The sequence below is a fragment of the Sphingomonas insulae genome, from assembly GCF_010450875.1.
GTDB lineage: Bacteria > Pseudomonadota > Alphaproteobacteria > Sphingomonadales > Sphingomonadaceae > Sphingomonas > Sphingomonas insulae.
Genome location: NZ_CP048422.1, coordinates 2433023 through 2543738, shown reverse-complemented (window position 1 = coordinate 2543738; position 110716 = coordinate 2433023). Strand labels below are relative to the sequence as shown.

The 110716-nt window shown below is 67.1% G+C and carries 113 protein-coding genes, 3 tRNA genes and 1 pseudogene (2 of these 117 cut by a window edge); 67 read left to right on the top strand and 50 right to left on the bottom strand.

What is annotated here, in order from left to right; translation table 11 throughout:
* A protein-coding gene (locus GTH33_RS13785) for a MarR family transcriptional regulator (RefSeq protein WP_163958881.1) crosses the window boundary here: on the bottom strand, positions 1-99 show its 5' portion. Its footprint begins 222 nt before the window's first position; the window shows 99 of its 321 coding nt (coding positions 1-99); it begins with the start codon at positions 97-99; the stop codon falls past the left edge of the window.
* A gap of 233 nt (positions 100-332) precedes the next feature.
* Between GTH33_RS13785 and secG the strand changes: the two genes are divergently transcribed.
* A complete protein-coding gene (gene secG / locus GTH33_RS13780; protein WP_163958880.1) occupies positions 333-686 on the top strand; it encodes a preprotein translocase subunit SecG in 354 nt (117 codons plus the stop codon).
* Positions 687-775: 89 nt separating this feature from the next.
* Positions 776-2410: a CTP synthase gene (locus GTH33_RS13775; protein WP_163958879.1), complete on the top strand. Its 1635-nt coding sequence runs from the start codon at positions 776-778 to the stop codon at positions 2408-2410.
* A gap of 44 nt (positions 2411-2454) precedes the next feature.
* Here GTH33_RS13775 and GTH33_RS13770 read toward each other — a convergent pair whose 3' ends face one another.
* A complete protein-coding gene (locus GTH33_RS13770) occupies positions 2455-2916 on the bottom strand; it encodes an Hsp20 family protein (RefSeq protein WP_163958878.1) in 462 nt (153 codons plus the stop codon).
* A gap of 253 nt (positions 2917-3169) precedes the next feature.
* Between GTH33_RS13770 and GTH33_RS13765 the strand changes: the two genes are divergently transcribed.
* From GTH33_RS13765 to GTH33_RS13745, 5 genes are all read left to right on the top strand, one after another.
* On the top strand, positions 3170-5587 hold the full coding sequence (locus GTH33_RS13765; protein WP_163958877.1) for a TonB-dependent receptor: 2418 nt from the start codon (positions 3170-3172) through the stop codon (positions 5585-5587).
* Between the two features lie 500 nt (positions 5588-6087).
* Positions 6088-7332, top strand: a complete 1245-nt coding sequence (locus GTH33_RS13760; protein WP_163958876.1) for a lipoprotein-releasing ABC transporter permease subunit — start codon at positions 6088-6090, stop codon at positions 7330-7332.
* Positions 7333-7339: 7 nt separating this feature from the next.
* A complete protein-coding gene (locus GTH33_RS13755) occupies positions 7340-8035 on the top strand; it encodes an ABC transporter ATP-binding protein (protein WP_163960071.1) in 696 nt (231 codons plus the stop codon).
* Positions 8032-8622 (top strand): GNAT family N-acetyltransferase, encoded by a 591-nt coding sequence (locus GTH33_RS13750; protein WP_163958875.1) that lies wholly within the window; start codon positions 8032-8034, stop codon positions 8620-8622. Before GTH33_RS13755 ends, GTH33_RS13750 begins: the two co-directional genes overlap by 4 nt.
* The gene (locus GTH33_RS13745; protein ID WP_276508909.1) at positions 8619-9098 is read left to right on the top strand and encodes a glutathione peroxidase; all 480 of its coding nucleotides are present in this window, start codon (positions 8619-8621) and stop codon (positions 9096-9098) included. Before GTH33_RS13750 ends, GTH33_RS13745 begins: the two co-directional genes overlap by 4 nt.
* Before the next feature lie 21 nt (positions 9099-9119).
* Here GTH33_RS13745 and GTH33_RS13740 read toward each other — a convergent pair whose 3' ends face one another.
* Positions 9120-9701: an HdeD family acid-resistance protein gene (locus tag GTH33_RS13740; RefSeq protein WP_163958873.1), complete on the bottom strand. Its 582-nt coding sequence runs from the start codon at positions 9699-9701 to the stop codon at positions 9120-9122.
* 100 nt (positions 9702-9801) lie between these two features.
* Between GTH33_RS13740 and dnaE the strand changes: the two genes are divergently transcribed.
* A complete protein-coding gene (gene dnaE / locus GTH33_RS13735; protein WP_163958872.1) occupies positions 9802-13302 on the top strand; it encodes a DNA polymerase III subunit alpha in 3501 nt (1166 codons plus the stop codon).
* 4 nt (positions 13303-13306) lie between these two features.
* Positions 13307-13834: a molybdenum cofactor biosynthesis protein B gene (moaB, locus tag GTH33_RS13730; RefSeq protein WP_163958871.1), complete on the top strand. Its 528-nt coding sequence runs from the start codon at positions 13307-13309 to the stop codon at positions 13832-13834.
* A 23-nt stretch (positions 13835-13857) separates the two neighbouring features.
* Here the strand turns inward: moaB and GTH33_RS13725 are convergent, their stop codons facing one another.
* The 7 genes from GTH33_RS13725 to GTH33_RS13695 all read right to left on the bottom strand — a co-directional run bounded on the left by GTH33_RS13725 (position 13858) and on the right by GTH33_RS13695 (position 20830).
* Complete coding sequence (locus GTH33_RS13725; RefSeq protein ID WP_163958870.1) at positions 13858-14610, bottom strand: phosphoadenylyl-sulfate reductase; 753 nt, start codon at positions 14608-14610, stop codon at positions 13858-13860.
* Entirely contained in the window at positions 14603-15031 is a 429-nt protein-coding gene (locus tag GTH33_RS13720; protein ID WP_163958869.1) for a DUF934 domain-containing protein, read from the bottom strand. The genes GTH33_RS13725 and GTH33_RS13720 overlap by 8 nt, the downstream gene beginning before the upstream one ends.
* Entirely contained in the window at positions 15024-16655 is a 1632-nt protein-coding gene (locus GTH33_RS13715; protein WP_163958868.1) for a nitrite/sulfite reductase, read from the bottom strand. The genes GTH33_RS13720 and GTH33_RS13715 overlap by 8 nt, the downstream gene beginning before the upstream one ends.
* 120 nt (positions 16656-16775) lie before the next feature.
* Positions 16776-17072, bottom strand: a complete 297-nt coding sequence (locus GTH33_RS13710) for a DUF2849 domain-containing protein (protein ID WP_163958867.1) — start codon at positions 17070-17072, stop codon at positions 16776-16778.
* A complete protein-coding gene (cobA, locus tag GTH33_RS13705; protein WP_163958866.1) occupies positions 17069-17860 on the bottom strand; it encodes a uroporphyrinogen-III C-methyltransferase in 792 nt (263 codons plus the stop codon). The genes GTH33_RS13710 and cobA overlap by 4 nt, the downstream gene beginning before the upstream one ends.
* Before the next feature lie 120 nt (positions 17861-17980).
* Positions 17981-19393, bottom strand: coding sequence for a succinylglutamate-semialdehyde dehydrogenase (astD, locus tag GTH33_RS13700; RefSeq protein ID WP_163958865.1), 1413 nt, complete (start codon positions 19391-19393; stop codon positions 17981-17983).
* Positions 19394-19471: 78 nt separating this feature from the next.
* Positions 19472-20830, bottom strand: coding sequence for a protein adenylyltransferase SelO family protein (locus GTH33_RS13695; protein WP_163958864.1), 1359 nt, complete (start codon positions 20828-20830; stop codon positions 19472-19474).
* A gap of 37 nt (positions 20831-20867) precedes the next feature.
* On the opposite strand from GTH33_RS13695, the gene GTH33_RS13690 reads away from it, so the two are divergent.
* Genes GTH33_RS13690 through GTH33_RS13680 form a run of 3 tightly spaced genes read left to right on the top strand, consistent with a single transcriptional unit; the run spans position 20868 to position 24136 of the window.
* Positions 20868-21743 (top strand): alpha/beta fold hydrolase, encoded by an 876-nt coding sequence (locus tag GTH33_RS13690; protein ID WP_163958863.1) that lies wholly within the window; start codon positions 20868-20870, stop codon positions 21741-21743.
* On the top strand, positions 21740-22963 hold the full coding sequence (locus GTH33_RS13685; RefSeq protein WP_249054903.1) for a DUF418 domain-containing protein: 1224 nt from the start codon (positions 21740-21742) through the stop codon (positions 22961-22963). Before GTH33_RS13690 ends, GTH33_RS13685 begins: the two co-directional genes overlap by 4 nt.
* 39 nt (positions 22964-23002) lie before the next feature.
* Positions 23003-24136, top strand: a complete 1134-nt coding sequence (locus GTH33_RS13680; protein WP_163958862.1) for a glycosyltransferase family 4 protein — start codon at positions 23003-23005, stop codon at positions 24134-24136.
* 34 nt (positions 24137-24170) lie between these two features.
* Here GTH33_RS13680 and GTH33_RS13675 read toward each other — a convergent pair whose 3' ends face one another.
* On the bottom strand, positions 24171-24503 hold the full coding sequence (locus tag GTH33_RS13675; RefSeq protein WP_163958861.1) for a VOC family protein: 333 nt from the start codon (positions 24501-24503) through the stop codon (positions 24171-24173).
* Between the two features lie 59 nt (positions 24504-24562).
* Here GTH33_RS13675 and GTH33_RS13670 point away from each other — a divergent pair, with 59 nt between their 5' ends.
* From GTH33_RS13670 to GTH33_RS13660, 3 genes are all read left to right on the top strand, one after another.
* On the top strand, positions 24563-25642 hold the full coding sequence (locus tag GTH33_RS13670) for a PA0069 family radical SAM protein (RefSeq protein WP_163958860.1): 1080 nt from the start codon (positions 24563-24565) through the stop codon (positions 25640-25642).
* Between the two features lie 54 nt (positions 25643-25696).
* Positions 25697-27082: a hypothetical protein gene (locus tag GTH33_RS13665; protein WP_163958859.1), complete on the top strand. Its 1386-nt coding sequence runs from the start codon at positions 25697-25699 to the stop codon at positions 27080-27082.
* Between the two features lie 257 nt (positions 27083-27339).
* Positions 27340-27525 (top strand): hypothetical protein, encoded by a 186-nt coding sequence (locus GTH33_RS13660; RefSeq protein ID WP_163958858.1) that lies wholly within the window; start codon positions 27340-27342, stop codon positions 27523-27525.
* A gap of 77 nt (positions 27526-27602) precedes the next feature.
* Here the strand turns inward: GTH33_RS13660 and GTH33_RS13655 are convergent, their stop codons facing one another.
* A complete protein-coding gene (locus GTH33_RS13655) occupies positions 27603-28073 on the bottom strand; it encodes a monooxygenase family protein (protein WP_163958857.1) in 471 nt (156 codons plus the stop codon).
* 58 nt (positions 28074-28131) lie between these two features.
* Between GTH33_RS13655 and GTH33_RS13650 the strand changes: the two genes are divergently transcribed.
* Positions 28132-28689 (top strand): TetR/AcrR family transcriptional regulator, encoded by a 558-nt coding sequence (locus GTH33_RS13650; RefSeq protein WP_163958856.1) that lies wholly within the window; start codon positions 28132-28134, stop codon positions 28687-28689.
* A 54-nt stretch (positions 28690-28743) separates the two neighbouring features.
* Here the strand turns inward: GTH33_RS13650 and GTH33_RS13645 are convergent, their stop codons facing one another.
* Complete coding sequence (locus tag GTH33_RS13645; protein ID WP_163958855.1) at positions 28744-29964, bottom strand: NADP-dependent isocitrate dehydrogenase; 1221 nt, start codon at positions 29962-29964, stop codon at positions 28744-28746.
* 129 nt (positions 29965-30093) lie between these two features.
* On the opposite strand from GTH33_RS13645, the gene GTH33_RS13640 reads away from it, so the two are divergent.
* The 16 genes from GTH33_RS13640 to GTH33_RS13565 all read left to right on the top strand — a co-directional run bounded on the left by GTH33_RS13640 (position 30094) and on the right by GTH33_RS13565 (position 44661).
* Positions 30094-30825, top strand: a complete 732-nt coding sequence (locus tag GTH33_RS13640) for a phosphatidylserine decarboxylase (RefSeq protein ID WP_163958854.1) — start codon at positions 30094-30096, stop codon at positions 30823-30825.
* Positions 30825-31658 carry a CDP-alcohol phosphatidyltransferase family protein gene (locus tag GTH33_RS13635; protein ID WP_163958853.1) on the top strand — a complete coding sequence of 278 codons (834 nt, stop codon included), beginning with the start codon at positions 30825-30827 and terminating at the stop codon, positions 31656-31658. The genes GTH33_RS13640 and GTH33_RS13635 overlap by 1 nt, the downstream gene beginning before the upstream one ends.
* Before the next feature lie 509 nt (positions 31659-32167).
* Complete coding sequence (gene rpsB / locus GTH33_RS13630) at positions 32168-33031, top strand: 30S ribosomal protein S2 (RefSeq protein ID WP_163958852.1); 864 nt, start codon at positions 32168-32170, stop codon at positions 33029-33031.
* A gap of 124 nt (positions 33032-33155) precedes the next feature.
* Complete coding sequence (gene tsf, locus GTH33_RS13625; RefSeq protein ID WP_163958851.1) at positions 33156-34088, top strand: translation elongation factor Ts; 933 nt, start codon at positions 33156-33158, stop codon at positions 34086-34088.
* A gap of 252 nt (positions 34089-34340) precedes the next feature.
* Positions 34341-35069 carry a UMP kinase gene (gene pyrH / locus GTH33_RS13620; protein WP_163958850.1) on the top strand — a complete coding sequence of 243 codons (729 nt, stop codon included), beginning with the start codon at positions 34341-34343 and terminating at the stop codon, positions 35067-35069.
* 4 nt (positions 35070-35073) lie between these two features.
* Positions 35074-35631, top strand: coding sequence for a ribosome recycling factor (frr, locus tag GTH33_RS13615; RefSeq protein WP_163958849.1), 558 nt, complete (start codon positions 35074-35076; stop codon positions 35629-35631).
* Between the two features lie 77 nt (positions 35632-35708).
* Entirely contained in the window at positions 35709-36377 is a 669-nt protein-coding gene (uppS, locus tag GTH33_RS13610; protein ID WP_243848256.1) for a polyprenyl diphosphate synthase, read from the top strand.
* Positions 36374-37165 (top strand): phosphatidate cytidylyltransferase, encoded by a 792-nt coding sequence (locus tag GTH33_RS13605; RefSeq protein ID WP_163958847.1) that lies wholly within the window; start codon positions 36374-36376, stop codon positions 37163-37165. The genes uppS and GTH33_RS13605 overlap by 4 nt, the downstream gene beginning before the upstream one ends.
* A gap of 1 nt (position 37166) precedes the next feature.
* Positions 37167-38342: a 1-deoxy-D-xylulose-5-phosphate reductoisomerase gene (dxr, locus tag GTH33_RS13600; RefSeq protein WP_163958846.1), complete on the top strand. Its 1176-nt coding sequence runs from the start codon at positions 37167-37169 to the stop codon at positions 38340-38342.
* Between the two features lie 13 nt (positions 38343-38355).
* On the top strand, positions 38356-39489 hold the full coding sequence (locus GTH33_RS13595; RefSeq protein ID WP_208403978.1) for a M50 family metallopeptidase: 1134 nt from the start codon (positions 38356-38358) through the stop codon (positions 39487-39489).
* Positions 39490-39571: 82 nt separating this feature from the next.
* On the top strand, positions 39572-42325 hold the full coding sequence (gene bamA / locus GTH33_RS13590; protein WP_163958845.1) for an outer membrane protein assembly factor BamA: 2754 nt from the start codon (positions 39572-39574) through the stop codon (positions 42323-42325).
* Entirely contained in the window at positions 42325-43065 is a 741-nt protein-coding gene (locus GTH33_RS13585) for an OmpH family outer membrane protein (protein WP_163958844.1), read from the top strand. Before bamA ends, GTH33_RS13585 begins: the two co-directional genes overlap by 1 nt.
* 63 nt (positions 43066-43128) lie before the next feature.
* Positions 43129-43551 carry a 3-hydroxyacyl-ACP dehydratase FabZ gene (gene fabZ / locus GTH33_RS13580; RefSeq protein ID WP_208404019.1) on the top strand — a complete coding sequence of 141 codons (423 nt, stop codon included), beginning with the start codon at positions 43129-43131 and terminating at the stop codon, positions 43549-43551.
* A 105-nt stretch (positions 43552-43656) separates the two neighbouring features.
* Positions 43657-43890: a 50S ribosomal protein L31 gene (rpmE, locus tag GTH33_RS13575; protein WP_163958842.1), complete on the top strand. Its 234-nt coding sequence runs from the start codon at positions 43657-43659 to the stop codon at positions 43888-43890.
* Between the two features lie 47 nt (positions 43891-43937).
* Positions 43938-44249 carry a PilZ domain-containing protein gene (locus tag GTH33_RS13570; protein WP_163958841.1) on the top strand — a complete coding sequence of 104 codons (312 nt, stop codon included), beginning with the start codon at positions 43938-43940 and terminating at the stop codon, positions 44247-44249.
* Positions 44250-44319: 70 nt separating this feature from the next.
* Positions 44320-44661 (top strand): WYL domain-containing protein, encoded by a 342-nt coding sequence (locus GTH33_RS13565; RefSeq protein WP_163958840.1) that lies wholly within the window; start codon positions 44320-44322, stop codon positions 44659-44661.
* A gap of 13 nt (positions 44662-44674) precedes the next feature.
* Here the strand turns inward: GTH33_RS13565 and GTH33_RS13560 are convergent, their stop codons facing one another.
* Positions 44675-45217, bottom strand: coding sequence for a glycine zipper 2TM domain-containing protein (locus GTH33_RS13560; protein WP_163958839.1), 543 nt, complete (start codon positions 45215-45217; stop codon positions 44675-44677).
* Positions 45218-45470: 253 nt separating this feature from the next.
* Between GTH33_RS13560 and GTH33_RS13555 the strand changes: the two genes are divergently transcribed.
* Entirely contained in the window at positions 45471-45674 is a 204-nt protein-coding gene (locus GTH33_RS13555) for a hypothetical protein (protein ID WP_163956799.1), read from the top strand.
* A 51-nt stretch (positions 45675-45725) separates the two neighbouring features.
* Here the strand turns inward: GTH33_RS13555 and GTH33_RS13550 are convergent, their stop codons facing one another.
* Positions 45726-48005 (bottom strand): ATP-dependent helicase, encoded by a 2280-nt coding sequence (locus tag GTH33_RS13550; protein ID WP_163958838.1) that lies wholly within the window; start codon positions 48003-48005, stop codon positions 45726-45728.
* Positions 48006-48214: 209 nt separating this feature from the next.
* On the opposite strand from GTH33_RS13550, the gene GTH33_RS13545 reads away from it, so the two are divergent.
* Together GTH33_RS13545 and GTH33_RS13540 are read left to right on the top strand one after the other, a co-directional pair.
* Entirely contained in the window at positions 48215-48535 is a 321-nt protein-coding gene (locus tag GTH33_RS13545; protein ID WP_163958837.1) for a UrcA family protein, read from the top strand.
* A gap of 263 nt (positions 48536-48798) precedes the next feature.
* Positions 48799-50058: an MFS transporter gene (locus GTH33_RS13540; protein ID WP_163958836.1), complete on the top strand. Its 1260-nt coding sequence runs from the start codon at positions 48799-48801 to the stop codon at positions 50056-50058.
* Here GTH33_RS13540 and rsmD read toward each other — a convergent pair.
* Both rsmD and GTH33_RS13530 read right to left on the bottom strand, forming a co-directional pair.
* Positions 50049-50585 (bottom strand): 16S rRNA (guanine(966)-N(2))-methyltransferase RsmD, encoded by a 537-nt coding sequence (gene rsmD, locus GTH33_RS13535; RefSeq protein ID WP_163958835.1) that lies wholly within the window; start codon positions 50583-50585, stop codon positions 50049-50051. The two genes, GTH33_RS13540 and rsmD, sit on opposite strands and share 10 nt — an antisense overlap.
* Positions 50582-52024, bottom strand: coding sequence for a pseudouridine synthase (locus tag GTH33_RS13530; RefSeq protein WP_163958834.1), 1443 nt, complete (start codon positions 52022-52024; stop codon positions 50582-50584). Before GTH33_RS13530 ends, rsmD begins: the two co-directional genes overlap by 4 nt.
* A gap of 115 nt (positions 52025-52139) precedes the next feature.
* On the opposite strand from GTH33_RS13530, the gene GTH33_RS13525 reads away from it, so the two are divergent.
* Complete coding sequence (locus GTH33_RS13525; RefSeq protein ID WP_163958833.1) at positions 52140-52574, top strand: response regulator; 435 nt, start codon at positions 52140-52142, stop codon at positions 52572-52574.
* A gap of 47 nt (positions 52575-52621) precedes the next feature.
* Positions 52622-54031, top strand: a complete 1410-nt coding sequence (locus tag GTH33_RS13520) for an AmpG family muropeptide MFS transporter (protein WP_163958832.1) — start codon at positions 52622-52624, stop codon at positions 54029-54031.
* Positions 54032-54035: 4 nt separating this feature from the next.
* Here GTH33_RS13520 and GTH33_RS13515 read toward each other — a convergent pair whose 3' ends face one another.
* From GTH33_RS13515 to GTH33_RS13465, 11 genes are all read right to left on the bottom strand, one after another.
* On the bottom strand, positions 54036-54464 hold the full coding sequence (locus GTH33_RS13515) for a DUF6628 family protein (RefSeq protein WP_163958831.1): 429 nt from the start codon (positions 54462-54464) through the stop codon (positions 54036-54038).
* A 69-nt stretch (positions 54465-54533) separates the two neighbouring features.
* Positions 54534-55847, bottom strand: a complete 1314-nt coding sequence (locus tag GTH33_RS13510; RefSeq protein ID WP_163958830.1) for a bifunctional folylpolyglutamate synthase/dihydrofolate synthase — start codon at positions 55845-55847, stop codon at positions 54534-54536.
* A gap of 20 nt (positions 55848-55867) precedes the next feature.
* A complete protein-coding gene (accD, locus tag GTH33_RS13505; RefSeq protein ID WP_163958829.1) occupies positions 55868-56722 on the bottom strand; it encodes an acetyl-CoA carboxylase, carboxyltransferase subunit beta in 855 nt (284 codons plus the stop codon).
* On the bottom strand, positions 56719-57516 hold the full coding sequence (gene trpA / locus GTH33_RS13500) for a tryptophan synthase subunit alpha (protein ID WP_163958828.1): 798 nt from the start codon (positions 57514-57516) through the stop codon (positions 56719-56721). The genes accD and trpA overlap by 4 nt, the downstream gene beginning before the upstream one ends.
* Positions 57513-58745 carry a tryptophan synthase subunit beta gene (gene trpB / locus GTH33_RS13495; protein ID WP_163958827.1) on the bottom strand — a complete coding sequence of 411 codons (1233 nt, stop codon included), beginning with the start codon at positions 58743-58745 and terminating at the stop codon, positions 57513-57515. Before trpB ends, trpA begins: the two co-directional genes overlap by 4 nt.
* On the bottom strand, positions 58742-59374 hold the full coding sequence (locus GTH33_RS13490) for a phosphoribosylanthranilate isomerase (protein WP_163958826.1): 633 nt from the start codon (positions 59372-59374) through the stop codon (positions 58742-58744). Before GTH33_RS13490 ends, trpB begins: the two co-directional genes overlap by 4 nt.
* Positions 59375-59405: 31 nt before the next feature.
* A complete protein-coding gene (locus GTH33_RS13485) occupies positions 59406-59762 on the bottom strand; it encodes a VOC family protein (RefSeq protein ID WP_163958825.1) in 357 nt (118 codons plus the stop codon).
* 1 nt (position 59763) lies between these two features.
* Entirely contained in the window at positions 59764-60435 is a 672-nt protein-coding gene (pyrF, locus tag GTH33_RS13480) for an orotidine-5'-phosphate decarboxylase (RefSeq protein WP_163958824.1), read from the bottom strand.
* Positions 60432-60791 carry a hypothetical protein gene (locus GTH33_RS13475; RefSeq protein WP_243848229.1) on the bottom strand — a complete coding sequence of 120 codons (360 nt, stop codon included), beginning with the start codon at positions 60789-60791 and terminating at the stop codon, positions 60432-60434. Before GTH33_RS13475 ends, pyrF begins: the two co-directional genes overlap by 4 nt.
* A gap of 63 nt (positions 60792-60854) precedes the next feature.
* Positions 60855-63137, bottom strand: coding sequence for a patatin-like protein (locus GTH33_RS13470; RefSeq protein WP_163958823.1), 2283 nt, complete (start codon positions 63135-63137; stop codon positions 60855-60857).
* The gene (locus GTH33_RS13465) at positions 63137-63844 is read right to left on the bottom strand and encodes an endonuclease/exonuclease/phosphatase family protein (RefSeq protein ID WP_163958822.1); all 708 of its coding nucleotides are present in this window, start codon (positions 63842-63844) and stop codon (positions 63137-63139) included. The genes GTH33_RS13470 and GTH33_RS13465 overlap by 1 nt, the downstream gene beginning before the upstream one ends.
* Positions 63845-64086: 242 nt before the next feature.
* Between GTH33_RS13465 and GTH33_RS13460 the strand changes: the two genes are divergently transcribed.
* From GTH33_RS13460 to GTH33_RS13450, 3 genes are read left to right on the top strand one after another with little or no spacing between them, the layout of a single operon-like run.
* Complete coding sequence (locus GTH33_RS13460) at positions 64087-64797, top strand: hypothetical protein (protein WP_163958821.1); 711 nt, start codon at positions 64087-64089, stop codon at positions 64795-64797.
* A 1-nt stretch (position 64798) separates the two neighbouring features.
* Positions 64799-65956, top strand: coding sequence for a M48 family metallopeptidase (locus GTH33_RS13455; RefSeq protein ID WP_243848230.1), 1158 nt, complete (start codon positions 64799-64801; stop codon positions 65954-65956).
* Between the two features lie 8 nt (positions 65957-65964).
* Entirely contained in the window at positions 65965-66561 is a 597-nt protein-coding gene (locus GTH33_RS13450; protein ID WP_163958820.1) for a hypothetical protein, read from the top strand.
* Positions 66562-66567: 6 nt separating this feature from the next.
* Here GTH33_RS13450 and GTH33_RS13445 read toward each other — a convergent pair.
* A tRNA-Thr gene (locus tag GTH33_RS13445) sits at positions 66568-66643 on the bottom strand.
* 59 nt (positions 66644-66702) lie between these two features.
* Complete coding sequence (locus GTH33_RS13440) at positions 66703-68022, bottom strand: replication-associated recombination protein A (protein WP_163958819.1); 1320 nt, start codon at positions 68020-68022, stop codon at positions 66703-66705.
* 365 nt (positions 68023-68387) lie between these two features.
* Between GTH33_RS13440 and GTH33_RS13435 the strand changes: the two genes are divergently transcribed.
* The gene (locus tag GTH33_RS13435; protein ID WP_243848231.1) at positions 68388-69011 is read left to right on the top strand and encodes a PadR family transcriptional regulator; all 624 of its coding nucleotides are present in this window, start codon (positions 68388-68390) and stop codon (positions 69009-69011) included.
* Positions 69008-69298 carry a DUF2218 domain-containing protein gene (locus GTH33_RS13430; RefSeq protein ID WP_163958818.1) on the top strand — a complete coding sequence of 97 codons (291 nt, stop codon included), beginning with the start codon at positions 69008-69010 and terminating at the stop codon, positions 69296-69298. Before GTH33_RS13435 ends, GTH33_RS13430 begins: the two co-directional genes overlap by 4 nt.
* 78 nt (positions 69299-69376) lie before the next feature.
* On the opposite strand, the gene GTH33_RS13425 is transcribed toward GTH33_RS13430, so the two are convergent.
* The gene (locus tag GTH33_RS13425) at positions 69377-70519 is read right to left on the bottom strand and encodes a glycosyltransferase family 4 protein (protein ID WP_166753107.1); all 1143 of its coding nucleotides are present in this window, start codon (positions 70517-70519) and stop codon (positions 69377-69379) included.
* A gap of 71 nt (positions 70520-70590) precedes the next feature.
* Here GTH33_RS13425 and GTH33_RS13420 point away from each other — a divergent pair, with 71 nt between their 5' ends.
* The 6 genes from GTH33_RS13420 to GTH33_RS13395 all read left to right on the top strand — a co-directional run bounded on the left by GTH33_RS13420 (position 70591) and on the right by GTH33_RS13395 (position 75977).
* Positions 70591-71289, top strand: a complete 699-nt coding sequence (locus GTH33_RS13420; RefSeq protein ID WP_163958816.1) for a glutathione S-transferase family protein — start codon at positions 70591-70593, stop codon at positions 71287-71289.
* A gap of 65 nt (positions 71290-71354) precedes the next feature.
* A complete protein-coding gene (gene radA / locus GTH33_RS13415) occupies positions 71355-72728 on the top strand; it encodes a DNA repair protein RadA (RefSeq protein ID WP_163958815.1) in 1374 nt (457 codons plus the stop codon).
* 169 nt (positions 72729-72897) lie between these two features.
* A complete protein-coding gene (locus GTH33_RS13410) occupies positions 72898-73461 on the top strand; it encodes a CvpA family protein (RefSeq protein ID WP_163958814.1) in 564 nt (187 codons plus the stop codon).
* Positions 73458-73895: an iron-sulfur cluster assembly scaffold protein gene (locus tag GTH33_RS13405; protein ID WP_163958813.1), complete on the top strand. Its 438-nt coding sequence runs from the start codon at positions 73458-73460 to the stop codon at positions 73893-73895. The genes GTH33_RS13410 and GTH33_RS13405 overlap by 4 nt, the downstream gene beginning before the upstream one ends.
* Positions 73888-75654, top strand: coding sequence for a cation:proton antiporter domain-containing protein (locus GTH33_RS13400; protein WP_163958812.1), 1767 nt, complete (start codon positions 73888-73890; stop codon positions 75652-75654). The genes GTH33_RS13405 and GTH33_RS13400 overlap by 8 nt, the downstream gene beginning before the upstream one ends.
* Positions 75651-75977 (top strand): DUF423 domain-containing protein, encoded by a 327-nt coding sequence (locus GTH33_RS13395; RefSeq protein WP_163958811.1) that lies wholly within the window; start codon positions 75651-75653, stop codon positions 75975-75977. Before GTH33_RS13400 ends, GTH33_RS13395 begins: the two co-directional genes overlap by 4 nt.
* On the opposite strand, the gene GTH33_RS13390 is transcribed toward GTH33_RS13395, so the two are convergent.
* Positions 75910-77112 carry an acyltransferase family protein gene (locus GTH33_RS13390; protein WP_163958810.1) on the bottom strand — a complete coding sequence of 401 codons (1203 nt, stop codon included), beginning with the start codon at positions 77110-77112 and terminating at the stop codon, positions 75910-75912. The two genes, GTH33_RS13395 and GTH33_RS13390, sit on opposite strands and share 68 nt — an antisense overlap.
* A gap of 185 nt (positions 77113-77297) precedes the next feature.
* On the opposite strand from GTH33_RS13390, the gene GTH33_RS13385 reads away from it, so the two are divergent.
* Together GTH33_RS13385 and GTH33_RS13380 are read left to right on the top strand one after the other, a co-directional pair.
* Positions 77298-77495 (top strand): hypothetical protein, encoded by a 198-nt coding sequence (locus GTH33_RS13385; protein ID WP_163958809.1) that lies wholly within the window; start codon positions 77298-77300, stop codon positions 77493-77495.
* 118 nt (positions 77496-77613) lie between these two features.
* Positions 77614-77802, top strand: coding sequence for a hypothetical protein (locus GTH33_RS13380; protein WP_163958808.1), 189 nt, complete (start codon positions 77614-77616; stop codon positions 77800-77802).
* A gap of 21 nt (positions 77803-77823) precedes the next feature.
* Here GTH33_RS13380 and GTH33_RS13375 read toward each other — a convergent pair whose 3' ends face one another.
* Genes GTH33_RS13375 through GTH33_RS13365 form a run of 3 tightly spaced genes read right to left on the bottom strand, consistent with a single transcriptional unit; the run spans position 77824 to position 79639 of the window.
* Positions 77824-77964, bottom strand: coding sequence for a DUF2256 domain-containing protein (locus GTH33_RS13375; protein ID WP_163958807.1), 141 nt, complete (start codon positions 77962-77964; stop codon positions 77824-77826).
* The gene (gene aroB, locus GTH33_RS13370; protein WP_163958806.1) at positions 77964-79067 is read right to left on the bottom strand and encodes a 3-dehydroquinate synthase; all 1104 of its coding nucleotides are present in this window, start codon (positions 79065-79067) and stop codon (positions 77964-77966) included. The genes GTH33_RS13375 and aroB overlap by 1 nt, the downstream gene beginning before the upstream one ends.
* Entirely contained in the window at positions 79064-79639 is a 576-nt protein-coding gene (locus GTH33_RS13365) for a shikimate kinase (RefSeq protein WP_163958805.1), read from the bottom strand. The genes aroB and GTH33_RS13365 overlap by 4 nt, the downstream gene beginning before the upstream one ends.
* A 73-nt stretch (positions 79640-79712) precedes the next feature.
* On the opposite strand from GTH33_RS13365, the gene GTH33_RS18320 reads away from it, so the two are divergent.
* Genes GTH33_RS18320 through GTH33_RS13350 form a run of 4 tightly spaced genes read left to right on the top strand, consistent with a single transcriptional unit; the run spans position 79713 to position 83571 of the window.
* A complete protein-coding gene (locus tag GTH33_RS18320; protein WP_262826702.1) occupies positions 79713-79847 on the top strand; it encodes a hypothetical protein in 135 nt (44 codons plus the stop codon).
* A gap of 46 nt (positions 79848-79893) precedes the next feature.
* Positions 79894-81696, top strand: coding sequence for a hypothetical protein (locus tag GTH33_RS13360; protein WP_420853535.1), 1803 nt, complete (start codon positions 79894-79896; stop codon positions 81694-81696).
* A gap of 2 nt (positions 81697-81698) precedes the next feature.
* Positions 81699-82613 carry a tyrosine recombinase gene (locus GTH33_RS13355; protein ID WP_163960057.1) on the top strand — a complete coding sequence of 305 codons (915 nt, stop codon included), beginning with the start codon at positions 81699-81701 and terminating at the stop codon, positions 82611-82613.
* Between the two features lie 10 nt (positions 82614-82623).
* Entirely contained in the window at positions 82624-83571 is a 948-nt protein-coding gene (locus GTH33_RS13350; RefSeq protein WP_163960055.1) for an acetyl-CoA carboxylase carboxyltransferase subunit alpha, read from the top strand.
* A gap of 68 nt (positions 83572-83639) precedes the next feature.
* Here the strand turns inward: GTH33_RS13350 and GTH33_RS13345 are convergent, their stop codons facing one another.
* Both GTH33_RS13345 and GTH33_RS13340 read right to left on the bottom strand, forming a co-directional pair.
* Positions 83640-83807 carry a Flp family type IVb pilin gene (locus GTH33_RS13345; protein ID WP_163958804.1) on the bottom strand — a complete coding sequence of 56 codons (168 nt, stop codon included), beginning with the start codon at positions 83805-83807 and terminating at the stop codon, positions 83640-83642.
* A gap of 128 nt (positions 83808-83935) precedes the next feature.
* Positions 83936-84136, bottom strand: coding sequence for a Flp family type IVb pilin (locus GTH33_RS13340; protein WP_163958803.1), 201 nt, complete (start codon positions 84134-84136; stop codon positions 83936-83938).
* A 32-nt stretch (positions 84137-84168) separates the two neighbouring features.
* Between GTH33_RS13340 and GTH33_RS13335 the strand changes: the two genes are divergently transcribed.
* Positions 84169-84609 carry a (deoxy)nucleoside triphosphate pyrophosphohydrolase gene (locus GTH33_RS13335; RefSeq protein ID WP_163958802.1) on the top strand — a complete coding sequence of 147 codons (441 nt, stop codon included), beginning with the start codon at positions 84169-84171 and terminating at the stop codon, positions 84607-84609.
* A 77-nt stretch (positions 84610-84686) separates the two neighbouring features.
* Positions 84687-84760, top strand: a tRNA-Cys gene (locus tag GTH33_RS13330).
* A gap of 100 nt (positions 84761-84860) precedes the next feature.
* Here GTH33_RS13330 and GTH33_RS13325 read toward each other — a convergent pair.
* On the bottom strand, positions 84861-85235 hold the full coding sequence (locus GTH33_RS13325; protein WP_163958801.1) for a hypothetical protein: 375 nt from the start codon (positions 85233-85235) through the stop codon (positions 84861-84863).
* Between the two features lie 158 nt (positions 85236-85393).
* Between GTH33_RS13325 and GTH33_RS13320 the strand changes: the two genes are divergently transcribed.
* The 6 genes from GTH33_RS13320 to GTH33_RS13295 all read left to right on the top strand — a co-directional run bounded on the left by GTH33_RS13320 (position 85394) and on the right by GTH33_RS13295 (position 95072).
* Positions 85394-86074, top strand: a complete 681-nt coding sequence (locus tag GTH33_RS13320) for a protein-L-isoaspartate O-methyltransferase family protein (RefSeq protein ID WP_163958800.1) — start codon at positions 85394-85396, stop codon at positions 86072-86074.
* 17 nt (positions 86075-86091) lie between these two features.
* Entirely contained in the window at positions 86092-87609 is a 1518-nt protein-coding gene (locus GTH33_RS13315) for a TolC family outer membrane protein (RefSeq protein ID WP_208404025.1), read from the top strand.
* Between the two features lie 44 nt (positions 87610-87653).
* Entirely contained in the window at positions 87654-88220 is a 567-nt protein-coding gene (locus tag GTH33_RS13310) for a DUF2497 domain-containing protein (protein WP_208403980.1), read from the top strand.
* A 164-nt stretch (positions 88221-88384) separates the two neighbouring features.
* A complete protein-coding gene (locus tag GTH33_RS13305) occupies positions 88385-90445 on the top strand; it encodes a S9 family peptidase (RefSeq protein ID WP_163958798.1) in 2061 nt (686 codons plus the stop codon).
* Between the two features lie 138 nt (positions 90446-90583).
* Positions 90584-93379 (top strand): valine--tRNA ligase, encoded by a 2796-nt coding sequence (locus GTH33_RS13300; protein WP_249054902.1) that lies wholly within the window; start codon positions 90584-90586, stop codon positions 93377-93379.
* Positions 93380-93629: 250 nt separating this feature from the next.
* The gene (locus GTH33_RS13295; protein ID WP_249054901.1) at positions 93630-95072 is read left to right on the top strand and encodes an MATE family efflux transporter; all 1443 of its coding nucleotides are present in this window, start codon (positions 93630-93632) and stop codon (positions 95070-95072) included.
* A gap of 10 nt (positions 95073-95082) precedes the next feature.
* On the opposite strand, the gene GTH33_RS13290 is transcribed toward GTH33_RS13295, so the two are convergent.
* Positions 95083-95961 carry a diacylglycerol/lipid kinase family protein gene (locus GTH33_RS13290; protein WP_163958797.1) on the bottom strand — a complete coding sequence of 293 codons (879 nt, stop codon included), beginning with the start codon at positions 95959-95961 and terminating at the stop codon, positions 95083-95085.
* On the opposite strand from GTH33_RS13290, the pseudogene hemB reads away from it, so the two are divergent.
* The 3 genes and pseudogenes from hemB to GTH33_RS13275 all read left to right on the top strand — a co-directional run bounded on the left by hemB (position 95845) and on the right by GTH33_RS13275 (position 99774).
* Positions 95845-97040 (top strand): annotated as a pseudogene (gene hemB, locus GTH33_RS13285) (porphobilinogen synthase). The gene GTH33_RS13290 and the pseudogene hemB overlap by 117 nt on opposite strands.
* On the top strand, positions 97037-97573 hold the full coding sequence (locus tag GTH33_RS13280) for a GNAT family N-acetyltransferase (RefSeq protein ID WP_163958796.1): 537 nt from the start codon (positions 97037-97039) through the stop codon (positions 97571-97573). Before hemB ends, GTH33_RS13280 begins: the two are co-directional and overlap by 4 nt.
* Positions 97570-99774, top strand: coding sequence for a spermidine synthase (locus GTH33_RS13275; RefSeq protein WP_163958795.1), 2205 nt, complete (start codon positions 97570-97572; stop codon positions 99772-99774). The genes GTH33_RS13280 and GTH33_RS13275 overlap by 4 nt, the downstream gene beginning before the upstream one ends.
* On the opposite strand, the gene GTH33_RS13270 is transcribed toward GTH33_RS13275, so the two are convergent.
* On the bottom strand, positions 99771-100268 hold the full coding sequence (locus GTH33_RS13270) for a hypothetical protein (RefSeq protein WP_163958794.1): 498 nt from the start codon (positions 100266-100268) through the stop codon (positions 99771-99773). The genes GTH33_RS13275 and GTH33_RS13270 overlap by 4 nt on opposite strands.
* An 82-nt stretch (positions 100269-100350) precedes the next feature.
* Here GTH33_RS13270 and GTH33_RS13265 point away from each other — a divergent pair.
* Both GTH33_RS13265 and GTH33_RS13260 read left to right on the top strand, forming a co-directional pair.
* Positions 100351-100427 (top strand) — tRNA-Arg (locus GTH33_RS13265).
* Positions 100428-100573: 146 nt separating this feature from the next.
* Positions 100574-101566: a bile acid:sodium symporter family protein gene (locus tag GTH33_RS13260; protein ID WP_163958793.1), complete on the top strand. Its 993-nt coding sequence runs from the start codon at positions 100574-100576 to the stop codon at positions 101564-101566.
* Here the strand turns inward: GTH33_RS13260 and GTH33_RS13255 are convergent.
* The 10 genes in view from GTH33_RS13255 to GTH33_RS13210 are tightly spaced (at most 58 nt apart) and all read right to left on the bottom strand, a layout consistent with a single transcriptional unit that may run on beyond the window.
* Entirely contained in the window at positions 101556-102305 is a 750-nt protein-coding gene (locus tag GTH33_RS13255; RefSeq protein ID WP_163958792.1) for a 3'(2'),5'-bisphosphate nucleotidase CysQ, read from the bottom strand. The two genes, GTH33_RS13260 and GTH33_RS13255, sit on opposite strands and share 11 nt — an antisense overlap.
* On the bottom strand, positions 102302-104215 hold the full coding sequence (gene cysN / locus GTH33_RS13250; RefSeq protein WP_163958791.1) for a sulfate adenylyltransferase subunit CysN: 1914 nt from the start codon (positions 104213-104215) through the stop codon (positions 102302-102304). The genes GTH33_RS13255 and cysN overlap by 4 nt, the downstream gene beginning before the upstream one ends.
* On the bottom strand, positions 104215-105114 hold the full coding sequence (gene cysD / locus GTH33_RS13245; protein WP_163958790.1) for a sulfate adenylyltransferase subunit CysD: 900 nt from the start codon (positions 105112-105114) through the stop codon (positions 104215-104217). The genes cysN and cysD overlap by 1 nt, the downstream gene beginning before the upstream one ends.
* Positions 105115-105172: 58 nt before the next feature.
* Positions 105173-105391 carry a hypothetical protein gene (locus tag GTH33_RS13240; RefSeq protein ID WP_163958789.1) on the bottom strand — a complete coding sequence of 73 codons (219 nt, stop codon included), beginning with the start codon at positions 105389-105391 and terminating at the stop codon, positions 105173-105175.
* Positions 105392-105447: 56 nt separating this feature from the next.
* Positions 105448-106707: an N-succinylarginine dihydrolase gene (locus GTH33_RS13235; protein WP_208403981.1), complete on the bottom strand. Its 1260-nt coding sequence runs from the start codon at positions 106705-106707 to the stop codon at positions 105448-105450.
* A 5-nt stretch (positions 106708-106712) separates the two neighbouring features.
* Positions 106713-107729: an arginine N-succinyltransferase gene (locus GTH33_RS13230; RefSeq protein WP_163958787.1), complete on the bottom strand. Its 1017-nt coding sequence runs from the start codon at positions 107727-107729 to the stop codon at positions 106713-106715.
* A complete protein-coding gene (locus tag GTH33_RS13225) occupies positions 107726-108934 on the bottom strand; it encodes a hydrolase (protein WP_208403982.1) in 1209 nt (402 codons plus the stop codon). Before GTH33_RS13225 ends, GTH33_RS13230 begins: the two co-directional genes overlap by 4 nt.
* 47 nt (positions 108935-108981) lie before the next feature.
* Positions 108982-109908, bottom strand: a complete 927-nt coding sequence (locus GTH33_RS13220) for a DUF481 domain-containing protein (protein WP_249054899.1) — start codon at positions 109906-109908, stop codon at positions 108982-108984.
* A gap of 47 nt (positions 109909-109955) precedes the next feature.
* Entirely contained in the window at positions 109956-110441 is a 486-nt protein-coding gene (locus GTH33_RS13215; RefSeq protein ID WP_163958786.1) for an RNA pyrophosphohydrolase, read from the bottom strand.
* On the bottom strand, positions 110438-110716 hold the 3' portion of the coding sequence (locus GTH33_RS13210) for an alpha/beta hydrolase (RefSeq protein WP_163958785.1). 723 nt of this gene lie beyond the right edge of the window; only the last 279 of its 1002 coding nucleotides appear in the window; its start codon lies beyond the right edge, outside the window; the stop codon is at positions 110438-110440. Before GTH33_RS13210 ends, GTH33_RS13215 begins: the two co-directional genes overlap by 4 nt.

Genomic DNA, 110716 nt, shown 5'->3' with positions numbered 1-110716 from the left:
ATGCGGACCGGGGTTGAGGTAGACGAGCAGGAGCAACGCCATCTGGCGATTGGTCAGGTCGGGTTCTCCCGACCGCACGTAATCGACCAGCGCGGTCATCCAGGTCGCAAGTGATTGCGCGGCTGTACCCACGATCAAATATCCGTTTCTGCACCGTTTTCGGGGCTTTGTTTCGCGGTCATAACGCCCCCGGATGGCGCAGGTTTCCGTCAAATGAACGGGCGGGGATAATAAGTCGGGTAAATACGGGGCCGCTTGTCGGAGCGGGGGCGGTTGATCGCGACCGGACGCTGGCCTATGTGCGCGCCTTCAGCCGAAATTCGGGACCGTAGATGTTCACCTTCCTCCTCGTCGTACATGCCATCATCGCCGCTGCGCTCGTGACGGTGATCCTGATGCAGCGGTCGGAGGGTGGTGGCCTCGGCATGGGCGGCAGCCCGTCCGGCCTGATGTCGGCGCGCGGCGCGGCAGATTTCCTCACCCGCGCCACGTCGGTGCTGGCCACGGTATTCGTCTGCATGTCGATCGCGCTCGCGTTCTTCGCGGCCAGCCGGCAGACGCAGACGATCGATACGTCGCTGGCCCGCACGCCGCCGGCGGCCCCTGCTGCGGCGCCGCTGGCACCGGCGCAGGATGCCGTGCCGAACGCGCCTGCGGACAATGGCGCGGTACCGCTCCAGCGCTAAGCCGTTTCACCGTTCATCGTATCCGGCGCGCGGGCGATCCCCGCGCGCTCTTGTCGTTCGACCCCTAAACACGCTAGGCGATTTCTCCCATGGCGCGGTACATCTTCATCACCGGCGGCGTGGTCTCGTCGCTCGGCAAGGGCCTCATGGCGGCCTCTCTCGCAGCTCTGCTCCAGGCACGCGGCTACCGCGTCCGGATCCGGAAGTTCGATCCCTATCTGAACGTCGATCCGGGCACGATGAGCCCGTATCAGCACGGCGAGGTCTACGTCACCGACGACGGGGCGGAGACCGACCTCGACCTTGGTCATTACGAACGCTTTACCGGCGTCGCCTCGCGCCAGTCGGACAACGTCACCTCGGGCCGCATCTACAAGACGATCATCGAACGCGAGCGTCGCGGCGATTACCTCGGCGCGACGGTGCAGGTGATCCCGCACGTCACCGACGCCATCAAGGCCTTCGCGCGGGCGGAAACCGACGACCTCGACTTCGTCCTGTGTGAAATCGGCGGCACTGTCGGAGACATCGAATCGCTGCCGTTCATCGAGGCGATCCGTCAGCTGAAGAACGAGGTCGGCCGCGGCAACGCGATCAGCATCCACGTCACGCTGGTGCCGTACATCGCCGCCGCGGGCGAACTGAAGACCAAGCCGACGCAGCATTCGGTGCGCGAGCTTGCCGCGCTGGGGGTGCAGCCCGACGTGCTCGTCTGCCGCTGCGAACACCCGCTGCCGCCGTCGGAACGCGCCAAGATCGCGTTGTTCTGCAACGTGCCGGAAACCGCGGTGATCCCGGCGCTCGATGCGAAGAGCATCTATGCCGTGCCGCTGCAATATCACGGCGAAGGCCTCGATTCGGAGGTGCTGCGCGCCTTTGGCATCACGCCGTCGTCCGCGCCCAATCTGTCGCGCTGGACCGACATCATGGACCGCCTCACCAATCCGGAGGGCGAGGTGACAGTCGGCGTCGTCGGCAAATATGTCGGCCTGCAGGATGCGTACAAGTCGCTGAACGAGGCACTGGTGCATGGCGGCATCGCCAACCGCGTCAAGGTCAACGTCCGCTGGATCGACGCCGAAATCTTCGAAAACGACGATTCGGAGATCGTGAGCCAGCTGGAGCCCTGCGACGCGATCCTGGTTCCCGGGGCGTTCGGTGAACGCGGTGCCGAGGGCAAGATCAAGTCCGTCCGCTTCGCGCGCGAACGCGAGATCCCGTATTTCGGGATCTGTTTCGGCATGCAGATGGCCTGCGTCGAGGGCGCCCGCGACCTGGCCGGGATCGCCGATGCCTCATCCACCGAATTCGGCCCGACCAGCGAGCCGGTCGTCGGTCTCATCACCGAATGGATGGGCCGCGACGGTCTGGAGAAGCGCGAGGAGCAGGGCGACCTTGGCGGTACCATGCGGCTCGGCGCCTATCAGGCCGCACTCGACGGCAATAGCGTCGTGGCCTCGATCTATGGCGACACGACGATCCACGAACGCCATCGCCACCGTTACGAGGTGAACACGGGCTATAAGGAAGCGCTGGAAAAGGGCGGGTTGGTGTTCAGCGGCATGTCGCCGGACGGTACGCTGCCGGAAATCGTCGAACGGCCGGATCATCCATGGTTCGTCGGCGTCCAGTTCCACCCGGAATTGAAGAGCAAGCCCTTCGACCCGCACCCCTTGTTCGCTAGCTTCATCCAGGCTGCGCTGAAGCAGAGCCGTCTGGTGTGATACGATAAGGCCCTCTCCCCACACGGGGAGAGGGCTGTAGACGATCAGGCGGCCTTGGCGTCCTCGGTATCGATGGCGGCCAGCGGCGCGCCCGTCTTGATGGCGATGCTCTTGGGCTTCATCGCCTCCGGCACCTCGCGGACGAGGTCGATCACCAGCAGGCCGTCGTTCAGCCGCGCATCCTCGACGAAGACGAAATCGGCCAGTTCGAAGCGCCGTTCGAAACTGCGGTTGGCGATGCCGACATGCAGGAAATTGGCGCTCGCTGCCTTGTCGTCCTTCTTGCCAGCGACGAGCAGTAGATTCTGCTGCGCGGTAATCTCGATCTCGTCGCGGGCGAACCCGGCGACCGCCAGGGTGATGCGGTAGCGGTCCTCTGCGAGGCGTTCGAGGTTGAAGGGCGGATAGTTCTCCGCCGTCGCGGCGCGCGCATTGGTTTCGAGCATATCGAACAGCCGGTCGAACCCGATGGTCGAGCGGCGATAGGGGGTAAGGTCGAGTCGCATGTCAAATCCTCCAGACGAAGCGAATTGAACCGACGGCATCCACAGCTGTGCGATGCCGGGGCACGGCCCATCAGTGGCACCGTGCTGCGCTGATCTGGTTTCGAGATCCGACGCTTCAAGCGTGGCCGACGAAAATTTTACGATGCTTCAATTGCCGCCGAAGCTCCGCTTTGCCGCACCCAAGCTTCTCCATCTTTGAACATCCATCAATTCGGTGGAGTTTGCGGTCAAAATAGAACCCAGGGAGCTTTCCATGTCGCTGACGCTTGCCTTTCTCCTTGCGGGACAGATCGCCACGCCACCGGCCACGCCGGTCGTCGATCCGCAGACGACCGCCGACGACACGGGACGGGAGGCGACCGGCAGGACCGGTCCGGCGTCGAGCAATGCCGGCGGCGATATTCTGGTCACGGCCCGCCGGCGCGCCGAATCGGTCCAGCGCGTGCCGATCGCGATGTCGGTCATCGGCGGAACAGCGTTGGCGGAAACGGGCACCTACAACGTCAACCGGCTGACGCAGCTGCAACCCTCGCTGCAATTCTATTCGACCAACCCGCGCAATTCCGCCGCGAACATCCGCGGGTTGGGCGCACCGTTCGGCCTGACCAACGACGGGATCGAGCAGGGCGTCGGCATCTACGTCGACCAGGTCTATTACAGCCGGATCGCGTCGGCGACGTTCGATTTCACCGATACCGAGCGGATCGAGGTGCTGCGCGGACCGCAGGGGACGCTGTATGGCAAGAACACCACCGCGGGTGCGATCAACGTCACCACACGCAAGCCGAGCTTTACGCCGGAGGCGCGGGTCGAGCTGACCGGCGGCAATCTGGATTTCTTTCAGGGCAAGGCGTCGGTGTCGGGGCCGCTGGTCGAGGACAAGGTCGCGATCCGGCTGTCGACGTCGATCACCACGCGCCGCGGCACGATCTACAACAATCGCCAGAACGAGTGGCAGAACAGCCAGGACAACCAGTCGCTGCGTGCGCAAATCTATTGGAAAGCGACGGATGCGCTGGATTGGACGCTGTACGGCGATTACAATCACCAGAACCCCAATTGCTGCGTCCAATATTATGCCCGCGTCGGGGCGACGCAGAGGCCCATCACACGGCAATATGCCGCGCTGGCGGCCGCGCAGGGCTATACGGTACCGTCGACCAATGCGTTCGATCGGGTGACCGATGTCGATACCGATCTGCGCGCCAAACAGGAACTCGGCGGGCTGTCGCTGGTCGGCAATTTGGATCTGGGCGCGGCAACACTGACGTCCGTGTCGGCGTGGCGGTTCTGGCATTGGGATCCGTCGAACGATCGCGACTTCATCGGCTTGCCGATCACGACCGTGTCCGCCAATCCGTCGCAGCAGAGCCAGGTGAGCCAGGAGTTGCGCATCGCATCCAACGGCACGCGCGCGCTCGACTATGTGTTCGGCGCCTTCTATTTCTATCAGACGATCGACACGCAGGGGTTGCAGGTACAGGGGCCGGCGGCCAGCGCCTTCCTCGGTGCGGCGGGCGTCGACGGGCTGACGTCGCGCAACTCGATCGGGTTCAAGAACACCTCGGCGGCGTTGTTCGGCAAGCTGACCTGGCACCCTACCGACCAACTGTCGATCTCGCCCGGCCTGCGGCTCAACTACGACAAGAAGAAGGGTTCGTACGTGTCGTTGGTGACCACCGCGACCGGCAGCACGACGCTGACCTCTGCCCAGCGGGGCGTACTCGCGCCGCAAAGCTACCAGCCCGATTTTGACAACTGGAACCTGTCGGGCGACCTGACCGTCGCCTATGACGTCAGCGATACCGTGCATTCCTACGCGACCTTTGCGCGCAGCTACAAATCGGGCGGCATCAATCTGTCGGGCCTGCCGCTGGATGGCGCCAACAACCCGATCCTCGCCACCGCCACCGTCAAGCCCGAGAAGGTCAATCATTTCGAACTCGGGCTGAAGACGCAGTTCGCCGATCGTCGTGCGACGGTGAATGTCGCCGCATTCTGGACCGAGATACAAGATTACCAGACGACGGTGAACAACCTGCAGGTCAACGTGTTGCGCGGGTATCTTGCCAATGCGCCCAAGGTCCGCACCCGTGGGTTCGAGCTCGACACCGCATTCCGTCCGACCGCGCGTCTCAACGTCTATGGCAATGCCGCCTTTACCGACGCCAAATATGTGCGTTTCACCAACGCGCCATGCCCGCCCGAATTGTCCGGCGGTACGGCCCTGCCGGTCGTCGATGGCCGGATCGTCGGTACGCCCGCCGCAGCCGGCACGCCGGGCAATTCGCTGCCCTATTGCGACATCTCCGGACAAATGCTGCCGGGCATCTCGAAATGGGCCTTTTCCTATGGCGCGGAATATAACCTGCCGGTGCGCCTGTTCGGCACGGACGGGCAACTGTATGCCGGCGTCGACGGCAGTTACCGGTCGAAATTCTCGTCCAATCCGTCGCGCTCGATCTACACGGACGTCGACGGCTATGCGCTGACCAACTTCCGCCTCGGCTATCGCAAGGAAGGCAGCTGGAACGTCTTCGGCTGGCTACGCAATGCGTTCGACACCGATTATTATGAGGTGCTCGCGACGCAGAGCGGCAGCACCGGGTTGGTCGTCGGCCAGCCGGGCGACCCGCGGACCTATGGGCTGACCCTGTCGAAGAGCTTCTGACGTTTGGACCGCTGCTGACGGTCGATCCGCTCGAGGGGCGGCTTGGTGCGACCGTTCCGGCCTTCAGACGGGGGGCTTTGGGACACGAGGCGATCCGTCCCGATGCGTGTTATGATACCATTCAGGATTGATCCGCAATAAAGCCGATGCCGGACAGCGGGCGCGAATTGGAAGCTCCCTCCCGCTGCCCGGTGCCTGTCCGGTAAGCGCGATGCGGTAAAACGCCAAACGCCCGGACCGTTGCCGATCCGGGCGCCTGCGTGACGAGAAACCCGTCAGCCCCCTTAGGTCGCTTCCCGGCACGCGCGTATCTCGCTGCGTTGCCGATCGGCTATTCCCCGAACCACGGCCGTTGCCTGTGTCTCAGATGAGTATTTGCTAGGCAGCCGTGCCGGCTTTGTCACCGCCTATGTGCGGTCGCATTTTCGATTGCCGCTGCCCTGTGTCGAATCCGCAACATTTGTTGCGTGTCGCTCGCGGCTCTCCTAGAGGCTCGACCCATGATCCTCTCACGCTACGAACGGATGATCGCCCGGCGCTACCTGCTTCCGGGCAAGGGAGAGGCGTTCATCTTTCTGGTCGCGTCCATCAGCCTGGTGGCGGTGATGCTCGGCGTCGCCGCACTCGTCATCGTGATGAGCGTGATGAACGGCTTCCGCGCCGAACTGTTCGACAAGATCGTCGGACTGAACGGCCATGCGGTCGTCCAGAGCGCGGGCGGGCGACTGCCCGACTGGCGTGAGATCGTGGCGGAGGCGCAGCGGACACCCGGCGTCACCTCTGCGGTGCCGATGGTCGAACAGCCGCTCGCCGCGACCTATAACGGTCGTGCCGAGGCGGTGCTGGTGCGCGGACTGGGCGATGCGGACATCCGGCGGATGATCGGCGGCAAGCTCATCATGGGGTCGCTGTCCAACGTTCGCGCCGGCAGCGGTCAGATCGCGCTGGGATCGCGGCTCGCCGAAGCGCTGGGCGCGCAGGTCGGCAGCGAAGTGTCGCTGTTCAGTCCGCAGGGGCAGACGACCCCGTTCGGCACGGTGCCGCGGATCGTCAGTTACCGCGTCGGTGCGATCTTCGAGATCGGATTGTACGATTACGACAAGGCGTATGTCCTCATGCCGCTGGAGGATGCGCAGACCCTGCTGCTGCTCGGCGACAGCGTCGGCATGATCGAATTGCAGACGGTCGATGCCGACCGGGTCGGGCCGATCCTAGCGCCGCTCGCGGACAAGCTGGGGGGCAATGCGGTGATCGCCGACTGGCGCAGCATGAACGCGCAGCTGTTCCAGGCGCTGGCGGTCGAGCGGGTCGCGATGTTCACTGTGCTGTCGATCATCATCCTGGTCGCGGTGTTCAACATCCTGTCGTCCCTCATCATGCTGGTCCGCGCCAAGACGCGCGACATCGCGATCCTGCGGACGATGGGCGCGACGCGGGGCGGGTTGATGCGCATCTTCATGGTCGTCGGCACGACGATCGGCGCGCTCGGCACGCTGGCCGGTCTAGCGCTCGGCTTCGTGTTCCTCTTCTATCGACAGGCGGTGGTAAACCTCGTCCAGCTGGTCACCGGCCAGAACCTGTGGGACCCGTCGATCCGGTACCTGACCGAATTGCCGTCGAAGACCGATCCGGTCGAGATCGTCGTCATCGCGGCGATGGCGCTGGTGTTCAGCTTCCTCGCCACGCTGTACCCGGCGTGGAAGGCGGCGAGCACCGATCCGGTACAGGTGCTACGCTATGAGTGAGGTTGCCATGCAGCGCGGCTTTGCCGAGGCGGACATCGCTGTCCTTCAAACCGGGGGGCTGACGCGCAGCTTCACCCAGGGCGGAGAGACGATCCACGTCCTGCGCGGCGTCGACCTGTCGGTCGCACCCGGAGAGATCGTAGCGCTGGTCGGCCCATCGGGATCGGGCAAATCGACGCTGCTTCAGGCGGTCGGCCTGCTCGAGGGCGGCTTTCAGGGATCGATCCGGATTGCCGGGACGGAGGCCGCGAAGCTTGATGCGCACGGCCGCACGGTCATGCGGCGCGATCATCTCGGCTTCGTGTACCAGTTCCACCACCTGTTGCCCGATTTCAATGCGACCGAGAATGTCGTGCTGCCGCAACTGGTGCATGGCGCCGAACGCAAGCCCGCGGATGATCGCGCGGCGGCGCTGCTGACCGCGCTGGGGCTGGGCCATCGCCTGACGCACCGGCCGAGCCAATTGTCGGGGGGCGAGCAGCAGCGCGTCGCGGTCGCCCGTGCGCTCGCCAATCGTCCGGCACTGGTGCTGGCCGACGAACCGACGGGCAACCTCGACGAACATACCGCCGATATCGTGCTGGCGGAATTCCTGCGGCTGGTGCGCGGTGAAGGATCGGCGGCCCTGATCGCCACGCACAACGAGCGGCTCGCGCAGAAGATGGATCGCATCGTTCGCCTGCATGAAGGCGTGCTGTCGTGAGCGGCTGGCGCGAGACGCCGACGCTTCGCGGCCGGCACGTCACGCTCCGCCCGCTGGATCGCTCCGACAAGGACGCGCTGGTCGCCGCCGCGGCGGCGGGTGACCTGTGGGACACCTTCTACGCCAACGTATCGCAGCTGAAGCAGGCGGACGAGTGGCTTGACGCGGCGTTCCGGCAGCAGGAATACGGCCGCGCCCGGCTGTTCGCGGTATGCGATCCCGCCGGGCAGGTGGTCGGCTCCACCCGGTTCATGCGTATGAACGAGGCGCACCGTCGGCTCGAACTCGGCGGCACCTTCTATGCGAAGGCGGTGCAGCGGACCGGCGTCAATACCGAGGCGAAGCTGCTGCTGCTTACCCACGCCTTCGAGACGTTGGGTTGCCAGTGCGTGCAGATCCGCACCGACTTCCTCAACAAGCGCAGCCAGACCGCGATCGAGCGGCTCGGCGCGCAGCGGGACGGCATCCTGCGTGGCCACCAGATCATGGACGGGCGGCTGCGCGATACGGTCGTCTATTCGATCCTCGATCGCGAATGGCCCGGCGTGATGCAGAACATCGACCATTTGCTGGCGCGGCACGCGTGACGGCGGCGACCGACTTCATCGTGGCGGATGCGCAGGGTGGACCGGTGCCGCTCGACCGCTATGCGGGACAGGTGCTGCTGATCGTCAACACCGCCTCCAAATGCGGGTTCACGCCGCAATATGAGGGGCTGGAGGCGCTGTACCGGCGTTTTGCGGATCGCGGCTTTGCCGTCCTTGGCTTTCCATGCAACCAGTTCGGCGCGCAGGAGCCGGGCGATGCGGCGGACATCGCCCGTTTCTGTTCGCTGACCTATGACGTCACCTTTCCGGTCTTCGCCAAGGTGGACGTGAACGGGGCGGGGGCAGATCCGCTATTCTTACGGCTCAAGGCGGAGGCACCGGGGCTGCTCGGATCGAAGGCGATCAAGTGGAACTTCACCAAGTTCCTGGTCGACCGGGCGGGGAAGGTGGTGCGACGCTATGCGCCGGCCACCAAGCCCGAACAGATCGCCGCCGACATCGCGGCGCTGCTGTAGCGCTGCGATCGGCCGGCCGTGTTATAGCGCCGGGGCGGCGAACGCGGCGGCGCCCTTCTTGTGGTTCAGCGCCGCTGCGATCGAAGCGACGCCGCCGAACACGAAGCTGATGCCGAGGATGAAGCCCGGCAGGGTCAATGCCGACGATGGCAGCGTGATGAACACGTAAAGTGCCAGCAAAAAATTGACCACGCCGAGCGCGATCATCAGGCCGCGGCCGCGCGTGAAGCGCATGCCGAGCCCGATCTCCAGCGCACCGCGCACGCCGAGCCACACAGCGACCATCAGGGTGAGCGACAGGGCACCGGACACGGGATTGAACGCCATCAGCAGGCCGACGACCAGCGACAAGAGCCCGAAGCCGATCGCATAGCCGCGCCCTTCGTGACCTTTGCCGGCGAACCCGGCCGCGATCGAGACCAGTCCGGCGGCGATGAAAAAGGCGCCGATCACCAGTGTCGCTGCATAGGTCGCAGCGAACGGATTGAGGAAGGCGAGGATGCCCAGCACCACCGACAGCACGCCATAACCGAGGATCCAGCCCCAACCCGCGCCCGCCGCCGGCGGCGGGGAGGGGGCGTTGAATGCGCGCGTGTCGGTCATGGTCGAAGGTCCTTTCCGTTGAGCGGCCGTAACGGAGTTATCCACCGACGGTTCCTCCCGCCGCCTGTTCGAATCGCGCGCGCTCGGCTAACAAGCGGGGATGGCACATTCCGGTTTCGTACCGCTCCGCATATTCTCGTCCTACACGATGCTCGACGGGGCGATCGAGCCCAAGGCGATCGCCAAGCAGGCGAAGGCGATGCACTTCCCCGCCGCCGGCCTTACCGATCGGAACGGCCTATATGCGGCCATGGCGTTTTCCGATGCCGCCAAGAAGGACGGCGTGCAGCCGGTGATCGGCACGATGCTGTGCGTGGCGCGGCCGGATATGCCGGATGGTGTCGCTGCGCCGCTCGACTGGATCGCATTGTATGCGCAGGATGCGGCAGGGTACGATAATCTCTGCGCCCTGGTCAGCCTGGCGCATCTCGACCGGCCGATCGAACTGCCTGCACATGTCGACTTCGCTGCGCTGCAGGGCCGTACCGATGGCCTGATCGCCCTCACCGCGGGTGGGGAGGGTGCCCTGGCGCGTCTGTACCACGAGGATCAGCCGGCACGCGCAACCGACTATGTCGACCGCCTTCAGGCGTTGTTCCCCGACCGCCTGTATGTCGAGATCGCCCGGCGCGGCGATGCGATCGAGGAGGCGTCGGAGCAGGCGCTGATCGACCTCGCCTACGAACGCGATCTGCCGTTGGTCGCGACCAACCCCTGCTGCTTCTCCGACAGCGCCTTCCTCGATGCGCATGACGCCATGCTGTGCATCGCCAATTCCACCTATGTGGAAAGCGAGGATCGCATCCGCAGCTGCCCCGACGCCTGGCTCAAACCCGCCGACACGATGAAACAGTTGTTTGCCGATTTGCCGGAGGCGATCGAGAACACGCTGGTGGTCGCGCAGCGCTGCGCAGTGATGGCGCCGTATCGCAAGCCGATCTTGCCGACGCTCGCCGGCGACCTGGCGGGCGAAGCGCAGATGCTGCGCGACGATGCCGCCGCGGGGCTCGAGGCCCGGCTCGATCGCATCGAGCAACTCGGCACACAGCCGGCCGACGATCCCGACTGGCGCGAGGTGTATCGCAAGCGCCTGGCTTTCGAGGTCGACGTCATCGTCCAGATGGGCTTTCCGGGCTATTTCCTGATCGTCGCGGATTTCATCAAATGGGCCAAGGACCATGACATCCCCGTCGGTCCGGGCCGTGGTTCGGGTGCGGGCTCGGTCGTCGCATGGGCGCTGACGATCACCGACCTCGATCCGATCAAGCTCGGCCTGCTGTTCGAACGCTTCCTCAACCCGGAACGCGTGTCGATGCCCGACTTCGACATCGATTTCTGCGAAACCCGGCGGGGCGAGGTGATCCGCTATGTCCAGGAAAAATACGGCCGCGATCAGGTCGCGCAGATCATCACCTTCGGTAAGCTGAAGGCGCGCGCGGTGCTGAAGGACACCGGCCGTGTCCTCCAGATGAGCTATGGTCAGGTCGATCGCCTGGCGAAGCTGGTGCCGAACCACCCCACCGACCCATGGGACCTGAAGCGCGCATTGAACGGCGTGCCGGAACTCGCCAAGGAATATTCGAACGACAATCAGGTTCGCCGCCTGCTTGATCTCGCGACGAAGCTGGAGGGGTTGCCGCGGCATTCTTCGACGCACGCCGCCGGGGTGGTGATCGGCGATCGCCCGCTGGCGCAGCTGGTACCGCTCTACCGCGATCCGCGGTCGGATATGCCGGTAACGCAGTTCGACATGAAATATGTCGAGGGTGCGGGACTGGTGAAGTTCGACTTCCTTGGCCTCAAGACGCTGTCGGTCCTCAAGAAGGCGGTCCAGCTGCTGGCGAAGCGAGGCATCACGATCGATCTCGACGCGCTGCTCTGGGACGATGAAGCGGTCTACAAGCTATTGCAGAAGGGGGACACGGTCGGCGTCTTCCAGCTGGAATCGGAAGGCATGCGTCGCACGCTCAGCGCCGTCCGCCCGACCAATTTCGGCGACATCATCGCGCTCGTCTCGCTCTATCGGCCAGGCCCGATGGACAATATCCCGAGCTTCGGCCGCCGCAAGCAAGGCAGCGAACCGATCGTCTATCCGCACCCCGCGCTCGAACCGATCCTGGCCGAGACCTATGGCATCTTCGTCTACCAGGAACAGGTGATGCAGGCCGCGCAGATCCTGGCCGGATTCTCGCTCGGCGGTGCCGATCTGCTCCGCCGCGCGATGGGCAAGAAGATCAAGGCGGAGATGGATGCACAGCGTGCGATCTTCGTCGAAGGCTGCGCCAAGGTGAACCAGATTCCGAAGGCGAAAGCCAACGAGCTGTTTGACTTGATCGACAAGTTCGCCGGTTATGGCTTCAACAAGAGCCACGCCGCCGCCTATGCGCTGCTCGCCTACCAGACCGCGTGGCTGAAGGCGCATCATCCGGAGGAATTCTATGCCGCGTCGATGTGCTACGACATGGCGCAGACCGACAAGCTCTGCATCTTCGTGGATGACATGCGGCGGCTGGGCGTAACCATCTGCGGTCCCGATATCAACAAGAGCGATGCGGAGTTCGACGTCGAGGAAACGCCGGACGGCCTTGCCGTGCGCTATGCGCTGGCGGCGCTGAGGTCGGTCGGCGAGGGCGCGATGGAGCGGCTGATCGTCGAGCGCAGCACCAACGGCCCGTTCAAGACTATCGACGATCTCGCCACCCGCGTCGATCCTCGACTGATCAACAAGCGGCAGCTCGAAACGCTCGCTGCCAGCGGTACGTTCGACAGCTTCGACACCAATCGCGCCGGCATCCATGCCGTCGCCGAAACGATCCTGGCGGTTGCCGCGCGGACGCACGAGGGCAAGACGAGCGGCCAGCACGGCCTGTTCGGTGCGGAAGACGTCGCCGGTGATGCGATCAAGCTGCCCACCAGCGTCCGTTGGTCGATGGCCGACGCGATGGAGCAGGAAAAGGAGGCGTTCGGTTTCTATTTCTCCGCCCACCCCGTCGACCGCCACGCGCACCTCGCCAAAATGCACGGCGCCCGCCAATATGTCGCGCTGACCGAGCTGAAGATTCCGGAGGACGGCACGCGGGCCGGCGCGACGATGGCGGTGCTGGTCGAGGATGCGCGGTGGCGCACCTCTGCACGCGGAAAGCGCTACATGATGGCGACCGTGTCCGATGCCAGCGGCCAATTCATCGCGACCTGCTTCGACGATTCGGTCGCTGCCGAGCTGGAAGAGGCGGCGCGCTGCGGTGGCTGTGGCCTCATCACGGTCGAACTGGATCGCCGGCCCGGCGAAGAGACGCCGCGCGTCTCGATCAAGCGCATCCAGCCGTTCGAGACGCTGGCCTCGATCGCGCGCTTCACCATAGAGGCCAGGGTGGCCGATGCCGCCGCGTTGACGGCGCTGTCTGCATTGCTGGCCCAGCATCGCGGGGCGCGCGGCGAGGTGAGGGCGCGCATACCGGTTGGCGACGATGGCGAAGCAGTCGTCCTGCTGGGGCGCGACTTCCTGCTAGACATGGAATTGGTCGAGACGATCCAGGCCATCGCCGGCATCAGCGACGTTGCGCTCGATCGCGTCGCGTCACAATTGCGTTCGGTGGGCTGAGGCGATGCCGATCGATAGCAGCCTGCCGTTCCGCGCGGTCAACATCGCGGTCCTGACCGTCAGCGACACCCGTGGCCTGGCCGAGGATCGTTCCGGCGATACCCTCGTTGCGCGGCTGACGGAGGCGGGACATGTCCTGGCGGATCGCGTCATCCTGCGCGACGACACCGATGCGATCGTCGCGCAGCTGCACCGCTGGATCGACGACGACAGCGTGGATTGCGTCATCACGACCGGCGGCACCGGCGTCACCGGCCGCGACGTGACGCCCGAGGCCGTCGAGCGCGTGGCGAGCAAGATGATCCCCGGTTTCGGCGAACTGTTCCGCTACCTCAGCTTCGCGACGATCGGCACATCCACCGTGCAGTCCCGCGCCTGCGCCTGCGTCGCCCGGGGCACCTATATCTTCGCGCTGCCCGGCTCGACCGGGGCGGTGAAGGACGGGTGGGACGGCATCCTGCGCGATCAGCTCGACAGCCGGCACCGCCCCTGCAACTTCGTCGAACTGATGCCCAGATTGATCGAACGCTGAGACCGCGATCGTCTTGAAGGGGCCTAGAATGCCGGGTCGTCGCCCGGCAGCGCGGACACGTGGATGCCGCATTCCACCTTGTCCCAGCCGCGCCAGCGACCCGCACGCGGATCCTCGCCGGGCTTGACCTTGCTGGTGCAGGGCGCGCAGCCGATCGACAGATAGCCCTGTGCCTCCAACGGATGTCTGGGCAGGTCGTGCTCTTCGAAATAGCCGTCGAGTTGCGTCTTGTCCCAGTCCGCGAGTGGGTTGATCTTCAACCGGCCCTCGTCCTCCTCGAACCGCGGCAGCGCGGTGCGGGTGCCGGCCTGGAACCCCTTTCGCCCGGAAATCCAGGCATCGAACGGCGCCAGCGCGCGGCGCAGCGGTTCGACCTTGCGAATCTCGCAGCAGCCGTCGGGATCGTAGGACCAGCGCATCCCGGTCGCATCCTTCACGGCGAGCAGGCGCGGATCGGGGCGGAACACGCGCAGATCGGTAAGCCCCAGCCGCTCGGACAGTTCGTCGCGATAGGCAAGGGTTTCGCCGAACATCTTCTGCGTGTTCGTGAAAATGACGGGAACGTCCTTGTCGATCTGCGCCACCATGTGCAGCAGCACCGCCGACTCCGCGCCGTAGGAAGACACCGACGCGATGCGCCCGGCAAGCTCGCCGGTCAGCAGCGCGCGTAGCATGTCGGCCGCCGCCACGCCCGCAAAGCGGATCTGCATCGCGGCGGCATCCGCGGTGGTGAACGGCGGAACGACATCGATCATGTCCAGCGCGCGGCTAGCCATGCCGCAATTTCCAGACCGGCGGGGTCGCGTCGGCAGCGGCCTGATAGCGATAGTCGTACCGGTCGAGACTGCGGCGCAGCGCAACGGCATCGATCGGTGCCTCGGGCGCGAAGCTGTCGAAGCCGCAGCGGCGCATCAGCGGCAGCTGGTCGACCAGCACATCGCCGGCCGCCCGCAACTCGCCCGCATATCCGGCCTCGCGCAGCACCCGTGCGGCGCTATAGCCGCGACCGTCGCGAAACGTCGGGAAGCTGACCTCGACCAGCGCCAGCTGGCCCAGTTGCGGCAGCAGCGCACGCGCATCCTCGCCCGCCTCCAGTCGGACGGCGGTGGCATTGCTTTGGCCGAGGAAGGCATCGAGCGTCACCGCCGGTTCGTCATGCGGCTCATCGTCGCGAAAGCGGAGCAGCGCGTCATCCATAGATCGCCTCCTTGAAGGGTTCGAAGCCGACGCGGCGATAGGTGTCGAGGAAGCGTTCGCCGTCGTTGCGAACCGCGATATAGGTGTCGGTTACGCGCTCGATCGCATCGACGACCCCGTCTTCGGAGAATCCGGGACCGGTAATCTTGGCGAGGCTGACGTCCTCCGCACCCGATCCACCAAGGGAAAGCTGGAAATTCTCCACGCCTTTCTTGTCGACGCCCAGAATGCCGATATGCCCGGCGTGGTGATGGCCACAGGCGTTGATGCAGCCCGAGATCTTGAGCTTCAGTTCGCCAAGGTCACGCTGGCGGTCGCGGTCGGCGAAGCGCGCCGCGATCTTCTGCGCCAGGGGGATCGAGCGGGCGTTGGCGAGACTGCAATAATCGAGGCCCGGACAGGCGATGATGTCGGTGATGAGGTCGAGGTTGGGTTCGGCCAGACCTGCATCGGCCAGCGCGGTCCACACCGTGCGCAGATCGCGGATCGCGACATGCGGCAGCACGATGTTCTGGGCGTGGGTTACGCGCAACTCGTCGAACGAATAGCGCTCGCCCAGGTCGGCGAGCAGGTCGATCTGCGCCGCCGTCGCATCGCCGGGGATGCCGCCGGCAGGCTTCAGGCTGACGTTGACGATCGCATAGCCCGCCTGCTTGTGCGCGACGACATTCTGGTCGAGCCACACCGCAAAATCGGGATCGCTGCGATCGATCTCGACCGGCGCGTCCGTATCGAAGGCAGGGGGGGCGAACATCGCGGTGATGCGCGCAAGCTCAGCGCGGGGCGGATCGAGACCAAGCAACTTGACCGCGGCGAATTCCTCCTCGACCTGGCTGCGATAGGCATCCGGACCGATCTCGTGCAGCAGGATCTTGATCCGCGCCTTGTAGATGTTGTCGCGGCGGCCATAGCGATTGTAGACGCGCAGGCACGCCTCGAGATAGCTCATCAGGTCGTCGGCCGTAACGAAGTCGCGGATCAGGTGGCTGATCATCGGCGTCCGGCCCATGCCGCCGCCGACGTAGATCGCAGCGCCCAGTTCACCGTCCCGCATTACCAGCTGGATACCGATGTCGTGCAGGCGCATCGCTGCGCGATCCTCCTCCGCGGCGATCACGGCGATCTTGAACTTGCGCGGCAGATAGCTGAATTCGGGGTGGAACGTGCTCCACTGGCGGAGCAGCTCGGCCCAGGGACGTGGGTCGGCGACCTCGTCCGCGGCGGCGCCGGCATATTGATCGGCGCTGATGTTGCGGATGCAATTGCCACTCGTCTGGATGGCGTGCATCTCGACCGTCGCCAGCCTGGCGAGAATGTCGGGCGTGTCGGCGAGCTTGATCCAGTTGAACTGCAGGTTCTGGCGCGTGGTGAAATGGCCGTAGCCACGGTCATAGTCGCGCGCGATGGTGCCGAGCATCCGCATCTGGCGGCTGTCGAGCGTGCCATAGGGGATCGCGACACGCAGCATATAGGCGTGCAGCTGCAGGTAGAGGCCGTTCATCAGCCGAAGCGGCTTGAACTGATCCTCGGTCAGCTGGCCGGACAGGCGACGTTCCACCTGGTCGCGGAATTCATCGACGCGGGCATCGACGATGGCCTGGTCGTACTGGTCGTATCTATACATGATTGGCCTCGAATGTGGTCACGCGGTGGCGCGAGGCGATGTCCGGTGCACCCGACCCCGCCGTCATCCGGCCGCGCGCCGGTGCGGAGGACAGACGAGCACCATGGCTAATCGTAGGCATCAGATCACCCAGCTGCCCGCCGACGGGTCGGCCGGCTTGAGCGTCAGGTCGGGCCGCACGGTTGGCCCCAGGGCGCGGATGCGATCCTTGATATGCGCCGGGCGCGGCCCTTCGTGCGTGGCGATCGCGTCGATCAGATAGGGGACGTTGACCCGGCGGGCGCCCTCCTCGGTGCGCAGGATGCCTTCGCCCTCGGCGCCGACATCCGCCGCATCCTCGACATGGCGGGACCAGCCCGTGCCGGTCCACCAGACGACATCGCCGGTCGGCAGATCATTGCCTGTCAGCAACCTCATGCCGCAGTCTCCTCGGCGATGCGCGCCCAACGGGCGAGCTTGTCCTCTGCATCGGACAGTTCGACCACTTCGCCCACGACGATGATCGCCGGGCTCTGTACCGCCTCGCGCGTCACCATCGGGCCGAGATCGGCCAGGAGGGTGCGGATCGCACGGCTGCCGGCCAGCGTGCCGCGTTCAAGCACGGCGACTGGCATGTCGGGTGCGACGCCGTCCGCCATCAGCTTGTCCGCAATATCCGCCGCGGTAGCGACGCCCATGTAGATGACGAGCGTGCGGCCCTGACCGGCAAGGCCCGACCAATCCTGTTCGCTCAGCCCCTTGCACTGGCCCGCGACGAAGCTGACGGCGCTGGAATGGTCGCGATGCGTCAGCGGCAGCATCGCTTCGGCGGCGCAGCCGAGTGCCGCGGACACGCCGGGGATCACCTCGACCGGCAGGCCGGCGGCGCGTACCGCCTCCACCTCTTCGCCGCCGCGGCCGAAGATGAAGGGGTCACCTCCCTTCAGCCGCACCACGATCGCGCCGGTCTTCACATGCGCGACGATGAGGGCGTTGATCGCCTCTTGCGGCAGGGTGTGGCGGGCGCGCTGTTTGGCGACGGAGATGCGCTGCGCGGTCGCGGGTGCGATGTCGAGCACGCGCGGGTCGATCAGTCCGTCGTGAACGACGACGTCGGCGCTTTCCAGCGCAGCGACGGCGCGGACGGTGAGCAGGCCCGGATCGCCGGGACCTGCACCGACCAGGATGACGCGCCCACGGGCGCCGGGATCGAGAAGCGTAGCCATGATCGCCGAGATGGGCCGTGCCGACCGGCGGGACAAGCCAGCGTTGCTTTTGCGGGCGTTAGGGGAGCTTGTGCGGTCCGGCCACGGCTGCCGCCCCGGCCTGGAACCCCATGATCGGCGTCATGCGTCGCGCATGCCGATGCCGATATTGGCGCGCGCCGATTCGGCTTCGTTGCTGACCACCGGATAGGCGCAATAATCGGCGGCATAATAGGCGCTGGGCCGGTGATTGCCGCTCCAGCCGATCCCGCCGAACGGCGCGGAGGACGAGGCGCCGTTGGTCGGACGGTTCCAGTTGACGATACCGGCGCGGATGCCCGCCCAGAACCGGTCGTACAGCGCCGGCGTCTGGCTGACGAGTGCCGCCGACAGACCGTAGCGGGTGTCGTTGGCGGTGGCGATCGCGGCGTCGAAATCCTGTTCGCGATAGATTTGCAGGATCGGGCCGAACAGCTCGATATCGGGGCGCTCGGTCGCCGCGGTCATGTCGATCATGGCGGGCATCAGGAACGGCAGGTCGTCCCGCACGCGTTCGAGATGGCGGATCGGGCGACCGCCGCGCATCAACAGCGCAAGGAAGCTTTCGGTCAGCTGATCGGCGACCTGATTGTCGATCACCGGACCCATGAAGGGCTGCGGATCGTCATGGGGGGCGCCGACGATGAGCCGGCCGATCATGGTGTTGATCGTTTCGACCAGCGGATCGTAGAGGCGATCCTGCACGATCAGGCGGCGTGCGGCGGTGCACCGCTGGCCGGCGGTGGTGAAGGCCGACTGGATCACCAGCACCGCGGCCGAATGCAGGTCGGGCGTGTCCCAGACGATGATCGGGTTGTTGCCACCCATTTCCAGCGCCAGGATCTTTTCGGGCTTGGCGGCGAAGGCACGATTGAGCGCCAGGCCGGTACGTGCCGATCCGGTGAACAGCAGGCCATCGATGTCCGGATGCTCGGCCAGCGCCTTGCCCTCCGCCGGGCCGCCGATCAGGATGCGGATGCAGTCCTCCGGCACGCCCGCTGCCCGGTAGCAATCCACCAGGAAGGCGCCGGTCGCCGGCGTCTTTTCGGATGGCTTGAAGACGACCGCGTTGCCGGCAAGCAGCGCCGGGACGATGTGGCCGTTGGGTAGGTGCGCGGGAAAATTGTACGGCCCCAGCACTGCCAGCACGCCATGCGGCTTGTGACGGAGCGCCATGCGACTGCCCATAGGCGCATCGAGGCGGCGCTGCGCGGTACGTTCGGCATAAGCGGTGACCGAAATGTCGACCTTGGCGATCACCGTATCGACCTCGGTGCGCGCTTCCCACAGTGGCTTGCCCGTCTCACGCGCCAGCAGGTCGGCGAATGGTTCGTGCCGCTGGCGGACGACGTTGCCGAACCGCCGCATCGTCTCGATCCGTACGGTGAGCGGCAGCGCCGCCCATGCCGCCCAGCCGTTGCGGGCGGCGGCGACCTCGACATTCGCATCGCCGGCCTCGGCGCGCCACAATTCGGCACCCGTGGCGGGTTCGTAGGAGATGATCGCTTCAGCCATGCTTGCCCTTTGACCTCTGCGCGGGAGGGTTAGGGGAATGGTGGCATGGCGGCAAGATGGTGGCGGGGGTGTCCGGCGTCAGCCGAGCGCCGCGCCCATCGTCCGGATTGCGGCGACCTTGGCGTGGAGCGCGGACCAATCGTCATGCGCGGCGATCGGGTCCCAGATCGCCTCCACCTCGTCGATCAACATGCTGCATGGCTCGCCCTGCCAATAGGCATGGCTTCGCGCCTTTCTCGGCCCATAGGGTGCCAGTGCGGCGCGTACGGCGTCCCATTCCGGGCCATAGCCGGCGGGCAAGGCGCCGCCGAATGCGTCGAAGAAGAACCGGTCCATCGGCGTAGCCGTGGTGCGCAGCGCCCGCTCCATCACCTGGACGAGGGCGCGATCCTCGTCGGGCGAGCGCGGCAGGACTCCCATCCGCCAGAGCAATGCGGCCGTGATCTGCGGCTGGTAGCGCGGGCCGAACTGCTCGATCAGCGCGACCAGCGGGTCGCTGTCGGCGATCAGCCGCAGGCTGGCGGCGAGTTGCATCACGTCCCAATGGATCGCCTCCGGCTGGCGACCGAAGGCATAGAGGCCGGCGTGATCGAAATAGGCCGCGGTAAATGCCGGATCCCATGTCGGGGCGAACCGCCAGGGGCCATAGTCGAAGCTTTCGCCGGTGACGTTGATGTTGTCGCTGTTCAGCACGCCATGCACGAAGCCTGCCGCCATGTAGCGCGCGGCGAGCGTCGCGGTCCGGGTGACGACAAGGTCGAGCAGGCGGACGGGGTCGTCGGAATCCTCGCCGTACAGGTGGCGAAGGGCATATCGCACGACGGTACGCATGCCATCCTCGTCCTGCAGATAGGCGAGCCGTTGAAACGTGCCGATGCGGATATGGCCGTGGCTGAGCCGCACCATCACCGCCGAGCGGGTCGGCGACGGTTCGTCTCCGCGCGCGAGTTCCTCGCCAGTTTCGATCAGCGACAGCGTCCGGCTGGTGGGGACGTTCAGCGCCTCCAGCATCTCGGTCGCGAGGATTTCGCGCACGCCGCCCTTCAGCGTCAGGCGGCCATCGCCGAAGCGGCTATAGGGGGTCTGGCCCGACCCCTTGGTGCCGAGGTCCATCAATCGCCCGCGATCGTCGCGCATCTGGGCGAAGGTAAAGCCGCGCCCGTCGCCGATGTCCGGATTATACTGGCGGAACTGATGCCCGTGATAGCGGAGCGCGAGCGGCTGGGGCAGGGTGCCGGGCAGGGGTGTGAAACGGCCGAATGCCTGCGTCCATTCGGCGTCGGTCAGCGTGCCGAGGCCGATCTGCGTCGCCGCCTTGTCGTTGCGGAAGCGCAGCATGGTCTGCGGAAAGTCCGCCGCCTCCACGGGATCCCAAAGGGTGGGACCGAGATCGAGCAGGGCGGTTTCGGGGCGGTATGCTTGCGGGTCGATGGGCATGTGTGGATATGGAGGTCGCCAACCTGAGGACGCAACCATGGCTGCCTACGAAAACTGCTATTGGATGTCGGCCGACGGGCTGAAGCTGCATTATCGACTGTATCCGGGCGATCCGGCGTTGCCGCCGGTCGTGTGTCTGCCGGGCCTCACCCGCAATGCCCGCGATTACGACGCGCTCGCAGCGCGGCTGGCCGGACGGCGACAGGTGATTGCGGTCGATTTTCGCGGTCGCGGCAAGAGCGAACATGCCAGGGACCCGATGACCTATGTGCCGGCGACCTATGTCGCCGACATGCAGGCGCTGTTGACAGAGCGTCGCATCGCCCGGTTCGTCGCGATCGGCACCTCGCTGGGCGGCAGCGTCGCCATGCTGCTCGCCCAGGCGGGCCATGGCGTGGGCGGCGGCGCCACCATCGCGGCGGCCTTGCTGAACGACGTCGGGCCGGAGGTCGATCCGGCCGGCATGAGCCGGATCAGAGGCTATGTCGGCAAGGGCAGCAGCTGCCCGACCTGGATGCACGCGGCGCGCAGCCTCGCCGATGCGCATGGCGACGTCTATCCCGACTGGCAGATCGAACAATGGCTGGCGATGGCCAAGCGCCTCTATCGCCTGAACAGCAGCGGTCGGATCGTGTTGGACTACGATCTGAAGATCGCGGAACCGCTGCGCACGCCGGGTGACGATGCCGGGCCCGACATGTGGGCGGCGCTGTCGGCGTTGCGCGACACGCCGGTGCTGATCGTGCGGGGCGGTCGGTCGGATGTGCTGGCGCAACCGGTGGCGGAGCGGATGGTGGCGGCGCTGGACGAGGCGGAGCTCGTGACGCTGCCCGGCGTCGGCCACGCGCCGACGCTGGCAGAGGACGTGCTGCACGGCCCGATCGACCGGCTGCTGGAGCGCGCCCGCACGTGACGGCGGTGCCGGCCGCGCCCGCCGGCGTCGCGGACGACGAGCCCGACGGCGCGCCGCGGATCGCGTTGCTCGACATCCTGCGCGGGGTGGCGATCCTCGCCATCCTGTTCATGAACGTCAGCGAGATGGGCGCATCGATGACCGCCAATTGGTCGGACATCCGCCACATCGGCTGGACCGCCGCCGACCAGGGTGCATGGTGGCTGCGCACCCTGCTGGTCGAGGGGACGGCGCGGGCGCTGCTCGAGATGCTGTTCGGCGCGGGGATGCTGATCCTCTCCGGACGGATCGCCGCCGCGTCGGACGACGTGGTCGCGGTGCCGCTGCGCTACGGCTGGCGCAATATCGTGCTCTGGGCGTTCGGCATGGTCCACATGTTCGTATTGCTGTGGCCGGGCGATATCCTCCACACCTATGCGCTCGCGGCGTTGCTGGCCTGCGCGTTCCGGACGTTGCCGGCGCGGGCGCTGCTCACCGTCGGCCTGTCCTATGCGGCGTTCACGCTGGCGACGGGCGCGGTCGCGGTCGGTGCGCCCGTCACCGCACCTTCGGCCCGGATCGCGGCGGACGCCGCAGCCGTGCGCGCCGAGGATGCGTTCGGCCATGGCGATGGCGCGGCCTGGGTGGCGGGGCAGCGCCGCGTCGGGCTCGACCGGCTGGGGGACGACGAGGTCGTCTTCGTCTGGGAAGCGGCGGCGACGATGCTGGTCGGCGCCGCGCTGTTCCGCTGGGGCGCGTTGCAGGGCGACTGGTCGCGGCGTCGCTATCGCTGGTTGCTGGCCGGCGGTTACGGCATCGGCGTGCCGCTGCGCCTGTATGGCGCGTGGGAGGCGACGCGGTTCGACGGTCGGGTGGAGATCGCCTGGATTTGGGAAGACGTCGCACGGCTGGCGATGACCTGCGGCCATGTCGCGGTGATCGCGCTGGCGATCGGCACGGTGGCGGGGGCGCGGGCGCTCCGGCCCTTCGTCGCGGCGGGGCGGACGGCGCTGACGCTGTATGTCGCGCAGACCGTGATCGTGTCGTGGCTGGTGTTTTCGCCGTTCGGACTGGGGCTGTACGGGGCGTTCGGCTGGGCATGGCTGATGGCGCTGGCCCTCGCCGTCAACGCGCTGCTGCTGTGGGGGGCGAACCTGTGGCTGCGCCGGTATCGCATCGCGCCGGTCGAATGGGCCTGGCGGTCGCTGGTCGACTTGCGCGTGCTGCCGATGCGGCGGTGACGGCTTCCTTGGCTGCGTCGCCGCCGCTAGACCGCCCGCATGCCGCAGCCGATCCACATCCTCCACCTTCATTCGAGCTTCAGCCTGGGCGGCAAGGAGGCGCGGGCGGTCCGGCTGATGAACGCCTTTGGCGATGCGGCGCGGCATACCATCGTCAGCGGCGTTCCCGACGAGCTCGGCGCCCGCGCGGCGATCGGCAGGCACGTCCGCTACGAAATCGCCCAGAATGCGCCATCGCTGACCGGACGACCGTCGGTCGCACGCTATGAGGCGCTGGCGGCGTTCATGCGGCGGTTCGACCTGGTGCTGTCCTATAATTGGGGAGCGATCGACGGCGCGATGGCGCGCCGGGTGTTTCCGAAGGGCGCACCGCCGCTGGTGCATCACGAGGACGGCTTCAACGCCGACGAGGCGAAGGGCCTGAAGGTCGAACGCAACGTCTATCGGCGGATCGCGCTCGGTGCGGCGCAGGCGCTGGTAGTGCCGTCGCAGGTGCTCGAGAGCATCGCCCTGCGCACCTGGAAACAGCCGCCGGCGCGCGTCCACCGCATCGCCAACGGCATCGATACCGCGCTGTATGGGCAAAAGCCCGATCCGCGCGTGATTCCCGGCTTCGTGCGCGACACGAAGGAGGTCGTCATCGGCGCACTCGCCGGCCTGCGCGCGGTCAAGGACCTGCCGCTGCTGGTGCGAGCCTGCGGCGGATTGTCCGGACGGTTCCGGCTGGTCATCGTCGGCGAAGGACCGGAGCGGCAGGCGATCCTGGACGCGGCGCAGGCAATGGGTATCGCGGATCGACTGGTGTTGCCGGGCTTCCTCGACCGGCCGCACCGCTTCATCGGCGCGTTCGACATCATCGCCCTGTCGTCGAAGAGCGAGCAATTCCCGATCAGCATCGTCGAAGGCATGGCCGCAGGGCTGCCGGTGGTCAGCACCCCCGTGGGCGACGTGCCGCGCATGGTCGCGGCCGCGAATGCGCCCTTCGTCGCCGGGGGCGACGAGGTGCTGTTGCGCGACGCGCTGCAACCGCTGGTGCTGGATCCCGAACTCCGCGCCCGCGTCGGCGCCGCGAACCGCGCGAAAGCGGTGGCGGACTATGACGAGGCCGTGATGATCGCCCGCTATCGCGCCGTCTATGCAGACGCGATGCGGCGACCGGGCGTGCTGGGATAGCGGCGCGCCTCATGCCAAAGGGCGGGCGACGGTCCTAGCCGGCTTGCATCGCGGCCAGTTCATGCCCGTCGGGATCGGCGAAGTGAAAGCGCCGGCCGCCCGGAAATGCGAAGATCGGCACCGTCACCGTGCCGCCCGCGCCCTCGACCGCGGCCAGCGCCGCCTCAAGGTCGTCCACCTCGATGACGGGCAACGGCTTCGCGACCCGATCCGGGGAGGCGTCCAGACCGACGTCCGTATCACCGGTCGTCGTGGCTGCATAGGTCGGCCCGTAGTCGCTGAACGTCCAGCCGAACGCCGTATCGTAGAACGCTTTTGCCCGACCCGTCTCCGTCACCGGCAATTCGAGATACATCAACCGCGCCATACGCCTGCACCCTCCGACAAGTTCTTGCTATGTTCTACATGGCGACTTAGCTTGATGCAATGCCCCAGCCCATCGCCAAGCGTCCGGTCCGCGGCGCCACCGTCAACACCGAAAGCCAACGGTTCAAACTGCCGCATACCGAGGCGGATGGCGACTGGCTGGACGCTTGCGGCGCAATCGACGGTGCGGCGCCACCGCTGCGGACCAGCGTGACGGTGGAACAGGCGCGGACGATCATCAGCCGCAATACCTCGCCCGACATCGGCTTCGACCGATCGATCAACCCCTATCGCGGCTGCGAACATGGCTGCATCTATTGCTTCGCCCGGCCGACGCATGCGTTTCACGACCTGTCGCCCGGCCTCGATTTCGAATCGCGCCTGTTCGCCAAGCCCAACGCCGCCGCGCTGTTGCGGGCCGAACTGCGCAAACCGGGCTATACCGTCGCGCCGATCGCACTCGGTACCAACACCGATCCCTATCAGCCGATCGAGAGCGAGTGGCGGATCACGCGCAGCATCATCCAGGTGCTGGCGGAAACCCGGCATCCGCTGACCATCACGACCAAGTCGGATCGCGTCGTCCGCGATATCGACCTGCTCGCACCGATGGCGGCCGAGGGCCTGGCTGGTGTCGCCCTGTCGATCACCTCGCTCGATCCGAAGATCGCCGCAACGATCGAACCGCGCGCGCCGCATCCCGAACGGCGGTTGAAGGCGGTGCGGGCGCTCGCCGACGCCGGGGTGCCGGTCTACGTCTCGATCGCGCCGATCATCCCGGCGATCACGGACCATGAACTGGAACATCTGGTCGAGCGGGCGGCGGAGGCGGGGGCGCGGGCGTGTTTCTTCATTCCCGTGCGCCTGCCGCATGAGGTCGCGCCGCTGTTCCGCGCCTGGCTCGACGCACATTTTCCGGATCGCGCGGCCAGGGTGATGGCGACCATCCGCGCGCTGCGCGGCGGCAAGGACAATGATCCGGAATTCTTCAGCCGGATGCGTGGCACCGGTCCATGGGCGGAGCTGATGCGAACGCGTTTCCTGATCGCCACCCGAAAACACGGCCTCGCCCGCCGCAGCGCGCCGCTTCGCACCGACCTGTTCCGGCCGCCTGCCGGCCCGCAGGGGGAATTGTTCTGATCTTATCGCGCCGCTAACCAAGTTGCGGCATCACGATGCGGCATGACCCGCGGCATGACCCCATTCCGGATCTGGCTGATCCTCCTGATCGCGGCGGCCGCATTGCGTCTGCTAGACCTGGGCAATCCACTCGTCGATCTCGATGAGCAGATGTACCTGCTCGTAGGCCAGCGCATGTGGGACGGCGCCATCCCCTATGTCGACATCTGGGATCGCAAACCGATCGGGCTATTCCTGCTGTATGCGGCGACGCAGGCGCTGCCGATGGATGCGGTGGTCGCCTATCAGTCGGTCGCGGCGGTGGCGGCGGTCGCCACCGCCGGGTTGATCGCCGGGCTGGTCCGCCGGTTCGGCGCGGCGGCCGGCGCCTTGCCGGCGGGCCTCACCTATCTCGTCTGGCTGGAACTGATCGGCGGGCGGGGAGGGCAGTCGCCGGTCTTCTACAACCTGCTCGTCGCCGCGGCCGCGACGCTGGTCTGGCGTGCGATCGCGGATCGCAAGCGCACCGGCGCGCTTGCCATGATGCTCGTCGGGCTGGCGCTGCAATTGAAGCCGACCGTCGTGTTCGAAGGGCTGTTTCTGGGGGTGACGCTGCTGGTCGCATGCTGGCGGAGCACGGGATCGGCCGCGCGCGTCGCCGTCGCGGCGGCAGGCTACATGGCGGCGGCGCTGCTCCCGACACTGTTGGCCTACGCCACCTATGCCGCGATCGGTCACGGCGATGCGTGGTGGTTCGCCAACGTCGATTCGATCTTTCTGCGCGACGTCCCGCCGGGCGAACCCCTCCTCGATCGATTGGCCGGCGCGGCGATGGTGTTGGCGCTCCCGGCTCTGGCCGCGATCCGGGGTGTGATCGGCACGCGCGGCGTCGCGCGGGCGTTCGTCGCGGCATGGCTGGCGGTTGCTATTATAGGCTGGCTGCTGATTCCGCCGTACTTCAACCATTATGCGTTGCCGCTGCTGGTCCCGATCGGCGTCGCCGCGGGGCTTGCGCTCGATCGCGGGACGATGCGCGGCCTGATGGCGGTCGCCGCCATCGGCCTGCTTCTCCTCAGCGGCTATCCGCATCGGGGCGAAACGGCGGATGCCCGCCGCCGCCTCGCGACGTTGTCGGCCGCCATTGCCCGTCACGCCGGCCGTGATTGCCCCTTCGTGTTCGAGGCGCCGCCGGCGCTGTACACCGCCGGCCGTTTTTGCCTGCCGGGCCCTTATCCTTTCCCGTCCCACCTGATCCAGGCGAGCGAGCGGAGGGCGATCGGTGTCGACCCGGCCGCGGAAGTCGCCCGCATCCTCGCCGCCAGGCCTTCGGTTATCGTCACCGGTCGTGCGCCACGGGATGGCGACAGTCGCACGGTGCCGCTCGTCGATCGGGCCATCGCGGCGCATTACCGTCCCGTAGCCCGGCAGCTCGGCGTCACCGTCTACGCGATCGTCGATTGACACAGGCCGGCGGGCCGTCGCGCCATCATCGCCGCGACCAGCGGTCGCTCCAATACCGCCGCCACATGGGAAACACAGTCAGGACTTCACCGGTGCGACCCTCACCCATCGCGCCTGCGACGATGTCGTGCGCCGCACCCGCCTCGACGACCGAATGGATCGATCGTCCCGATCCTGCGGGATATCGGGCGGGCGGCCTTCGTTGTGAACGTGACCTCGCCACCGACGGGGCTTCGACGCAGCGACAGGAGACGACCATGGCAGACGAAACCACGCAGGACGATAAGGTGCAGGGCAACGACATGAACGGCCAGAAGCAAGACCGCGACCGGGAAGGTCAAGAGGCGCCAAGCCAAGCCCCCGATACGGGTAACGACACCGACGAATCGGGCGCCGGCTACGGCAACCATGGCGATGTCCGGCATGATGCAACCGGCGGCTGAAGACCGCAACGGCGCCGTGCCATAAGGACGGGAGCCCCTGCGGTTCCCGTCTCCGTACATGGCCGGCGCTAATGTGCTCAGCGGCGGGCCGCGATGTCCGCACGCAACCTACCGTTGCTCGACAGCAGCAGTCCTTCGGGGCGCTGCGCCGGCGCGAAGGTGGCAAGGCCGACCGGTTCCGACATGCCGACGTAGATTGCCTCGACCCCGCCACGCGCACTATACGCTTCGTGCCAGAATCCGCAGCCATGCCGGTCGATGAGGAATTCCCGCCACCAGCCGCTATGCGGAGCGGACCGGGTGAACCGGCCAAGGGCGTCCAGATCGCGCCAATATTGCTTCATGCCCAGGTGGTTCCAGCCGAACAGCATCTGGTCGTGGCACAGCAGGCCATCGGGGCGATCGCGCGTGACCTCGCGCAATCCACGTCCGATCCGCATCAGCGAAGGCAGGCCACGGATGCTTCCGATCCGAAATCCCAACAGCACCATGACGAGATCGGGATAGGCGGCAAGATCGACGGTGCTACGGGCGGCATGGCTTTGCATCGGCTTCGCTCCAGTTTACACCATATACTAACCTTGCTTGCTTACGGTGTAAACAACGATGTCCGCTGCGCCTTCGCTTCGCGACCTGCTGGTACAACGCGCCACCGAATTGCTCGATGCCGGGGAACACGACGTGTCCTTGCGTGCGGTCGCCCGCGCGGCCGGGGTGTCCGCGATGGCGCCATATCGTCATTTCCCCGACAAGGCGGCGCTGCTGCGCGCGGTGGCGGAGCGGGCGTTTGCCGATTTGCATGACGACCTGGTCGCCGCCGATACGCACGGCGCGCGCGAGACGATCGGGCGGGCGCTGGTGGAACAGGGCGCCGCTTACGTCGCCTTTGCCCGGCGGCGTCCGGCGCTGTTCCGGCTGATGTTCACCGACACGGCCGCGAAGGATGGCTGCCTGCCCGGAGACATGACGGGCGGCGAGGCCTATCGCGTCCTTGCAAGGCGGGTGGCGTCCTTCGACCCCGATGATCCCGACACGGCGACGATGGCGGCATGGTCGATCGTCCACGGCATGACGCTGCTGATCCTCGATCGCCGCCTGCCGCCCGAACCCGCTGCCGTGCACGCCGCGCTCGACCTGTTCGTCGCCGGATTGTCGCGGACATGAAAAGGGGCCTGGAAGCCGTCGCCTCCAGACCCCCGTTCAACGTCAGACCGAAGCTTAGCCCCAGTTCGCCATCTTCTGTTCGAGGTTGGCCCGCACCGCCTCGAAGAACTGCTCGGTGGTCATCCACGGCTGGTCCGGTCCGATCAGGATGGCGAGATCCTTGGTCATCTGGCCGTTCTCGACGCACTCGATGCAGCAGCGCTCCAGCGTCTCGGCGAACTTCACGACGTCCGGCGTCTCGTCGAACTTGCCGCGATACTTCAGGCCGCCGGTCCAGGCGAAGATCGACGCGATCGGGTTGGTCGACGTCGCCTTGCCCTGCTCGTGCTGGCGGAAGTGGCGGGTGACGGTGCCGTGCGCGGCCTCCGCCTCGACCGTCTTGCCGTCCGGCGTCAGGAGGACCGAGGTCATCAGGCCGAGGCTGCCGAAGCCCTGCGCGACCTGATCCGACTGCACGTCGCCGTCGTAGTTCTTGCACGCCCAGACGAACTCGCCGTTCCACTTCAGCGCCGATGCGACCATGTCGTCGATCAGGCGGTGCTCGTAGACGATGCCTGCTTCCTTGAACTTGTCCTTGAACTCAGCCTCGAACACCTCGGCGAACAGGTCCTTGAAGCGGCCATCATAGGCCTTGAGGATCGTGTTCTTGGTCGACAGGTACACCGGCCACTTGAGGTTGAGGCCGTAGTGCATCGACGCCCGCGCGAAATCGCGGATCGAATCGTCGAGGTTGTACATGCCCATCGCGACGCCCGACGAGGGGAACTGGAACACCTCCTCGTCGATCAGCGTGCCATCGTCGCCCTCAAACACGAGGCGCAGCTTGCCGGGGCCGGGCACGCGGAAATCGGTCGCCTTATACTGGTCGCCGAAGGCATGGCGGCCGACGACGATCGGGTGCGTCCAACCCGGGATCAGGCGGGGGACGTTCTTGATGACGATCGGCTCACGGAAGACGACGCCGCCCAGGATGTTGCGGATCGTGCCGTTCGGCGACTTCCACATCTTCTTGAGGCCGAACTCCTCGACGCGCTGCTCGTCGGGGGTGATCGTGGCGCACTTCACGGCGACGCCATGCTTCTGCGTCGCCTTGGCGGCCTCCACCGTCACCCGATCCTCGGTCGCGTCGCGATGCTCGATGCCGAGATCGTAATAATCGAGCTCGATGTCGAGGTAGGGCTTGATCAGGCGCTCGCGGATCCATTCCCAGATGATCCGCGTCATTTCATCGCCGTCGATCTCGACGATCGGGTTCTTCACCTGAATCTTGGCCATTTTCTCGTCCTATGGGAGGGGAATTTGGTGCCGCGTCTACGGACAAGCGGGCGGGGGATCAACCACCGGCGACAGTCCGAGCCGCCCGAGCGTTGTGTTGCATGAACGACACGGGTACACCCGGTTGTTATGCCATCGCTCGAAAAGCCTCCCCACACGCCGCTGCCGACGACGACAGTCAAGTGGCGCTTCCCCTCCGTCCATCCCGAAGGCCACAAATATGCGGCCATCGCGCTGGGCATCACCCTGCTCGCGACGATCGTCACCAAGGTGCTGTTCTGGCCGCTGATCGCGGTGGTGGTCTGGGTGCTCACCTTCTTCCGCGATCCGATTCGGACGACGCCGGTCGGCGAGGGGCTCATCATCGCGCCCGCCGACGGGCTGGTCACGATGATCCAGAAGGTGCCGGTACCGCGCGAACTGGTCGGCGATCTCGGCGATACGCCGCTGACCCGCGTGTCGATCTTCATGTCCGTGTTCGACGTGCACATCAATCGCACGCCGATCGCGGGGACGATCCGCCAGGTCGTCTATATCAGCGGCAAGTTCCTCAACGCCGACCTCGACAAGGCGTCCGACGAAAACGAACGCCAGCATATCGTCGTCGAGGGGCGCGACGGGCGCCGCATCGGCTTCACGCAGATCGCCGGTCTGGTGGCGCGCCGTATCGTCCCCTTCGTCAAGCCGGGCGACATGGTCGCGACCGGACAGCGCATCGGCCTCATCCGCTTCGGCAGCCGCGTCGATGTGTTCCTGCCCGACGATATCGTACCGCAGGTGACGCTCGGTCAGCGGTCCATCGCCGGTGAGACCGTCATCGGCCGCGTCGGCGGCGTCCCCGTTGCCGGCATCGCACAATAATGGCCGATCCGATGGATGACCGCGACGCCACCCTGATCCGCCGTCGACTGCCGCGACGTCCGCGTGGCCTGCCGCTCCGGGCAGTGGCACCCAATGCGGTGACCGCGCTGGCGCTGTGTTCCGGCCTGAGCGGCGTTCGTTTCGCGATCGGGGGCGAGTGGCAGAGCGCCGTCGCCATGATCATGGTGGCCGGTGTCCTCGACGGCCTCGACGGCCGTATCGCGCGGATGCTCCATGGCGAAAGCCGGTTCGGTGCCGAACTTGATTCCCTGTCCGACGCCATATCGTTCGGTGTCGCGCCGGCGCTCATCATGTATCTCTGGTCGCTCGCGGCGCTGCCGCGGCTGGGGTGGATCAGCAGTCTGATCCTCGCCGTATTCTGCGCCCTGCGTCTCGCCCGGTTCAATGCCAAGATAGACGAGACGGATCAGCCCCATAAATCGGCCGGATTCCTCACCGGCGTACCTGCACCGGCCGGGGCAGGCCTGGCGATGCTGCCGATGTATTTCTGGTTCTGGACCGACCAGCCAATATTCGCTTCGCCGTATATCGTGGCGGCCTGGGTCGCCTTCATCGCCGTCCTGATGGTATCGAGTGTTGCGACCTTCTCGTGGACCTCGCTGAAACTGCGTCGCACCGTCCGGTTCGAAGCCATTGCCGTCGTCGTGCTGCTGGGCGCCGCGCTGGTTTCGGCGCCGTGGCATACGCTCAGCGCGATCTGTGTAGGTTACCTGCTGACCATACCGTTCAGTGTGGCCAGCTATAATCGTGTCAGGCGGCTGCGCGCAGCCGGCGAACGCCCGCGGGGATCGGAGCCGACGCCCAGCGCCTGACGGCGATGCGCCGTTCGGCCAATGCGAGTTCCGAAAGCGGGGCAAAGGCCGGTTCGACGTTGCCCGACGCAAGGCTGACGATCCGACGCCATTGTGGCGCCACGGTCGCTGCCATGACGCCGATGGCGACCATGAAAGCACCGACGAAGACGAGAACACTGATCACTGCAACCATCGAACCAACTCCGGGCCAGGTTCACGAGCGACCTGTGGATAACTCGATAAACCAATGATTTGTCAGTGAGTTCCACTCCCGCACCGATTTATGCCGTTTCGGACACTTTACAGTGCCTTAACCGCGATCGGAACATTCATGTCCACTGTCTGGACGCTGTATGTTCCACCTACGTTCTATGAGTCAAGCGGGAACGTTCGGCTTGCGTTGCGCAAACCGTTCCGGTAATGGCGCGCCCCTCAACCCCGCATGGGAAGCATCATAGCCCGGTGCGCCGCTCCGCAAGGTGTGACGTCATCCGCTTCCCAGAGGCTCAACCGGAAGGAATTATCCTATGGCGGCTCCCGTCGTCACCATGCAGCAGCTCATCGAGACTGGTGCGCACTTCGGCCACCAGACCCACCGCTGGAACCCGAAGATGAAGCCCTACATCTTCGGCGACCGCAACGGCGTCCACATCCTCGACCTCTCGCAGACCGTGCCGCTCTTCGCGCGCGCGCTCGAATTCGTCTCGTCGTCGGTCGCCGGTGGCGGCAAGGTGCTGTTCGTCGGTACCAAGCGCCAGGCGCAGGACGCCGTCGCCGATGCGGCGCGCCGTTCGGGCCAGCATTTCGTCAACCACCGCTGGCTGGGCGGCATGCTCACCAACTGGAAGACGATCAGCAACTCGATCAAGCGCCTCAAGAGCCTCGAAGAGCAGCTCTCGGGCGACACGCACGGCCTGACCAAGAAGGAAGTGCTGCAGCTGACCCGTGAAAAGGACAAGCTGGAACTCAGCCTCGGCGGCATCCGCGACATGGGCGGCGTGCCCGACGTGATGTTCGTGATCGACGCGAACAAGGAAGAGCTGGCGATCAAGGAAGCCAACACGCTTGGCATCCCGGTCGTTGCGATCCTCGATTCGAACGTGTCGCCAGACGGCATCGCCTTCCCGGTTCCCGCGAACGACGACGCCAGCCGCGCCATCCGCCTGTATTGCGAAGCGATCGCCATCGCGGCGACCCGCGGCAACCAGGAGCAGCAGTCGCGCCGCGGCGTCGATCTGGGTGCGCAGGATGTCGCACCGACCGAGGAGGCGCTGACCGTGCCGACGCCGGCGGCACAGGCGGACGACGTTCAGGCCGTAGAGCCGGAAGCGCAGGCCGCGACCAACGTCGAAGGCGCCGGCGCCGAGACCGAGCGTCAGATCGACGCGTAACGCACGTCGTCGAACCGTCATGCGGGCGGGGTAGGGCGGCTGGGTTGCCCGCAAAGTATGACTTTGCGGGAGCCCTGGAGCCCCGCCTCGCCCGCAATCACATTCGAGTAAAAGGATTACGCACATGGCTGAAGTTACCGCAGCGATGGTCAAGGACCTGCGTGAGAAGAGCGGCGCCGGCATGATGGATTGCAAGAAGGCGCTGAACGAGACCGCCGGCGACATGGATGCCGCGCTGGACTGGTTGCGTACCAAGGGCCTGGCTGCCGCACAGAAGAAGTCGAGCCGTACCGCTGCCGAGGGCCTCGTCGGCGTCGCCACCGCGGGCACCAAGGGTGCGGCGGTCGAGGTGAATTCGGAAACCGACTTCGTCGCGAAGAACGACCAGTTCCAGCAGTTCGTGCGCGAGGTCACGCAGATCGCGCTCGCCACCGGTGGCGACATCGAGGCGCTGAAGGCCGAGGCGATGCCGTCGGGCACCAGCGTCGCCGACGTGCTGACCAACAACATCGCGACGATCGGCGAGAACCAGTCGCTGCGTCGCACCAAGCGGCTGGAAGTCGCGAAGGGCGCCGTCGTGTCCTACGTCCACAACCAGGCCTCGCCCGGCCTCGGCAAGATCGGTGTGCTCGTCGCCCTCGAATCCGATGCCTCGGACGAGGTGCTGCAGGGTCTCGGCAAGCAGCTTGCGATGCACATCGCCGCCGCCTTCCCGAAGGCGCTGAACGAGGAAGACCTCGATGAAGCCGAGATTGAGCGCGAGCGTGCGATCGCGACCGAAAAGGCCGCCGAATCGGGCAAGCCCGCCGACATCATCGCCAAGATGGTCGAGGGCGGCATCGCCAAGTTCCGCAAGGAGCACGCGCTGGTCAGCCAGCTGTTCGTCATGGACGGCAAGACCAAGATCAGCGACGTCGTGGCCAAGGCGGGCAAGGACGCCGGCACCACCATCGTGCTGAAGGACTATGTCCGCTTCCAGCTCGGCGAAGGCATCGAGAAGGAAGCGTCCGACTTCGCCGCGGAAGTCGCGGCCGCTTCGGGCGTCGCCCAGAAGTAACGATCGGATCCTTCCCGGCATGGGGAAGGCGGCCGTTCGCGGGTTGGATGGCGAAGGGGCGATGCCGGGCGTGCGTACCGCCCGGTTCCCCTAGCCCGCCCGGCGGCAGTCGCCTGTCCCGTGCCCGGGAAGGATTTTTCGTGTCTGTTTCGACAAATTCCGGTGCACCGGACCGGACGCGCCCAGCCGAGGTTGCCCCTGTTGGCATCGCCGCCTAAGGTCCGGCCCGCTTTACCTTACCGTCAGGACCCCATGACCGCCGGCCCCCGCTTCAAACGTATCTTGCTGAAACTCTCCGGCGAAGTGCTCATGGGGGAGGGTGGCCTGGCCATCGATCCCGAGATCACCGCACGCGTAGCGCAGGAGATCGCGGACGTTCGGGGGCAGGGCTATGAGCTGTGCGTCGTCGTCGGGGGTGGCAACATTTTCCGCGGCCTGTCCGCCGCCGCCAAGGGGATCGAGCGCGCGACCGCCGACTACATGGGCATGCTCGCGACCGTCATGAACGCGCTCGCGGTGCAGAATGCGCTCGAGCAGATCGGCGTCGACACCCGCGTGCAGTCCGCCATCCCGATGCAGTCGGTGTGCGAACCCTTCATCCGCCGCCGCGCCGAGCGTCACCTGGAAAAGGGCCGCGTCGTCATCTTTGCCGCCGGTGTCGGCAGCCCGTTCTTCACCACCGATTCCGGTGCCGCGCTCCGCGCCGCCGAGATGAAGTGCGATGCACTGTTCAAGGGCACCAGCGTCGACGGCGTCTATGATGCCGATCCCAAAAAGGTGCCGACGGCGACCCGCTACGACACCGTCAGCTATTCGCGCGTGCTGTCCGACGACCTCAAGGTCATGGACGCCAGCGCGATCGCGCTGTGCCGCGACAACAATATCCCGATCGTCGTCTTCAACATCCGCGAACACGGCAATTTCGCCGCCGTTCTGAACGGTGAAGGCATCTCGACGATCGTCCAGAGCGAACAGGAGTAATTCCATGGCAGCCTATGACAAGGCCGACCTCGAACGCCGCATGGCCGGCGCCGTCGAATCGCTGAAGCACGATCTCAACGGCCTGCGTACCGGCCGCGCCTCCACCGCGTTGCTCGATCCGGTGACGGTCGAGGTCTATGGCAGCCACATGCCGCTGGCGCAGGTCGCCACCGTGTCGGTGCCCGAACCGCGGATGCTGTCGGTGCAGGTCTGGGACAAGTCCAACGTCGGCCCCGTCGAAAAGGCGATCCGTTCGGCCGGTCTCGGTCTCAACCCGATCAACGACGGCCAGACGCTGCGCCTGCCGATCCCCGACCTGACTGAAGAGCGTCGCAAGGAACTGGCCAAGCTCGCCGGCAAATATGCCGAGGCGTCGCGTATCGCGGTGCGCAACGTTCGCCGCGACGGCATGGACAGCCTGAAGACCGACGAGAAGAAGGGCGTCATCAGCGAAGACGAGCGCAAGCGCCACGAAACCGAGGTGCAGAAGCTCACCGACGCCACCGTAGCCGATCTCGATGCGGCGGCTGCTGCGAAGGAAAAGGAAATCCTGGGCAAGTGAGCCCGCCGGCAGCCTCTGCCGCGTCCCTCGTAGCGGTCCCGAACACGGGTCCGGTGCCACGGCACGTCGCCATCATCATGGACGGCAACGGGCGCTGGGCAAAGGCGCGGATGCTGCCGCGTGTCGCCGGTCACAAGGCCGGCGTCGAGGCCGTGCGCCGCGTCACCCGCGCCGCGCGTGCGATGGGGGTGGAGGCGCTGACGCTGTACGCCTTCTCCAGCGAGAACTGGCGCCGGCCGGAGGACGAGATCGGTGCGCTGATGGGCCTGTTGCGGCTGTTCATCCGCAGCGACCTTGCCGAACTGGTCGCGGAAAACGTGCGATTGCGCGTCATCGGCGATTATCGCCGGTTCGCGCCCGATCTGGTCGCGCTGGTCGACGATGCCGTGGCGAAGACCGCGGCCAACACCGGCCCGATCCTGGTCATCGCGCTCAATTACGGGTCGCAGGCCGAACTGGTCGCTGCCACCCGCGCGCTCGCGGCACGGGCTGCGGCGGGAGAGATCGACCCCGCCGCGATCACCGCCGACGATATCGAGGCGCAGCTCGACACCGCCGACCTGCCGCCGCTGGACCTCGTCATCCGGTCGTCGGGCGAGCAGCGGCTGTCGAACTTCCTGCTATGGCAGGCGGCCTATGCCGAATTGCTGTTCATTGACACGCTGTGGCCGGATTTCACCGGCGATACGCTGGCGGACGCGATCGCCGCGTTCGGCCAGCGCCAGCGGCGCTACGGCGGCCTGTGAGCGACGACACCCCGCGCAAGCGCCCGTCGGAGCTTGCCATCCGCACCGTCACGGGGCTGGGCCTCATCGCCGTCGCGCTCGTCGCGCTGGCGCTCGGCGGCTTCCCCTTCTGGTTGCTGACGGTCACCGCCGGCGTCTTCATGATGGCCGAGTGGAGCGATCTGCACGGCGCCGAAGCCAAGACCAAGCGGCTCGGCCAATATGTGCTGTTCGTGCCGCTGGCGATCATGTGCCCGATCGCGGCCGGCCCCAACTTCTTTGCGCTCGGCTTGCTGGTCGGGGCTTTCTTCTTCCTCACCATCGTCACGCGCCGGCCGCAGCTGGGGCTGGGCGTGCTCTATTGCGGCCTGCCGATCTACGCATTGCTGCTGATCCGGCATGAGCCCGACGGCATCCGCAATGCGCTGTGGGCGCTGGCGATCGTCTGGGCGACGGATATCGGCGCCTATTTCGCCGGCCGCAGCATCGGTGGCCCGAAGCTTGCGCCGCGGGTCAGCCCGAACAAGACCTGGGCGGGATTGATCGGCGGCATCGCCCTCGCGACGCTGCTCGCGCTGGTCATGCAGCGGGTCTACCTCCTGCCGCTGCGGTTCGTCGTGGCGACGCCGCTGTTGGCGATCGTGGCGCAAGGCGGGGACCTCTACGAAAGCTGGTTGAAGCGCCGGGCGGGGGTGAAGGATTCCGGCAGCGTCATCCCCGGCCATGGCGGTTTCCTCGACCGGCTGGACGGGCTGGTGCCGGTGATGCCGCTCGCCGCGCTGCTCGTCGTCGTGCCGCTGGCATTTTGATATGAAGACCGTCACGATATTGGGTGCGACCGGATCGGTCGGCACCTCCACCCTCGATCTGGTGGAACGCGAGCCGGACCGATTCCGCGTCCGCGCGCTCACCGCCAATTGCGATGTCGCCAGCCTCGCCGCCGCGGCGATCCGGACCCGTGCGGAATGCGCGGTCGTCGCCGACGAACGCTGCCTGCCGGCACTGCGCGATGCGCTGGCCGGCACCGCGACGCAGGCGGCAGGTGGGGCGCAGGCGATCTGCGATGCTGCCGCGGGGGCGGACTGGACGATGGGCGCGATCGTCGGATGTGCCGGTCTGACGCCGGTGATGGCCGCGATCGAACATGGCGGGACCGTGGTGGTCGCCAACAAGGAACCGCTCGTCTCCGCGGGCGAGGTGATCCTCGCCGCCGCCGCGCGGTCGGGCGCGACGCTGCTGCCAGCAGACAGCGAACATAACGCCATCTACCAATGTTTCGACTTCGCCCGGCCGGAACGCGTGCGGCGCATCATCCTGACCGCCAGCGGGGGCCCGTTTCGCGACTGGTCGTCGGCGCGGATGGCGGACGTCACCGTCGAACAGGCGGTGGCGCACCCCAATTGGTCGATGGGCGCGAAGATCAGCGTCGACAGTGCGACGATGATGAACAAGGGCCTCGAGCTGATCGAGGCGGCACGCCTGTTCCCGGTCGATCCTGCACGGATCGAGGTGGTGCTCCATCGTCAATCGGTCATCCATTCGATGGTCGATTACGTCGACGGGTCGATGCTCGCGCAACTTGGCCCGTCCGACATGCGCGTCCCCATCGCGCACACGCTCGCCTGGCCCGACCGGATGGCGACACCGATGGCACCGCTCGACCTGGTCGGGATCGGTCGTCTCGATTTCGAGGCCTGCGACCCCGTCCGCTTCCCGGCGCTGGCCCTCGCCCGCGCCGCGCTCCAGGCGGGTGGCGCGCGCCCGGCGATCCTCAACGCCGCCAACGAGGTCGCGGTCGCGGCGTTTCTCGCCCGGCGCATCGGCTTCCTCGAAATTGCCGCAATCGTCGCCGATACGCTGGAGCGCTACGATCCGCCGGCTCCGCACACGCTGGAGGCGGTCCTCGTCATCGATGGCGAGGCACGACGAATGGCGGACGAGCAGATACAGGGGCGTGCTCGAGAGCGTGTGACGGTGCACGCGTGAAGGATTGCGTAGCTTGATCCAGTCCCCCGGCGTCCTGATGGCCGTGCTCGCGTTCCTGTGCGCGATCGGCCCGCTCGTCTTCATCCACGAAATGGGTCACTATCTGGCCGGGCGCCTGTTCGGCGTGAAGGCCGAGGCGTTTTCGATCGGCTTCGGTCGGGAAATCGCGGGCTTCACCGATCGCCGCGGCACCCGCTGGAAGTTCGGCTGGCTGCCGCTCGGTGGTTACGTCCGCTTCGCCGGCGACATGAACCCCGCCAGCCAGCCCGATGCGGCATGGCTCTCGCTCCCCGCTGCCGAGCGGGCGCAGACGTTCCAGGCCAAACCCTTGTGGCAGCGCGCGATCATCGTCGCCGCGGGGCCTGCGATCAACCTCGTCCTCGCGGTGCTGATCCTCGCCGGGTTCGCCCATACCTATGGCGTCGATCGTACGCCGGCGGTGATCGGCACGGTGATCGACGGCGGTCCGGGAGCGAAGGCGGGGTTGCAACCCGGCGACCGCATCGTCGCGATCGACGGCACCGGGATCGAGACGTTTTCGGACGTCGCCCGCTATGCCCTGATCCGCCCCGGCGCGCAGACCGTCGTGCGGATCGATCGCGCCGGACGCCAGGTCGACCGGCCGCTCGCGATCGGCGTGGTCCACCAGCGCGATCGCTTCGGCAACGAATATCGCATCGGCCGGATCGGTATCGGCAGCGGCGATCCCGTGCTGGCGCCGGTCAGCCTGCTCGCGGCGCCGGCCGCCGGCGTCCGCATGACCGGAGAGATCATCGGCGGCACGCTCGAAACCATCGGACAGATCATCAGCGGGCGCCGCTCGATCGACGAACTCGGCGGGCCGATCCGGATAGCGAAGATCAGCGGCGAACAAATGGCGCTTGGGCTGTCGGCGTTCGTCTGGCTGGTCGCGATGCTGTCGATCAATCTGGGGTTCATCAACCTGCTGCCAGTACCCATGCTGGATGGCGGTCACCTGTTCTTCTACGCGATCGAGGCGATCCGCCGCCGCCCCCTCGAACCCAGTGTGCAGGAATGGGCGTTCCGTGGCGGCCTTGCCGCGGTGCTGGCGCTGATGCTGGTCGTGACTTTCAATGATTTGAGCGCTGTTGGCCTGTGGCAACGGCTCGCCGGGTTGATCGGCTGACCGGGTTGGGGCAGGGCAGGTTTCTGCGTCTACCGGTGCATATGAGTATCCTGACGTATTTGGGGTGGGTTGAGTGACAGCGATGAAGAGTTCCATGTTCGTGGCCAGGGGCGCCGCGCTGCTCGCCGGCACCATGTTGTCCGGCGTGCCGGTGATGGCCCAGACCACGCCGGTTCCGGCTGCCGCTCCCGCGCCATCCGCAACGCCCGCCGCCGCTTCCGCTCAGGCTGCCGCCCAGGCTTCCGCAACGCCAGCGGTGGTGCGCACGATCAAGACGCTCCGCGTCGAGGGGTCGCAGCGCATCGAACCGGAAACGGTCCTGTCCTACACGAAGTTGCGCGTCGGCATTCCCTACACCGCGGAAACCCTCGATCAGGCGCTGAAGGACCTGCAGGCGTCCGACTTGTTCGTCGATTTCTCGATCTCGGGCGTCGAGACCGGTGATATCGTCTTGCGCATCCGCGAGAATCCGATCATCAACCGCGTGATCCTCGAGGGGAACAAGGCGCTCAAGAGCGACAAGATCACAAAGGAGATCAAGCTCGCGCCACGCCAGATCTTCACCCGCACCGCGGTCCGCCAGGACGTGTCGCGGATCATCGAGCTGTATCGTCGCCAGGGTCGCTTCGCCGCGGTCATCAGCCCCAAGATGGTCAGCCTCGACCAGAATCGCGTCGACGTGGTGTTCGAGATCACGGAAGGGCCCAAGTCCAAGGTCCGCCAGATCAACATCATCGGCAACGAGGTGTTCAACGACGGCAAGTTGCGCGGTGAGATGGTCACCAAGGAATCGCGCTGGTTCCGCCTGCTGTCGTCGAACACGTCCTACGATCAGGATCGCCTGAACTACGACCAGCAGAAGCTGCGCCAGTTCTACCTGACGCAGGGCTATGCCGATTTCCGCGTCACCAGTGCGGTCGCCGAGCTGACCCCGGACAAGCGCGACTTCATCATCACCTACGTCGTCGAAGAGGGGAAGCGCTACAAATTCGGCGACGTTACCGTCGACAGCGAGATCCGCGACTTCGACAACAAGAAGCTCGCCGCATCGCTGCCGATCAAGAAGGGCGAATGGTACAACGCCAAGATGGTCGAGGATTCGGTCGACCAGCTGAGCGAATCGGCGGGCCTGTTCGGCTACGCCTTCACCGACGTATCGCCCGACTTCCAGCGCGATCCCGAAACGCTGACGATGGGGATGAACTTCCACATCGCGCAGGCGCAGCGTACCTATGTCGAACGGATCGACATCAACGGCAACACGCAGACGCAGGACAAGGTCGTCCGCCGCGAGATCCGTCTGGCCGAAGGCGATGCGTTCAACAGCTTCCAGGTCAAGCGTTCGCAGGACCGCATCAACAGCCTGGGCTTTTTCCAGGACAAGATGGAGATCAAGCAGAACCCCGGTTCCGCCCCCGATCGCATCGTCCTCGAAACCAACCTCGAGGAAAAATCGACCGGCGAGCTGCAGCTGTCGGTCGGCTATTCCAGCCTCGAACGCTTCATCATCCAGGCGAACATCACGCAGAACAATTTCCGCGGCAAGGGCCAGGTGCTGCGGGCCGGCGTCAATTATTCGACCTATTCCAAGTCGATCGAGCTTGGCTTTACCGAGCCGTACCTGTTCGACAAGAACGTCGCCGTCGGCGTCGACGTGTTCCGCCGCGACTATAATTCGTTCAACTATATCGGCACCGATCGCCGTACCACCTATTCGCAGGTGTCCACCGGCTTCCAGATCCGTACCGGCGTGCCGCTGACCGAATATTGGTCGCTCGCCGGCCGCTACGGCCTGTCCTACGACGAAGTCGGCCTCGACGAGGGCACATATTACACCAACGGCAGGTGCGACATCCTGAAGGCCGGGCGTTATCTGTGCGAGGCGATCGGCAATCGCTGGACGTCGTCGGCCGGCTATTCGCTGATCTACGACAGCCTCAACAGCCGCCTGCGCCCGACCGCGGGCCAGCGTCTCAGCTTCAGCCAGGATTTCGCCGGCCTCGGCGGCGACGTGAAGTACATCCGCACGCGTCTGGAAGGATCGAAGTTCGTCAACGTCGGCTCGGGCTTCATCGGCTCGCTGGTCGGCGAGGCGGGGTATATCCACTCGCTGGAAGGGGCTCGTCCGGAGGGCACCGACAAGATCCGCATCACCGACCGCTTCTACCTCGGCGAACCGCAGTTCCGCGGCTTCGACATCCGCGGCATCGGGCCGCGCGTGCAGCGTCAATATTACCAGCCCGATCCGACCACGGGCAAGCAGGTGCTGATCACCGATCGCAACCAGCTGGTCGACGATGCGCTGGGTGGCCGCGCCTATTACCTCGTCCGTGCCGAGCTGGAGATTCCGCTCGGCGCCGGTGCGCGCGAACTGGGTCTGCGTCCTTCGGTCTACGTCCAGGCTGGCAGCCTGTTCGCGCTGACCAGGCCGCTGCCGACCGCAACCTTCCCGACGATCACCGATGCCGCGGGCAACGTGACCGTGCTGCCGATCCAGCGCCTGCTGACCGACTCGGCGGGTCGTCAGCTGTATCTGGTACCGACCACGGATGCGACCAATGCCGGCGCCTACACGACCTGCGCGATCGGCTATTCGGCGGCGGCAGGCGGCGCCTGTGCCGGGGCCAGCACCAATTCGATCGCATACGACACCCCGATCCAGCCCTTCAAGGAGACCTATTACGGCTCCAGCGCCACGCCGCGCGTCAGCATCGGTGTCGGCGTCAACTGGAATTCGCCGTTCGGCCCGCTCCGCATCGATCTCGCCAAGGCGCTGGTCAAGCAGAAGGGCGACGACCCCAAACTCATCACCTTCAACGTAGGGACGCAGTTCTAATGAAGACCATCACCAAGACTTGCGCGTCGGCGATCGCCGTCGCTTCCGTCGCGCTCCTCGCCGGTACGGCGTCGGCGCAGACGGCCGGGATCGCCACGGCGCAGGCCGATGCCGCGATCTTCAGCGCCAAGGCGTTCGATGCTGCCAACACGCAGATCTCGACCACCTACAAGGCGCAGCTGGACCAGGCCGCCGCCGCCCAGACCGCGCTGAACACGCAGCTGCGCGGTCTGCTCGACACCAACAAGGACGGTCAGGTCAGCCAGGCCGAAGCCGCTGCCGCAGAAGCGCCGAACAGCGCCATCGGCAATCAGGTCCGCGCCGCGCAGCAGAAGGCGCAGCCCGGCATCGAGGCCGCACAGGGCCCGGCGATCAAGGCGCAGGCCTATGCGCTCGAACAGATCGTCAACAAGTACGATCCGGCGCTGCGCGCCGTCGTCGCCGCCAAGAAGATCAGCATCGTACTCGCGCCGAATGCGATCCAGTACGCGCCGCCGGCGACGGACGTGACGCGCGACATCATCGCCGAGATCGATCGCACCACGCCGACCGTGCCGATCACGCCGCCCGCCAACTGGCAGCCGCAGCAGCAGACCGTCGAGCTGCTGCAGCAATACCGCCAGCTGGTATACGCGAACGCCGCCCGCCGTCAGCAGGCGGGTGCTCCGGCGCCGACCGGCACGGCCGCGCCGGCGCCCGCGCCCGCCGCGACGCCGCGCGCGACCCCGCAGGGTCGCTAAGGCGCGATCCGGGTGAGCGACGACGCACCTCGGGTACTTGGTCCGCTCGATATCGGGCGGGTCATGGCAGCCTTGCCGCATCGCTATCCGATGCTGCTGGTCGACCGCGTCGAGGAACTGATCCTCGACCGGTCGATCGCGGCGATCAAGGCGGTGACGATCAACGAAGGGTTCTTCCAGGGGCACTTCCCTGGTCGGCCGATCATGCCGGGCGTGCTGATCGTCGAGGCGCTGGCACAGGCGGCCGGCATCCTTGCGGTCGAAAGCCTCGGCCTCGCGGGTTCGGGCAAGCTCGTCTATTTCATGGCGATCGACGGCGCGAAGTTCCGCAAGCCGGTTGAACCTGGCGTGTTGCTGCGGCTGGAGGCGACGTTCGTCCAAAAGCGCAGTTCGGTGTGCAAGTTCGCAGGTATCGCGAAGATCGACGGGCAAGTGGTTGCAGAAGCTAACTTTACCGCCATGATCGCCGATCCGCCCAAGGGGTGACGCAAGCGCGACTTTCGTGACCTTTTGACAATATCGCGGCGCTCCGTTAGGGGCGCCGCTTCTCTTCCAGGCTGGTCGGAACCAGCCGCTTCAGGAGCGTGTGACGTGAAGAAAGATACCCATCCCGACTACCACACCATCAAGGTCCAGATGACCGATGGTACCGTGTTCGAAACCCGCTCCACCTGGGGCAAGGAAGGCGACACGATGACGCTCGACATCGACCCGCTAGCGCATCCGGCATGGACCGGTGGTCGCGGCACGATGCTCGACTCGGGCGGCCAGGTTGCCCGCTTCAACAAGCGCTTCGGCGGCGGTCTGACCCTGCGCAAGGGCTAACCGCGTTTGTATACCGGGCGTTAACTACAGCCGCATAGACTTGGCGTATGTTCGCTGCGGAATTCGAACCAGCAGATGCCAACGGCCGGCGCCGCTCCATGCGTGCGCCGGTTTCGTTGGATGCGCACATCGGCAAGGGCGTCAGGACCCTGTGCAAGGTCGTCGATATCTCGATCCACGGTGCGCGTCTTCAGACCTATTCGGCCCTCGCGAAGGGAAGCCTGATCTGGCTGACCCTGCCTGGCGTCGGGTCGGTGGTGGCGGAGGTCAAATGGGCCGACGATTATGCGGCCGGCTGCCAATTCCAGCAGCCGCTTGAGATCGACGTCTTCGAAGGTCTGGTGCAGCTGAACCGCTGACCGCACCCGGGCGTTGCGCATGTGAATGGGTACTTGCTGCATCGCAGCATGGCTCGCTAAGGTGAGTGCGATGACTGATAATCCAACCGCTGCCGGTGCGCCGACCGGACCGGTGCCGACGCTGTTCGAAGCGATCGTCCGCCAGCTGGCCGTCACCGCGACCTATAACAAGGGGTCGGTAACCATCGCCCCCCACATCCTCTACACCCGCCATGGCGAGATCTACGTCGACGCGATCACCGTCGAGCGCGACGGCAAGCCGCCACGCGAGGAAAAGCTCGGCACGTTCAAGCTCGACGGGCTGGGCGATCCCGCGCTCACCGCGCGCGCGTTCACGCCCCACACCCTGTTCGAACCTGCCGCCGAGAAATATGACGGCGTCACGCTGATGGCGGTCGAGCGGGGGGGCTGACCGCCACGCGTCGTCAGCGGCAGCGGACCTGCGACTGGCTCTGGTCGACCGCCTTGCCGGCCAGTGCGCCGGCCGCACCGCCCAGCAGTGTCCCGACGATGCGGCTGCGGCCACCGTCGATCACGTTGCCCAAAATGCCGCCTGCCGCACCGCCGACGATCAGGCCCGTGGTGCCGTCGCTCCGCTTGCAATAATAGCGCCCGTCGTTGCCGGCATAGACCCGCTCGTCGTTGCTCAGCACGCGTTCCCGGTAATTGGGGCCGGAGCGATAATAGCGCGACGCGTCATAGCCGTTCTCGTCGCGTTCGTCGTCATAGCCGCCGCGTGGATCGTCATAGGCGCTTGGAACCGGTGCCTGACGATAGCCGCCGGCGCCGGTATTGCCGCGGAATGAGCGGTAGCGGTCGAACTCCGCGCGATATCGCGCCAGTTCGGCATCGAAGCGCTGCTGGGCCGCGGCGAACCGCGCATCGTCGCTGGCGGACTGGGCGATGGCCGGCGCGCCGCCATAGAGCAGCGCGGTACCGGCGAGGGCGATCGACAGGGATCTGAACATCGGAATGATCCTCGATACGGCCCGGTGAGTCGGGCCTGAAACGATCATACACGCAAGCCGCCTTGGCGGTTCCTGAACGCCGGTCGTTCGATCGACCCGGCCGACGTGGATATCGGTATCGCTCACCCGATGGGGCAGGGGACAGACCCGTCGATGTCTGGTATGATCCACGCATCACCCGCTTGATCGGTAAGCACCTCGTGATGGTCGCCCGCATGGCCGGGCTCCCGCTTACATTCGGAAGGCCAGCGTGATGGACATCAACTACTTGCTTTCGCGCGAGCAGATTTCGCTGATGAAGGCGCGCACCGCCGCTTGCCCTGAGGCGCGGGCCGCCCACGCCGGCCTCGCCAGGGCCTATGGCCAGGCGCTCGGTCGCAGCGCGTTTCCCCACCGCGACGTCGATGCGCGGGTACCCCGCCGACCATCCGGTTCACGCCCGTCCGATGACGCCTGAAGGCGACACCGAACGCCGGGCTGATCGGGGGCCCGACGCGCCGCAGCTTCGTCACCCGATGGTGACGAAGCTGTCCATCACCCGCTTGCGGCCGGCCGCCTCGAAATCGATCTCCAGCTTGTTGCCCTCGATCTCGGCAATCTCGCCATAGCCGAACTTCTGATGAAAGACGCGCTGGCCCACCGACAGGTCGCTACGCCCCTTGTTGCCGAGGCTCACCGCGCTCGACCGGCTCTCGACGACCCGTGTCGGGGCGGTGGTGAAGCCGGAACCCGAACCCGCCGCGCGTTGCCAGCCCGGCCCGCGGCCCGTGCCGCGCGCGACATCGGCGAACGGGTCTGCCCGCTCGCTCCAATTCGCCCGCCACAGGCTCTCGCCGCCCGACATCGTGGTGTCGGCATCGATATGCTCGGGCGGCAATTCGCTGACGAAACGGCTGGGAATGCTGGATGTCCACTGGCCATAGATGCGGCGGTTGGCGGCATGCAGGATCACCGCCTTGCGGCGCGCCCGCGTGATCGCGACATAGGCCAGGCGGCGCTCCTCCTCCAGGCTCTTGGTGCCGCCCTCGTCCAGCGACCGCTGCGAGGGGAACAGGCCCTCTTCCCAGCCGACGAGGAAGACGGTGTCGAACTCCAGACCCTTGGCGGCGTGGATCGTCATGATCGTCACTTGCGGGTCCTGCGCGCCGCCCTCCTTGTCCATGACCAGGCTGACGTGTTCCAGGAACGCGCCGAGCGATTCATATTCCTCCATCGCGCGGACGAGTTCGGACAAATTCTCCAGCCGTCCCGACGCCTCGACAGACTTCTCGGCCTGCCACATCGCGGTATAGCCGCTCTCGTCGAGCATCTGCCGCGCGAGTTCGGCATGGGGCAGGTCGCGCGCCATATCGCGCCAACGTGCGATGTCGCCGACCAGATTGCCGAGCGCGCGCCGCGCCTGCGGGGTCAATTCGTCGGTATCGAGGATACGCGCGGATGCGATGGTCAGCGGCACGCCCTCGATACGCGCCAGCTGGTGAATCTTGGCCAGCGCCTTGTCGCCGAGGCCGCGCTTGGGCACGTTGACGATCCGCTCGAACGCGAGATCGTCGGACGGCTGGTTGACGATCCGAAGATACGCCAGCGCATCGCGGATCTCGGCCCGTTCGTAGAACCGATAGCCGCCGACGATCCGGTACGGCATGCCGATGGCGATGAACCGGTCCTCGAATTCGCGCGTCTGGTGCTGCGCGCGGACCAATATGGCGACATCGTCCAGGCTCTTGCCGCCACGCTGGCATGCCTCGATCTCATCGCCGACCCGGCGCGCTTCTTCCGGGCCGTCCCATACGCCCAGCACCCGCACCTTTTCGCCCGCGTCGAGTTCGGTCCACAATGTCTTGCCGAGCCGCCCGCCGTTGTTGGCGATCATACCGGATGCGGCGCCCAGGATATGCGGCGTCGACCGGTAATTCTGCTCCAGCTTGATGACAGTGGCGCCCGGGAAGTCCTTCTCGAACTTCAGGATGTTTTCCACCTGCGCGCCGCGCCAGGAATAGATCGACTGGTCGTCGTCGCCGACGCAGGCGATGTTCTTGCGTTGCTGGGCGAGCAGCCGCAGCCACAGGTACTGGACGACGTTGGTGTCCTGATATTCGTCGACCATGATGTATTTGAACCGGTCCTGATAGGTCCGCAGCACGTCGGGATGCGTTTTCAGGATCGTCAGCATGTGCAGCAGCAGGTCGCCGAAATCGCAGGCGTTGAGCGCCTTCAGCCGCGCCTGATATTGCGCATACAATTCGCCGCCACGCCCGTTGGCGTAGCGTTCGCTCTCGCCCGCGTCGATGTCGGCCGGGACCAGCCCTTTGTTCTTCCAGTCGTCTATCAGCCCCGCAAGGCTGCGCGCCGGAAAGCGCTTTTCATCCAGATCGGCCGCAACGATCAGCTGTTTCAGCAGGCGCAACTGGTCGTCCGTATCGAGGATGGTGAAGTTGCTCTGCAGCCCGACCAGCTCCGCGTGGCGACGCAGCATTTTGGCGCCGATCGCGTGGAACGTGCCGAGCCACGGCATGCCTTCCACCGCATCGCCGACCAGCCGCCCGACCCGCTCGCGCATCTCGCGCGCGGCCTTGTTGGTGAAGGTGACGCTCAGGATTTCGGACGGCCACGCCTTGCGCGTCCACAACAGATGCGCGAGCCGGGCGGTCAGCGCGGCGGTCTTGCCGGTGCCGGCGCCGGCCAGCATCAGCACCGGGCCTTCGGTGGTCAGCACCGCCTCGCGTTGCGGTGGGTTCAGCCCCTTGAGATAAGGCGGGTCTTGCAGATGGGTGGCGGTTTCGGTCACCGGTGAACAGGTAGGGAACAGCGCGCGCGCGGGCAAGTACGATCCGTCGGCCGGGGTTGCCACATCACTGACTTGCCATCGTAGCGCAGGCGAAACGACCGGGAGTTAGGACGCGGGGCGCGGCAAGGAACGGCCCCGTATCACTCGCCCGTCGGAGGCGGGGGCGCAGGGTCCGGTGTCGCGACCGTCATTTCGCAGGAGCTCGTACTATGACCACCCTCTTTCGCGTCGCCACGGCGGCGCTCGCCTTGTCGTGCCTGTCCAGCGGCGCGCTGGCGTCGCCGGCCGTCGACACCTTCACCATCCGCGTCTCCCACGTTGGCCTCGATCTGCACACCGCCGACGGCCGCCGGCGTTTCGACGCCCGCGTCCGCCGCGCCGCCCGCTCGGCCTGTGCTGCCCCCGGTGCGTCGCTGGTCGAGCAGCGTCATGCGAGGCTCTGCATGGCGGAATTGCGCAGCGATGCCGCCCGGCAGGTCGCGGCGCGGTTCGACGACACCGGCATCCGCCTCGCCAGCGTCGCGCGCTGACAGGCGCACGGGGCGTTGCGCGATGCGCGGCGCCCCGGCGAATCTGACGATGTTTTGAACCGGGATACCCCGACGAAAAATCGGGGCAGCCGCGATGCGACCGCCCCGTAGTTCAGGGAGAGCCGGTCGACAGGGGAGACAACCGGCACGTCGCTACCCACAGGGGGAGAGGAGCAGCGACCATTCCTATGTAGGAACGGTTTGTTGCGGACACATTTCACCGATGTTGCCCGCGACGATTATTTCGCGCTTAAACGGCCTGCATGACCCAGTCCGTCGCAAAAGCCTCTCCACGCCGTATCCTGACGGCCAGTCTCGTCGGCACCGCCGTGGAGTTCTACGATTTCTACATCTACGCCACCGCCGCCGCCCTCGTCTTCGGCGTGCTGTTCTTTCCGGCGGAAAGTGGATCGGCCCAACAGATGTTGAGCTACGCGAGCTTCGGTCTCGCCTTTGTCGCGCGGCCGGTTGGCGCGCTCGTCTTCGGCCATTTCGGCGATCGCGTCGGCCGCAAGTCGACGCTGGTTGCCAGCCTGATGCTGATGGGGGGATCGACCGTCGCCATCGCGTTTCTGCCGACCTACGACCAGGTTGGCTGGATCGCACCGCTGCTGCTCTGCGTCATGCGATTGGGACAGGGGTTGGGCCTCGGCGGGGAATGGGGTGGGGCGGCGCTGCTCGCCGTCGAAAACGCACCGCCGCATCGCCGCAATACGTGGGGCATGTTCCCGCCGCTCGGCGCGCCGGTCGGTTTCATCATGGCCAACGGGCTGTTCTTGCTCCTTGGCCTGGCCTTGGACGACGCGCAGTTCCGCGAATGGGGCTGGCGGCTGCCGTTCCTGGTCAGCGCCGTGCTGGTGGCACTGGGCCTCTGGGTCCGTCTCAAGCTGACGGAGACCCCTGCATTCCTTGAAGCCGCGGAGGCGGAGGCGCTGCCGAAGGTGCCGATCGCGACGCTGATCGGCCATCATGCCCGGCCGCTGATCGCGGGTACCGGCGGCGTGATCGCGTGCTTCGCGCTCTTCTATCTTGCGACCGCGTTCACGCTTGGTTACGGCACCAAGACGCTGGGTTACGGTCGGCAGGCGATGCTCGGCGCAGAGCTGGCCGCGATCCTGTTCCTCGCTGCCGGGGTCATCGTGGCGAGCGTGATCGCCGATCGCACCGGTGCGCGCCGCGTGCTGGTCATCGGCTTCATCGGTTGCATCGTCGCTGGCCTGACGATGGGGCCGATGCTGGGCGCAGGATCGTTGTTCGTGATCTTCCTGTGGCTCGCCTTCGCGCTGTTCGTGATGGGGTTCGCCTATGGTCCGCTCGGTGGCTGGCTGCCGAGCCTGTTTCCTGCGGGGGTGCGCTACACCGGCGTGTCGATGACCTTCAATCTGGGTGGCATCATCGGCGGCGCGCTCGCGCCGCTGGCGGCGGAGGCGCTGGCACCCCATGGGCTCGGGTGGGTCGGGCTCTATCTGGTCGGGGCCGGCCTGCTCAGCCTGGCCGGGCTGGCGCTGCTGCGTCAGCCCTGACGCAGGAGGGTCAGCCGCGCTTTGCCGTGAACCCGGCTGACGTCGATGACGAACCCCGTCGGCGCCACATCTTCCGCCTTCGCCGTCTCGATGCTGATCCACGTCGCCGGCGATGTCCAGCCGAGCCGGGCCAGCTTGTCGAGCGCGACCAGACCGGCACCGGTGCCATAAGGCGGGTCCATCATGATGAGGTCGAGCGGTTTTGCCGCCGGCCCCAGCGCCATCACGGATCCCGCCCGGACGTCTCCACGCGTGCCGAGCTTTGCGAGGTTCGCCTTCAATGCGTCCAGCGCCGCACCGTCCTGTTCGACGAACAGGCACGAACCCGCGCCGCGCGACAATGCCTCTATCCCCAGCGCGCCCGATCCGGCGAACAGGTCGGCGACCGCCAGTCCTTCGAAACTGCCGAGTCTGCTGGTCAACATCGAGAACAGCGCCTCGCGCGTTCGATCCGCAGTCGGGCGGGTGGCATCACCTTTGGGCGCGACGAGCGGCCGCCCGCGCCATTGTCCGGCGATGACCCTCATGGCCGGCGTCCCCGCGGCGGACGGCCCCCGGAACTTGTCGGTCGCGGCCCATTGCCGGATGGAGTGCCGTCGCGCCGTGGCGGCCGCGCTCCGGGTTTGGGGGGGCGCGCCGAAGGAGCAGGAACGCCGGGTTCGTTACGCCGCGGCCGATCCGTAGCCTCACCACCACGAGCGGCACGCGTGCGATCGTCGCTGCCTTGCGAACGCGGCGTAGCGCGATCATCGGCGCGTGGGGTCCGGCCTCGGTCGTTGCCGCGTGGCGTTCGGGTGCGATCATCACCGCGTTGCGTCCGTGGCGACGCGCGATCATCGCTTCGCGCTGTGCCGCCACGCGGGGGCCGCGTTGCCGCGCGGTCATCGGCGCGCGCCGTACGGCCGGGTTCCTCGCCCCGCTTGCGTCCGGCCGAAACGCCGCCTCGCGATCCCTCGTCTCGACCGGGCGAGCGGCCGCTCGCCGGCTTAGTCCCGGGCCGGGCGGGGCGGGTCGCGATCCCGGTCGGCACCGCTTCGCTCCGCCGCGGCGCACGACGGCCTTCGCCGGTCGGCGCCGGTGTCCGTGTCGGTTTGGGGCGTTCCTGCGCCTCGCGCATCGGTATGCCGCCCTCGACCCGCGTTCGCGCGCGCGCGTTTCGATCGACGCTCGGCGCGGTGCGGAACCCGTCGCGTGGTGCCTCGATCACCGATTCATCCGGCGCGCCGCCCTTCAGCGTGCGGCGGAACGCCACCACCTCATGCTGCTTTACCTCGCCGACGCCGCCCACCGGCAGGTCGCCGAGGACGAAGGGCCCGTAGCGCGTGCGGATCAACCGGCTGACCTGCAATCCCAGGTATTCGAGCACGCGCCGCACTTCGCGGTTTTTGCCCTCGGTGATCGTGATCTCAATCCAGACGTTGGCCCCGGTGCGGCGTTCGATATTGGCATCGATCGATCCATAGCGAATGCCCTCGATCTCGACGCCTTCCGCCAGTTCCTCAAGCTGTTGCTGCGTCACGTTGCCATAGGCGCGCGCACGATAGCTGCGCTCAACGCCGGTGGAGGGCAGCTCGAGTTGTCGCTTGAAACCGCCATCCGTGGTGAGCAGCAACAATCCCTCGGTATTGAGGTCGAGCCGCCCGACCGGCACCAGCCGCGGCAGGTCGCGCGGCAGCCGGTCGTATATCGTCGTGCGGCCTTTCGGGTCGCGCTCCGTCACCAGCAACCCGTTGGGCTTGTGATAGAGGAACAGCCGCGTCGGTTCCGGCAATGCCGCCGGCTGACCGTCGACCGTCACGCCCTGTAACGACCGCAGCACCGTTGCCGGCGTGTCAAGCACCGCACCGTTCAGTGCGATGCGGCCCTCTTCTATCATGCGTTCGACCTCGCGGCGACTCGCGACGCCGGCACGCGCCAGCAATTTTGCGATCCGGTCGCCGGTACGGGTATCAGGTGTCTGGGCCATGCCCGCCCATAACGCTCATTCGCCCGTCACGCGAAAATATTTGCGTCCTAAGCCGATCGGGCGCGTTATGTCGCGCAGGCGTAACAAAATCACCCACGCCGGTCGGAGCGCGTCGATGCTGTTCGGGAGGAAGAAGCGCCAGATCGTGCGTTTGCTGGTCGTCGAGGACGAACCGCTGATCGCATTCGATACCGAGCATGTCCTGACCGATGCCGGCTATGAAGTCGTGGCTACCGTGGATCGCGTCGTCGACGCCCTGAACGTGTTGCGATCCGGGGCCGGCGTAGACCTGATATTGGTCGACGTGCATCTGGCCGACGGCACCGGGCTCGACGTCGCGCGCGCTGCGGTGGAGGCTGGAGTGCCCGTGCTGTTCGTCACCGGCAACTGCCCGGTCGAGGCGACGACGCTGGCAGCAGGTTGTCTCGCCAAGCCGTATCAGCAACGCGATCTGATCGGCGCGATCGAGGCGATCGACGCCAGGATCGGCGGGCGCAAGCAGAAGCGCCTGCCCAGCGGCCTGCGATTGTTCGAGGCGCCCGCCAGCTGAACACGTAGCGGCTGTTCGCATACGAAATTGCCGCTAGTGTCCGGTAGATGTTGACCGGCAGTAACCTGTATTTCGTCATCGTCGCGGCGATCGCTGTCCTCGTCGTCGTGGCGATGCGTCGTTCGCCCGCGGTCCGCGCGCGGCTCGCGCCGCTGGCGCCCTATGCCGAACGCGGGCCGATCGCGGTTTTCTTTATGGGAATTTCGTCGGGTCTCGCCTTCACGATGATCGGTGCCACGTTGACCACCCGGCTCAAACAGGACGGGCTCGACAAATCGACGATCACCGCCTTCACGCTCGGCTTCCTCGTCTACAATCTCAAACCGTTATGGGCATGGATGGTGGATGGCATACGGCTGCCGGTCCTCGGGGGGCTGGGCCAGCGGGTATCGTGGATATTGTTGTCGGGGGTGCTGGTCGCAGCCGCCATCGTCAACTTGGCCCTGGTCGATCCCGTCGCTGACCTTCAGGCGACGATCGTTGCGGCGGTGCTCGTCGGCTTCGCCGGCGCGACCTATGACATCGTCATCGACGCCTATCGCATCGAAACGCTCGAACCGAACCAAATGGGTGTCGGATCGGGCATGACACAATATGGTTGGAAGATCGGGTCGGTGCTGGCGGGGGCCCTGGCGCTGGTCATCGCGGCGCGATCGAACTGGCAAGTCGCCTATCTTGCCTGCGTCGTCTTCGCCTTCCCGGCGATGATCGTCGCGGTGCTGCGCGGCGAGCCATCGCGCCGGCGGGAACCCATCGTGCGGCGGGGGATGTCCGAACTTGGCGCGTCCATCATCGGACCATTCATCGAATTCTTTCGCCGTCATGGGGCCCTGGTCATCCTGGCCTTCATCCTGCTCCACAAGATCGGCGATACGCTGGGGCAGCAGGCGTTGCGTCTGATGCTCGACGACCTCGGCTTCACCAATGACGAAATCGCGCTCTACGACGTCGTCATCGGCTTCTGGGCGTTCTGGGTCGGCCTTGCGATCGGCGGGGTGCTTTACGCCAAACTTGGCTTGAAGCGATCCGTGCTGCTCAGCTTGATGCTGATGATGATCTCCAATGCCAGCTTCGCCTTGCTCGCGGCTGCGGGCCACAGCAACATGGGGCTGGCGGCGGCGATGGCGTTCGAAAATGTCGCGAGCGGTATCGGCGGCGTCACCATCGTCGCCTATTTTTCGGCCTTATGCGATCTGCGCTTCACCGCTGCGCAATATGCGCTCATCTCCGCGGCGGCGAGCGTCGTCGGACGGGTGCTCACCGCCACGACGACGGGGCGACTGGTCGATAGCTTCGGCTATGTCGCCTTTTATTGGGGAACCACCGCGGCCGCATTGCCGGGCGTGTTGTTGTTCTGGTGGATGAGCCGTTCCGGATTGATCGATCGTTCGATCGGCAGTGCCGGCGTTTCGGGGGAAGGCGACGTGCGCGCCGAGGAGCCGCAGGGGACCGCCTGATCGATCATACGCAGATCGGGCGACCATCGTCGGCGAACGCCATTGCAAGGACGGCGACGCTCGCCATCACCGCATCGACGCGGCGCACGCCGAGAAGGTCGCCTAGCAGGTATCGCGCACTGTCCGGTGCCGTTTCGATCCGCGAGAGGATGGTGAGCAGCGATCGCTCGGCAGCGGTCATGCGCGAACAGCAGCATGGCGCGATGGCGATCGTACCTTCGGCAGTGCCGGCAAGGTCTGCCATCAACGCTCGCATCAGGACGAGCGGACGTCGGAAATCCTGTCCGAACGCGGTGAACAGTGCGTGGCTGGCGCGGGCGTCGTGGGGCCCGTGCGCGCCCATCCGTCGCAGCGCGAACAACGCGATCCGCGCATTGGGACATGCGGGCAACGCATAGGGCAGAGCGGCGATCGTGGTAGTGAGATCGGACATGACGACGACTCCAATGTTCGTCGCCAACAGTCCTAAAATCGCTATTGCAAGTCAATCGCAATTGTTATGTCAATCCGGTGCCTCGTCGTTCAGGGCGAGCGCTTCACCGGCGAGATACAGCGAACCCGCGATCAACACGATCGCACCGTCGTGCCGAGCTGCGCTATCGACGGCCTCTACCAGCCCCGTTGCCGTCTCTCCCGTCAGGCCAAGATCGTCGGCCATCGCCACCAATGCTGCCGGAGCATGATGCGCATGCCCCGGTACCGGCACGGCGATGACGTGGGACACCGCGGTGGCCAGCATCCGCAAAACCCCGGCGGCATCCTTGTTGGCGAGCATGCCGAGCACCAGCACGACCGGACGGCCGGCCGCCACGTCGCGCAACGCGCGGGCTACCGGTTGCGCCGCGGACGGATTGTGCGCGCCGTCAAGCCACAGCTCGCGGCCTTCACCCAGTCGATCGTGCAGGGGGCCGCCGCCGAGCCGTTGCATGCGTGCTGGCCATTGCGCCCAGTCCGCGGCGGCACGCATGGCTGCCTCCGGCACGTTCACCGTGCCCTGATGTCGCAGCATCGCGATCGCCAACGCAAGATTGCGCGATTGATGCGGTCCGACCAGCCGCGGCCGGTGCGTCACGACCGAAAAGCCGGTGTCGCGATAGCGGATCGTGCCACGCGCGGTGTCGCTCCACCAATGCTCGTTGCGGGCTACGAGCGGAGCCCCGACCTGCGCGGCGGCCGCGGCGATGCGCGCGCGGCTGGGGGCAGGGTAGTTCATCGTCACCAGCGGCACGCCGGCCTTCGCGATCCCTGCCTTCTCCGCGGCGATGTCGGTGATGCGGTCGCCGAGGAACGCCTCATGATCCATGCCGAGCGCCGCAATGCCCGTGACGGTGGGGCACTCGATGACGTTGGTCGCATCCAGTCTGCCGCCCAACCCCACCTCGACGATCGTGGCCGTCGCCGGTGTGCGGGCGAAGGCCAGGAACGCCGCGGCGGTCGTCACCTCGAAGAAGCTCGCGGCGATGCCGTCGGCGTGGTCGAGCACCTCGCCGAGCAGCGCTGAAAGCGCCGGATCCTCGATCAGGCGTCCGGCGATGCGGATGCGTTCGTTGAAGCGCACCAGATGGGGGCTCGAAAAGACGTGGACGTCATGTCCCGCTGCCTCCAGCGCCGCGCGCAGGAAAGCGCAGGTCGAACCCTTGCCGTTGGTGCCGGCGACATGGAACACCGGCGGCAGCGCATGTTGCGGATCGCCGAGCCGCGTGAGCAGGCGGGTGATCCGTTCCAGCCCCAGCACGTCGGCACCGGGCGACAGCGCCCATAGCCGATCGAGCTGCGCTTGCACCGCGGGGTCGGTAGATGTGGCGTGGTCCGGCATGCCCGCGCGCGCCTGTTAAGCTAGGCCGCGCGCGCTGCCGTGAGGTAACCGATCACCGTCGCCAGCTGGTCGCGCAACTGCTTGCGATGCACCACCATGTCGAGCATGCCGTGATCCAGCAGATATTCGGCGCGCTGGAATCCCTCCGGCAGCTTTTCACGGATCGTGCTTTCGATGACGCGTTGGCCGGCGAAGCCGATGAGCGCGCCGGGTTCCGAAATCTGCACGTCACCCAGCATTGCGTAGCTCGCGGTGACGCCGCCGGTGGTCGGATCGGTCAGCACCACCACATAGGGCAGGCCGGCATCGTGCAACATTTGGATCGCAACGGTGCTGCGCGGCATCTGCATCAGGCTCAGGATACCTTCCTGCATGCGCGCGCCGCCGGCGGCGGTGAAGATGACGTACGGTGCCTTGTCCTTGATCGCCGCCTCGACCCCGCGCACGAACGCTTCGCCGACGGCAAGGCCCATCGATCCGCCCATGAAGGCGAAGTCCTGTACGCCCATCACCACGCGGTGGCCTAGGATCGTACCGCGGGCGTTGATGAGCGCATCCTGTTCCTGCGCCAACGTCCGCGCCGCCTTCAGCCGGTCGGTATAGCGTTTCGAATCACGGAATCTCAGCGGATCCTCAGGCACCTTGGGCACCGGCAGTTCGGAACAGCTGCCATCATCGAGGATTTGCCGGAAGCGTTCCTTCGGCCCGATCCGCTCGTGATGGTCGCACTTCGGGCAGACGTAGAGGTTCTCCTCCAATTCCTTAGCGAAGATCATCTGCCCGCAGCCCTTGCACTTGTGCCACAGGTTCTCGTCCGACGATTCGCGCTTGGCGACGAAGGGCAGGGCGTTGCGGACGTTGCTGATCCAGCTCATGCGGTAACCTTTCGCGCGGAGTCCTTCAGCGCTCCGCTCAGCGATTGAACATAGGTACGGACGGCGGCGGGCGCATCGGCACCATGCTGCGCGACGAGTTCCACGATCGCCGACCCGACGACGACGCCGTCGGCGACCGCACCGATCGCCGATGCCTGTTCGGGCGTGCGCACGCCGAATCCAACTGCGACCGGCAGGTCGGTCGATGCCTTCAGCCGCGCGACGGCCTGATCGATCGATCCTTGCGCCGCCTGTTGCAGGCCGGTGATCCCGGCGACGGAGACGTAATAGAGAAAGCCGGACGCGCCATCGAGCACCTTGGGCAAGCGCGCGGCGTCGGTGGTCGGCGTGGCGAGGCGGATCGGATCGATTCCGCGGCGGCGCAATTCGGGACCCAGCGCGTCATCCTCTTCGGGAGGAATGTCGACGCAGATCACGCCATCGACGCCCGCGTCCGCCGCAGCCTGCGCGAACCAGTCGGGGCCGCGGCGCAGCATCGGATTGGCATATCCCATCAGGACCAGCGGGACATTCGGGTGACGTGCCCGAAACGCCGTCGCGATCGACAGGATGTCGGCGGTGCGCGTGCCGGCGGCCAAGCTGCGGATGTTCGCCGCCTGGATCGCCGGGCCGTCCGCCATCGGGTCGGTGAACGGCATGCCGAGTTCGATGACGTTCGCACCGCCTTCGACCAGGGCGTCGAGGATCGCGTCGGTCGGTCCGTCGCCCGCGGTGACGAAGGTCACCAGCGCAGGCCGATGCACTGCGAAGGCACGCGCCAGCCGCTCGCTCATATTGCCACCCCCAGCGCGTCGGCCACAGTGAAGATGTCCTTGTCGCCGCGACCGCATAGATTGGCGAGGATGATCTGGTCGTCGCGCATCGTGCGCGCGCGCTTGGTCACCGCGGCGATGGCGTGGGCGGGTTCCAGCGCGGGGATGATCCCCTCCGTCCGGCACAGCAGCTGAAAGGCGTCCAGCGCCTCCTTGTCGGTTGCGTTGGTATATTCGACGCGGCCGATGTCGCGCAGCCAGGCATGCTCGGGCCCGATGCCGGGATAGTCGAGGCCGGCCGAGATCGAATGCCCTTCGGCGATCTGCCCGTCCTGGTCCTGCAACAGATAGGTCTTGTTGCCGTGGAGCACGCCGGGAAAGCCGCCTGCCAGGCTGGCGGCGTGTTCGTTGCCCTCCAGCCCATGGCCCGCCGCCTCGACGCCGAGCATGGCGACGTCGGCATCGTCGAGGAACGGATGGAACAGGCCGATCGCATTCGATCCACCACCGATCGCCGCCACCAGCATGTCGGGCAGCTTGCCGGTCCGCGCGAGCAGTTGCGCCCGCGCCTCGCGTCCGATGATGCTCTGGAAGTCGCGGACCAGTTCGGGATACGGATGCGGGCCGGCAGCGGTGCCGATGATGTAGAAGGTGTCATGGACATTGGCGACCCAGTCGCGCAGACCCTCGTTCATCGCATCGGACAGCGTCTGCGCGCCGGACGTCACGGGGCGAACCTCCGCGCCGAGCAGCTTCATGCGGAATACGTTGGGCTGTTGCCGTGCGACGTCCTTGGCACCCATGTAGATGACGCAGGGCAAGCCGAAGCGGGCACAGACTGCGGCGGTGGCGACGCCGTGCTGGCCTGCGCCGGTTTCGGCGATGATCCGAGTCTTGCCCATGCGGATGGCGAGCAGGATCTGGCCGATGCAATTGTTGATCTTGTGCGCGCCCGTGTGGTTCAACTCGTCGCGCTTGAACCAGACCTGCGCGCCCATGCCGGGCTTCCCACCCTCACGCACCGCGGCGCTTAGCCGTTCGGCGTGATACAGGGGGCTGGGGCGGCCGACGTAGTGTTCCATCAGGTCGTCGAATTGCGCCAAAAAGGCCGAATCGGCCTTCGCCGCGCGATATTCGCGTTCGAGATCGAGGATCAGCGGCATCAGCGTTTCGGCGACGTAGCGGCCGCCGAACTGGCCGAAATGCCCACGATCGTCGGGTTGCGCGCGAAAGGTGTTGGGGGCGTTCATAGCTGCGCCGCTTTAAGGAAGGCGGCGATCTTGTCCACATCCTTGACCCCCGGCGCGCTTTCGACGCCGGACGATACGTCGACCAGCGGCGCACCGGTGCGCCGGATCGCCTCCGCCACATTGCCGGGATCGAGGCCGCCCGACAGCGCCCAGGGCAACGGATGATCGAATCCGTCGAGCAACGCCCAATCGAACCGCAGGCCCATGCCACCCGGCAGGCTGGCGCCGTCCGGCGTCTTGGCGTCATAGAGGATCCGGTCCGCAGTCCCGATGAAACCACGCGCTGCGCCAAGGTTTGCGCGCGTCTTCACGGCGACCGCCGCCCACGTCTGGCGGCCGGTCCGTGCGCGGATCGCGGCCATCCGCGCCGGTGTTGTCTTGTGCAACTGGAGGATGTCGAGCTTTCCGGAGGTCACCGCGCGCTCGACGGTATCATCGTCGGGATCGACGAACACGCCGACCCGCCCGACGCTCCCCGGCACCCGCGCGGTCAGCCGTTCGGCCTGCGCGAAATCGAGGTGGCGCGACGAAGGTGGAAAGAAGACGAACCCGATATGGCTGGCGCCATGGCGAAGCGCCGCGTCGAGCGTTTCGGGCGTCGAGAGACCGCATATCTTGGCAAGGGGCATGGCGTGTCCTTCGGCGCTCCGGCCGCGGAACTCAACCCCGTGTCGGCGGCTCCGACACCTGCCATAGCACGCCGACGGGATCGAAGAGGAAACCGACCCGCAGGCCGTGATCCTGCATCGCCGGTGCGCGCGGTGGCTGCACGCCGAACCGTTCGATCAGCCCGTCCGTCCGCTTCCACCAATCGTCGAGATCGTCGACGAACAGCTGGTACATGCAGTTTTCCTCCCACGCCTGAACATAATAGGCCTGTAGCAGGATGCCGGCGCCGTCATGGTCCATGATCGCCAGTTCCGCGTCGCGGTACACCGTGTCGAACCCGATCGCCGCGTAGAAGGCCTGGGACAGCGCGAAGTCTTTTGCCGGGACGAAGGGCCGGATCAGCGCCACGTCACAGCGTCGCGCCGATGGCCCGCGCGGCGGCGTCGGGGTCGTCGGCCTGTGTGATCGGTCGACCGATCACGAGGATCGACGCGCCCGCATCCAGCGCGGCGCGCGGGGTGACCACGCGCTTCTGGTCGCCCGCCGGGCCATCGGCGGGGCGGACGCCGGGCACGACGAAGAACCCCCGCGGCCACGCAGCCTTGGCGGCGGCGACCTCTGCCCCCGAACAGACGATACCGTCGATGCCTGCCTCATGGGCTAAATCGGTCAGGCGCAGCACCTGATCGTGCGCGCTGCCGCCGACTCCGGTCGCCGCGAGATCGGCCGCATCCAGACTGGTGAGCATGGTCACCGCGACCACCCTGGTATGGATGGGCGCCGCCGCCTTGGCATCCTCCAGCATCGCCCGCCCGCCGCTCGCGTGGACGGTCAGGATCGCCGGTTCGATCGGACTGAGCGCCTGTACCGCCTTTGCGACGGTATTGGGAATGTCGTGCAGCTTGAGGTCGAGGAAGATCGGCAGGCCGAGCTCCGCCATCTCGCGCACGCCATGCTGGCCATGCGCACAAAAGAACTCGAGGCCCAGCTTGATGCCGCCGATGTGCGCACGCGTGCGTGTTGCGATCGTCTTGGCGCGGGCAAGGTCGGGCGTGTCGATCGCGACGTAGATGGGGCTCATATCAGTCGCCCCTCCGGCGCGACGTCGACGACCGGGTCGGTCGCGATCGGCATTGCGGGCATGGCGGGCACGGCGGGCACGGCGGGCACCGCGGGTGCCGCGACGAGCGCGCGATTGTCGGCCAGCATCCGTTCGCAGGTCGCCAGCCGCTGGCGCAGTCGCCAGCGGACCGTGCCGAGATACAGATAGGTCGGCAGGAAGCCGATGAGAAAGGTGACCAGCAGCAGCAGCGGCAGGTTCACGTCGGCGATCAGGCCGCTCCACATGTTGATCTGGATGCTGGTCCAATTGCCATAGGTGAACAGCGCCGCGACGAAGGCGAGCAGGAACCAGAACAGGATCTTGAGGAACTGCATGCGATACTCCCGATGGCGGTCAGGGTAGCGGCGGGTCGCGCGGTTGGCCAGCCTTTGACCGGGTCAGCCCACTTCGGTGCGGAGCGTCGCGATCAGGGACGGTATCGCGGTCAGCCGCGGCTCCTCTTCGTCCAGGATCGCGCGAAACGCGGCGCGCTTGATCGCGGCGACGCGGCCGGGCTTCATCCGCACCGTCGGCGGCAACGTCGACACGCAGATGTCGATCATGCGTTCGGCGCCGTGCAGCCGGCCCCACAGATAGTCGTTCTCGCGATAGGCGCGGCTGAAGAACGCGCCGAAGCTGTTGAACTGGATGCCCTTCAACGTCGCCTCCGCCCCGCCTGACCGGATCGCCGTCGCATCATCGGGCGCGATGCGATCGACCTTGATAGGATCGAATTCGTCCAGCCCTTCGCCCTGCAACAGCGGCAGTGTCGCCGTATCGAAATAGGGAAAGCCGAGATAGGCGAGCAGCAGCGACCGCCGCGTCGCCCTGTCCAGCGTGGCGAACGCCTCCGCCAGCCGGCTGTCGGTTTCCGCATCGAGCGCGGTGAGGTTCAGCGCCTCCCCCAGCGCATCCAGCACCGGTCCGGCGTCCGCGCCGCGCAGCCGCCGCACCTGCGAGCCGAGATGCGGGTGGTCGTCCGCCCGTTGGCGGTCGAGATACGCGGCGAGCGAGGCGTAGATCGCGTCGCGCATCGCACTCGCATCGACGCCGTCGGCCTCCAGTTCGCTCAACCTGCGTGCCATCAGGCGCAGGCGGCGGATGCGAAAACCGGTGTCGAAGGTGCGCAGGAAATCGATCGTCGCTGCGCTTTCCTTGCCCGAAAAGGACGGTGCGACCCCGCCGAAGCCGCGGTCGGCGATCGCCGCCTCGATCGCGGCGCGGATGCGTCGCCAGCGGTGCTGGCCGGGTTCGCCGCCGACGCGATAAAGCAGCGCGGTGATCGACTGGACGACGCCGCTGAGTTTCAGATGGCCATATGCGGCATAGCTGTAGCCGGCGCGCGTCGCCGCCGCGCCTTGCGCACGCCGCCGCCATGCGATCAGCCGGGCCGGTGTAGGGCGATCGAGGAACAGGGTATGACCGAACAATTGTTCGATCTCTTCCTCCACGGCGGGGCGCAGCGCCGTGACGATGCCCTGCATGCGGTCGATCCGACCCGACCGTTCGGCGATCGCGTCCAGGTTGTCGCGGATCGGTTGCTGGCGCGGCAGGTCGCTCAGCGCGCCGAGGATGGTCTGGAAGAAACCCGGCTTTTCCCCGCCCGCGCCCAGACGGATCTTTATCCCGGGTGAGGGGTCGATGTAGACGAAGCGGCGATCGATCTCGCGGCGTGCCGGACGTTCCTTCAACGCATCGATGGCGGGCCGGAAGGGCGCGTTGGCAAGGACCGATCCGTCGATCAACACCGCCTTGTCCGTCTGGTTGGCGGCGTATTGGCGGGGCAGGGTGCGCTTCAGGAAGTCGGCGCGCTCCGGCCAGTCGATGCCCCGATCCGCCAGCACGCCGTCCAGTTCGCCGACGGTGAAGGGCGGGAAGGCACCGGGAAAGCTCGATGTCGCCCGCGCCGCAAAGGCGAGATCGGGGATCGCGCCGATCGGCCCGCCCGAGGCATGGTCGGTGAAGCTCAGCACGATGCGGTGTTCCGTCTCCATTACTTCCGGCGGCGAGTTCAGTCGCAGGCGTTCGGGATGGCCGGTGAAGTCGGTACAGGTGACGAACAGGTCGAGTGGCTGGCCATCGGGCAGCAGCCGCGGTCCGACCTCGCTCTTCGCCATCGCATCGAAGGCGTCGAGCAGCAGGCCTGTGAAGGTCGCGCCGCCGAACGGTGGTTCGAACCAGCGCGAGCGGACGAAGTGCGACAACTTGGTCCGCACCTCGTCGCGGGTCGCCTCGTCCAGTGCCTCGACCTTGTCGGCGCTGCGACCGGCCGCGACCCAGGCGAGTGGCAAGGCCCACATCTTGGAAAACCGCGATGATGGCGCGGCGTCCGGATCGATCAGCGCCTCGACATCGGCGGATGTGAGCCACAAATCGGTGAGCGGTTCGAGGCTTTGTCCGGTCGCGATCGCCTGCGCCAGGAAGATGCCGTTGATCCCGCCCGCGGATGCGCCGGCGATGATGTCGGCGAGGACGCGGACCTTCAGGTCCGCCATCGTCTCGATCTCCTCGATCAACGCGCGATAGACGCCCTGGCTGCCTTCCGCGGCGGGTTCGCCGGCGTGATAGGCCTGGCTGGCGCGGACCATGCGCCAGACCTCCTTGGTGATGCCGTGCATGTAGACCGCAAGGCTGATCCCGCCGTAGCAGACGAGGGCGAGGCGCAGTTCCTTCTCGCGCATCAGGCGGGTGACACCATGGCCCAGATCGGCAGGTGGTCGGACGTCTTGCGCGCGGCGGCCGTGGCGTGCACGCCGCAATCGGTCACCGTCAGTTCGCGCGACACCATGATCCGATCCAGCCTGCCGACCGGGCGGCGGGAATGGAAACTGGGCCCCGTCGTCGCCATCGCATAGTCGCGGCCGAAATCGCGCAGGCAACCGGCGGCGGCGGTCCATTCGTTGAGGTCGCCCATCAGCACGGTGGGATGGCTGTGCGTCGATGCGGCGACATGCGCCATGATCGCGGCGGCCTGTCGCCGTCGCCACAGGCCCGACAGGTCAAGGTGCATGCCGACGATGCGGACGATGCCGGCATCGGTCCGCACGTCCGCCATCACCGCGCCGCGCGGTTCGAGCGAGGGGAGGTGGATCGCCTCGCGGTGGACGATGTCCGCCGACTTGCGCACGAGGATGACGTTGCCGTGCCAGCCCATCGACAGCGCGCGCATGCCGAATTCCACCGGTTTCCAGTCGCTGTGTTCGTCCAGCAGATGCGTGGACAGCACGGCTTCGCGGGTGCCGAAGCGGCGATCCGCTTCCTGCAATGCGACGATATCGGCGTCGATCTCGCGCAGCACTTCGATCACGCGTTCGGGGTTGCGACGGCGGTCGAGGCCGATGCCCTTGTGGATGTTGTAACTGGCGACCTTCAGGGAGCGTGAAACCATTGCGGAGGCGTAACGCCGGTCGGCGCATTTGGTGCCGGACGGAGAGGATGCAGGGCGCCGCGCCGGGATGCGGCGTCGTCCATGGGTCAGCACAAGTCATGGCATCGCAGGATCATGGCGAGCATGGCTTGGCCCGCGACCGAAACATGATACCGTCGGGATGAATGGCATGGGGGCATGCGATTCGGGGGGGAATCATGATACGGGCATTGTACACCTGCTTGGCCGCCATCGTCCTCGTCATGCTGACGTCTGTGCCGGTGTTCGCGCAGGAGAAGACCGGACTGAAACCGGGCTTTCAATTGAAGCCGGGTACTGCGCGCATCGTGCTGCTGCGACCCTCGATCAAGGTCGGGGCGCAATCGACCGGCGGTATGTTCGAGCCCAATGCCGACTGGACTGCGCAGGCGCGCGAGAACATCGCTGCGGCGCTTGGGCTCGCACAGACCAGCCTTGGCAATATAGTGGGTGATTACGTCGAGCCCGGGAATGCAGACCCGGCGATGTTGGCGGAATATCAGGAATTGTTCGATGCGGTCGCGCAATCGGTGATCGAATACCAGTTCTTCCCCGGCAACCGCCTGCCTACCAAGAAGCGCGACGGGCAGTTCGAATGGAGCCTGGGCGCGGATGTCGCGCGCCTGCCCGGTCTGGCGGGTGCCGATTATGCATTGTTCGTCACGACAGAGGATCATTTTGGATCGACCGGGCGCAAGGTCCTGCAGGTGTTCGCCGCGCTGGCACGCGTGCCGGTGACCGCTGGCGTGCACAAGGGGTTTGCCGGACTGGTCGATGTGCGCACCGGCGAACTGGTCTGGCTGAACGCCGATCTACAGATGGGCGGCGACGTGCGCGATGCCGAGGGTGCGCAAAAGCGCGTACGGCAGTTGCTGGAAGGGTTCCCGGGCAAGCCGGCCGACGCGCCGGTGACGGCCGTATCGGCGGCGCACTGAGATGCGCTGGCGGATCGCGGCGGCCCTGACGATCGGCATGGCGTCGACACCGGCGATGGCGGCCAACAAGGTCGCCCCGCTGCCGCCCTATGTCGCCGCCTACCAGCCGACGAACGTGGATGAACGTGGCGCATGGATGATGGCGGACGAGGATGAGCGGCATCTGCGCGATGCCGCCGACGTGATCCGCGATCCCGCGCTCAACGCCTATGTGCGCGGCGTGCTGTGCCGGACGGTCGGCGAGGATCGCTGCAAGTCGGTGCGGCTCTACATCCTGCGCGTGCCGGCGTTCAATGCGACGATGACCGCCAACGGGACGATGACGATCTGGTCTGGCGCCTTGCTGCGGTTGCGCAACGAAGCCGAATTGGGCGCCGTGCTGGGCCATGAATTCGGTCATTTCGAACTGCGGCACACGCTCAGCAGCTTTCGCAACAGGCGCAGCGGCAGCGACCTGATGGCCTGGGCATCGATCCTGGTGGCGAACAGCGGCGCCATGCAGATCAGCACGATCGGCGGCTTCTACGCATTCGACCGGGCGCAGGAGACGTCGGCGGACATGATCGGCGTGCGCTATCTGGCGACGTCGCGCTATCCGTCGGCCGCGGCGGCGGACGTGTGGGACCGGATCATGGGCGAGGCGGATGCGACCGCGATCGGGCGGCACCGCAAGGCCAACCAGAAGTACGTCGCCGGCTTCTTCGCCACCCACCCGACCAATCTGGCGCGCGCGACCTATCTGCGGGCGGCGGCGCAGGAGATCGGGGACGGCGGCTCCGCGGCGGCCGATGCCTATCGCGCAGCGCTGGCGCCATGGTTGCCGACATTCCTCGCCGATCAGGTCAAGCTGAACGATTTCGGCGGCAGCGAATTCGTGCTGGCTCAATTGGCGGCGGATGGCTGGACGACGCCGCTGCTGTTCGCGCGGGCCGAATTGTACCGCGAGCGCGGCAACCCGCGCGACCTGGTCAGCGCCGCCGGCTTCTACCAGGATGCGATCGCAAGGGGCGATGCTCCGCCCGAAGCGTATCGCGGGCTCGGCCTGTCGCTCCTGCGCAGCCAGCAGATCGAGCCCGGCAAGGTCGCGCTGCGCGATTACCTGCGCCGCAAGCCTGATGCGGGCGATGCGGCGCTCATCTCCACCCTCGTCGATTCATGAGGTCCGTCATGTCCTTCCGCCGTCTCGGCCTGTCTGTCGCCATCGCCGCGGCGCTCATCAGCGTTCCCGCCATCGCGGGGAACAAGCTGATCCCGGCCGGCACCCGGATCGCGGTCGCCAAGTCGACGCTCACCGTGCAGCCCGCATCGGAGTGGAACAAGCTGGGCGCGCGGCCCGGCCGCAATGCCGAGACATGGACGCTGGATGGCGATGCGCTCAACGACCTGACCTTTTACGGGGGGATCGACGCGGGCAAGCCGCTGTTCCGCGAGGCCGACAGGAAGAACCGGCCGCTGCCGACGGTATCGGCGACGATGCTGATCACCGACATCCCCGCCCTGCTCGAAAGCAGCTACCGGATCGCGCTGGGAACGGCGGCGATGAGCATCGGCACGGTCGAGCCGGTCACATTCGCCGGCGGCAAGGGCGTCCGCTTCACCTATGCCTTTACTCGGCAGGGCGAGACGCTGCACCGCCGCGGCGAGGGGCGCGGAGCGATGATCGGCGGCAGGCTGTACCTCATCACCTACGAAGCGCCGGCGTTGTATTATTTCGACCGCAGCGTGGCAGCGGCGCGACAGGTCGCCGACAGTGCGCGCCTGTAGGCGATATGGTGCCGGTTGCAGGAATCGAACCCGCGACCTTCGGTTTACAAAACCGCTGCTCTACCAGCTGAGCTAAACCGGCGTTGGGTCGCCCCATGCGACAAGCGGGACGACTAGTCCAGAGGGAGCATGGCCGGACGGTCAGGGCTTGCGGTCGCGGCGCAGGGCATCCCAATGCGCCAGGCGTTCCTGCAACCGCGCCTCAAACCCGCGGCCGCTGGGTTCGTAGAAGCGCTGCGGCGGCAGTTCGTCGGGCCAGTAATTGGCGCCGGAAAAGGCGTCCTCGGCATCGTGGTCATAGGCGTAATCGGCGCCATAGCCGATCTGCTTCATCAGCTTTGTGGGGGCGTTGAGGATGTTGGCGGGCGGCATCAGCGATCCCGTCTCCTTCGCCGACCGCCACGCCTTCTTCTGCGCCATATAGGCGGCGTTCGATTTGGGAGCGGTCGCGAGATAGAGGCAGGCCTGCGCGATCGCCAGCTCGCCCTCGGGCGAACCGAGGAAGTCGTAGGTGTCCTTGGCCGCGATGCACTGGACCAGCGCCTGCGGGTCGGCGAGGCCGATGTCCTCGACCGCAGCGCGGGTGAGGCGGCGGAGGAGGTAGAGCGGCTCCTCGCCCGCGGTCAGCATCCGCGCCAGATAATAGAGCGCCGCCTGCGGGTCGGAACCGCGGATCGATTTGTGGAGCGCGCTGATCAGGTTGTAATGCCCCTCGCGATCCTTGTCGTACACCGCAACGCGGCGTTGCAGAAAGGCGGAGAGGGCATTGGGGTCCAGCGGCTCTGGCAGGTCGACCGAGAACAGGGTCTCGACCTGATTGAGCAGGAAGCGGCCATCGCCGTCCGCCTGCGCGACGATCGCGGCGCGGGCGTCGACGGTCAGCGGCAGCGTGCGCCCCTCGATCGCCTCCGCCCGGTCGAGCAGCTGGCCCAGGGCGTCGCGGCCGAGCCGGTGGAGGATCAGCACCTGCGCGCGGCTGAGCACGGCGGCGTTGAGTTCGAAGGAGGGGTTTTCGGTGGTGGCGCCGACCAGCGTCACCGTGCCGTCCTCGACATACGGCAGGAAGCCGTCCTGCTGGGCGCGGTTAAAGCGGTGGATCTCGTCCACGAACAGCAACGTGCGCCTGCCCAGGCGGGCATGGTCGCGCGCGTCGGCAAAGGCCTTCTTGAGGTCGGCGACGCCCGAGAACACCGCCGAGATCGCGACGAACCGCAGGTCGACGGCGGCGGCGAGCAGACGGGCGATCGTCGTCTTGCCGGTGCCGGGTGGCCCCCACAGGATCATCGACGACAACCGTCCCGCCGCGACCATCCGGCCGATCGCGCCGTCGGGACCGGTGAGATGGTCCTGCCCCACGACGTCGGCCAGCTGGCGCGGGCGCAGGCGGTCGGCAAGGGGGGCGCCGGCAACCGGCACGTCCGGAACGGGTTCGGGCTCCAGGCCGGTCAGCAGGTCTGCCATGGCGTTCAGATAGGGCGGGCCGGCGGCTCCGTCACCCCCGCGGCGCGGCGGCCAAATTGGACACCATGAACAACCGGGGCACTCGTACGGAAACGTACGCCGACCATCGTTTCCGTTTGGTGATGATTCGGACGGGGCAGGACTGCCCGGCGCCATGGGCGGGGCGAGCGGACGAGCGCTACCAGTCCGCCGTGATGTAGGACAGCGGACGGCGTTATGCTTCCGCAGCAATGGGTTGCATCGAACCTCGACCAACAGCCATAGTGCGCGGCAGCCGATGGACAGTCAAGATATATCTCAAAAGGTCTTGCGTATCCGAGGATGAGATATATCTTGAGCGCATCGAGATAGGAAAAGGAATCACGATGTTTGCACATATGCAGGGCCGCGGCGGACGCGGTTGCGGACCACGCGGTGGCAGTGGCGGCGGGGAATGGTCGCGAGGACCGTTCGCCGTCCGCTGGGAATTCGGTGGGGGTGACGGGCGCGACCATTATCGTGGCGGCGGCGGCGGCGGCGGCGGCCGTCGCCGGATGTTCGACGGCAGCGAGCTGCGGCTGGTCTTGCTGAGGATGATCGCCGACGAGCCGCGGCACGGCTACGAACTCATCAAGGCGGTCGAGGAACTGACCGGCGGCGCCTATGCGCCCAGCCCCGGCATGGTCTATCCGGCGCTGACGATGCTCGCCGAGATGGAATTGATCGCCGAACAGCCGTCGGACACCACGCGCAAGCGCTTCGGCGTGACCGAGGCGGGCCGCGCGCATCTGGCGGAGAATGCCGACATCGTCACCGCGATGATGGCGCGACTGGCGGCGGCGGGCGAACACCGCGCGCGTAGCGATCGGGCGCCGATCCGCCGGTCGATGCGCAACCTGCGCGATGTGGTGATGCACCGGCTGGAAAGCGGAGAATTGTCCGACGATGCGGTGCACGAGGTGAGCGCGATGATCGACGAGGTCGTCCAGAAGATCGAGCGGCTGAAGTGAGCGTCTCGCTTGCACGGGTGCCGACCGCTTCGGCCAGCCGATACCTCCAGCAGCTGGCCAAGCACTGGAGCCACAAGATGGCGGTGACCTTCACCGCGGAGGAAGGGACGATCGCCTTCCCCAACGGATCGCGGCTGGAGATGAAGGCGGACAGCGATACGCTGGACGTAGTGCTGCACGTGCCCGACGGCGAGGACGCCGTGCGGATGCGCGAGGTGGTGGCGAGCCACCTCGACCGGTTCGCGTTCCGCGAAGCACCGCTGACGTTCGACTGGCACGAGGGGTAGGGGAGCGCCTTCAGCAGCGAGGCGTGGTCCCCCGCCGTCACTGACGGACGGCGCCGGTTCCACGTACCGGCATGGGCGCTAGCGTCCGTGCAGATCCAGATAGGTGTCCAGCACCGCTTGGTTCGCCGTCGCCCAGCGATAGGTGGCGGCGCTGGCGGCCCCTGCCGCACCCATCCGATCGCGCAGCGTGGGGTCGGCGACGATGCGGCCGATCGCGTCGGCATAGCCGGCGATGTCCATCGGATCGACCAGAAAGCCGGTGACGCCGTCCTCGACCAGGTCGACCGCGCCGGTGGCGCGGGCGGCGACGACGGGTACGCCCGCCGCCATCGCCTCCGTCGTCACGTTGCCGAAGGTTTCGGTGATCGACGGGTTGAAGAACACGTCCATCGACGCGACGGCGCGACCAAGATCGTTCCCCGACTGGAATCCGGCGAAGATCGCGCCGGGGGCCTGCTGCGCGAACCAGTCCTGCGCCGGTCCCTTGCCGACGACCAGCACCTTGTGCGGCACGCCGCGGCGGGTCAGCTCCTTCACCACCTCGGCAAACACGTCGAGGCCCTTTTCCTTCACCAGCCGGCCGAGGAACCCGATCGCGATCTCATGGTCTGCGATGCCGAGGCTGCGGCGCCATGCAGGGTCCCGACGCTCCGGCTTGAAGCGGTCGTGGTCGATGCCGCGCGACCAGATCGTGATCGGCGTAGTGACGCCCCAGTCCTGCAACAGCGCGCCCATGCTGGGGCTGGGCGGCATGACGCGGTCGACCCGGTTGTAGAAGCGGGTCATGATCGCCTTGATGACCGGTTCGACGAAGCCGATGCGATAATAGCGGAAATAGGTTTCGAAGCGCGTGTGGAACGAGGCCACGCTGGGGATGCCATGTCGGCGCGCCCAGCTGACCGCGCCATGGTTGAGCAGGTCGGGTGCCGAGACATGGACGATATTGGGCGCGAACGCCTCCAGATCGGCGCGGGTCGCGGCGGGCAGGTAGCGGCCGAGGCGATATTCCTCGCGCCCCGCCGGCAGCGGGATCGCCGGCACCGGGACGAGATCGCCGACCGGGGGAAAGGCGGGGCGATCGGTGGTCGGCGAATAGACGCGGACCGCGACGCCATGGTCGAGCAGGTGGCGGACGAGCAGGTTCAGCGCCTGGTTCGCGCCATCCCGCGTATAATTATAGTTACCGCTGAACAGGGCGACACGAAGATCGGAAGGTTGCATGCTGGCGCGGGCCATAGCGTTGCGAATGCGGCATGGCTATGTCGGCGGCTCCACCGACGGAGGCTGTACCTGTGACCGACCTGTCCGCGTTTCCGATCACCGCGCGCTGGCCCGCGCAGCATCCCGATCGCCTGCAACTCTATTCGCTGCCGACGCCCAATGGCGTGAAGGTGTCGATCATGCTGGAAGAGACCGGCCTGCCGTATGAGGCGCACCGCATCGATTTCGCGAAGGACGACCAGAAATCACCCGCGTTCCTGTCGCTCAACCCCAATGGCAAGATCCCCGCGATCGTCGATCCCGACGGCCCCGGCGGGGCGCCGTTCGGGTTGTTCGAGAGCGGCGCGATCCTGCTCTACCTTGCCGACAAGACGGGCAGGTTCGTGCCGATCGATCCGGCGGGACGGTGGCAGGCGATCCAGTGGGTGATGTTCCAGATGGGCGGCGTCGGCCCGATGTTCGGACAGGTCGGCTTCTTCCACAAATTCGCCGGCAAGGACTTAGAGGACAAGCGACCGCGCGACCGCTATGTTGCCGAAGCGGCGCGGTTGCTGGCGGTGATGGACACGGCGCTGGCGGGCAAGACGTGGTTCCTCGGTGATGACTATTCGATCGCCGATATTTCGATGCTCGGCTGGGTGAACGGGCTGGTCGGCTTCTACAACGCCGGCGACCTCGTCGGGTTCGAGCGGTTCGGCAACGTCGGGGCGTGGTTCGAACGGGGGCTGGCGCGGCCGGCGGTCCAGCGGGGTCTGACGATACCGGGCTGACCGTTCCAGCGCCACGGGCCGGATTTTTGTTCCCTTCCCGTTCTCGTTTCGCTACACCGTCGCGCATGGCGAAACCCCAGAAGCGATACGTGTGTCAGGCCTGCGGATCGGTGTCCCACCGCTGGGCGGGGCAATGCGGCGATTGCGCCGAATGGAACACGATGGTGGAGGAGGCGGGTGCGGTGGTGACGCCGTTCCAGGCCAAGCACGACCTGAGGACCGGCGGGCGGACGGTGCAGCTGGTCGGGCTGGACGCCGACATCGTCCTGCCCGAGCGGATGTCGACCGGCATCGCCGAGCTCGACCGGGCGCTGGGCGGCGGCTTCGTCGAGGGGTCGGCGACGCTGATCGGCGGCGATCCCGGCATCGGCAAGTCGACGCTGCTATTGCAGGCGGCGGCGAAGCTGGCGCTGGCCGGGCGCGCGGTCGCCTATGTCTCGGGCGAGGAGGCGGCGGACCAGGTGCGGCTGCGCGCGCGGCGGCTGGGGCTGGGCAATGCGCCGGTGCAGCTGGCCGCCGCAACGTCGACGCGCGACATCCTGACGACGCTGTCGCTGGGGCCGCCGCCGGCACTGCTGGTGATCGATTCGATCCAGACGATGCATTCCGACCTGATCGAGGGCGCACCCGGCACCGTCAGCCAGGTGCGCGCATCGAGCCAGGAGCTGATCCGCTTCGCCAAGGAGCGCGGCACCGCGCTGGTGCTGGTCGGCCACGTCACCAAGGACGGTTCGATCGCGGGGCCGCGCGTGCTCGAACATATGGTCGACACCGTGCTGGCGTTCGAGGGCGAGCGCAGCCACCAGTATCGCATCCTGCGCGCGATCAAGAACCGCTTCGGCGGCACCGACGAGATCGGCGTCTTTTCGATGCAGAGCGAGGGGCTGGAGGAGGTGTCGAACCCGTCCGCCCTGTTCCTGACGCAGCGCGACGAGGGGGTGACGGGGACGACGGTGTTCCCGGCGCTGGAGGGGACGCGGCCGGTGCTGGTCGAGATCCAGGCGCTGGTGGTGCGCCTCGCCAGCGGGGCGACGCCGCGGCGCGCGGTGGTCGGCTGGGACAGCGGGCGGCTGGCGATGATCCTGGCGGTGCTGGAGGCGCGCTGCGGGCTCAGCTTTTCCAGTGCCGAGGTGTATCTGAACATCGCCGGCGGTTACCGCGTGCAGGACCCGGCGGCGGACATGGCGGCGGCGGCGGCGCTGGTATCGGCCTTGTCCGAGCGGCCGGTGCCGGTCGATGCGGTGGCGTTCGGCGAGGTCGCGCTGTCGGGCGAGGTACGGCCGGTGGCGCATGGCGCGCTGCGATTGAAGGAGGCGGCCAAGCTCGGCTTCGAACGGGCGCTGGTCCCCGCGGCGGTGGCGAAGGACGACAGCGCGCTGCGGCTGACGGGATTCCGGACGCTGGGGCAGTTCGTCGACCATATGCTGGGGCGGGGGTGAGGGTCGACACGGTTCGCCCGTGCCCTCGGCCTGTCGCCGGCCTCGCCGTGCCGTCCCGCTCCCGGACCGATACCGGGACGAGCCGGAAGCGCGGGGGCAACGGCGATCGGCAGGCGATCTGCATGCGCGGGACTAGCGGCAGGCGCCGCGCATCCCTATTCCCCCTCTCATGGGGCTGACCGCACTGGACATGATCGTACTCGTCGCCGTGGGCGGCGCGGCATTGCTCGGGTTGAAGCGCGGCTTCGTCACCGAAGTGCTGTCGCTGTTCGCCTGGTTCGCGATCGTGGCGATGCTGAAGCTGTTCCACGTCGCGCTCGCGGCCAAATTATACACGGTGGTCGGGACACCGTCCGGTGCGGCGGTGGCGGCGTTCGTGGTGATCGCGGGCGGCACCTATCTCGGCGGCAAGCTGGTCGCCAATGCCCTGGGCAAGCGCACGCGGCAATCGATCCTGGGCCCGGTCGACCGCGCGCTCGGCTTCGGCTTCGGGGCGTTGAAGGGGCTGATCATCGCCAGCCTGGGGTTCCTCGTCGCCGCGCTGCTGGTCGATACCGCGCGCGGTGGCCCCGCACGCCGGCCCGACTGGATGACCCAGTCGCGCAGCTATCCGCTGCTCAACGCGACCAGCGCCGGGATCGCCGATTTCGTCGATCGCCGTCGTCGCGGCCAACCGGTATTCGGGTCGCGGCAGAGCCTCGATCGCGCCGGCAACACGAGTGACACGCCATGAACGCGCCTTTGTACAATGCCGAGATCCTGCGGCTGGCGGCGTCGATCCCGCACCATGTCCGGCTGGAGCATGCGCAGGCGACCGCCGAGAAACGGTCGCCGATCTGCGGCAGTCGCGTCACCGTGGACGTCGGCGTGGACGACGGTGGCCGGGTGAGCGAGGTCGGGCTGCTCGTCCGCGCCTGTGCCCTGGGCCAGGCGTCGTCGTCGCTGCTCGCCGCCGCGATCATGGGCAAGACGCCCGAGGAACTGGTGGCGGCGCGCGATGCGCTGACCGCATGGCTGGCGGGCGAGGGGCCGATGCCGGACTGGCCGGGGCTGTCGGTGTTCGAACCCGCGCTGTCCTATACCGCGCGGCACCCGTCGATCCGGCTGGCGTTCGAGGCGGCGGCCGAGGCGGCGCTGGCCGCCCGCGAGGCGCGCGCCCATGCATGAGGCGGCGGAGGGCGTGTCGATGCTGCGCGACGGCGTGATCCTGCTCGGCGCCGGGCTGACGTTCGTGCTGCTGTTCCGCAAGCTGGGGCTGGGCGCGACGCTGGGTTTCCTGGTCGCCGGTGCGGTGGTCGGGCCGCACGTGCTGGGGCTGGTCGGCGATGCCGAATCGAAGATGGGGATCGCCGAACTTGGCATCACCCTGCTGCTGTTCGTCGTCGGGCTGGAACTCAACCCGACGCGGCTGTGGCGGATGAAGCAGGAGATCTTCGGGCTCGGCCTGCTGCAGGTCGTCGCCTGCGGACTGGCGATCACCGCGGTCGTCTGGGGGCTCGCCCGCTTCTCGGTCCCCGCGGCGTTCGCACTGGGCCTGCCGCTGGCGCTGTCGTCGACGGCGCAGGTGCTGCCGATGCTGCAATCCTCGGGGCGGATGCGCACGCCGTTCGGCGAACGCGCCTTCTCGATCCTGCTGTTCCAGGATTTGTCGATCGTCCCGCTCATCACGATCGTCGCCGCGATGAGCCGCAACCCCGCCGATGCCGGCGGACCGCCGGGCTGGCTGCTCGCGGTCTATACCGTCGTCGCGGTGGCGGGGCTGATCCTGGCCGGGCGTTTCCTGCTGCGGCCGCTGTTCCGGCTGATCGGCAACCTGGGCGAGCGCGAGATGTTCGTCTTCGCGGCGCTGTTCACCGTCATCGCCAGCGCGGCGGTGATGGAGGCGCTAGGCCTGTCGACCGCGCTCGGTGCGTTCATCGCGGGCGTCATGCTGGCGGACAGCCCGTACCGGCATGAACTGGAGGCGGACGTCGAGCCGTTCCGATCGATCCTGCTCGGCCTGTTCTTCCTGGCGGTCGGCATGCTGCTCAATCTGCAGGCGATCGCCGATCGGCCCTTCTTCGTGCTGTCGATGGCGCTGGCGCTGATCGCGACCAAGACCGCGGTCATCATGCTGATCGGCCTTGCGTTCAGGATGACATGGCGCAGCGCGCTGGCACTGGGGCTGCTGCTCAGCCAGGGCGGCGAGTTCGGCTTCGTGCTGTTCGCGCAGGCGCAGGCGGGCTTCCTGGTGGCGCCGGAGGCCGCCAGCCTGTTCGGCGCGATCATCACGCTGTCGATGGCGACGACGCCGTTCCTGATGGGCGCGACCAGGCGGTTCCGCGAGGAACCGGTGGCGAAGGACCAGGCGCGCGACGGGCCGAACGCGGATGGCGCCAATGCGATCATCGTCGGCTATGGCCGGTTCGGGCAGACGGTCGGGCAGATGCTACTGGCGCAGGACATCCCCGTAACGCTGATCGACACCGATATCGAGATGATCGACATCGCCGGCGAATTCGGCGCCAAGGTCTATTACGGCGACGGCACGCGGATCGACCTGTTGCGGCAGGCGGGCGCGGCGGAGGCCGAACTGATCCTGTTCTGCATCGACGGCGACCAGATCCAGCCCGATACGCTGGAGGGGGTGCACGAGGCATTCCCGAACGCCGCCCTCTATGTGCGGGCCTACGACCGGCGTGCGCTCATCAAGCTCAAGAAAACCTCGACCGCCTATGTCGTGCGCGAGGTGCTGGAATCGGCGGTGAAGATGGCGCGGGTCGCGATGCGCGACCTCGGCATCGCCGGCGCGGATATCGACCGGGCGGAAGACATGTACCGGTCGCGCGACAAGGAACGGCTGCGCATCCAGATCGAGGCGGGCGACATTCGCGCGGCGCGGTCGATGGTGGCGGAACAGCAACCCTGGGGGAACGACCCGCGATGATCCTCGGCATTCTGGCGGCGCTGTCCGGCGCGATCGCGGTCGCGGCCGGTGCCTTCGGCGCGCACGGCGCGAGCGGTCTGGCGCAGGAATGGCTGAAGACCGGGGGTCAATATCAGCTGGTCCACGCCGTCGCCGCACTGGTGGCGCTGCGCATGAACGCGCCGGGGCCGGGCTGGCTGTTCGTCATCGGCGGCGCGGTGTTCGCCGGCACGCTCTACGCCATGGCATGCGGGGCGCCGCATTGGCTGGGTGCGATCACCCCGGTCGGTGGCGCCGCGCTGATCGGCGGCTGGCTATGGCTCGCCTGGTCGCTGCGCGGCTGATGCGAAGGCCGCCATCCTCGCGCCATCGCGACGGTGGGGACCGAGCCGCCAGCGCGTCGGGCGCAGCGACGCGATCGAGCCACTGACGCAAGCGCCGCGACCAGCGGCCCTCCAGCGTGGGCGCCAGCAGCGCGGCGACCGCGACGGGCATCAGCAGGATCGGTCCGAACGCGACGAGGCTGTTCCCGGCGGTGATACCCGTCGCGTGCAGAAGCGTGAGGATCGGCCAATGCAGCAGGTAGAGCGTGAAGGTGAGCGCGGCGAACCACCGGGCCGGCCGGGCGGACGCCATCAGCAAAGCAGTCGGTACGGCAGAGCGCAGGCTGCCGATTGCCACCACCGCCAGTGCCAGCAGCGCGGCCTGGCCGGTATCGACGATCCAGTAATTGGAGAATTCCAGATCGGGCAGGCCCACGCTGGCCCTGCTTGACTGGCTGACGACGCGTGCAGCACCGCTGCCGACCAGGAGCAGGACCAGCGTCGCCGTGACCACGATCGTCAGTGGCGGCCGGGATATGGTGACCCCCCGGCGCAGCGCGACCGAGGCACCGACCCCCAGCAACCAGGCCGGTAGCAGCAGCAGCACCGTCACCCCCGCGATCGTGGCGGTCGCGCACAGGACAACCCACCGGATCGGGCCGCGCAGGTAGAACCATGCGCCGAAGATGACGTAGAACCAGACCTCGTAGCATAGCGACCAATATGGCGGGTCGAGGGCCGGCCGCAGTGCGGTCCAGCGTTCGCTGAGGAACAGCAGCGGTACGATCAGCGCGCCGACGCTGATCCGCGGGCTGACCCGGGGATCGGTCGGCGCGATGCCGAGCCCGGACAGCAGCCAGTACACCGCGGCGGCGAAGCACACGGCGAAGGCCGCGACCGGCAGGATCCGGGCGATGCGCGCGACCGCATAGGAGCGCAGGCTGGCGGTGCGGGTCGCGGATCGGTGGATCAGAAAGCCGGACAGCACGAAGAACACCACCACCGCGCCATGCTGAAAGGTATCGTCGAACGGCCAGGGGCCGGTGTAGAGTTTCAGCTGGACCGCATGGCCGATCAGTACCGTGATCGCCGCGAGGCTTCGCAGGATATCGAGCGCGACCGACATGGCAGGCGAAGGCGTGGCGGCGGGCGACATGGCGGCAGGTTAGCGGGAAATGGTTGGCGCGGTGTAAAGGCAGCGACCACGCGCTGCCGGCTGCCGATTGCCAGCGCCCGCTTCGAGGTCGCCTCTAGTACAGGCCGCCGGATGCTCGCGCTTTTGGAGAAGGCAGGGATCGTGAGGAGAGGCGGGGCGTTGATCGCGCAGAAAGGACCCCTGCCGTGACCAGCCGCACCCATGACGCAGCGCCCCAGGTCACGCCCTCCGGCGGCGTCGTGCTGTTGGACGGGCCTGACGGGATCGCCTTGACCTTCACCGTCGATGCAGCGCTCGAGCTGTCCGATCGCCTGCTGGACGGCGCGATCGAGGCGACGGGAAAGCACGTCGATCCCCGCCTCGGTCCGCCAAGCGACCATTGAGCCATTTCGAGGCCATGGTAGATCGGCACTAATGTCCTAGCCGATCCGCATCATTGTTCTCCGCAGCGTCGGTTTTCTATGGTCGACCGTCCGCACAGACATTTCGCGAAGGGCGATCATGGACCAGCAGACGACAGACCTGCGGCAGCACCTCGTGGCGGCGGCGGACATCGCCGACCGCCTGGAATATTACGTCGTGGCTGCGACCCTGCAACACGCGCTCGACATCCTGGATCGGATGAGCGGTGGCCGGGGGGCGCCGCGCGACCATCGGTCCGCACCGCGGCCCGACGTGTCCGACAGCTGACCCCGGGCGGATTATGCGCGCCTATCGTTTCCTGCGGCAGGCGTCCGAACAATAGACGACGTTGTCCCAGTCCTTCGCCCATTTCTTGCGCCAGGCGAACTGTCGTTCGCAGGCGGGACATATCTTGGTCGGCAGGTTCTGCTTGGCGATACCGTTGGGCATCAGCGCGGCTGCGCGTCGAGGAACGTCTCGACATCGGTGAGGGCGATGGTCTTGTCGAGGTAGGTTTGGCCGATCCCGCGGGCGAGCAGGAAGGGAAGCGTGCCAGCCGCCATCTTCTTGTCGTGGCGCATATGGTCGACCAGCGTCGCGCCTGACGCGCGGATGCCGGCGGCGGCGAGGCCGTCAGGCAGGCGGACGCTGCGCCAATGGGCGGCGACGCGGCTTGCGTCGTCGGAGGGGCAAAGCCCGCGCGCGGCGGAAAACGCAAAGGCGAGGGCGCAACCGGCGGCGACGCCCTCGCCGTGGATCAGTGCCTGCGAAAAGCCCGCCTCCGCCTCCAGCGCATGGCCGAACGTGTGGCCGAGGTTCAGCAGGGCGCGCGTACCGTTGGTCTCGTGCTCGTCGGCCGCGACGATCCGCGCCTTGGCGGCGACGGCGTGGGCGATCGCGTGGACGCGGGCAGCCGGATCGCCCGCGATCAGCGCCGCGCCATGCGCCTCGCACCATGCGAAGAACGCCGGATCGTCGATCAGGCCGTATTTGACGACCTCGGCATAACCGGCGCGGACCTCGCGCGGCGGCAGCGTGTCGAGCACCGACGGGTCGATCAGCACCATGGCAGGCTGGTGGAACGCGCCGATCAGGTTCTTGCCGGCGCGGGTGTTGATCGCGGTCTTGCCGCCGACCGAACTGTCGACCTGCGCGAGCAGCGTCGTCGGCACCTGGACAAAGTGGCAGCCGCGCTTGAGGATGGCGCAGGCGAACCCGACGAGGTCGCCGATCACGCCGCCGCCGAGCGCCACGACATGGTCGCCGCGCTCGATGCCGAGGTCGAGCAACCGGTCGCAGAGCGCGGCGAGCGACGTCCAGCTCTTGGTCGATTCGCCCGGGGGCAGCACGATCGCCTCGCTCCGTACGCCGGCATCGGCCAGCGCCGTCTGCAATGCGGCGCAATGCGGCCGGACGTTTTCGTCGGTGACGATCGCCATCGTCCGGCCGCGGGCGAGCGGGCCGAGGTGATCGGCGGCGCGGGCCAGCAGCCCCGCCTCGATCAGGATGGGATAGCTGCGTGCCCCCAGCGCGACGTCGATCCGCCGGCTCATGCCTCCGGTGCCGCCCGGCCGAACCCGATTGCCTGAAGGATCGCATTGACGGTGGTGTCGTGCGGGGATTTGTTGCTGGTGATGTGGATATGCGCCTCGGCGTAGATCGGATTGCGGACGGTGGCGAGTTCGGACAGCACCTGCCGCGGGTTGCGGCCGCGCAGCAGCGGGCGGGTATCGCGGCGGCCGACGCGTTCGGCAAGGACGTCGGGGTGCGCGTGCAGCCAGATCGCGGTCGACGTCGCCAGGATCAGCGCGCGGGTATCGTCGTTGATGAACGCACCGCCGCCGGTCGCGATCACCTTGGGCCGGCCATCCATCAGCCGGGCGATGACGCGGCGTTCGCCGTCGCGGAAATAGGGTTCGCCGAACCGTTCGAAGATTTCGGCGACGGTCATGCCGGCGGCCTCCTCGATCGCGGTGTCCGCATCGACGAACGGCAGGCGCAGCCGCCCGGCCAGGCGGCGCCCGACCGTCGACTTGCCGACGCCCATCAGTCCGACGAGCACGATCGGCCGTTGCTGCGCGGACCGGTCGGTGCCGGCGATGGGGGGATGAGCGCTTTGCAACATGGACATGGGCGCTATACAGCGGGTGAGGACGGGGCAAAAGCTCCGGTCGCGTTTTCGTCTTCCAAGGTACGCTATGTCCCGCTTGCTGCTCTCCGTCATCGTGCTCCTCGTGGTGGTGGTCGGCGGCCTGTTCCTGCTCGCCGGGCGGGCATCGGAGCGGCCGCAGACCCATGTCGAGAAGGCCGTGACGCTTGCCAACCTCAGCTAAGGCGCGGGGGTCCGTCGTCCTGCGCTGCGGCGTCGCCGCGGTCGCGATGATCGCGGCCGGGCTGTCCGCCTATGAACCGGCGACCGGACAGGAGCGGCCCGAATCGATCCTGCCGCCCGGGTTCGGCGAACCCGCCGCCCAGCCGTCGCCGCGCGCCCCCGCCGCCACGCCGCGCCCCGGCGCCAGCCCTGCCGCGCCCACGACGAATGCCGGTATCGCGCCGACGCCGGCCGCGACCGGCATGGTCCAGCCGCTGCCCGGTGCATCGCCCACCCCGGAGGCGAGCGCGACGCCCGCCGCCACGCCGACCGTCGATGCGGCGGTGCTGGCACAATATGAGATGCCGGCCTTCGCCCGCCGGTCGCTGGAGCTGGTCGGTCCGGCCGGCCCGCGTGAGGGCGCTTTGGCCGCGGACGCCTTCAAGGGCGCCGACGGACGCTTCGTCGAGGGGCTGATGCGCCGCGTCGCCGCCCCGTTGCCGTCGCGCTGGCTGTCAATCCTGCTGCGGCGGACGCTGGTCGCACAACTGGATACGCCGGCGCGGGTGCATGGTGCGGATTTCGCCGCCGAGCGTGCCTGGCTGCTGCTGCGGATGGGCGAGGCGGTCGGCGCGCGCGCGGTCGTGCAGAGCGTCGACAACGCCCATTACACGCCCAAACTGTATCAGGTCGCGATGAACACCGCGCTGGCAACCGGCGATCCGGCGGAACTGTGCCCGATTGCCGATGCCGCGCTGGCGGCAACGCGCGAGCGGGGCTGGTCGCTGGCGCAGGCGATGTGTGCCGGCCTGTCGGGCGAACCGGCGCGGGCGAAGGCGCTGGTTACCGCCGCGCGCCGGCGCAAGGTCGCCAGCGGCATCGACCTGCAACTGGCGCAGAAGGTCGTCGGTGCCGGCCCCAACGGTGGTCAGGCGGTGACGATCGAATGGGCCGGGGTGAACGAACTCAGCGCCTGGCGGTTCGGGCTGGCCACGGCGACCGGGGTGACGATCCCCGATTCGCTGCTCGCCACCGTTGGGCCGCAGACCCGTTACTGGTACGCGCTGTCGCCGAGCATCCCGCTTGCCGATCGGCTGGCATCGGCAGAGGCGGCGACCGCGCAGGGCGTGCTGTCGGCATCGGCGCTGATCGACCTCTACGGGGCCGTCGATGCGGCCAACGACATGCCGACCGCGGCCGCCGCTGCCGCCAACGACCTGCAGGCCGCCTATGTCGGCAACGACATCAATACGCGGCTCACCGCGATGCGCAGCCTGTGGGGCAAGGCGGATCGGTCGGCGGACAAGGAGCCCGCCTATGCCCGGCTGGTGCTGACCGCGCGCGCGGCGGCGCGGTTGCCCGCACGGCTGGGGGTGGAGGATGCCCGCTATCTGGTCGCATCGATGCTGACCGCGGGGCTGGACCGCAGCGCGGCGCGCTGGCGGGCGGCGGTGGACGAGGGCGGCGATGCCTGGGCGATGATCGCGCTCGCCGATCCCGATGCCGGCGGGCGGCTGAGCTATCGTGCGCTGTCGTCCTATTCGGGGCGCGGCGATGCGGCGCTGAAGCAGCGCTTGTTCTTTGCCGGGCTCGCCGGGCTGGGTCGGCTGTCGGCCGACGACATCGAGCGGGCGGCGGCGGCACTCGACGTGCGGATCGGGGCGGAGAACAGCTGGACGCGCGCCATCGACCGGGCCGCGGCGGAGGGGCAGCAGGGGACCGTGGTGGTGCTCGCGGCGATCGGCATGCAGACGCCGGCGTGGCGCGGCGTGTCGCCTGCGATGCTGTACCGGATCGTCGGCGCCCTGCGTTCGGTCGGGCTTGAGGGCGAGGCGCGGATGATCGCGGCAGAGGCGCTGGCGCGGGTGTGACGATCGGGCAGGACCGCGCGTTGATCGAGCGGTTTCTCGAAATGCTCGCAGCGGAGGCGGGGGCCGCGGCGAATACGATCGCGGCCTATCGCAGCGATCTGTCGCTGGCCTCCGCCACGCTGGACGGCGGATTGAGCACCGCCGGTGCGGTGCAGTTGCAGGCGTTGGCGGAGGACTGGCGTGCGCTGGCGCGCAGCACGGTGGCGCGCAAATCCGCGGCGTTGCGGCGGTTCTACGCCTTCCTCGCCGACGAGGGGCATCGGGCGGACGACCCCGGCAAGGCGCTGCCCCGCCCGGGCACGGCACGACCGCTGCCCAAGGTGCTGAGCCACGCCGATGTAGACCGCCTGTTCGCCGTGATCGCGGAACGTTGCGCGGTCGAGCGGCCATCGCCGGGCGACCTGCGGCTCGCGGCGCTGGTCGAGCTGCTCTATGGATCGGGACTGCGCGCGACCGAGCTGGTCGGCCTGCCCCGCAACGCCATCCATCCCGACCGGCCCTATCTGATCCTGCGCGGCAAGGGCGGTCGCGAGCGGCTGGTGCCGATATCGGACCGGGCGCGGGCGGCGGTGGCGGCGTGGCGGACCCATGTCGCGGCAGCGACGGCGTGGCTGTTCCCGTCGGGCAGATCGCACCTGTCGCGGGTTCGGCTGTATCAGCTGGTGAAGGTGCTGGCGGCCGATGCCGGCATTCCGCCCGACCGGGTGAGCCCGCACGTGCTGCGCCATGCGTTCGCCACGCATCTGCTCGCCGGGGGCGCCGACCTGCGCGCGCTGCAATCGATGCTGGGCCACGCCGATATCGCGACGACCGAAATCTACACGCACGTCGATGCCAGCCGCCTGGTCGAACTGGTCAACACCCGCCACCCCCTCGCCGACACGGGCCGCGTTGACGCAGGCGCGCGTCGCCCGTAACCCGCGCGGCATGGCGAGCTTTCTCGAATTTGAAAAACCGATTGCCGAACTGCAGGGGCGGATCGACGAACTGCGTGCGACCGCGGCGGATGGCACCATCGACATCGGCGCCGACCTGGCGCGGCTGCAGGCGAAGTCCGACAAGCTGTTGCGCGATACCTTCGCCAAGCTGACGCCGTGGCAGAAGACGCAGGTGGCCCGCCACCCCGAACGACCGCATTTCAAGGATTACGTCGCCGGGCTGTTCGACGAATTCGTGCCGCTGGCCGGCGATCGTGCCTTTGGTGACGACCAGGCGATCATGGGCGGCTTTGCCAGCTTTCGCGGGCGCAAGGTCATGGTCTTGGGCCATGAAAAGGGTTCGGACACCGCCACCCGGCTCCGCCACAATTTCGGCATGGGCAAGCCCGAGGGCTATCGCAAGGCGATCCGGCTGGTCGAACTGGCGGACCGGTTCGGGCTGCCGGTGGTGACGCTGGTCGACACGATGGGCGCCTTTCCCGGTATCGAGGCGGAGGAGCGCGGCCAGGCCGAGGCGATCGCCCGCTCGACCGAAGCGTGCCTGGCGGCGGGCGTACCGGTCATCGCCGCGATCGTCGGCGAAGGCGGATCGGGCGGCGCGGTGGCGCTGGCCGCGGGCAATCGCGTGCTGATGTTCGAACATGCGATCTATTCGGTCATCAGTCCCGAAGGCTGCGCATCGATCCTGTGGCGGACCGCGGACAAGGCCGCCGACGCGGCCGAGGCGATGCGGGTGACCGCGCAGGACCTGAAGACGTTCGGCGTGATCGATACCATCGTGCCCGAACCGCTGGGCGGCGCACACCGCGACCCGGCGGAGGCGATCCGCCTGCTCGGCGATGCACTGGCCGCGGCGCTCGACACGCTGGACCACCGCGATGCCGCGGCGCTGCGCCAGGAACGGCGCGACAAGTTCCTGGCGATGGGCCGGCTCTGACCCACAGGAAAAGGGCGGCGGAACTGGAGTTCCGCCGCCCTTTTGGCAATCGTCGTTCGTATCGGCGATCAGGTCGCCGACATGTTCGACGACACGTTCTGGAAGGTGGTCTTGAGCTTGTTGCCCAGGCCCTGCATGGCGGCGATGGCGGCCACGGCGATCAGCGCTGCGATCAGGCCGTATTCGATGGCGGTCGCGCCCTTGCTGTTCTTGATGAACTTGCGAATCGTCTGCATTCCGGTCTCCATATTCGAAACTTCAGTCACCCGGCTGAACCGGTGAACCGGAGCAGCGATCGGAGATGTAGGGGGGCAAGGTTGCCAAAGATTTAAGCTCGTCCCGGTTTTTCGGAACCTTTTGCGAATCAGCCCGCGGCCACGACCTTGGTACTGACGTTGTTCCACACATTGGTGTTGGCGTTGGCGACCTGCTTCAGCGCGGCGACCATGGCGATGACGATCAGCGCGACGATCAGGCCGTATTCCACCGCGGTCGCGCCGCGCGTATCGCCAAGGGCAGGACGCAGCCGACTGGCCAGCCAGCGAAGGATGGGGCGCAAGGTCATGAAACGGCGGCATAGTCAGGAAGGCTTAAGGAATGGCTGACGACAGGCCCGGAACGTCCGCATCGGATCGCGCCCCGACGTTGCTGCCGGTCGTCGCCGCGGCACTGGTTGACGGCGAAGGCCGCGTGCTGCTGCAACGGCGTCCCCCCGGCAAGCAGATGGCCGACCTGTGGGAATTTCCCGGCGGCAAGATCGAACCGGGCGAATCGCCGGAGGCGGCACTGGCGCGCGAACTGGCCGAGGAACTGGCGATCACCGTCGATCCCGCGACCGCGATCCCGCTGACCTTCGCCAGCGCCGCTCTGGGGCAGCGCCACCTGCTGCTGCTCCTCTACCTGATCCGCGACTGGCAGGGCGAACCACGCCCCCTGGAGGCGAGCGCGCTGGCATGGGTACTGCCGCAAGACATGCACGCGCTGGCGATGCCCCCCGCCGACGTGCCGCTGGTCGCGATGCTGGAGCGGCTGTTGTGAGGGCGACGGGACGGACCGCGACAATCGACGGTTGACGGGTGCGGCAAAACCGATCATCTGCCGCCCTCCCGCTTCGAGGCCCGATGGCGGAGTGGTTACGCAGAGGACTGCAAATCCTTGCACGCCGGTTCGATTCCGGCTCGGGCCTCCACCGTTCGCGAACAGGTTCGCGGACGATATCCGAGAAAATCCCCGCCGGTGACGATCCCGTGCGATGGCCCGCCGCCGGGCGGGCGCCCGGTGATGGCCGTCTAGGCGTCCGCTGCCGGTTCGGGCGGCACCTCGCGGTCGGGGCGGATGGTGACGCGCGCGCGATCCCGGTGCAGCAGCATCGGGCGCATGCGGATGCCGAGGCAGATCACGGTCGGCCAGAACAGCGTGTTGAGGATGTCCGAAATGGTATCCTCCCACCGCCATGAGCCGAACTGCAACCGGTCCATGACCTCGTTGAACGCCTCGGCCAGCACCACCAGCGACCACGGCACGAAGCTGCCCAGCGACCGGCGGGTGAGCACGCGTGCGATCATCAGCACCGCCATGCCGGCGTGAATGTGCAGGATCGTATCGGGCAGGCCGGTGCCGTCGCCGATCCAGTCGATGAACTTGTGGTAGGTCGCAGGAATCATGCCCGTTCCATAGGGGCTGGGCGTCACGCTGACCATCCACGCACGATAGCGGCCGGGGGCAGCGTTCCGTCGCTTGGCGGCAGGCGATGCGCACGATACAAGCCGGTCTGTCACGAAGTGTATTGCGTAGCTAATACGGCTGTGCGAGAGGGGTCATCATGAACATCAGCCTCGGTAACAACGATCTGGATCAGGCGGCGTCGGAGACGATGCGCCATGCGATGGTGGCGAGCCAGTTGCGCACCAACGCGGTCAGCGACCAGCGCATCCTGGTGGCCATGAACACCGTGCCGCGCGAGGCCTTCGTGCCCGCCGACGTGCGCGGCCTGGCCTATCGCGACACCGCGCTGCCGGTGGCGGGCGGCCGCGCGATCAACCTGCCGATGGTCACCGGCCGGCTGCTGACCGAAGCCTATCTCGAACGCGGCGACCGCGTGCTGCTGATCGGTGCGGCGGGCGGCTACACCGCCGCGATCCTGGCGCAGATCGTCGCCGATGTCGTCGCGGTCGAGGAGGATGCGGCGCTGGCGGCGCTGGCGCGCGAGGCGCTGGCCGGCATGGCCAACGTGCGCGTGGTCGAGGGACCGCTCGCCGAGGGCGCGGCGGATGGCGGGCCGTACGACGTGCTGATCGTCGACGGCGCGGTCCAGCACGTCCCGGATCGGCTGGTCGGCCAGGTCGAGACCGGCGGCCGGGTCGTCACCGGTCTGGTCGAACACGGCGTCATCCGCCTCGCCAGCGGGCGCAGGACCGACGGCGGCTTCGGCTTGGCGCCCTTCATGGACAGCGATTGCGTCGTGCTGCCGGGGTTTGCGGCGCCGCAGGGTTTCAGGTTCTAGGCCATGCCGACGGGGGGATGATGCGGGGATTGTTGCTGAGGGGGCTGCTGGGCGGCGCCGCGCTGGCGGGGCTTGCCGCGCCGGCGGGGGCGGAAACGCTGCGCGAAGCGCTCGCCAAGGCCTATGCGTCCAACCCGACGATCACCGGGCAGCGCGCGGCGCAGCGTGCGACCGATGAAAACGTGCCGATCGCCCGCGCCAGCGGCCTGCCGGGGGTCAATGCCACCGCCTCGCTCACCGACAATTTCTTGATCGCCAACAACAATTTCGCCAATCCGGAACGCGTCGGGCAGGGCGCGCTCAATTTCTCCGTGCCGCTGTTCCAGGGCGGCGCGGTGAAGAATTCGGTCCGTGCCGCCGAAACCCGCGTCGATGCCGGCCGCGCGACGCTGCGCGGGATGGAGGCGACGACGTTCACCAATGTCGTCGCCGCCTATATGAACGTTATCCGCGACGAGGCGATCACCTCGCTCAACCAGCAGAACGTGCGCGTGCTCGAAGTGAACCTGCGCGCCAGCCGCGACCGCTTCCAGGTCGGCGACCTCACCCGTACCGACGTCGCCCAGTCCGAAGCGCGACTGGCGCTCGCCCGCGCGCAATTGCAGCAGGCCGAGGCGCAGCTGATCTCCAGCCGCGAAAACTACATCCAGGTCGTCGGCACGCCCCCGGTCGCGCTGGAGGAGCCGCCGCTGCTCCCCAACCTGCCCGATTCACCTACGACCGCGGTCGGCGTGGCGCTGGAGAACAATCCGAACCTGATCGCCGCACGTCGCCAGGCCGATGCCACCCGCTTCGACATCAACGTGGCGCGGGCCAACCGGCTGCCGCGGGTGACGGGTGTCGCCGGACCGAACTACTTCAACTATCTGAATTCGCTGCCATCGGGCAGCCCGGTGCGCAATTCGGGGACCGCGGCGTCGGCCGGCCTGCAATTCTCGCTGCCGCTGTTCCAGGGCGGCCGCCCCGCCGCACAGGTGCGGCAGGCGCAGGCCCAGCGCAGCCAGGCGCTCGAGAACGTCACCGCCACCGAACGCGGCGTCATCGCGCAGGCGCGCTCCGCCTATGCGATCTGGCGCTCCTCGCAGCAGGTGATCGCCTCGTCGGAAACCGCGGTGAATGCCAACAAGCTGAGCCTTGAGGGCGTCCGCGCCGAGAACAGCGTCGGCACGCGCACCATCCTCGACATCCTCAACGCCGAACAGGAATTGCTCAACAGCCAGGTGACGCTGGTGACCGCGCGGCGCGACGCCTATGTCGCGGGCTTCGCGCTGCTCGCGGCGATGGGCAACGCCGAGGCGCGCGACCTGGGGCTGGACGGCGGCGCGCTGTACGATCCCGTCACCAATTACCAGCGCGTGCGGCGCCGGATCAACGATTTCGACAGCGATCCCGAACCGGTGGCGGTGTCCGTCACCACGGCGCAGACGCCGGCGCAGACCGCGGCAGTATCGCGGCCGCTCGATCCGATGCTCGATACGCCGGTTGACAGGAGCCCCGGCTTGACGACAGGTGCTGCTTCGCCGAACCGTCAGTGATGATGATGGGCGCGGCCACGGAAAAGAGCAGGGACGTCAGGGCAATGGGGGATATGAGCGCCGAACCGTCGATGGAGGAGATCCTCTCGTCGATCAAACGCATCATCGCCGAGGAGGGCGAGGGGACGCAGGCGCGCAGCCGCCGTCCGCGCGCCGTGCCGCAACCGATCGAGCCGGAGCCCGAAGAGGTGCTGGAACTCAGCGACCCGATACCGGCGCCGCAGCAGTACGAGCCCGAACCGGAGCCCGCCCCCGCGCCCGCTCCGCGTACGGCCGCGCGTCAGCAACCCGCCCCGCAGCAACCCGCCCCGCAGCAGGCGGCGCCGTCGATGCAACCGCCACGCCCGGCACCCGTTCAACCTGCGATGACCTCCGCCATGAACGACGAACCGATCCTGTCCCAGCGCACCGCCGCGGCGAGCCTGGGGTCGCTGGAAACGCTGAGCAAGCTGCTCGTCAAGCCGGAGCCGGATAGCGATGGCACGCTCGAAGGGCTGGTACGCGAGATGCTGCGACCGATGCTGCGCGAATGGCTCGACACCCATCTGCCCGATATGGTCGAAACGCTGGTCGCGCGCGAGATCGCCAAGATCACCTCGCAAATGCGCTGAGCCGCCTGACCCACCCGGATTCCGGCGAAGGCCGGACGCGGGTGGGCAGGGTGCCATTCGCACTCCCACCACGGTCCCGCCGGCAGTCGGCGTTCGTCGGCACGCCGTAGAAATGCGCTCGCGCGGCCGTTGCCCGCGCATCGCGTTCGTCCTACCCTTTCGCCATGAAGACGCTCCTCACCGCGAGCCTGCTCGCCCCCGCCGCCCTGACCGCCGCCCTGACCACCGCGTTGTCCGCCGCTCCCGCCGCCGCCCGCCAACTCACCATCGATGACGTATCGACGCTCAGCCGCGTCGGTGCACCCACCGCATCGACCGATGGCAAATGGCTGGTCTGGGCGCAGCGCGAAACCGACCTTACCGCCAACCGCGGTCGCTACGACCTCTGGCGGCTCGACCTGGGGCGCAAGGGCGCCAAGCCCGAGCCGCTGCTCGCCGAAGCGGACGTCAACGAGAACGACCCGCAAATCGTCGGCTCCACCGTCTATTTCAGCTCCGACAAGGGCGGCGACGATGCGATCTGGGCGATGCCCGTCACCGGTGGCCAGCCCCGGAAACTGACCGGGTTCCAGGGCGGCTTCGGCGGTTTCAAGGTCGCGCCGACCGGCGACCGCATCCTCGTCTGGGCCGATCGCAAGCCCAACGCACCCAGCCTCGCCCCCGCGCTGGAGAAGAAGGACGCCAACGCCGGCGAGGGCCGGGTCTACGACAAGCTGTTCGTCCGCCATTGGGATCGCTGGGTCGACGGCACGCATTCGCAGCTGTTCGTGCTGCCGCTCACCGCCGCGGGCGCGCCGGGCGACGGCGTTGCGATCGGCCATGGCATCGACGGCGATGCCCCCTCGCGCCCGTTCGGCGGCGGTGAAGAGGTGTCGTGGAGCGCGGACGGAAAAACCGTCTATTTCGCCCTCCGCATCGCCGGCACCACCGAACCGCTGTCTACCAACCTCGACATCTGGTCCGCTCCTGCCGATGGATCGGCGGCGCCCGTCAATCTCACCGCCGCCAATCGGGCAACCGACAATCTGCCAACCGTCTCGCCCGACGGGCGCAGCCTTGCATGGTTCGCGATGAAGCGCCCCGGTTTCGAAGCCGACCGGCAAGTGCTGATGCTGCGCGATCTCGCCACCGGGCAGGTGCGCGCGCTGACCGAGAATTGGGACCGCTCGGTCGGATCGATCGCCTGGTCGCCCGATTCGAAGCGCATCTATGTTACCGCGCAGGATACGCAGGAAAACCCGCTGTTCGCCGTCGACCCCGCGTCGGGCAAGGTAACGCGCCTGACGCAGGCGGGCCACGTCTCCGCGGTCGCGCCGACGCCGAAGGGCGCGGTGATCGCGATGAACAGCCTGACCGCGCCCGACGATTTCTACGCCGTGTTCGCGAAGGGCAAACCCGTTCGCCTGACGGCGGTCAACGCCGCCCGGCTCGCCGGGATCGACATGCCGACCGTCTCCCGGTTCAGCTTCACCGGCGCCAACAACGACACCGTCTGGGGCTATGCGGTGAAGCCCGCCGGCAGCACCGGGAAGGTGCCCGTCGCCTTCATGGTCCACGGTGGACCGCAGGGGTCGAGCGACAACAGCTGGTCGTATCGCTGGAACCCGGCGGTGTTCGCCGGCGCGGGCTATGGCCTCGTCGCCGTCGATTTCCACGGCTCGACCGGCTACGGACAGGCCTTCACCGACGCGATCAGCAACAATTGGGGCGGCTGGCCGCTCGAGGACCTGAAGGCAGGCCTCGCCACCGCGACGACGAAGTTCGCCTGGCTCGACGGCACCCGCGCCTGCGCGCTCGGCGCCTCCTACGGCGGCTATATGATGAACTGGATCGAGGGCCAGTGGGCCGATCGCTTCCAGTGCATCGTCCAGCACGACGGCGTCTTCGACGCCCGCGCCATGGCGTACGAGACCGAGGAATTGTGGTTCGACGAATGGGAACACGGCGGCAAGACCTATCACCAGGACCCCGCCGCCTATGAAAAGTGGAACCCGGTCAATTACGTCCAGAACTGGAAGACGCCGATGCTGGTCATCACCGGCGAAAAGGACTTCCGCATCCCCTATACACAAGGGCTCGCCGCCTTCACCGCCCTCCAACGCCGCGGCATCCCCTCGCGCCTGCTCGTCAACCCGAACGAGAACCACTGGGTGCTGAAACCGAAGAATTCGCGCCAATGGTACGGCGAGGTGCTCGGCTGGATGAACCGGTGGACGGCGAAGTAACCCGCGTCTTGGCCCGACTCGTTTAGCGGAGGCGGGCGGGGGGTGACGAACCGCGTCACCCCCCGCTAAGGGAGGCGCCATGACCGAGCTTCCCAAGACCTTCGACCCCGCCGCCATCGAATCGCGCTGGTACGACCATTGGGAGACCAGCGGCCAGTTCCGTCCCGACCGGCCCGGCGCCGAACCCTGGACGATCGTCAACCCCCGCCCAACGTCACCGGCTCGCTGCATATCGGCCATGCGCTCGACAATACGCTGCAGGACATCCTGACGCGGCATGCGCGGTTGAAGGGCAAGGATGCGCTGTGGGTGGTCGGCACCGACCATGCGGGCATCGCGACGCAGATGGTCGTGGAGCGGCAGATGGCGCTGAAGCAGCAGAAGCGCACCGACTTCACCCGCGACGAATTCGTCGCCAGGGTGTGGGACTGGAAGGCGGAGAGCGGCGGCGAGATCACGCGTCAGCTCCGCCGCCTCGGCTGCTCGATGGACTGGGCCAACGAACGCTTCACGATGGACGAGGGCTTTTCCAAGGCCGTCCTGAAGGTGTTCGTCGAACTGCACCGGCAGGGCCTGCTCTACCGCGACAAGCGGCTGGTCAACTGGGACCCGGGCCTCGGCACCGCGATCAGCGACCTCGAGGTCGAAACGCGTGAGGTGCGCGGCAGCTTCTGGCGACTGCGCTATCCGCTCGCCGACGGATCGGGCTTTATCGAGGTCGCGACGACGCGGCCCGAGACGATGCTCGCCGACATGGCGGTCGCCGTGCACCCGACCGACGAACGCTACACCGCCCTGATCGGCAAGCAGGTGCGGCTGCCGATCACCGGTCGCCTGATCCCGATCGTCGCCGACGAACATGCCGATCCCGAACTCGGGTCGGGCGCGGTGAAGATCACGCCGGGCCACGATTTCAACGATTTCGAGGTCGGCCGCCGCGCCGGGATCGAGGCGCGGGCGATGCTCAACATGCTCGATGCCAAGGCGCATATCGTCCAGACCGCCGACGGGCTGATCCCCGCCGACCTGATCGGCCTCGCCACCGCCGATGCGCGCAAGGCGGTCGTCGCCCGGCTGAAGGCGGACGGCGTGCTGATCCCGCATGTCGACAAGGACGGCGAGGAACACGACGCCGAACCGCGCACCATCCAGACGCCCTATGGCGATCGCTCGGGCGTGGTGATCGAACCCTGGCTGACCGATCAATGGTACGTCGATGCCGCGACGCTGGCGAAACCGGCGATCGACGCGGTGCGCAGCGACGCGATTCGGATCGTGCCGAAGACGTGGGAAAAGACCTTCTTCAACTGGATGGAGAACATCCAGCCGTGGTGCGTGTCGCGGCAATTGTGGTGGGGGCATCGCATCCCGGCGTGGTTCGGCCCGGAACTTCGAGACGGCAAGCTAGTGATGCAAGTGAACAAGCAAGGTGCTGCCCGCGACAGCGGAAATGCACCGCTCTCTGGCAATAAGGCATTTGTTGCTGAAACAGAGGAAGAAGCTTTAAGGCTCGCGCAGGAGTATTACGGACCGCACGAAGAAATCATCCTCGGTACCGTATCGGGCGTCGTGCCCCAGACGACACCTGATGGACTGCCCAATTTTTACAAGATCAGCATTGCCCGCGATCCAGACGTCCTCGATACGTGGTTTTCATCAGCATTATGGCCGTTCGCGACGATGGGCTGGCCGGACGATACCGACCCGACGCTCGGCGGCCGCTATCCCAACGACGTGCTGATCTCGGGCTTCGACATCCTGTTCTTCTGGAACGCCCGCATGATGATGCAGGGCATGCACTTCATGAAGGATGTGCCGTTCAGGACGCTCTACCTCCACGGCCTCGTCCGGGCGGCGGACGGCGCCAAGATGTCGAAGTCCAAGGGCAACACCGTCGATCCGCTCGGCCTGATCGACAGATACGGCGCCGACGCGCTGCGCTTCTTCATGGCGGCGATGGAAAGCCAGGGCCGCGACATCAAGATGGATGAGAAGCGGGTCGAGGGCTATCGCAACTTCGCCACCAAGCTGTGGAACGCCAGCCGCTTCTGCCAGGCGAACGGCATCGGCGGATCGACGACGCTCGAAGCACCCGAGGCGAGCCTCGCGGTCAACCAGTGGATCATCGCCGAAACCGTGCGCACGGTGCAGGCGGTCGACCTCGCGCTTGCCGACTATCGCTTCGATGGCGCCGCGAACGCGATCTACCAGTTCGTCTGGAGCCGGTTCTGCGACTGGTATCTCGAACTCATCAAACCGGTCCAGGCCGGCGAGGAACGCGGCACGATCGATGCGGAGAGCAAGGCCGTCGCCGGCTGGGTGCTCGACCAGATCCTCGTCCTGCTGCACCCGTTCATGCCGTTCATCACTGAGGAATTGTGGCATGCCATGGCCCCGGCCGGGGCGCCGCGCGCCCACGACCTGATCGTCGCGCAATGGCCGATGGCGGACGCGCGCAGCCTCGATCCCGCGGCAGAGCAGGAAATCGACTGGCTGATCCGCCTCGTCGGGGAAATCCGTGCCGCGCGGACCGAATTGAACGTGCCCCCCGGCGCACGCCTGCCGCTGTACGTCCGCGATGCAGGGCCGGTGACCAGCGAACGGCTCGCCCGCCAGGCGGCGGTGCTCGCCCGTCTCGCGCGGGTCGAGCGTGCCGAGGGCGACGCGGCCGGCGGTGCCGCGCAGGTGGTCGTCGACGAAGTTACGTTCGTCCTCCCGCTCGAAGGCGTCATCGACCTCGACGCCGAGCGCAGCCGCCTGACCAAGGCGATCGCCGCCGCCGCCAAGGAACGCGACGCGCTGGCCGGGCGCCTCGGCAATGCGAGCTTCGTCGAGCGTGCCAAGCCGGAAGCGGTGGAAAAGGCCAGGGCCGACCACGCCGACAAGGCTGCCGAGGCCGACCGCCTGTCGGCCGCGCTGGCACGGCTGGGATGACCCCTCTTCGTACCCCGGCCTTGGCCGGGGTACGAAGGAGGAGAGCAAGCAAGCCCTGTCCTACAAGTCCCAAATCTGCCAGCCTCCCGGGATGGCCCGGCACCCCCTCATCCGTATCCGAATACCGACCGCCCGACGGCAAGCGCTTCGCATCGCGACGTAGTGGCAACTTCGGCAACTTCCGCGCGTCTGGCCACTGCATCCGCGCCCCGAATCACCCGTCCCCATCACAGCCCGACAGGATAGACCCGTGCCGAAACCCCAGCGCGACCTGACGTCCGGTGCGATCGGCGCGACCCTGCTAGCCTTCGCATTGCCGACGCTGGGGTCGAACATCCTGCAATCGCTGAACGGGTCGATCAACGCGATCTGGGTCGGCCGCTTTCTGGGCGAGGGGGCGCTGGCGGCGACATCCAACGCCAACATCATCATGTTCCTGATGTTCGGGGCGGTGTTCGGCTTCGGCATGGCGGCGACCATCCTCGTCGGGCAGAGCTTTGGTCGCCGCGATGTCGAGGGCGGCCGGCGCGCGTTCGGCGCGGCGATCGGGCTGGTGCTGATGGGATCGGTCGGCATCGCGATCCTCGGCTGGCTGTTCTCTGCCGAGATCCTGCATCTGCTCGCAACGCCCGGCGATGCGATGGCGCTGCCCCAGGCCTATCTGCAGGTCATCTTCCTCGGCCTGCCCGCATCGATGCTGCTGGTGCTCATCATGATGGGCCTGCGCGGCACCGGCGATTCGCTGACGCCCTTGTGGTTCATGGGGCTCAGCGTCGTGCTCGACAGCGGCCTCAACCCGTTGCTGATCGCCGGCATGGGGCCGTTCCCGCGGCTCGGCATCGCCGGTTCGGCGTGGGCGACGCTGATCGCCAACCACCTCGCCGTCGCCGGCCTCGTCGCCTATGTCTATGCCAAGGACCTGCCGATCCGCCTGCGCGGGGCGGAACTGGGCTGGATCAGGCCGAACCGCGACCTTGCCGGCACGATCATCCGCAAGGGCCTGCCGATGGGCGCGCAAATGCTGGTCATGTCGTCCGCGGGGCTGACGATGGTCGGCCTGGTCAACCGGCAGGGCGTCGATACCGCCGCGGCCTATGCCGTCTCCCAGCAATTATGGACCTATATCCAGATGCCCGCGCTCGCCATCGGTGCCGCGGTCAGCGCCATGGCGGCGCAGAACATCGGCGCCGGCCGCTGGGATCGGGTCGGCAGCGTCACCCGCTACGGCGTGCTCTACAACGTCATGCTGACCGGCGTGATGGTCGCCGCGGTGATCCTGTTCGACCGGCAGGTGATGACGCTGTTCGTCCCCGCCGACAGCCCGGCCTTGCCGATCGCGCGTCATATCCAGCTGATCGCCAGCTGGAATTTCGTCGTGTTCGGCGTCACCATGGTCCTGTTCTCGACCGTCCGCGCCAACGGTGCGGTGCTGGCGCCGCTGCTGTTCCTGTTCGTCTCGATGTATCCGGTGCGGATCGGCTTCGCGCTCGGCGCGCGCGCGTGGCTCGGCGCGGATGCCCTGTGGTGGAGCTTCCCCGTCGGATCGGTCGCCAACCTCGTGATGGCGATCCTCTATTACCGCTACGGCAACTGGCGGCGCGGCAATCTGGTCGTGGCCGCCGACCCCGACGAAGCGCACGAACACAGCCATACCGTCGCCGAGCCCGGCGGGCGCCTGCAGCCCACCGGATGAGGGGCGGGGATCAGGCGGGGACCATGACCTCGATCACCCCCGCCGCGACCCGTGCCGTGACCGGCGTATGCGCCAGCACCTCGCCGTCGATCGATATCGGCAATGATGGCTTGGTGTCGATCCGCAACGACTTGCCCGAAAAGCTGACGGTGTCCTGATGCCGCGATTCGTGCCGGAAGAAGCTCGCCGCCCAGTTCTTCGCCAGCGTCCGCTTGTAACGCCCGGTCACCGCCTGCACGACGATTTCGCCCGACGCGATCGATGCCTCGTCCACCAGCCAGGTGCCGCCGTGATACGGTCCGTTGCTGATCCGCACCTCCACCACCCGCATCGTCTTTGCCCCGCTGCCGTCGTCGACGGTCAGGATGAACGGCTTGAACCGCGCGAACTGCCACGTCGCCCAGCCGAGATAGCCGATCCGCCCCAGCACCTTCTTCAGGCCATGCGGCACCGTCTCGGCGATCTGCGGGCTGATCCCCATCGCCGCGCAATTGGCGAAATAATCCCGGTCGATCATGCCCAGGTCGATCCGTTTCGGCCGGCCGGTACGGATCACGTCGATGGCACCCTCCACGTCGAGGGGCAGGCCGAGCGTGCGGGCGAAACTGTTGGCGGTGCCCAGCGGCAGCACGCCGAGCACCACATCCTTGCCGACCAGCATGTCGACCAGTCCGCTGACCGTGCCGTCGCCGCCGCCCAGGATGACGAGCTGCGGCTTCCTGGCCAGCGCGGCGCTCACCGTCTGTTCCAGGTCGTCGGGGTCCTCGACCGCATGGGCGTCGACGGGGAAGGGCAGGCCCTTCATCGCCGCACAGGCGCGCCGGAACAGCTTCTGACCTTTGCGCGACTTGGCGTTGACGATCAGAGCGGCAGACGTGAATTGGGTCATGTGGTTCCGATCGGTTACGCCTGCGCAACGCTTGGCAAGTGCGCCGCGATCCATCAAAGCCGCCGCTCACCGACAAGTGGATACGTCATGACCGCCGCCTATCCCGCCCTGCGCCTGCGCCGCACCCGTGCCTCCGGCTGGAGCCGGCGGATGCATGCCGAAACCGTGCTGACGCCGGCCGACCTGATCTGGCCGCTGTTCATCGTCGAGGGGAGGGGATCGAACAGCCGATCGCCAGCCTGCCCGGCGTGTCGCGCTGGTCGGTCGACAACATCGTCGCCCGCGCGAAAGAGGCGCGCGACCTCGGCATCCCCTGCGTCGCACTGTTTCCCTACACGCCTGCCCACCTCAAGACCGAGGAGGGGCGCGAGGCGCTCAATCCCGACAACCTGATGTGCCGGGCGACGCGGGCGATCAAGGATGCGGTGCCGGGGGTTGGCGTGCTGACCGACGTCGCGCTCGATCCCTACACCAGCCACGGCCATGACGGGCTGGTCGATGCGGCGGGCTATGTCGTCAACGACACCACCGCCGACATCCTGATCCATCAGGCAGTGAATCAGGCGCGCGCGGGCGCCGACATCATCGCGCCCTCGGACATGATGGACGGCCGCATCGGCATGATCCGCGCAGCGCTGGAGGGCGAGGGCGCCCATAACGTCCAGATCATGAGCTATGCCGCCAAATACGCCAGCGGCTTTTACGGTCCGTTCCGCGACGCGGTCGGCAGCCGCGGGCTGCTGAAGGGCGACAAGAAGACGTATCAGATGGACGCCTCCAATGCCGAGGAGGCGCTGCGCGAGGTCGCCCTCGACCTCGCGGAGGGCGCGGACAGCGTCATGGTCAAGCCGGGCCTGCCCTACCTCGACATCATCGTCCGGGTGAAACAGCGCTTCGAGGTGCCGGTGTTCGCGTATCAGGTGTCCGGCGAATATGCGATGCTGGAAGCATCCGTGGCGGCCGGTGCTGGCGAACGCGACGCATTGGTGCTTGAAACGCTGATGGCGTTCAAGCGGGCCGGCTGTTCCGGCGTCCTCACCTATCACGCCGCGCATGCCGCGCGGTTGCTCGGCGCATGATCGAGACCGAGCGGCTGATCCTGCGGGGCTGGCGCGAGGACGATCGCGCGCTGTTCCATCGCCTGGGGAACGATCCCTGGACAATGCGCTACCTCGGCCCCTTGCGCTCGCAGGACGACGACGATCAGGCATTCGACCGTCAGCGGGGCTTTCTGGCGTCGCATAAAACCTGCGCCTGGCTGGTCGAGCGCAAGGCCGATGGCGCGCCGCTCGGCGTATGCGGTGCCAAGCCTGCTCCCGCCGGCCTACCGATCGCCGGCGAGATGGAGATCCTCTGGCGATTCGCGGCCGAGCACCAGCGGCAGGGCTATGCGCTGGAGGCGGCGCGAGCGAGCCTGTCGCATGTCTGGGCCGCGACGATGGCGCCACGTGTCGTGGCGATCACCGTAAACGCCAATGTCGCCAGCTGGACGCTCATGGAGCGTCTGGGAATGGTGCGGGTGCGCGGTGGTGATTTCGACCATCCGTTCGTACCCGATGACAGCCCATTGAAACGCCACGTCCTCTATCGGATCGCGAGGCCGGTCGCGTGAGCGCTGCCGCCGCCACGCGCGCCTGCCGGATCACCTTCGTCGGCACGATCCTGACCGGGTCGTTCCTGCTGTTCCTCGTCCAGCCGATGGTCGCGCGCATGGCGCTGCCGCGGCTGGGCGGCGCGCCGGCGGTGTGGAATTCGGCGATGCTGGTCTATCAGACGCTGCTGCTTGGCGGTTACGCCTACGCCCATGCGCTGGCCCGCGTCCGGCCATGGCTCCAGGCCGTCATCCATCTGTGCGTGTTGCTGGTGGGCGTGATCTGGCTGCCGATCGGCCTGGCGATCGGCGGCGGGTCGGCGGGGGTCACGCCGGCCCTGTGGGTGCCATGGCTGCTCGGTGCGTCGATCGGGCCGTTGTTTTTCGCCGTATCCGCGCAGGCACCGCTGGTGCAACGCTGGTTCAGCATCGCCAGCCGCGGCGGCGACCCCTATGCGCTCTATGCGGCGTCCAACCTCGGCAGCTTCGGCGGCCTGATCGCCTATCCGTTGCTGGTCGAACCACTGCTGGCGCTGCGCCAGCAAAGCTGGCTGTGGAGCGGTGGCTACGTCCTGCTGATCGCCCTCGTGGCGCTGTGCGCCCTGCGCCTGCCGCGCGCCGCCACCGGTGAAACCGCACGTCCCACCAGCGTGCCCGCAACGCGTGGCCGCGTGCTGCACTGGATCGTCCTGGCGCTGGTCCCGTCGGGATTGATGCTGGCGACATCCACTTACATCACCACCGATATCGTCGCGATGCCGTTGCTGTGGGTGTTGCCGCTCGGGCTCTATCTCCTCAGCTTCACGATCGCCTTTGCCGCCAACCGCGAGATCGCCGACCTGCTGACCCGGATCGCCCCGATCACCATCCTGCTGTTCGGTGGCATCATGATCGGCGGCGTCAGCCTGATGCCGCTCGCCAATCTCGGCATCGCGCTCAGCCTGTTGTTCATGGTCTCGGTCGCGCTGCACACCCGCATGTACCGGTTGCGCCCCGATCCCGACCGGCTGACCGGCTTTTATCTGGCGATGGCGTTCGGTGGTGCGCTCGGCGGGGTATTCGCCGGGCTGGTCGCGCCGGTGGTGTTCGACTGGACCTACGAATATCCGATCCTGATCTTCGCGGCCGGACTGTTGGTGCCGCAAGTGTACCTGACCGCCGGCATCCGCCGTGTGTGGATGACCCCCGTCCGGCGGCGCATCGCCCAGGGCGTGATCGCCGCGGTGCTGCTGACGTTCATGGGATTGACCTTCTGGGGTCCGGCCGACCTGTTCGGCGACGGGCATCAGGGCCTGACCTTCATCGCCATCGCCGCGGTCGGTATCGTTTCCGTCGGTGCCCGCACCTCCTACGCCGTGATCCTCGCGGTCACATTGGTGATCTTCGGCGGCTGGCGCGCGGTCGAACTGTCGCTGGAACAGGGCGCGCGGACGCGCAGCTATTTCGGTGTCTACACGATCCGCGACCGTGGCGGTGTCCGCGAACTCGACCATGGCACCACCGTCCATGGCATCCAGTTCACCGGCAATCCGGTGCTCGAACGCCTGCCGACCACCTATTACGCGCCGCCGTCCGGCATCGGCCAGGCGATGGGGGCACTCGATCGGCTGTATGGCCGGGGGGCGCGGGTCGGCGTGGTCGGGCTCGGCACCGGCACGCTCGCCTGCTACGCGCAGCCGGGGCAGCGCTGGCGATTCTACGAGATCGATCCGGCGGTGATCCGCATCGCGCGCGACACCGGCCAGTTCAGCTATCTGAAAAACTGCCTGCCCGATCCGACGATCCGGATCGGCGATGCCCGGCTCAGCCTGGAACGCGACATGCCGGCAAGCCTCGACCTGCTCGCGCTCGATGCCTTTTCGTCCGACGCGATCCCGATGCACCTGATGACGCGGGAGGCGTTCGCCGCTTATGCCCGTGTCCTCCAGCCCCGCGGCCTGCTGCTGGTGCACATCTCCAACCGGTTCCTCGATCTGGAGCCGGTGGTGGCAGCGCTCGCGGCGGACGGCGGCTGGCATGCCGCTAAGCTCTACTACCAGCCCCCCAAATACACCGCGATCGCATCGGCGAGCCAGTGGATCGCCTTGTCGCCCGATGTCGCCACGGTGCGAGCGCTGACCGCGGGCGATCCGCATTGGGCGCCGCTGATCCGCAAGGCGGGCATAGAGGCTTGGACCGACGATTATTCGACGATCCTGCCGCTGCTGAAGTGGAAGCCCTAGGCTGCCGGCAACGCTGCCTGCAGCCGATCGATCGTCGTGCTCTGTCGCTGCGCTTCGGCCGCGATCCGCTCGCGCAGGCTCGCGAGCGAGGGATAGGGCGGCGCCAGCGCTGCGGCCCGGTCGCTGGCGATCTGGTCCGCGTCGGTCAGCAACGCCGACGTCTGCGCCCGCCAATCGTCGAGCTGCGCCAACGTCGTCTGGGCATCCAGCCACGCATCGCTGCCGACCGCCTTGCCGCGCGCCCGTCCGGCGGCCGCTTCCGCCTTGGCGGCATCCGCAGCAAACCCCTTGCTGGTCCCATCCAGCGATCGGCCGAGGGTGGCGACACGTGCATCGAGAGCCGGGTCAGGCTTGGCCTCGACGATCGGCACCTCCGGCTCGGCGAAGCCCAGCTTCTCGACCGCGCGTGGCGCCAGCGACGGATAGGCGGTGGTATCGCGCGTGCAGCCCGCGAGCGACAGGACGATGACGGCGATCGAAGCGGCGTTTTTCATGATTGGCCTCTATGCGGACCAAGAAAATCGCGCAACGCACTTGCGCGGTCTGCAACGTCTGCTATCAGCGCGCCTCCAATGTGCGCCCGTAGCTCAGCTGGATAGAGCATCAGACTACGAATCTGAGGGTCGGACGTTCGAATCGTTCCGGGCGCACCAAGAATTCCCCCGCTTCAGGCCTATAGCCTGGCGGGGGTTTTCGTATGTGGCGGCCATCGCCTGCATACGTGGCGCGCATGTGGTCGCGCGATATTTGCAGTCGCGCCGGGGTGGCATCCATACCCTCGCACGTTAGACCGCCCACCATGATCCGTCGTATCCTGTCGCTCGTCGAACCGTTCATCCTGATGCTGCTCGGTACCGTGGTGCTGGCCAGCGTGCTGCCCGCGCGGGGTATCTGGGCAACCGTCGCCGCGGATGCCGCCGACGTCGGCATCGTGCTGCTGTTCTTCCTGCACGGCGCAAAGCTGTCGCGCGAAGCGATATGGGAGGGCGCGCGCAATTGGCGCCTGCATACCGCGGTGTTCGCCACCACGTTCGTCGTCTTCCCGCTGCTCGGCCTGGCGTTTGGCAACGTGCCCGGGCTTGCGGGGCCCGTGGCGTCCGGCCTGCTGTTCCTCACCCTGCTGCCATCGACCGTGCAGTCGTCGATCGCCTTCACCGCCATCGCCCGCGGCAATGTGGCGGCGGCGGTGTGCAGCGCGTCCTTTTCCAATTTGATCGGCATCGTCCTGACACCGGCCCTGGTCGCCCTGCTGATGCGCGGGATCGGCGGGCAGGACAGTGGCATCGCACTGTCGGCCGTCCAGTCGATCGTGTTGCAGTTGCTGGTGCCGTTCGTCGCCGGCCATCTGCTGCGGCCATGGATCGGCGGCTTCGTCATCCGGCAAAAGGCGTTGCTGACGCTCGTCGACCGTGGGTCGATCCTGCTCGTCGTCTATTCGGCCTTCGGGGCGGCGGTGGTCGAAGGATTGTGGAGCCGCGTATCGGGCACCGACCTCGCGCTGATCGCGCTACTATGCACCGCCATGCTGGGTATCGTGCTGGTGCTGACCTGGCTTGCCGGCCGGGTATTGGGCTTCACCCGCGAAGACGCGATCGTCCTGCTGTTCTGCGGATCGAAGAAGAGCTTGGCATCGGGCGTGCCGATGGCCGGCGTGCTGTTCCCGGCGGCGCAAGTCGGCGTGGTGCTGCTGCCGGTCATGCTGTTCCACCAGATCCAGCTGGTCGCCTGCGCGGTGATCGCCCGCCGCTATGCCAATGCGCGCAGTATCGCGGAAGCGGAGGCTATCGCGTAGCCGCGATCGCGGCGAGCACCTGCTCCGCCAGTTCCGGGCGGCAGATCAACAGGTCGGGCAGCAGCGGATTGGCGCAATTGTAGATCAGCGGACTGCCGTCGATCCGCGATGCGTGAAGCCCGGCGGCCAGCGCCACCGCGGCGGGTGCGCAATTGTCCCATTCATATTGGCCGCCGTCATGCAGGTAAATGTCGGCACGACCATCGACCACCGCCATGGCCTTGACCCCCGCCGACCCCATGCCGACGCGGGTCGTTTCCAGCGCGCGTCCGACCCGCTCGATCAGCTCGGGCGCACGCGTGCGGCTCACCACCATCCGTGGCGGCACGCCGCAGGTCCGCCTCGCGCCCCGCGCATCGGCGGTCGTGTAGATGCGACCCGCAGGCGGCACCGCAACCGCGCCCACCGCCGGCCGGCCGCCGATCGCCAGCCCGATGTGTACCGCCCAGTCGTTAAGTCCATCGGCATAGTCGCGCGTGCCGTCCAGGGGGTCGACGATCCAGACGCGCTCCGCGGCACAGCGCGCGGTGTCGTCCAGCGATTCTTCGGACAGGATGAAATCGTCGGGCCGCGCTGCACGGAGCCGGGCGAGGATCAGGTCGTTCGCCTCGCGGTCACCCGCATCGCCCAGCGCCTTGCCGTGCTCGGTACCGCGCGCCCGGATGGCGAGCAGCAGCGCCCCCGCCTCCTCGGCGATGCTGCGCGCGAGTTCGACATCGTCGAGGGGCAGGCATGTCACAATTCGAAACTCCACACGCCAAGGACATGTTCGACGATCCGTTCCGCTGCAGCTTCGGCGCTTTCCGACCGCGTGTCGATGCGGATATCCGGACGCTCGGGCGCTTCGTACGGGCTCGATATGCCGGTGAAGTGCGCGATTTCGCCGGCACGGGCCTTGGCATACAGGCCCTTTACATCGCGCGCCTCCGCGTCCGCCAGCGGGGTGTCGACAAAGATTTCGACGAACTCGCCCGGCGGCAACATCCCGCGCACCATGTCGCGCTCGGCGCGGAACGGCGAGATGAAGGCGGTGAGCACGATGAGCCCGGCATCGGTCATCAGCTTGGCGACCTCGCCGACCCGGCGGACATTCTCGATCCGGTCGGCATCGGTGAAGCCCAGGTCCTTGTTGAGGCCGTGGCGCACATTGTCGCCGTCGAGCAGGAAGCTGTGACGGCCGAGCGCATGCAGCTTCTTCTCGACGAGATTGGCGATGGTCGACTTGCCCGAGCCCGATATGCCGGTCAGCCATAACAACCGGGGCGATTGACCCTTTTGCCGCGCATGCGCTTCCCGCGTCACGTCGACCGACTGCCAGTGGACGTTCTGCGCGCGGCGCAGGGCATGATGGATCATGCCCGCGGCGACCGTCGCATGGGTCTCCCGATCGATCAGGATGAACCCGCCCAGCTCGTGGCTGTCGGTGTACGGCGCGAAAACGATCGGCGCGTCGGTATAGACCTCGGCCACGCCGATGTCGTTGAGCGCCAGCGTCTTTGCGGACAAATGCGCCTGCGTATTTATGTCCACCACATGCGCCGGAGGCTGGACGGTGGCACCGACAGTCCGGGTACCCAGTTTCAGCCAATAGCCCCGGCCGGGCACCAAGGCTGTGTCGGCGAGCCACACGATCGTCGCCTCGAACTGATTCGCCGCCTCGGGTGCGTCCTCGCCGGCGGCGATCACGTCGCCGCGCGAGCAGTCGACCTCGTCCGCGAGGACCAGTGTCACCGCTTCGCCCGCAACGGCGGCATCGCGGTCGCCGTCGAGCGTTACGATCCGGGCAATCGTCGTCGTCTTGCCGGACGGGACGATCCGTACCGTGTCACCGACGCGCACGCGCCCGCCCGCGATCGTCCCGGCAAACCCGCGAAAATCGAGGTCGGGTCGGTTGACCCATTGGACCGGCAGTCGGAACGGCATCGCGGCGGCGCGATCGGCGTCGACCGGAATGGATTCCAGATGCGGCAGCAGTGCCGGGCCGCCATACCAGGGCATCTCTTCGGACCGGGCCGCGACGTTGGCACCGCTCAGGCCCGACAGCGGGATCGCAGTGAACTCTCCGACGCCAATACTGTCCGCGAATGCGCGATAGTCGGCAACGATTCGATCGAAGGTCGCTTGATCGTGGCCGACGAGGTCCATCTTGTTCACCGCCAGCACGATCTGGCGGATGCCGATGAGGTGCGTCAGGAACGAATGCCGCCGCGTTTGCGTCAGGACGCCCTTGCGCGCGTCGATCAGGATCACGGCACAGTCGGCGGTGGAGGCGCCGGTGATCATGTTGCGGGTATATTGTTCGTGGCCGGGCGTGTCGGCGACGATGAACTTGCGTCGGTCGGTCGCGAAGAACCGATAGGCGACATCGATCGTGATGCCCTGTTCGCGCTCGGCGGCGAGGCCGTCGACCAGCAGCGCGAAGTCGATATTCTCGCCCTGCGTGCCGACGCGGCGGCTGTCCGCTTCAAGCGCGGCGAGCTGATCTTCGAAGATCGTCTTCGAATCATACAGCAAACGGCCGATCAGCGTCGACTTGCCGTCGTCCACCGACCCGCAGGTGATGAAGCGCAGCATCGACTTGTGCGCATGTGCATCGAGGTAGGCATCGATGTCCTCGGCGATCAGCGCATCGGGCGTATAGGCCGTCATCAGAAATACCCCTCGCGCTTCTTCTTCTCCATGCTGGCGGTCTGGTCGTGATCGATCGCCCGGCCCTGGCGCTCGCTGGTCGTCGTCAGCAGCATCTCCTGGATGACCTCCGGCAGCGTCGTCGCCTCGCTTTCGACCGCGCCGGTCAGCGGGTAGCAACCGAGCGTACGAAAGCGGATCGACCGCTCGACCGGCACTTCGCCGGGGTGAAGACGAAAGCGGTCGTCATCGACCATCAGCAGCATGCCGTCGCGTTCCACCGTGGGTCTCGGTGCGGCGAAATAGAGCGGTACGATCTCTATCCCCTCGGCAAGAATGTATTGCCAGATATCGAGTTCGGTCCAGTTGCTGATCGGGAATACCCGGATGCTTTCGCCGCGGTGTATGCGCGCGTTGTAGAGGTTCCACAATTCCGGGCGTTGTGCTTTCGGGTCCCACCCCTGGCTGGCCGACCGGAACGAGAAAATGCGCTCCTTCGCGCGGCTCTTTTCCTCGTCGCGCCGGGCACCGCCGAACGCGACGTCATAGCCGCCCGCTTTGAGCGCCTGCTTCAGTCCCTCCGTCTTCCACAGATCGGTATGGCGTGCGCCATGATCGAACGGATTTATCCCCGCCGCCACCGCCTCAGGGTTGCGATGGACGATCAGCTCCATACCGGCGGCCGCAGCAGCGCGTTCGCGCAGGTCATACATCGCCCGAAACTTCCACGTCGTATCAACATGAAGCAGGGGAAAGGGCGGTTTCGCCGGATAGAAGGCTTTCTTGGCGAGATGCAGCATCACCGCCGAATCCTTGCCGACCGAATATAGCATCACCGGTCGTTCCGCCTCGGCGACGACTTCACGCATGATGTGGATGCTTTCGGCCTCGAGCCGCTGCAAATGGGTTAGCCCGGTCATGTCCGTCCAGATAAGCACGCTACCAAAGGAAGCGACGAACTTATCCTTGGGGGCGGTTCTAGTTCTGCTGCCGCCGCTCGACCGCATCGAGCAGGACACCGCCCACCATGAACACCGCGATTGGGCAACATGCGAACAGCAGCCAGCCGCCATAGCCGGGATATTGCTGCAGATAATGGACGCCCCGCTCGACCGCTCCGAGGCCGAGCCCGTAGATCACGAGGAACGCCTCGAACTTGGTCTTGATCGTGAAGAGACGTCTGATCCGGATCCACATGCGCTGATGCAAAGCAAAGTACAGGCCAGTCGCGAAAATCCGCCGTTCGCAAGCTATCAGTATTGGTTAATCGTCAAGTAACCCGACAGGTCCAGCGCCTCCAGCAGTCGGTCATGGGCAATCGCGATATCGCGCGCGAGCGCGGGATCGCCGAGCGCGTTCGGTTCGATGGCCGCGGGCCACCACCGCTGGACCACCTCACCGATCGCATCTAGCTTGCCATCGTCGACCAAGAACCGGGAATCGACCGTCGCAGGGTCGGCGACGACCCGCAGCCGCAGACAGGCCGGACCGCCACCGTTCGCCATCGACTGGCTGACGTCGACCGTCTCGACACGGCGGATCGGCCCGTTGCCGGCGCGATGGCGTTCCAGCCAGCCCCACACCGCGTCATTGGCCCGGGCCTCGGCCGGCACGATCAGCGTCGGGCCGGCGGCCGTCGTCACCAGCTGCGCGTTGAACAGATAGGATGCGATGGCATCGTCCAGGCTGACCTCGCTTGCCGGCACCTCGACGATCTCCACCTCGGGCAACAGGCGGTAGAGATCGGCGTAGAAGCGCGCCTTGTCGACAAAGGCTTGCTCGTGCGCGAACAGGACGCGTTCGTTGGCGACCGCAACGACGTCGTTATGAAACGCACCGGCCGCGACCGCCTCGTCCGATTGCTGGACGAATAAAGTGCGCCCCGGATCGAGCCGGTGGGCGCGGGCGATGGCTTCGCCCGACTGGGGATGCTGCCGCGCCGGAAAGCGTCCACCGGGCAGCGTGTACACGAACACCTCGATCCCCGGCGCGTCGTGCGACCTCGCCAGTCGCATGTGATTCGCTGCCCCTTCATCGCCGAACGGTGGCGGCACCGGTCCGTGCACCGCAAACGCATCGTTCGAAAACGCGGTCCTCAGCTGCGCCAGCGTTTCCGGCCATTCGTGGCTGCGATGCGGCATCGTCATCAGGTTGGCGACCGACAGATGGCAACGCCGGTCCGCGGTATCGGGTGCGGGCGAAACGGTCGCCGCATTCGCCGCCCACATCGCCGATGCGGACATCGCCTGTGCCTGTAACAGCGGCGATGCATCGTCGAAGGTCGTGCTCAAGGCACCAAGCCAGCGATGGTTGGGCCGACGATGCGGCAGCAGGATACCCTGCACCAGTCCGGCCGCCAGATTGGCGCGCATCTTGTCGAGCCCCTGCAATGCCGCGGCCCGCGGATGCGACACCAGTCCCGCATGGGCCGTCGCCGCCAGGTTGCCGGCCGACAATCCCGCATAATTGTGGCTTGGCCCGACGATCCCGTCGAAATTGATCTCCGTCAGCATGGCCGTCACCACCGTGGCACGTGGAGCACCACGTCGTCCTCGACGACCGCCAGCGTATCTGCGCATGCCCGCGAAAGGACGATGCCGTCGCCCGCCTCGCGCACCATGCCGAAGGCGCATCGAAAGTCGTCGAGCCGGCCGACCGCCACCAGCGATTCGGTACCGCCATCGCCGTCGATCGCGACGATGGGATGTTCGCGCGCTTCCGCGATCGATCGGACTTTGTCGGTGCGCGCCGTCATCGTCGGTCCGCCGTCGAAGATGTCGACATAATTTTCGTAGTGGAACCCCTCGTTCTCCAGCATCCGCATCGCCGCGCGGCCGCTCGGGTGGGGCAGGCCGATCGCGGATCGTGCGGCTTCGGACAGCATCGCCGTATAGATGGGATGCTTGGGCATCAGGTCGGCGATGAATTGATGGCCATTGGTCGCATTGAACTGGTCCGCGTCCTGGAAATTCATGCCGAAGAAGCGTCCGGCCAGGCCGTCCCAGAACGGCGACCCGCCCGCTTCGTCGATGATCCCGCGCAATTCGGCAAGGATGCGGTCGGCAAAGCGCGCCCGGTGCGCGCGGATGAACAGGTAGCGGCTCCTCGCGAGCAGCAGGCCGAGGCCGCCGGCGCGTTCCCCCGGATGCAGGAACAGCCCGCCGACCTCGCATGCCCCCTCTAGGTCGGTGGTCAGCGCCAGCATCTCGGCGCGAAACGTCCGCTCCAGCTCCTTGCTGTGCTGGGTCAGCGTCCCGAGCCGATAGCTGTAGAAGGGATGCTGCTGCCCGACCTGCGTGAACAATTGGCAGGTGCCGCGCACCTCGCCGGTCGCGGCATTCTCCAGCATCAACACGAACAATTCGTCGCTGACCAGTTCCTCGTCGCGCGCGAAGGCGGCGCCGCTGCGGTCGAGCTTCGCCGCGAGCGCCTTGCGATCGGGCGGGAGGTTGGTGAACCCGCCCCCGGTCAGCTTCGCCATTTCATACAGGTGCTGGAGGTCGCTGGCGCGGGCGGCCCGGATGCGGAATGTCATGGCCGACCCCTGTCGATGATGCGGCTGATCGTGAGCGCCGACAATGCGGCGCGTTCGGCAAGGCTGTCGACGATCATGAATTCGTCGGCGGAATGGATCGCGCCACCCCGCACGCCCATCGTATCGACCACCGGCACGCCGGCAGCGGCGATGTTGTTGCCGTCGCACACCCCGCCCGTCGCCCGCCAGCCGATGCTCATCCCCAGGTCCGCACCCGCGTCCGCGACCAGTCCGAACAGTCGTTCCGCACCGGCGTCGAGCGGCTTGGGCGGACGGTTGAAGCCGCCATGCACCTCTATGGCCACGTCATGCGCCGCCGCGATGCCGGCGACGGCGTCGTCGATCGCCGCGCGCGCCCGGACGATCTCGCTGGCCGCCGCAGGGCGAAAGTTGACTCGCAGGATGGCGAGGTCGGGGACGACATTGTTGGGGCCGCCGCCGTCGATCCGTGCGGGATTGACCGCCAGCCCCGGCCCGCGCGCATCGGCCAGGCGCACCGCCAGGGCGGCGGCCGCCACGATGGCGTTCCGGCCATCGTCCGGATTGCGGCCGGCATGCGCGCTGCGCCCCCGCACCACGATCGAGAAATTGCCCGTGCCGCCACGCGCGCCCGCCAGCGTACCGTCGGCGAGCGCGGGTTCGTAGGTCAGCGCCGCGACCTTGCCCGCCGCCGCGCGGGCAAGCAGCGCGCCCGATGACAGGGACCCGGTCTCCTCATCGGCGTTGATGACGACCTCGTAGCCGAGGCGCGCCCCCTCAGGCCGGCGTTCGATCGCACCCAGCGCGGCCAGCATCACCGCCAGCCCGCCCTTCATATCCGCGGTGCCCGGCCCGTTGATCGTCCCGTCATGGCGGGCGGTCAGCGTCTGGAACGGGTGATCGACCGGGTAGACGGTATCCATATGGCCGGTGAACAGCATCTGCATCGGCGCATCCGGGCGGACCACGACATGCAGGTGGCGCCCGTGTTCCAGCGTGCTGACGCTGCCGTCCGCGCCGACCGCCTGCACCGGCTCGGCCTCGATGAGGTCCAGCGTCCCGGGCAAGCTGGCAAAGGCCTCCGTCAGCAGCGCCGCCATCCGCGCCACGCCCGCCAGATTGCGCGTACCGCTGTTCACCGCAGACCAGGTTTCGACCTGACGCAGCATCGCTGCCTGATCGACATGGTCGACCAGCGCCTGCTCGTTCGTAGACAATCCTCTCATCGCGCCGACGCTAGACCAAGCGACCGGCGGGGGGAACCGCGCAGCGCCTAGAAGCTGTAGACGAGCGATGCCCGACTGGTCGTGTCGGTCGATACGGATCCTACCGGCGGCATGCTTTCATACTGGACGTTATAGGACAGCGCCGCCGACAACGGTCCGATCAGCTTCGCGTTCACCGACGTCGTACCGCTCAGCGTCGAATTGGAACTCTGGACATAGGCTGCGGCATTCTGCGTGACCGACAGGCCGGGCAGCAGTTTCCAGTTGAACGCCAGCGTGCCGCGGCCGGCGACGTTGCTTTGCTCCGTCTGATCAGTGAAAGCCGTCTGACGGAATGCCGGGCCGAGTTCGACGTCCAGTCGAATTTTGGGCGACTTGATCGCGCTGTAGCCGACACCCGCGGATGCGGAATAGCGATTGTAATAACCTAGGAACCGATCTGCTTCATATTGCGCGGCACCATAGACGTAGAGACGGTCGTCGATCTTGTAATTGGGTTCGTAGCTGGCGAGGTAGTGCTCGCGCGTCGTGATGTTGGCGTTTTCCTGATAATCCGCCTGCGCGTGGAACTTGTGGCGCCATTGCAGCCCCTCGCGCGTCAGGTCGAGCACGGCCGCTCCGCCCTTGCTGTCGGTGTTGCCGGTGGTGATGTAGCCGCCCAGTTCGGCGCGGCCGCTCCACAGGTCGAACATGCTCGCCTGGCGGATCGTCGTCTGCCGCGCCTGCGCGCGGTCGTTGCGCCACTTCTGCGCGATCGCCAGCACCGCATCCGCACTCGCCGGATCGGCGAGGCGGGCATATTTCACCACGACCGACACATCGCCGTCGTTGCCGCTTTCGATCGCCGAATCGAGCATCGACCGGATCGCGGCGGGGATCGGCACCCGGCTGTCGTCGGGCGCATCGTCGGCCGCCGCATTGGCGAGGAGGAACGGGGCCAGCAGAGCGGCGATCATGGGGAGGAGGGCACGCACGAACGTGGCTCTACCGGCTGAGGCCGTACAGGAAACCCCAAAATCGCTCAGGTCGTTTCGTCTGCGGCGAGGTGAGGCCTGAATGCGGCGAGCACGGCCTCGTACAGCGCCCGCTTGAACGGCACGATCATGGCCGGCAGGTCATCCGGATCGCTCCAGCGCCAGGCGCGAAACTCCTGATGCTCGGTCGCGATGTCGATGTCGCTGTCCTCGCCGAGGAACCGGAACAGGAACCATCGCTGGCGCTGCCCACGCCATTTGCCCTTCCAGACCTTGCCGATCATGTCCTCCGGCAGATCGTAGAACAGTTCGTCGGGCGCCTCGGCGATCAGCGTGATGTGTTCGGGCGCGACGCCGGTTTCCTCGCCGAGCTCGCGGACCGCGGCGGCATAGGCATCCTCGCCCGGATCGATCCCGCCCTGCGGCATCTGCCACGCCTCCAGCGTCGAATCGATGCGCTGTCCGACGAACACCTGCCCGGCACGATTGACCAGCATTATGCCCGCGCAGGGGCGGTAGGGCAGGTCGCTCATGCGCCTGCCGCCTGCGCCACGACCCGTCCGGCGTCCGCCGCCACGATCGCGTCCTTCAACGCGGCGAGATAGCCGGCGACATCGCCCGCGCTCGATGGGATAGCTTTGCGCAACGTGACGAAGCCGTGCACGTTGCCGACCGCCTCGCGGAATACGACCGGCACACCCGCCTGCACCAGCGCGGCGGCATAGGCCCGGCCCTGATCGCGAATGGGGTCGAGGCTGGCGGTGACGATCACCGCCGGCGGCAGGCCCTGCAGCCGCCCGACCAGCGG

Excerpts from the sequence above, each read along its gene's own strand:
- GTH33_RS13640 (WP_163958854.1), top strand. The coding sequence starts at position 30,094 with ATGCCATCGCTCGAAAAGCCTCCCCACACGCCGCTGCCGACGACGACA.
- GTH33_RS13635 (WP_163958853.1), top strand. The coding sequence starts at position 30,825 with ATGGCCGATCCGATGGATGACCGCGACGCCACCCTGATCCGCCGTCGA.
- GTH33_RS13400 (WP_163958812.1), top strand. The coding sequence starts at position 73,888 with ATGCATGAGGCGGCGGAGGGCGTGTCGATGCTGCGCGACGGCGTGATC.
- astD (WP_163958865.1), bottom strand. The coding sequence starts at position 19,393 with ATGGCTGAAGCGATCATCTCCTACGAACCCGCCACGGGTGCCGAATTG.
- GTH33_RS13650 (WP_163958856.1), top strand. The coding sequence starts at position 28,132 with ATGTCCGCTGCGCCTTCGCTTCGCGACCTGCTGGTACAACGCGCCACC.
- GTH33_RS13405 (WP_163958813.1), top strand. The coding sequence starts at position 73,458 with ATGAACGCGCCTTTGTACAATGCCGAGATCCTGCGGCTGGCGGCGTCG.
- GTH33_RS13235 (WP_208403981.1), bottom strand. The coding sequence starts at position 106,707 with ATGCTGACGGAGATCAATTTCGACGGGATCGTCGGGCCAAGCCACAAT.
- GTH33_RS13565 (WP_163958840.1), top strand. The coding sequence starts at position 44,320 with ATGACTGATAATCCAACCGCTGCCGGTGCGCCGACCGGACCGGTGCCG.
- GTH33_RS13510 (WP_163958830.1), bottom strand. The coding sequence starts at position 55,847 with ATGCCGGACCACGCCACATCTACCGACCCCGCGGTGCAAGCGCAGCTC.
- GTH33_RS13655 (WP_163958857.1), bottom strand. The coding sequence starts at position 28,073 with ATGCAAAGCCATGCCGCCCGTAGCACCGTCGATCTTGCCGCCTATCCC.
- GTH33_RS13365 (WP_163958805.1), bottom strand. The coding sequence starts at position 79,639 with ATGTTGCAAAGCGCTCATCCCCCCATCGCCGGCACCGACCGGTCCGCG.
- GTH33_RS13425 (WP_166753107.1), bottom strand. The coding sequence starts at position 70,519 with ATGCAACCTTCCGATCTTCGTGTCGCCCTGTTCAGCGGTAACTATAAT.
- GTH33_RS13515 (WP_163958831.1), bottom strand. The coding sequence starts at position 54,464 with ATGTCCGATCTCACTACCACGATCGCCGCTCTGCCCTATGCGTTGCCC.
- GTH33_RS13335 (WP_163958802.1), top strand. The coding sequence starts at position 84,169 with ATGGCTGACGACAGGCCCGGAACGTCCGCATCGGATCGCGCCCCGACG.
- secG (WP_163958880.1), top strand. The coding sequence starts at position 333 with ATGTTCACCTTCCTCCTCGTCGTACATGCCATCATCGCCGCTGCGCTC.
- GTH33_RS13305 (WP_163958798.1), top strand. The coding sequence starts at position 88,385 with ATGAAGACGCTCCTCACCGCGAGCCTGCTCGCCCCCGCCGCCCTGACC.
- cysD (WP_163958790.1), bottom strand. The coding sequence starts at position 105,114 with ATGACCGGGCTAACCCATTTGCAGCGGCTCGAGGCCGAAAGCATCCAC.
- GTH33_RS13490 (WP_163958826.1), bottom strand. The coding sequence starts at position 59,374 with ATGCCCCTTGCCAAGATATGCGGTCTCTCGACGCCCGAAACGCTCGAC.
- GTH33_RS13540 (WP_163958836.1), top strand. The coding sequence starts at position 48,799 with ATGACCCAGTCCGTCGCAAAAGCCTCTCCACGCCGTATCCTGACGGCC.
- GTH33_RS13675 (WP_163958861.1), bottom strand. The coding sequence starts at position 24,503 with ATGGCGCGGTTGATGTATCTCGAATTGCCGGTGACGGAGACGGGTCGG.
- GTH33_RS13690 (WP_163958863.1), top strand. The coding sequence starts at position 20,868 with ATGGCTGCCTACGAAAACTGCTATTGGATGTCGGCCGACGGGCTGAAG.
- frr (WP_163958849.1), top strand. The coding sequence starts at position 35,074 with ATGGCAGCCTATGACAAGGCCGACCTCGAACGCCGCATGGCCGGCGCC.
- GTH33_RS13360 (WP_420853535.1), top strand. The coding sequence starts at position 79,894 with ATGATCGCGGCCGGGCTGTCCGCCTATGAACCGGCGACCGGACAGGAG.
- GTH33_RS13760 (WP_163958876.1), top strand. The coding sequence starts at position 6,088 with ATGATCCTCTCACGCTACGAACGGATGATCGCCCGGCGCTACCTGCTT.
- dxr (WP_163958846.1), top strand. The coding sequence starts at position 37,167 with ATGAAGACCGTCACGATATTGGGTGCGACCGGATCGGTCGGCACCTCC.
- GTH33_RS13345 (WP_163958804.1), bottom strand. The coding sequence starts at position 83,807 with ATGCAGACGATTCGCAAGTTCATCAAGAACAGCAAGGGCGCGACCGCC.
- GTH33_RS13315 (WP_208404025.1), top strand. The coding sequence starts at position 86,092 with ATGATGCGGGGATTGTTGCTGAGGGGGCTGCTGGGCGGCGCCGCGCTG.
- GTH33_RS13460 (WP_163958821.1), top strand. The coding sequence starts at position 64,087 with ATGCTGACGTCTGTGCCGGTGTTCGCGCAGGAGAAGACCGGACTGAAA.
- GTH33_RS13260 (WP_163958793.1), top strand. The coding sequence starts at position 100,574 with ATGATCCGTCGTATCCTGTCGCTCGTCGAACCGTTCATCCTGATGCTG.
- GTH33_RS13320 (WP_163958800.1), top strand. The coding sequence starts at position 85,394 with ATGAACATCAGCCTCGGTAACAACGATCTGGATCAGGCGGCGTCGGAG.
- GTH33_RS13380 (WP_163958808.1), top strand. The coding sequence starts at position 77,614 with ATGGACCAGCAGACGACAGACCTGCGGCAGCACCTCGTGGCGGCGGCG.
- fabZ (WP_208404019.1), top strand. The coding sequence starts at position 43,129 with ATGGCAGCCTTGCCGCATCGCTATCCGATGCTGCTGGTCGACCGCGTC.
- GTH33_RS13560 (WP_163958839.1), bottom strand. The coding sequence starts at position 45,217 with ATGTTCAGATCCCTGTCGATCGCCCTCGCCGGTACCGCGCTGCTCTAT.
- uppS (WP_243848256.1), top strand. The coding sequence starts at position 35,709 with ATGGACGGCAACGGGCGCTGGGCAAAGGCGCGGATGCTGCCGCGTGTC.
- GTH33_RS13755 (WP_163960071.1), top strand. The coding sequence starts at position 7,340 with ATGCAGCGCGGCTTTGCCGAGGCGGACATCGCTGTCCTTCAAACCGGG.
- pyrF (WP_163958824.1), bottom strand. The coding sequence starts at position 60,435 with ATGAGCCCCATCTACGTCGCGATCGACACGCCCGACCTTGCCCGCGCC.
- GTH33_RS13225 (WP_208403982.1), bottom strand. The coding sequence starts at position 108,934 with ATGAGAGGATTGTCTACGAACGAGCAGGCGCTGGTCGACCATGTCGAT.
- GTH33_RS13240 (WP_163958789.1), bottom strand. The coding sequence starts at position 105,391 with ATGTGGATCCGGATCAGACGTCTCTTCACGATCAAGACCAAGTTCGAG.
- GTH33_RS13475 (WP_243848229.1), bottom strand. The coding sequence starts at position 60,791 with ATGCAGTTCCTCAAGATCCTGTTCTGGTTCCTGCTCGCCTTCGTCGCG.
- dnaE (WP_163958872.1), top strand. The coding sequence starts at position 9,802 with ATGGCACATTCCGGTTTCGTACCGCTCCGCATATTCTCGTCCTACACG.
- GTH33_RS13310 (WP_208403980.1), top strand. The coding sequence starts at position 87,654 with ATGGGGGATATGAGCGCCGAACCGTCGATGGAGGAGATCCTCTCGTCG.
- GTH33_RS18320 (WP_262826702.1), top strand. The coding sequence starts at position 79,713 with ATGTCCCGCTTGCTGCTCTCCGTCATCGTGCTCCTCGTGGTGGTGGTC.
- GTH33_RS13280 (WP_163958796.1), top strand. The coding sequence starts at position 97,037 with ATGATCGAGACCGAGCGGCTGATCCTGCGGGGCTGGCGCGAGGACGAT.
- GTH33_RS13660 (WP_163958858.1), top strand. The coding sequence starts at position 27,340 with ATGGCAGACGAAACCACGCAGGACGATAAGGTGCAGGGCAACGACATG.
- GTH33_RS13570 (WP_163958841.1), top strand. The coding sequence starts at position 43,938 with ATGTTCGCTGCGGAATTCGAACCAGCAGATGCCAACGGCCGGCGCCGC.
- GTH33_RS13775 (WP_163958879.1), top strand. The coding sequence starts at position 776 with ATGGCGCGGTACATCTTCATCACCGGCGGCGTGGTCTCGTCGCTCGGC.
- GTH33_RS13375 (WP_163958807.1), bottom strand. The coding sequence starts at position 77,964 with ATGCCCAACGGTATCGCCAAGCAGAACCTGCCGACCAAGATATGTCCC.
- aroB (WP_163958806.1), bottom strand. The coding sequence starts at position 79,067 with ATGAGCCGGCGGATCGACGTCGCGCTGGGGGCACGCAGCTATCCCATC.
- GTH33_RS13695 (WP_163958864.1), bottom strand. The coding sequence starts at position 20,830 with ATGCCCATCGACCCGCAAGCATACCGCCCCGAAACCGCCCTGCTCGAT.
- GTH33_RS13670 (WP_163958860.1), top strand. The coding sequence starts at position 24,563 with ATGCCCCAGCCCATCGCCAAGCGTCCGGTCCGCGGCGCCACCGTCAAC.
- GTH33_RS13645 (WP_163958855.1), bottom strand. The coding sequence starts at position 29,964 with ATGGCCAAGATTCAGGTGAAGAACCCGATCGTCGAGATCGACGGCGAT.
- GTH33_RS13470 (WP_163958823.1), bottom strand. The coding sequence starts at position 63,137 with ATGCGCGAGAAGGAACTGCGCCTCGCCCTCGTCTGCTACGGCGGGATC.
- GTH33_RS13545 (WP_163958837.1), top strand. The coding sequence starts at position 48,215 with ATGACCACCCTCTTTCGCGTCGCCACGGCGGCGCTCGCCTTGTCGTGC.
- GTH33_RS13720 (WP_163958869.1), bottom strand. The coding sequence starts at position 15,031 with ATGGATGACGCGCTGCTCCGCTTTCGCGACGATGAGCCGCATGACGAA.
- accD (WP_163958829.1), bottom strand. The coding sequence starts at position 56,722 with ATGAGCTGGATCAGCAACGTCCGCAACGCCCTGCCCTTCGTCGCCAAG.
- GTH33_RS13555 (WP_163956799.1), top strand. The coding sequence starts at position 45,471 with ATGGACATCAACTACTTGCTTTCGCGCGAGCAGATTTCGCTGATGAAG.
- bamA (WP_163958845.1), top strand. The coding sequence starts at position 39,572 with ATGAAGAGTTCCATGTTCGTGGCCAGGGGCGCCGCGCTGCTCGCCGGC.
- GTH33_RS13585 (WP_163958844.1), top strand. The coding sequence starts at position 42,325 with ATGAAGACCATCACCAAGACTTGCGCGTCGGCGATCGCCGTCGCTTCC.
- GTH33_RS13665 (WP_163958859.1), top strand. The coding sequence starts at position 25,697 with ATGACCCCATTCCGGATCTGGCTGATCCTCCTGATCGCGGCGGCCGCA.
- GTH33_RS13765 (WP_163958877.1), top strand. The coding sequence starts at position 3,170 with ATGTCGCTGACGCTTGCCTTTCTCCTTGCGGGACAGATCGCCACGCCA.
- radA (WP_163958815.1), top strand. The coding sequence starts at position 71,355 with ATGGCGAAACCCCAGAAGCGATACGTGTGTCAGGCCTGCGGATCGGTG.
- GTH33_RS13710 (WP_163958867.1), bottom strand. The coding sequence starts at position 17,072 with ATGAGGTTGCTGACAGGCAATGATCTGCCGACCGGCGATGTCGTCTGG.
- GTH33_RS13465 (WP_163958822.1), bottom strand. The coding sequence starts at position 63,844 with ATGGTTTCACGCTCCCTGAAGGTCGCCAGTTACAACATCCACAAGGGC.
- trpA (WP_163958828.1), bottom strand. The coding sequence starts at position 57,516 with ATGAGCGAGCGGCTGGCGCGTGCCTTCGCAGTGCATCGGCCTGCGCTG.
- GTH33_RS13455 (WP_243848230.1), top strand. The coding sequence starts at position 64,799 with ATGCGCTGGCGGATCGCGGCGGCCCTGACGATCGGCATGGCGTCGACA.
- GTH33_RS13715 (WP_163958868.1), bottom strand. The coding sequence starts at position 16,655 with ATGTATAGATACGACCAGTACGACCAGGCCATCGTCGATGCCCGCGTC.
- moaB (WP_163958871.1), top strand. The coding sequence starts at position 13,307 with ATGCCGATCGATAGCAGCCTGCCGTTCCGCGCGGTCAACATCGCGGTC.
- GTH33_RS13525 (WP_163958833.1), top strand. The coding sequence starts at position 52,140 with ATGCTGTTCGGGAGGAAGAAGCGCCAGATCGTGCGTTTGCTGGTCGTC.
- GTH33_RS13390 (WP_163958810.1), bottom strand. The coding sequence starts at position 77,112 with ATGTCGCCCGCCGCCACGCCTTCGCCTGCCATGTCGGTCGCGCTCGAT.
- cobA (WP_163958866.1), bottom strand. The coding sequence starts at position 17,860 with ATGGCTACGCTTCTCGATCCCGGCGCCCGTGGGCGCGTCATCCTGGTC.
- GTH33_RS13680 (WP_163958862.1), top strand. The coding sequence starts at position 23,003 with ATGCCGCAGCCGATCCACATCCTCCACCTTCATTCGAGCTTCAGCCTG.
- tsf (WP_163958851.1), top strand. The coding sequence starts at position 33,156 with ATGGCTGAAGTTACCGCAGCGATGGTCAAGGACCTGCGTGAGAAGAGC.
- GTH33_RS13410 (WP_163958814.1), top strand. The coding sequence starts at position 72,898 with ATGGGGCTGACCGCACTGGACATGATCGTACTCGTCGCCGTGGGCGGC.
- GTH33_RS13530 (WP_163958834.1), bottom strand. The coding sequence starts at position 52,024 with ATGGCCCAGACACCTGATACCCGTACCGGCGACCGGATCGCAAAATTG.
- trpB (WP_163958827.1), bottom strand. The coding sequence starts at position 58,745 with ATGAACGCCCCCAACACCTTTCGCGCGCAACCCGACGATCGTGGGCAT.
- rsmD (WP_163958835.1), bottom strand. The coding sequence starts at position 50,585 with ATGAGGGTCATCGCCGGACAATGGCGCGGGCGGCCGCTCGTCGCGCCC.
- GTH33_RS13215 (WP_163958786.1), bottom strand. The coding sequence starts at position 110,441 with ATGAGCGACCTGCCCTACCGCCCCTGCGCGGGCATAATGCTGGTCAAT.
- pyrH (WP_163958850.1), top strand. The coding sequence starts at position 34,341 with ATGACCGCCGGCCCCCGCTTCAAACGTATCTTGCTGAAACTCTCCGGC.
- GTH33_RS13435 (WP_243848231.1), top strand. The coding sequence starts at position 68,388 with ATGTTTGCACATATGCAGGGCCGCGGCGGACGCGGTTGCGGACCACGC.
- GTH33_RS13325 (WP_163958801.1), bottom strand. The coding sequence starts at position 85,235 with ATGATTCCTGCGACCTACCACAAGTTCATCGACTGGATCGGCGACGGC.
- GTH33_RS13230 (WP_163958787.1), bottom strand. The coding sequence starts at position 107,729 with ATGACATTCCGCATCCGGGCCGCCCGCGCCAGCGACCTCCAGCACCTG.
- GTH33_RS13270 (WP_163958794.1), bottom strand. The coding sequence starts at position 100,268 with ATGAAAAACGCCGCTTCGATCGCCGTCATCGTCCTGTCGCTCGCGGGC.
- GTH33_RS13740 (WP_163958873.1), bottom strand. The coding sequence starts at position 9,701 with ATGACCGACACGCGCGCATTCAACGCCCCCTCCCCGCCGCCGGCGGCG.
- GTH33_RS13725 (WP_163958870.1), bottom strand. The coding sequence starts at position 14,610 with ATGGCTAGCCGCGCGCTGGACATGATCGATGTCGTTCCGCCGTTCACC.
- GTH33_RS13290 (WP_163958797.1), bottom strand. The coding sequence starts at position 95,961 with ATGACCCAATTCACGTCTGCCGCTCTGATCGTCAACGCCAAGTCGCGC.
- GTH33_RS13520 (WP_163958832.1), top strand. The coding sequence starts at position 52,622 with ATGTTGACCGGCAGTAACCTGTATTTCGTCATCGTCGCGGCGATCGCT.
- GTH33_RS13350 (WP_163960055.1), top strand. The coding sequence starts at position 82,624 with ATGGCGAGCTTTCTCGAATTTGAAAAACCGATTGCCGAACTGCAGGGG.
- rpsB (WP_163958852.1), top strand. The coding sequence starts at position 32,168 with ATGGCGGCTCCCGTCGTCACCATGCAGCAGCTCATCGAGACTGGTGCG.
- cysN (WP_163958791.1), bottom strand. The coding sequence starts at position 104,215 with ATGACGGCCTATACGCCCGATGCGCTGATCGCCGAGGACATCGATGCC.
- GTH33_RS13395 (WP_163958811.1), top strand. The coding sequence starts at position 75,651 with ATGATCCTCGGCATTCTGGCGGCGCTGTCCGGCGCGATCGCGGTCGCG.
- GTH33_RS13340 (WP_163958803.1), bottom strand. The coding sequence starts at position 84,136 with ATGACCTTGCGCCCCATCCTTCGCTGGCTGGCCAGTCGGCTGCGTCCT.
- GTH33_RS13450 (WP_163958820.1), top strand. The coding sequence starts at position 65,965 with ATGTCCTTCCGCCGTCTCGGCCTGTCTGTCGCCATCGCCGCGGCGCTC.
- GTH33_RS13440 (WP_163958819.1), bottom strand. The coding sequence starts at position 68,022 with ATGGCAGACCTGCTGACCGGCCTGGAGCCCGAACCCGTTCCGGACGTG.
- GTH33_RS13770 (WP_163958878.1), bottom strand. The coding sequence starts at position 2,916 with ATGCGACTCGACCTTACCCCCTATCGCCGCTCGACCATCGGGTTCGAC.